This is a genomic window from Castellaniella caeni NBRC 101664, from assembly GCF_001592225.1.
GTDB classification, from domain to species: Bacteria; Pseudomonadota; Gammaproteobacteria; order Burkholderiales; family Burkholderiaceae_B; genus Castellaniella; species Castellaniella caeni.
Genome location: NZ_BCWN01000006.1, coordinates 1 through 111499, shown reverse-complemented (window position 1 = coordinate 111499; position 111499 = coordinate 1). Strand labels below are relative to the sequence as shown.

99 protein-coding genes, 2 tRNA genes, 2 pseudogenes and 2 riboswitches (1 of these 105 cut by a window edge) are annotated in these 111499 nt (G+C 66.0%); of the genes and pseudogenes, 49 read left to right on the top strand and 54 right to left on the bottom strand.

Annotation, left to right across the window (positions count from 1 at the left end; translation table 11 throughout):
- From CCA01S_RS05920 to uvrA, 4 genes are all read right to left on the bottom strand, one after another.
- On the bottom strand, positions 1 to 285 hold the beginning of the coding sequence (locus CCA01S_RS05920; RefSeq protein ID WP_198149914.1) for a C40 family peptidase. 381 nt of this gene lie to the left of the window's left edge; only the first 285 of its 666 coding nucleotides appear in the window; it begins with the start codon at positions 283 to 285; the stop codon falls past the left edge of the window.
- Between the two features lie 143 nt (positions 286 to 428).
- The gene (locus tag CCA01S_RS05915) at positions 429 to 1244 is read right to left on the bottom strand and encodes an aminotransferase class IV (protein ID WP_066455447.1); all 816 of its coding nucleotides are present in this window, start codon (positions 1242 to 1244) and stop codon (positions 429 to 431) included.
- A gap of 65 nt (positions 1245 to 1309) precedes the next feature.
- Positions 1310 to 2800 carry an aminodeoxychorismate synthase component I gene (gene pabB, locus CCA01S_RS05910; RefSeq protein ID WP_084386532.1) on the bottom strand — a complete coding sequence of 497 codons (1491 nt, stop codon included), beginning with the start codon at positions 2798 to 2800 and terminating at the stop codon, positions 1310 to 1312.
- A 64-nt stretch (positions 2801 to 2864) separates the two neighbouring features.
- A complete protein-coding gene (gene uvrA, locus CCA01S_RS05905; RefSeq protein WP_066455443.1) occupies positions 2865 to 8570 on the bottom strand; it encodes an excinuclease ABC subunit UvrA in 5706 nt (1901 codons plus the stop codon).
- Positions 8571 to 8839: 269 nt separating this feature from the next.
- Here uvrA and CCA01S_RS16200 point away from each other — a divergent pair, with 269 nt between their 5' ends.
- The gene (locus CCA01S_RS16200; protein ID WP_003803595.1) at positions 8840 to 8968 is read left to right on the top strand and encodes a hypothetical protein; all 129 of its coding nucleotides are present in this window, start codon (positions 8840 to 8842) and stop codon (positions 8966 to 8968) included.
- A gap of 125 nt (positions 8969 to 9093) precedes the next feature.
- Entirely contained in the window at positions 9094 to 10080 is a 987-nt protein-coding gene (locus CCA01S_RS05900) for a glycosyltransferase family 2 protein (protein WP_066455441.1), read from the top strand.
- Positions 10081 to 10179: 99 nt separating this feature from the next.
- On the opposite strand, the gene CCA01S_RS05895 is transcribed toward CCA01S_RS05900, so the two are convergent.
- Positions 10180 to 10668: a hypothetical protein gene (locus CCA01S_RS05895; RefSeq protein ID WP_066455438.1), complete on the bottom strand. Its 489-nt coding sequence runs from the start codon at positions 10666 to 10668 to the stop codon at positions 10180 to 10182.
- A gap of 135 nt (positions 10669 to 10803) precedes the next feature.
- On the opposite strand from CCA01S_RS05895, the gene ettA reads away from it, so the two are divergent.
- The 4 genes from ettA to CCA01S_RS05875 all read left to right on the top strand — a co-directional run bounded on the left by ettA (position 10804) and on the right by CCA01S_RS05875 (position 15681).
- A complete protein-coding gene (gene ettA / locus CCA01S_RS05890) occupies positions 10804 to 12477 on the top strand; it encodes an energy-dependent translational throttle protein EttA (protein ID WP_066455432.1) in 1674 nt (557 codons plus the stop codon).
- Positions 12478 to 12606: 129 nt separating this feature from the next.
- Positions 12607 to 13164: an isochorismatase family protein gene (locus CCA01S_RS05885; protein WP_066455430.1), complete on the top strand. Its 558-nt coding sequence runs from the start codon at positions 12607 to 12609 to the stop codon at positions 13162 to 13164.
- A gap of 178 nt (positions 13165 to 13342) precedes the next feature.
- Positions 13343 to 13570, top strand: a complete 228-nt coding sequence (locus tag CCA01S_RS05880; RefSeq protein ID WP_066455429.1) for a YMGG-like glycine zipper-containing protein — start codon at positions 13343 to 13345, stop codon at positions 13568 to 13570.
- A gap of 305 nt (positions 13571 to 13875) precedes the next feature.
- Positions 13876 to 15681, top strand: a complete 1806-nt coding sequence (locus tag CCA01S_RS05875; protein ID WP_066455426.1) for an acyl-CoA dehydrogenase C-terminal domain-containing protein — start codon at positions 13876 to 13878, stop codon at positions 15679 to 15681.
- Positions 15682 to 15721: 40 nt separating this feature from the next.
- On the opposite strand, the gene CCA01S_RS05870 is transcribed toward CCA01S_RS05875, so the two are convergent.
- Positions 15722 to 17251: a spermine/spermidine synthase domain-containing protein gene (locus tag CCA01S_RS05870; protein WP_066455423.1), complete on the bottom strand. Its 1530-nt coding sequence runs from the start codon at positions 17249 to 17251 to the stop codon at positions 15722 to 15724.
- On the bottom strand, positions 17248 to 17904 hold the full coding sequence (locus tag CCA01S_RS05865) for a spermidine synthase family protein (protein ID WP_066455420.1): 657 nt from the start codon (positions 17902 to 17904) through the stop codon (positions 17248 to 17250). Before CCA01S_RS05865 ends, CCA01S_RS05870 begins: the two co-directional genes overlap by 4 nt.
- Positions 17905 to 18169: 265 nt before the next feature.
- Between CCA01S_RS05865 and CCA01S_RS05860 the strand changes: the two genes are divergently transcribed.
- Positions 18170 to 19054: an AEC family transporter gene (locus tag CCA01S_RS05860; protein ID WP_066455413.1), complete on the top strand. Its 885-nt coding sequence runs from the start codon at positions 18170 to 18172 to the stop codon at positions 19052 to 19054.
- Positions 19055 to 19108: 54 nt separating this feature from the next.
- Here the strand turns inward: CCA01S_RS05860 and minE are convergent, their stop codons facing one another.
- From minE to CCA01S_RS05840, 4 genes are all read right to left on the bottom strand, one after another.
- Positions 19109 to 19369, bottom strand: a complete 261-nt coding sequence (gene minE / locus CCA01S_RS05855) for a cell division topological specificity factor MinE (RefSeq protein ID WP_066455411.1) — start codon at positions 19367 to 19369, stop codon at positions 19109 to 19111.
- Between the two features lie 2 nt (positions 19370 to 19371).
- On the bottom strand, positions 19372 to 20187 hold the full coding sequence (minD, locus tag CCA01S_RS05850) for a septum site-determining protein MinD (protein ID WP_066455409.1): 816 nt from the start codon (positions 20185 to 20187) through the stop codon (positions 19372 to 19374).
- A 110-nt stretch (positions 20188 to 20297) separates the two neighbouring features.
- Positions 20298 to 21080 carry a septum site-determining protein MinC gene (gene minC / locus CCA01S_RS05845; RefSeq protein WP_066455406.1) on the bottom strand — a complete coding sequence of 261 codons (783 nt, stop codon included), beginning with the start codon at positions 21078 to 21080 and terminating at the stop codon, positions 20298 to 20300.
- A gap of 8 nt (positions 21081 to 21088) precedes the next feature.
- Positions 21089 to 22840 carry a glutamine--tRNA ligase/YqeY domain fusion protein gene (locus CCA01S_RS05840; protein ID WP_066455405.1) on the bottom strand — a complete coding sequence of 584 codons (1752 nt, stop codon included), beginning with the start codon at positions 22838 to 22840 and terminating at the stop codon, positions 21089 to 21091.
- A 32-nt stretch (positions 22841 to 22872) separates the two neighbouring features.
- Here CCA01S_RS05840 and CCA01S_RS05835 point away from each other — a divergent pair, with 32 nt between their 5' ends.
- Genes CCA01S_RS05835 through CCA01S_RS05825 form a run of 3 tightly spaced genes read left to right on the top strand, consistent with a single transcriptional unit; the run spans position 22873 to position 27162 of the window.
- Positions 22873 to 24318, top strand: a complete 1446-nt coding sequence (locus CCA01S_RS05835; protein ID WP_066455403.1) for a cytochrome ubiquinol oxidase subunit I — start codon at positions 22873 to 22875, stop codon at positions 24316 to 24318.
- Positions 24315 to 25364 carry a cytochrome d ubiquinol oxidase subunit II gene (locus CCA01S_RS05830; RefSeq protein ID WP_066455400.1) on the top strand — a complete coding sequence of 350 codons (1050 nt, stop codon included), beginning with the start codon at positions 24315 to 24317 and terminating at the stop codon, positions 25362 to 25364. Before CCA01S_RS05835 ends, CCA01S_RS05830 begins: the two co-directional genes overlap by 4 nt.
- Positions 25365 to 25413: 49 nt before the next feature.
- On the top strand, positions 25414 to 27162 hold the full coding sequence (locus CCA01S_RS05825; protein WP_084386530.1) for a ClcB-like voltage-gated chloride channel protein: 1749 nt from the start codon (positions 25414 to 25416) through the stop codon (positions 27160 to 27162).
- A 35-nt stretch (positions 27163 to 27197) separates the two neighbouring features.
- Here the strand turns inward: CCA01S_RS05825 and CCA01S_RS05820 are convergent, their stop codons facing one another.
- Entirely contained in the window at positions 27198 to 27431 is a 234-nt protein-coding gene (locus CCA01S_RS05820; RefSeq protein WP_066455398.1) for a hypothetical protein, read from the bottom strand.
- 264 nt (positions 27432 to 27695) lie between these two features.
- On the opposite strand from CCA01S_RS05820, the gene ruvB reads away from it, so the two are divergent.
- Positions 27696 to 28757 (top strand): Holliday junction branch migration DNA helicase RuvB, encoded by a 1062-nt coding sequence (ruvB, locus tag CCA01S_RS05815; RefSeq protein ID WP_066455396.1) that lies wholly within the window; start codon positions 27696 to 27698, stop codon positions 28755 to 28757.
- A gap of 4 nt (positions 28758 to 28761) precedes the next feature.
- Here the strand turns inward: ruvB and recQ are convergent, their stop codons facing one another.
- The 7 genes from recQ to CCA01S_RS05780 all read right to left on the bottom strand — a co-directional run bounded on the left by recQ (position 28762) and on the right by CCA01S_RS05780 (position 36016).
- Positions 28762 to 30687: a DNA helicase RecQ gene (recQ, locus tag CCA01S_RS05810; protein ID WP_439951498.1), complete on the bottom strand. Its 1926-nt coding sequence runs from the start codon at positions 30685 to 30687 to the stop codon at positions 28762 to 28764.
- 4 nt (positions 30688 to 30691) lie between these two features.
- Positions 30692 to 31276, bottom strand: a complete 585-nt coding sequence (gene ruvA / locus CCA01S_RS05805; RefSeq protein ID WP_066455395.1) for a Holliday junction branch migration protein RuvA — start codon at positions 31274 to 31276, stop codon at positions 30692 to 30694.
- Between the two features lie 105 nt (positions 31277 to 31381).
- A complete protein-coding gene (ruvC, locus tag CCA01S_RS05800; RefSeq protein WP_066455392.1) occupies positions 31382 to 31930 on the bottom strand; it encodes a crossover junction endodeoxyribonuclease RuvC in 549 nt (182 codons plus the stop codon).
- Entirely contained in the window at positions 31930 to 33522 is a 1593-nt protein-coding gene (purH, locus tag CCA01S_RS05795) for a bifunctional phosphoribosylaminoimidazolecarboxamide formyltransferase/IMP cyclohydrolase (protein WP_066455391.1), read from the bottom strand. Before purH ends, ruvC begins: the two co-directional genes overlap by 1 nt.
- Positions 33523 to 33549: 27 nt before the next feature.
- The gene (locus CCA01S_RS05790) at positions 33550 to 33789 is read right to left on the bottom strand and encodes a helix-turn-helix domain-containing protein (protein ID WP_066455390.1); all 240 of its coding nucleotides are present in this window, start codon (positions 33787 to 33789) and stop codon (positions 33550 to 33552) included.
- Positions 33790 to 33827: 38 nt separating this feature from the next.
- Positions 33828 to 34784: a tRNA dihydrouridine synthase DusB gene (gene dusB, locus CCA01S_RS05785; protein ID WP_232304983.1), complete on the bottom strand. Its 957-nt coding sequence runs from the start codon at positions 34782 to 34784 to the stop codon at positions 33828 to 33830.
- Positions 34785 to 34861: 77 nt separating this feature from the next.
- Entirely contained in the window at positions 34862 to 36016 is a 1155-nt protein-coding gene (locus tag CCA01S_RS05780; protein ID WP_066455389.1) for an FAD-dependent monooxygenase, read from the bottom strand.
- 88 nt (positions 36017 to 36104) lie between these two features.
- On the opposite strand from CCA01S_RS05780, the gene CCA01S_RS05775 reads away from it, so the two are divergent.
- Both CCA01S_RS05775 and CCA01S_RS05770 read left to right on the top strand, forming a co-directional pair.
- Positions 36105 to 36959 carry a cytochrome c oxidase assembly protein gene (locus CCA01S_RS05775; protein WP_066455373.1) on the top strand — a complete coding sequence of 285 codons (855 nt, stop codon included), beginning with the start codon at positions 36105 to 36107 and terminating at the stop codon, positions 36957 to 36959.
- Between the two features lie 47 nt (positions 36960 to 37006).
- The gene (locus CCA01S_RS05770; protein ID WP_232304979.1) at positions 37007 to 38557 is read left to right on the top strand and encodes a M48 family metalloprotease; all 1551 of its coding nucleotides are present in this window, start codon (positions 37007 to 37009) and stop codon (positions 38555 to 38557) included.
- Positions 38558 to 38665: 108 nt separating this feature from the next.
- On the opposite strand, the gene CCA01S_RS05765 is transcribed toward CCA01S_RS05770, so the two are convergent.
- Genes CCA01S_RS05765 through CCA01S_RS05755 form a run of 3 tightly spaced genes read right to left on the bottom strand, consistent with a single transcriptional unit; the run spans position 38666 to position 40916 of the window.
- Positions 38666 to 39784 (bottom strand): YheT family hydrolase, encoded by a 1119-nt coding sequence (locus tag CCA01S_RS05765; protein ID WP_066455370.1) that lies wholly within the window; start codon positions 39782 to 39784, stop codon positions 38666 to 38668.
- The gene (locus tag CCA01S_RS05760) at positions 39753 to 39986 is read right to left on the bottom strand and encodes a zinc-finger domain-containing protein (protein ID WP_066455367.1); all 234 of its coding nucleotides are present in this window, start codon (positions 39984 to 39986) and stop codon (positions 39753 to 39755) included. Before CCA01S_RS05760 ends, CCA01S_RS05765 begins: the two co-directional genes overlap by 32 nt.
- Positions 39987 to 39995: 9 nt before the next feature.
- Positions 39996 to 40916: a branched-chain amino acid transaminase gene (locus tag CCA01S_RS05755; RefSeq protein WP_066455356.1), complete on the bottom strand. Its 921-nt coding sequence runs from the start codon at positions 40914 to 40916 to the stop codon at positions 39996 to 39998.
- 123 nt (positions 40917 to 41039) lie between these two features.
- Between CCA01S_RS05755 and CCA01S_RS05750 the strand changes: the two genes are divergently transcribed.
- Entirely contained in the window at positions 41040 to 42416 is a 1377-nt protein-coding gene (locus tag CCA01S_RS05750) for a DEAD/DEAH box helicase (RefSeq protein WP_180984191.1), read from the top strand.
- Between the two features lie 89 nt (positions 42417 to 42505).
- Here the strand turns inward: CCA01S_RS05750 and CCA01S_RS05745 are convergent, their stop codons facing one another.
- Entirely contained in the window at positions 42506 to 42886 is a 381-nt protein-coding gene (locus CCA01S_RS05745) for a thioredoxin family protein (RefSeq protein WP_066455352.1), read from the bottom strand.
- A gap of 69 nt (positions 42887 to 42955) precedes the next feature.
- Between CCA01S_RS05745 and CCA01S_RS05740 the strand changes: the two genes are divergently transcribed.
- The 6 genes from CCA01S_RS05740 to CCA01S_RS05715 all read left to right on the top strand — a co-directional run bounded on the left by CCA01S_RS05740 (position 42956) and on the right by CCA01S_RS05715 (position 51148).
- Positions 42956 to 43747 (top strand): EI24 domain-containing protein, encoded by a 792-nt coding sequence (locus tag CCA01S_RS05740; RefSeq protein ID WP_066455349.1) that lies wholly within the window; start codon positions 42956 to 42958, stop codon positions 43745 to 43747.
- A gap of 70 nt (positions 43748 to 43817) precedes the next feature.
- Complete coding sequence (locus CCA01S_RS05735; protein WP_066455551.1) at positions 43818 to 44609, top strand: competence/damage-inducible protein A; 792 nt, start codon at positions 43818 to 43820, stop codon at positions 44607 to 44609.
- Between the two features lie 180 nt (positions 44610 to 44789).
- A complete protein-coding gene (locus CCA01S_RS05730; RefSeq protein ID WP_066455548.1) occupies positions 44790 to 45617 on the top strand; it encodes an IclR family transcriptional regulator in 828 nt (275 codons plus the stop codon).
- A gap of 273 nt (positions 45618 to 45890) precedes the next feature.
- Positions 45891 to 46463 (top strand): phasin family protein, encoded by a 573-nt coding sequence (locus CCA01S_RS05725; RefSeq protein ID WP_066455343.1) that lies wholly within the window; start codon positions 45891 to 45893, stop codon positions 46461 to 46463.
- Positions 46464 to 46661: 198 nt separating this feature from the next.
- Positions 46662 to 47966, top strand: a complete 1305-nt coding sequence (locus tag CCA01S_RS05720; protein WP_232304978.1) for an efflux RND transporter periplasmic adaptor subunit — start codon at positions 46662 to 46664, stop codon at positions 47964 to 47966.
- Positions 47967 to 47983: 17 nt separating this feature from the next.
- Entirely contained in the window at positions 47984 to 51148 is a 3165-nt protein-coding gene (locus CCA01S_RS05715) for an efflux RND transporter permease subunit (RefSeq protein ID WP_066455341.1), read from the top strand.
- A 94-nt stretch (positions 51149 to 51242) separates the two neighbouring features.
- On the opposite strand, the gene CCA01S_RS05710 is transcribed toward CCA01S_RS05715, so the two are convergent.
- The gene (locus CCA01S_RS05710; protein ID WP_066455339.1) at positions 51243 to 52154 is read right to left on the bottom strand and encodes a LysR family transcriptional regulator; all 912 of its coding nucleotides are present in this window, start codon (positions 52152 to 52154) and stop codon (positions 51243 to 51245) included.
- Positions 52155 to 52255: 101 nt separating this feature from the next.
- Between CCA01S_RS05710 and CCA01S_RS05705 the strand changes: the two genes are divergently transcribed.
- Positions 52256 to 52732 carry a CidA/LrgA family protein gene (locus tag CCA01S_RS05705; RefSeq protein ID WP_084386528.1) on the top strand — a complete coding sequence of 159 codons (477 nt, stop codon included), beginning with the start codon at positions 52256 to 52258 and terminating at the stop codon, positions 52730 to 52732.
- Positions 52729 to 53454 carry an LrgB family protein gene (locus tag CCA01S_RS05700; RefSeq protein WP_066455337.1) on the top strand — a complete coding sequence of 242 codons (726 nt, stop codon included), beginning with the start codon at positions 52729 to 52731 and terminating at the stop codon, positions 53452 to 53454. Before CCA01S_RS05705 ends, CCA01S_RS05700 begins: the two co-directional genes overlap by 4 nt.
- A 93-nt stretch (positions 53455 to 53547) precedes the next feature.
- Here CCA01S_RS05700 and CCA01S_RS05695 read toward each other — a convergent pair whose 3' ends face one another.
- From CCA01S_RS05695 to CCA01S_RS05670, 6 genes are all read right to left on the bottom strand, one after another.
- Positions 53548 to 54393 (bottom strand): carbohydrate ABC transporter permease, encoded by an 846-nt coding sequence (locus CCA01S_RS05695; protein WP_066455335.1) that lies wholly within the window; start codon positions 54391 to 54393, stop codon positions 53548 to 53550.
- Between the two features lie 4 nt (positions 54394 to 54397).
- On the bottom strand, positions 54398 to 55318 hold the full coding sequence (locus CCA01S_RS05690; protein WP_066455332.1) for a carbohydrate ABC transporter permease: 921 nt from the start codon (positions 55316 to 55318) through the stop codon (positions 54398 to 54400).
- A gap of 4 nt (positions 55319 to 55322) precedes the next feature.
- The gene (locus tag CCA01S_RS05685) at positions 55323 to 56342 is read right to left on the bottom strand and encodes an ABC transporter ATP-binding protein (RefSeq protein WP_066455326.1); all 1020 of its coding nucleotides are present in this window, start codon (positions 56340 to 56342) and stop codon (positions 55323 to 55325) included.
- 31 nt (positions 56343 to 56373) lie between these two features.
- The gene (locus CCA01S_RS05680; protein ID WP_066455323.1) at positions 56374 to 57852 is read right to left on the bottom strand and encodes an ABC transporter substrate-binding protein; all 1479 of its coding nucleotides are present in this window, start codon (positions 57850 to 57852) and stop codon (positions 56374 to 56376) included.
- A 304-nt stretch (positions 57853 to 58156) separates the two neighbouring features.
- Entirely contained in the window at positions 58157 to 59203 is a 1047-nt protein-coding gene (locus tag CCA01S_RS05675) for a quinone-dependent dihydroorotate dehydrogenase (RefSeq protein WP_066455321.1), read from the bottom strand.
- Positions 59204 to 59317: 114 nt separating this feature from the next.
- Entirely contained in the window at positions 59318 to 60049 is a 732-nt protein-coding gene (locus tag CCA01S_RS05670) for an arginyltransferase (protein WP_066455318.1), read from the bottom strand.
- A gap of 190 nt (positions 60050 to 60239) precedes the next feature.
- Between CCA01S_RS05670 and CCA01S_RS05665 the strand changes: the two genes are divergently transcribed.
- Positions 60240 to 61196 carry a 2-hydroxyacid dehydrogenase gene (locus tag CCA01S_RS05665; RefSeq protein ID WP_066455316.1) on the top strand — a complete coding sequence of 319 codons (957 nt, stop codon included), beginning with the start codon at positions 60240 to 60242 and terminating at the stop codon, positions 61194 to 61196.
- On the opposite strand, the gene CCA01S_RS05660 is transcribed toward CCA01S_RS05665, so the two are convergent.
- The 7 genes and pseudogenes from CCA01S_RS05660 to CCA01S_RS05630 all read right to left on the bottom strand — a co-directional run bounded on the left by CCA01S_RS05660 (position 61186) and on the right by CCA01S_RS05630 (position 67707).
- On the bottom strand, positions 61186 to 62103 hold the full coding sequence (locus CCA01S_RS05660; RefSeq protein ID WP_084386526.1) for a leucyl/phenylalanyl-tRNA--protein transferase: 918 nt from the start codon (positions 62101 to 62103) through the stop codon (positions 61186 to 61188). The genes CCA01S_RS05665 and CCA01S_RS05660 overlap by 11 nt on opposite strands.
- A gap of 12 nt (positions 62104 to 62115) precedes the next feature.
- Positions 62116 to 62703, bottom strand: a complete 588-nt coding sequence (locus CCA01S_RS05655) for an NUDIX hydrolase (RefSeq protein WP_066455304.1) — start codon at positions 62701 to 62703, stop codon at positions 62116 to 62118.
- 52 nt (positions 62704 to 62755) lie between these two features.
- Positions 62756 to 63544 (bottom strand): DUF2946 family protein, encoded by a 789-nt coding sequence (locus CCA01S_RS05650; protein ID WP_084386524.1) that lies wholly within the window; start codon positions 63542 to 63544, stop codon positions 62756 to 62758.
- A gap of 8 nt (positions 63545 to 63552) precedes the next feature.
- Complete coding sequence (locus tag CCA01S_RS05645; RefSeq protein WP_066455301.1) at positions 63553 to 65031, bottom strand: M20 family metallopeptidase; 1479 nt, start codon at positions 65029 to 65031, stop codon at positions 63553 to 63555.
- Positions 65032 to 65199: 168 nt separating this feature from the next.
- Positions 65200 to 66045, bottom strand: a pseudogene (locus tag CCA01S_RS05640) (aldo/keto reductase).
- Positions 66046 to 66235: 190 nt separating this feature from the next.
- Positions 66236 to 66309: transfer RNA gene (locus CCA01S_RS05635), tRNA-Cys, on the bottom strand.
- Between the two features lie 72 nt (positions 66310 to 66381).
- Positions 66382 to 67707, bottom strand: a complete 1326-nt coding sequence (locus tag CCA01S_RS05630; protein WP_066455298.1) for a ferredoxin reductase family protein — start codon at positions 67705 to 67707, stop codon at positions 66382 to 66384.
- A gap of 279 nt (positions 67708 to 67986) precedes the next feature.
- Here CCA01S_RS05630 and CCA01S_RS05625 point away from each other — a divergent pair, with 279 nt between their 5' ends.
- The gene (locus CCA01S_RS05625) at positions 67987 to 69120 is read left to right on the top strand and encodes a metallophosphoesterase (RefSeq protein WP_066455295.1); all 1134 of its coding nucleotides are present in this window, start codon (positions 67987 to 67989) and stop codon (positions 69118 to 69120) included.
- Positions 69121 to 69195: 75 nt separating this feature from the next.
- Here CCA01S_RS05625 and queC read toward each other — a convergent pair whose 3' ends face one another.
- Both queC and CCA01S_RS05615 read right to left on the bottom strand, forming a co-directional pair.
- Positions 69196 to 69948 carry a 7-cyano-7-deazaguanine synthase QueC gene (gene queC, locus CCA01S_RS05620; protein ID WP_066455294.1) on the bottom strand — a complete coding sequence of 251 codons (753 nt, stop codon included), beginning with the start codon at positions 69946 to 69948 and terminating at the stop codon, positions 69196 to 69198.
- Positions 69945 to 70613, bottom strand: a complete 669-nt coding sequence (locus CCA01S_RS05615; protein WP_066455290.1) for a 7-cyano-7-deazaguanine/7-aminomethyl-7-deazaguanine transporter — start codon at positions 70611 to 70613, stop codon at positions 69945 to 69947. Before CCA01S_RS05615 ends, queC begins: the two co-directional genes overlap by 4 nt.
- 131 nt (positions 70614 to 70744) lie before the next feature.
- On the opposite strand from CCA01S_RS05615, the gene CCA01S_RS05610 reads away from it, so the two are divergent.
- On the top strand, positions 70745 to 71389 hold the full coding sequence (locus CCA01S_RS05610; protein ID WP_103035633.1) for a DNA-3-methyladenine glycosylase family protein: 645 nt from the start codon (positions 70745 to 70747) through the stop codon (positions 71387 to 71389).
- Positions 71390 to 71496: 107 nt separating this feature from the next.
- Here the strand turns inward: CCA01S_RS05610 and CCA01S_RS05605 are convergent, their stop codons facing one another.
- The gene (locus CCA01S_RS05605) at positions 71497 to 72069 is read right to left on the bottom strand and encodes an NADPH-dependent FMN reductase (RefSeq protein ID WP_066455286.1); all 573 of its coding nucleotides are present in this window, start codon (positions 72067 to 72069) and stop codon (positions 71497 to 71499) included.
- A 96-nt stretch (positions 72070 to 72165) separates the two neighbouring features.
- Between CCA01S_RS05605 and CCA01S_RS05600 the strand changes: the two genes are divergently transcribed.
- The 5 genes from CCA01S_RS05600 (at position 72166) to CCA01S_RS16370 (ending at position 75493) form a co-directional block, all read left to right on the top strand.
- A complete protein-coding gene (locus CCA01S_RS05600) occupies positions 72166 to 72564 on the top strand; it encodes a winged helix-turn-helix transcriptional regulator (RefSeq protein ID WP_066455283.1) in 399 nt (132 codons plus the stop codon).
- A gap of 182 nt (positions 72565 to 72746) precedes the next feature.
- Positions 72747 to 72822 (top strand) — tRNA-Gly (locus tag CCA01S_RS05595).
- A gap of 690 nt (positions 72823 to 73512) precedes the next feature.
- Positions 73513 to 74124 (top strand): DUF6088 family protein, encoded by a 612-nt coding sequence (locus CCA01S_RS05590; protein ID WP_066455281.1) that lies wholly within the window; start codon positions 73513 to 73515, stop codon positions 74122 to 74124.
- A complete protein-coding gene (locus tag CCA01S_RS05585; RefSeq protein ID WP_066455278.1) occupies positions 74117 to 75133 on the top strand; it encodes a nucleotidyl transferase AbiEii/AbiGii toxin family protein in 1017 nt (338 codons plus the stop codon). Before CCA01S_RS05590 ends, CCA01S_RS05585 begins: the two co-directional genes overlap by 8 nt.
- A gap of 123 nt (positions 75134 to 75256) precedes the next feature.
- Positions 75257 to 75493: an AbrB/MazE/SpoVT family DNA-binding domain-containing protein gene (locus CCA01S_RS16370; RefSeq protein ID WP_439951497.1), complete on the top strand. Its 237-nt coding sequence runs from the start codon at positions 75257 to 75259 to the stop codon at positions 75491 to 75493.
- On the opposite strand, the gene CCA01S_RS05575 is transcribed toward CCA01S_RS16370, so the two are convergent.
- The 7 genes and pseudogenes from CCA01S_RS05575 to CCA01S_RS05550 form a co-directional block, all read right to left on the bottom strand.
- Positions 75490 to 75993 carry a GNAT family N-acetyltransferase gene (locus CCA01S_RS05575; protein ID WP_066455274.1) on the bottom strand — a complete coding sequence of 168 codons (504 nt, stop codon included), beginning with the start codon at positions 75991 to 75993 and terminating at the stop codon, positions 75490 to 75492. The two genes, CCA01S_RS16370 and CCA01S_RS05575, sit on opposite strands and share 4 nt — an antisense overlap.
- Positions 75990 to 76277, bottom strand: a complete 288-nt coding sequence (locus CCA01S_RS05570; RefSeq protein WP_066455266.1) for a type II toxin-antitoxin system TacA family antitoxin — start codon at positions 76275 to 76277, stop codon at positions 75990 to 75992. The genes CCA01S_RS05575 and CCA01S_RS05570 overlap by 4 nt, the downstream gene beginning before the upstream one ends.
- A gap of 331 nt (positions 76278 to 76608) precedes the next feature.
- Positions 76609 to 76710 (bottom strand): annotated as a pseudogene (locus CCA01S_RS15210) ((R)-mandelonitrile lyase); the annotation flags it as partial.
- A gap of 261 nt (positions 76711 to 76971) precedes the next feature.
- Positions 76972 to 77187 carry a cold-shock protein gene (locus CCA01S_RS05565; protein ID WP_103035636.1) on the bottom strand — a complete coding sequence of 72 codons (216 nt, stop codon included), beginning with the start codon at positions 77185 to 77187 and terminating at the stop codon, positions 76972 to 76974.
- Positions 77188 to 77258: 71 nt separating this feature from the next.
- On the bottom strand, positions 77259 to 77699 hold the full coding sequence (locus tag CCA01S_RS16285) for a hypothetical protein (protein WP_308411256.1): 441 nt from the start codon (positions 77697 to 77699) through the stop codon (positions 77259 to 77261).
- Between the two features lie 167 nt (positions 77700 to 77866).
- Positions 77867 to 78679, bottom strand: coding sequence for a family 1 encapsulin nanocompartment shell protein (locus CCA01S_RS05555; RefSeq protein ID WP_066455259.1), 813 nt, complete (start codon positions 78677 to 78679; stop codon positions 77867 to 77869).
- Complete coding sequence (locus CCA01S_RS05550) at positions 78672 to 79706, bottom strand: Dyp-type peroxidase (RefSeq protein WP_084386522.1); 1035 nt, start codon at positions 79704 to 79706, stop codon at positions 78672 to 78674. The genes CCA01S_RS05555 and CCA01S_RS05550 overlap by 8 nt, the downstream gene beginning before the upstream one ends.
- 178 nt (positions 79707 to 79884) lie before the next feature.
- Positions 79885 to 79953: riboswitch (Fluoride riboswitch) on the top strand.
- Positions 79954 to 80022: 69 nt separating this feature from the next.
- Between CCA01S_RS05550 and eno the strand changes: the two genes are divergently transcribed.
- The 8 genes from eno (at position 80023) to ppa (ending at position 89636) form a co-directional block, all read left to right on the top strand.
- On the top strand, positions 80023 to 81318 hold the full coding sequence (gene eno, locus CCA01S_RS05545) for a phosphopyruvate hydratase (RefSeq protein ID WP_066455252.1): 1296 nt from the start codon (positions 80023 to 80025) through the stop codon (positions 81316 to 81318).
- An 89-nt stretch (positions 81319 to 81407) separates the two neighbouring features.
- Positions 81408 to 81479: riboswitch (Fluoride riboswitch) on the top strand.
- A 35-nt stretch (positions 81480 to 81514) separates the two neighbouring features.
- Complete coding sequence (locus tag CCA01S_RS05540) at positions 81515 to 82477, top strand: respiratory chain complex I subunit 1 family protein (protein ID WP_066455246.1); 963 nt, start codon at positions 81515 to 81517, stop codon at positions 82475 to 82477.
- Entirely contained in the window at positions 82477 to 83145 is a 669-nt protein-coding gene (locus CCA01S_RS05535) for a hypothetical protein (protein ID WP_066455244.1), read from the top strand. Before CCA01S_RS05540 ends, CCA01S_RS05535 begins: the two co-directional genes overlap by 1 nt.
- Positions 83145 to 84593 carry a proton-conducting transporter transmembrane domain-containing protein gene (locus CCA01S_RS05530; RefSeq protein ID WP_066455241.1) on the top strand — a complete coding sequence of 483 codons (1449 nt, stop codon included), beginning with the start codon at positions 83145 to 83147 and terminating at the stop codon, positions 84591 to 84593. The genes CCA01S_RS05535 and CCA01S_RS05530 overlap by 1 nt, the downstream gene beginning before the upstream one ends.
- Positions 84590 to 86167: a hydrogenase large subunit gene (locus tag CCA01S_RS05525; protein ID WP_084386520.1), complete on the top strand. Its 1578-nt coding sequence runs from the start codon at positions 84590 to 84592 to the stop codon at positions 86165 to 86167. The genes CCA01S_RS05530 and CCA01S_RS05525 overlap by 4 nt, the downstream gene beginning before the upstream one ends.
- The gene (locus CCA01S_RS05520; protein WP_066455235.1) at positions 86167 to 86865 is read left to right on the top strand and encodes an NADH-quinone oxidoreductase subunit B family protein; all 699 of its coding nucleotides are present in this window, start codon (positions 86167 to 86169) and stop codon (positions 86863 to 86865) included. The genes CCA01S_RS05525 and CCA01S_RS05520 overlap by 1 nt, the downstream gene beginning before the upstream one ends.
- On the top strand, positions 86862 to 88979 hold the full coding sequence (locus CCA01S_RS05515; RefSeq protein ID WP_066455233.1) for a proton-conducting transporter transmembrane domain-containing protein: 2118 nt from the start codon (positions 86862 to 86864) through the stop codon (positions 88977 to 88979). The genes CCA01S_RS05520 and CCA01S_RS05515 overlap by 4 nt, the downstream gene beginning before the upstream one ends.
- 117 nt (positions 88980 to 89096) lie before the next feature.
- Positions 89097 to 89636 carry an inorganic diphosphatase gene (ppa, locus tag CCA01S_RS05510; RefSeq protein WP_066455232.1) on the top strand — a complete coding sequence of 180 codons (540 nt, stop codon included), beginning with the start codon at positions 89097 to 89099 and terminating at the stop codon, positions 89634 to 89636.
- 27 nt (positions 89637 to 89663) lie between these two features.
- Here ppa and CCA01S_RS05505 read toward each other — a convergent pair whose 3' ends face one another.
- Positions 89664 to 90281, bottom strand: coding sequence for a hypothetical protein (locus CCA01S_RS05505; RefSeq protein WP_066455225.1), 618 nt, complete (start codon positions 90279 to 90281; stop codon positions 89664 to 89666).
- 156 nt (positions 90282 to 90437) lie between these two features.
- Here CCA01S_RS05505 and murB point away from each other — a divergent pair, with 156 nt between their 5' ends.
- Complete coding sequence (gene murB / locus CCA01S_RS05500; protein WP_066455540.1) at positions 90438 to 91574, top strand: UDP-N-acetylmuramate dehydrogenase; 1137 nt, start codon at positions 90438 to 90440, stop codon at positions 91572 to 91574.
- Between the two features lie 19 nt (positions 91575 to 91593).
- Here murB and dapB read toward each other — a convergent pair whose 3' ends face one another.
- Both dapB and CCA01S_RS05490 read right to left on the bottom strand, forming a co-directional pair.
- Complete coding sequence (dapB, locus tag CCA01S_RS05495) at positions 91594 to 92385, bottom strand: 4-hydroxy-tetrahydrodipicolinate reductase (RefSeq protein WP_066455538.1); 792 nt, start codon at positions 92383 to 92385, stop codon at positions 91594 to 91596.
- A 2-nt stretch (positions 92386 to 92387) separates the two neighbouring features.
- Entirely contained in the window at positions 92388 to 92933 is a 546-nt protein-coding gene (locus tag CCA01S_RS05490; protein ID WP_066455536.1) for an outer membrane protein assembly factor BamE, read from the bottom strand.
- A gap of 155 nt (positions 92934 to 93088) precedes the next feature.
- On the opposite strand from CCA01S_RS05490, the gene fur reads away from it, so the two are divergent.
- Positions 93089 to 93514 (top strand): ferric iron uptake transcriptional regulator, encoded by a 426-nt coding sequence (gene fur, locus CCA01S_RS05485; RefSeq protein WP_066455222.1) that lies wholly within the window; start codon positions 93089 to 93091, stop codon positions 93512 to 93514.
- 90 nt (positions 93515 to 93604) lie between these two features.
- Here the strand turns inward: fur and recN are convergent, their stop codons facing one another.
- Positions 93605 to 95254 carry a DNA repair protein RecN gene (gene recN, locus CCA01S_RS05480; protein ID WP_066455219.1) on the bottom strand — a complete coding sequence of 550 codons (1650 nt, stop codon included), beginning with the start codon at positions 95252 to 95254 and terminating at the stop codon, positions 93605 to 93607.
- 5 nt (positions 95255 to 95259) lie between these two features.
- The gene (locus CCA01S_RS05475) at positions 95260 to 96171 is read right to left on the bottom strand and encodes an NAD kinase (RefSeq protein ID WP_066455217.1); all 912 of its coding nucleotides are present in this window, start codon (positions 96169 to 96171) and stop codon (positions 95260 to 95262) included.
- Positions 96172 to 96290: 119 nt separating this feature from the next.
- On the opposite strand from CCA01S_RS05475, the gene hrcA reads away from it, so the two are divergent.
- From hrcA to dnaJ, 5 genes are all read left to right on the top strand, one after another.
- Positions 96291 to 97304: a heat-inducible transcriptional repressor HrcA gene (hrcA, locus tag CCA01S_RS05470; RefSeq protein WP_066455216.1), complete on the top strand. Its 1014-nt coding sequence runs from the start codon at positions 96291 to 96293 to the stop codon at positions 97302 to 97304.
- 153 nt (positions 97305 to 97457) lie between these two features.
- Positions 97458 to 98504 carry a ferrochelatase gene (gene hemH / locus CCA01S_RS05465; RefSeq protein WP_066455213.1) on the top strand — a complete coding sequence of 349 codons (1047 nt, stop codon included), beginning with the start codon at positions 97458 to 97460 and terminating at the stop codon, positions 98502 to 98504.
- 160 nt (positions 98505 to 98664) lie between these two features.
- A complete protein-coding gene (gene grpE, locus CCA01S_RS05460; RefSeq protein WP_066455535.1) occupies positions 98665 to 99246 on the top strand; it encodes a nucleotide exchange factor GrpE in 582 nt (193 codons plus the stop codon).
- A gap of 143 nt (positions 99247 to 99389) precedes the next feature.
- Entirely contained in the window at positions 99390 to 101312 is a 1923-nt protein-coding gene (gene dnaK, locus CCA01S_RS05455; protein WP_066455204.1) for a molecular chaperone DnaK, read from the top strand.
- A 140-nt stretch (positions 101313 to 101452) separates the two neighbouring features.
- Positions 101453 to 102580, top strand: coding sequence for a molecular chaperone DnaJ (dnaJ, locus tag CCA01S_RS05450; RefSeq protein ID WP_066455201.1), 1128 nt, complete (start codon positions 101453 to 101455; stop codon positions 102578 to 102580).
- Here dnaJ and CCA01S_RS05445 read toward each other — a convergent pair.
- Together CCA01S_RS05445 and CCA01S_RS05440 are read right to left on the bottom strand one after the other, a co-directional pair.
- Positions 102577 to 105414: a M16 family metallopeptidase gene (locus CCA01S_RS05445; protein ID WP_066455198.1), complete on the bottom strand. Its 2838-nt coding sequence runs from the start codon at positions 105412 to 105414 to the stop codon at positions 102577 to 102579. The two genes, dnaJ and CCA01S_RS05445, sit on opposite strands and share 4 nt — an antisense overlap.
- Before the next feature lie 89 nt (positions 105415 to 105503).
- Complete coding sequence (locus tag CCA01S_RS05440) at positions 105504 to 106526, bottom strand: LacI family DNA-binding transcriptional regulator (RefSeq protein WP_066455195.1); 1023 nt, start codon at positions 106524 to 106526, stop codon at positions 105504 to 105506.
- A 235-nt stretch (positions 106527 to 106761) separates the two neighbouring features.
- Between CCA01S_RS05440 and CCA01S_RS05435 the strand changes: the two genes are divergently transcribed.
- The 4 genes from CCA01S_RS05435 to CCA01S_RS05420 all read left to right on the top strand — a co-directional run bounded on the left by CCA01S_RS05435 (position 106762) and on the right by CCA01S_RS05420 (position 111404).
- On the top strand, positions 106762 to 107964 hold the full coding sequence (locus tag CCA01S_RS05435; protein ID WP_066455189.1) for an ABC transporter substrate-binding protein: 1203 nt from the start codon (positions 106762 to 106764) through the stop codon (positions 107962 to 107964).
- 84 nt (positions 107965 to 108048) lie between these two features.
- Complete coding sequence (locus CCA01S_RS05430) at positions 108049 to 108915, top strand: branched-chain amino acid ABC transporter permease (RefSeq protein WP_066455187.1); 867 nt, start codon at positions 108049 to 108051, stop codon at positions 108913 to 108915.
- Positions 108916 to 108928: 13 nt separating this feature from the next.
- Entirely contained in the window at positions 108929 to 110707 is a 1779-nt protein-coding gene (locus tag CCA01S_RS05425; protein ID WP_066455184.1) for a branched-chain amino acid ABC transporter ATP-binding protein/permease, read from the top strand.
- A complete protein-coding gene (locus CCA01S_RS05420; protein WP_066455182.1) occupies positions 110700 to 111404 on the top strand; it encodes an ABC transporter ATP-binding protein in 705 nt (234 codons plus the stop codon). The genes CCA01S_RS05425 and CCA01S_RS05420 overlap by 8 nt, the downstream gene beginning before the upstream one ends.
- The last annotated feature ends 95 nt before the right edge of the window (positions 111405 to 111499 follow it).

Below are 111499 nucleotides of genomic sequence, written 5' to 3'. Positions count from 1 at the left end.
CATGGTCTTGGGGGCGGTAGAGCTGGGCCCGGCGCTGGATTGGGGGTAATCGATGGCCAGGCTGTCTTTGCTGTCGAGCCACGCTCCCAAGGGGTCGGATTGGGTTTTCAGCAGGTAGTTGTCGCGCAGCAGGCGGTTGCTGGATGAGGCGTCCGCGGTCTGCTGCGGCTGGGTGGCGCATCCTGCCAATGCAATCGCGCTGGCGCACAACACCCATTTCAAGAGGCGGCCCATGGAAAACAGGGCGGGCAGGTGGGATGCGGAAGCGGAATGTGGTGGTGGCATGGATGGTGGAGTTCGTTGGTAGGCACTACCCCAGAGCCAGATGCGTGGCCCGAAGTGAACACCGGGGGGTTAAAAAAGATGCCCACCATGCGGGCAACTGGCTGATTCTATCGGAAGAGGGGCCTCGGGTAAAGGCTGTTTTTTCACCCAGCCTGTGTTTCCCGCCAGGGCTTCAGGTGGGCATCCAGCCAGCCGCGCAGGGCGTTGGAGATGCGCAGGGCGGGGGCCGCGCGCAGGTCGGCGCTGCTCAGGCGTGCCTCCTGGACGAGGCCGTGTTCCAGCAGCCATTGGCGCTGCACGCCCGGCAGCAGGCCGCAGGCCAGCGGTGGCGTCAGCCAGCGGGCCTGCTCGTCCTGCGCGTAGAGGTTGCTGCGGCTGCCTTCGCAGACGTTGCCGCGCGCGTCGCAGAAGATCAGGTCGAAGTACTGCGGATGGGTCTGCAGCCAGCCTTGCGCGCCAACAAACCAGGGGCGGTGCGTGGTCTTGTGCGACAGATAGCGGTGGCCCATGCGCTCGGGAGCTTCGACGCCCGCGTCCCGGGCCAGCGCGATGCTCACTGGGCTGGCCGTGGGCGGCAGTGGCTGGACGTCGAGCGTCACCTGCCCGTCCGGGGCCAGCAGCAGGCGTGCGCGCCAGGCGGCGTCGGCCTGGGCGGCATTGGCCTGGGCGATATCGCCGGGGTGCTCCGCCGCAGCCTCGTGGGTGGCGATATTGGTGGCGGCCGTGCCGTGGAGGACGATGTCCCCCGGAGTGCCCGCGGGCGGCACCGTGCCGACTGCCGCCCGGCGGGACGGCCCGAGCGCTTCCGCGATGCGCGCGTCGAGCGCGTCCATGTCCAGCTGGTAGCCCAGCGCCCGCGCCGACGCCAGCAGGCGCGCCCGGTGCCAGGGCCACAGCGCGATCCGCCCGCTTTGCAAGCGCATGGTTTCGATCAAGGATGGCAGGTCGTTGGGCGTCACGGCGGGTATCAGGTGTCGGGTGTCGGGTCGGATGTCAGGTATCGGGTCGGGTATCAAACATCAGGTCAGGTATCAGATATCGGGTCGGATATCGGATGTTGGGGATCCTCGAACGTCCAGCCTTGCAGAATGCGGGCTTTCCACAGGCATTCCTGCCATTCTTCGTCGGCCTGCGAGTCGTGGACAATGCCGCCGCCCACGCCGAACTGTGCCTGTCCGTCCCGCAGCTCGATGGTGCGGATGGCGACGTTGAGGGAGAAGTCGCCGTCCGGCGCCAGCCAGCCGACGCTGCCGCAGTAAATGCCGCGCGCCCGCTGCTCCAGTGCCTCGATGGCCCGCATTGCGGCGATCTTGGGTGCCCCGGTGATCGAGCCGCAGGGAAAGAGCGCTTCGAGCACGCGCTGCAACGGCACGCCGGGCGCCTCGGCCTGCACCGACGAGGTCAGCGTCCAGACGGAGGGGTAGGCTTCCAGCGTGAAGAGCGCCGGGACGCGGACGCTGCCCGGCGTGGCGATGCGGCCCAGGTCGTTGCGCAGCAGATCGACGATCATCAGGTTTTCCGCCCGGTTCTTTTCGCTGTGCAGCAAGGCCTGAGCCACTTGCCGGTCGCGTTCGGGGTCGCGGTGGCGTGGCGCCGTGCCCTTCATGGGCCGGGTATGAAGGCGGCTTGCCTCGCGGGCGACGAACAGTTCGGGGGAAAGCGAGAGTATCCAGCGGCCTGCGTCATGGATGCAGGCCGCGTGCGCCACCGGATGCCGCGCGAGCAGCCGCTCGTAGGCCTGGACGGGATCCAGCGAGTCAGGCCAGTCCAGCCGCAGGGGCAGGGTGTAGTTGATCTGGTAGTAGTCGCCGCGCGCGATGCCCGCGCGGATCGCGCCGATCGCCTGCGCGTGGCGCGCCTGGGTGATGCCCGGACGCATGCTGCGGGCCGCATCCGTGGGATGGGCGGCGTCCCCGGTTTGCGCGTCGGCGGCGGGGGCGGGCGCAGTCGCCGGGGCTTGACCGGAGCCGACCGCACAGCGGGGCCGGGTGCCGCGCTCGTCCGCCTGGGCGAAGACCAGAGCGGTGAGCGGCGGAGCGTCCGGGGGCGGATTCGGGGGCGAACCGGGGGATGCGTGCGAAGGTAAATGCGAGCCCGAGCCCGAGCCCGAGCCCGAGCCCGAGCCCGAATCTGAACCTGGGTTCGGGGGGGCTGAACGGCCGGATTGTGCCGTTGGCGGGTCGAGCAGCCAGGCGCCCAGCTCGTAGTTCAGCAGCAGCGCCACCCAGTGGCCCGCCTGGCGCGCCGCTTCGATGGCCTGCCAGGCGGCGGGCAGTTCGTCGCGCTGGCGGGCGGTGATGCGTCGCACGGGTTGTTGCAGTTCCAGCGACCAGCCGACCAGGCGGTTCTCGAAGCGGCAGACCGGGCGCTCGCGCCAGACGGCGGATGTCCCATACTCTGTGGACGTGGACGTGGACGTGGACGTGGACGTGGACGTGGACGAAGTCGAAGGCCGCCCGCCCCCTGCCGACGAGTCGTTCAGGTGGTGTGCGGCAGTGGGAGTTGGGTCAAACATGCAATATGGGCGTCGGGCGGGTGGCGGGTATATTGATCGTCAGGTTCAGGTTTGGCTTCGAGCTTCAGGCGGGCGAGTGTACGCGTTGCAGGAATTCGGCCAGGATGCGCCCGGTGTGGGTGCTGCTGGCGCAAAGATCTTCGGGGCTGCCTTGCGCCACCACCTGACCGCCCTGGTCGCCGCCTTCCGGGCCCAGATCGACGATCCAGTCGGCCTCGGCGATGACATCCAGATTGTGCTCGATGACCACCACCGTGTGCCCCGCCTCGACCAGGCGGTGCAGCACGCGGATGAGCTTCTCGACGTCGGCGGTGGAAAGCCCCACCGTGGGCTCGTCCAGCACGTACAGCGTATGCGGTATGCGGGACGCCCGCCCCGTGCGCAGCACGCCTTCGTCCAGGTGTGCCTTGGTGAGCTCGGTCACCAGCTTGATGCGTTGCGCCTCGCCGCCCGACAAGGTGGGTGAGGGCTGCCCCAGCGTGAGATAGCCCAGGCCCACGTCTTGCATCAGCTGCAGGGCACGTGCGATCTTGCGGTGCGCCGCGAAGTGGCCCACGGCGTCGTCGACTTCCATGCGCAGCACGTCGCCCGCGCTGTGGTCGTTCCATTGCACGCCCAGGGTTTCTTGATTGAAGCGCGCGCCGTGGCAGGCGTCGCAGGGCACCTTGACGTCGGGCAGGAAGCTCATTTCGATGGTGCGCATGCCCTGGCCTTCGCACTCGGGGCAGCGGCCATCGCCTGTGTTGAAGGAAAAGCGCGAGGCTGTCCAGCCGCGCAGGCGCGATTCGCGCGTGCTGGCGTAGAGCTTGCGGATGTCGTCCCAGAAACCCACGTAGGTGGCCGGGCACGAGCGCGGCGTCTTGCCGATGGGGGTCTGATCGACTTCAAGCACGCGGTCGATGGCTTCCCAGCCGCGAATGTCGCGGCAGCCCTGCCAGGGCGTGGACAGCTTGCTGCCCACGCGGCGGCTGAGGTTGTCGAGCAGCACCTCGCGTGCCAGGGTGGATTTGCCCGAGCCGGAGACCCCGGTGATGACGGACAGCCGCCCGAGCGGAATGCGGGCGTGCGCGTGTCGGAGGTTGTGCAGCGAGGCGTCGATGATCTCGACCGATGGCGTGTCGGCGGCCACGGCCCGGCGCCCGTTCATGGGGTGCACCAGAGGTTCGCGCAGATAGCGTCCGGTGAGCGAGGCCGGGTTGTGCATGATGTCGTCCACCGAGCCCTGCGCGACGATCATGCCGCCGCGCGTGCCGGCCCCCGGGCCGACGTCGATGACATGTTCGGCGCGGCGGATGGTGTCCTCGTCGTGCTCGACCACCACCAGGGTGTTGCCATTGCCTTCCAGGCGGCTGAGGGCGCCCAGCAAGATGCGGTTGTCGCGCGGGTGCAGGCCGATGGTGGGCTCGTCGAGCACGTAGCACACGCCTTGCAGATTGGAGCCCAGCTGCGCGGCCAGGCGGATGCGCTGGGCCTCGCCGCCCGAGAGCGTGGGGGCCGCGCGGTCGAGCGCCAGGTAACCCAGCCCGACCTCCAGCATGAAGTTCAGGCGCCCGCGGATTTCGGCCAGGATGTCGCGTGCGATTTCGGCTTCGCGCCCGCGGGTGTCGAGGCGGGTGAAGAAGTGCTGGGCTTCGCTGACCGGCAGGGCGGCCAGCTCGGCGATGGATTTGTCGTGCCACAGAAAGGCCAGCGCCACGCGATTGAGCCGCTGTCCGTGGCATTGCGGGCAAGTCTGCAGCCCCTCGCCCGCGTCGAGCCAGGAGGCCTCTTCGCCGGTCTGGTCTTCGGTGAAGCCGGCCAGGGACAGACCGGTGCCGAAGCAGGCCGGGCACCAGCCGTGGCGCGAGTTGTACGAGAACAGGCGCGGGTCGGGTTCGGGAAAGCTCGTACCGCAGCTGGGGCAGGCGCGCTTGATGGAGAAGGTGAGCAGCTGCGGATCGGGCGCCAGGCCCGCCGCGCGGCGGGCCTCGATGGTGGCCGGGCCCGTGGCGGTGAGGCCGGACAGCACGCGAAAGCTGCCGTGGCCCAGTGCCAGTGCGGCGCGCACGGCCTCGCGCAGCCCGGCCTCGTCGCGCACATCCACGATGAGGTCGCGCACGGGCAGCTCGATGGTGTGCTCGTGATAGCGGTCGAGGCGCGGCCAGGGACTGACCGGGATGAATTCGCCGTCCACCCGCAAATGGCTGTAACCGTGCGCGGCGGCCCACTTGGCGAGGTCGGTGTAGTAGCCCTTGCGCGCCACCACCAGCGGAGCCAGCAGGCCGATGTGCTCGCCCTCGTGGTCGCGCAGCAGCTGCGCTACGATCTGCTCGGGCGTCTGCGGGGCGACGGGCACGTGGCAGTCCGGGCACGTCTGCGTGCCCAGGCGCACGTACAGCAGGCGCAGGAAGTGGTGGATTTCCGTCATGGTGGCCACGGTGGACTTGCGCCCGCCACGGCTGGTGCGCTGCTCGATGGCGACGGTGGGCGGGATGCCGTAGATGGCATCGACGTCGGGCTTGCCCGCGGGCTGCACGATGGCACGCGCGTAGGCGTTGAGCGATTCCAGGTAGCGGCGCTGGCCTTCGTTGAAGAGAATGTCGAAGGCCAGGGTGGATTTGCCCGAACCCGACACCCCGGTGACGACCGTGAAGGCGTTGCGCGGGATGTGGACGTCGATGCCGCGCAGATTGTGCTCGCGCGCGTTGACGATGTGGATGTCCGCGCTGGCCGCCATGGGCAGCCGTGGGGCCGGTTCGCGCAGGGTCAGGGCCGGGTTTTCCAGCTGGCGCGCATAGTCGCCCAGGGCCTGCCCGGTGTATGACGTGGCCGCCCGCATGATGGTCTCGGGCGTGCCCTGCGCCAGGATCTGGCCACCCTGGTCGCCGCCGTCGGGGCCCAGGTCGATGATCCAGTCGGCGGCGCGGATGACGTCGAGGTTGTGTTCGATGATGAGCAGCGAATGACCCGCGGCCAGCAGCTTGCGAAAGGCGCGCATCAGCCGGGCGATGTCGTCGAAGTGCAGGCCAGTGGTGGGTTCGTCGAAGAGCAGCAGGCTGCCCTTGAGCATGCCCTGGGGCGCGCGCGACTTGGCGGCGGCCGCCAGGTGGCCCGCCAGTTTCAGGCGCTGGGCCTCGCCGCCCGAAAGCGTGGGCACGGGTTGGCCCAGGCGCACGTATTCGAGCCCGACGTCGGCCAGGGGCGCCAGGCCCCATTGCACGTCGCGCAGGCCCTTGAAGAAGTCGAGCGCCTCGCTCACCGTCATGTCCAGCACTTCATCGATGGAAGCCGTGCGCCCCATGTGTTCGATGCGCACTTCGAGAATCTGCGGGCGGAAGCGTCGGCCATTGCAGTCGGGACAGCGCAGGTAGACGTCCGACAGGAACTGCATCTCGACGTGTTCGAAGCCCGTGCCGCCGCAGCCGGGGCAGCGCCCGTCGCCGGTGTTGAAGCTGAAAGTGCCTGCCGTGTAGCCGCGTTCTTGCGCCAGCGGGGCGGCGGCAAACAGCTTGCGGATGGCGTCGAAGGCGCCCACGTAGCTGGCCGGATTGGAGCGCGCCGTCTTGCCGATGGGCGTCTGATCGACCATCACCACGTCGGCGATCAGCTCGGCGCCCAGCAGGGCGTCGTATGCGCCGGGGGCTTCGGTGGGGCGGCCCAGGCGCTTTAGCAAGGCGGGGTAGAGCACGTCCTGCACGAGCGTGGATTTGCCTGAGCCCGACACCCCGGTGAGGCACACCAGGCGTCCCAGCGGCAGGGAAAAATCGATGTTTTTCAAGTTGTTGGCGCGCACGCCCTGCAGCAGCAGACGCGGCGTCTTGTCGGCCACCGGCAGGGGGCGGGGGGCTTCGATGCGCTGGCGCCCGCCGAAGTAGCGCCCGGTGAGCGTGTCGGCCACCGCAAGTTCGGCGGGTGTGCCGTCGAACACGATGTGTCCGCCGCGTTCGCCTGGGCCCGGGCCGATGTCGAGAATGCGGTCGGCGGCCACCATCACCTGCGGGTCGTGTTCGACGACGACCAGGGTGTTGCCGTGGTCGCGCAGGCGCTGCATCACCTGGACGATGCGGTGGATGTCGCGCGGGTGCAGGCCGATGGAGGGTTCGTCCAGCACGAACAGGGTGTTGACCAGCGAGGTGCCCAGCGCGGTCGTGAGGTTGATGCGCTGCACCTCGCCGCCCGACAAGGTGCGGCTTTGACGGTCGAGCGACAGGTAGCCCAGCCCCACGTCGCAGAGAAAGCGCAGCCGCGTGCGGACTTCGTCCAGCAGGTCGTCGAGGGCTTCGTCCAGCGCCTGGCCGAGTTCGATGTGCTCGAACCAGTCGCGCACGCGCGCGATGGGCAGGCGCATGAGGTCGTGGATGCCCAGGCCGGGCAGTTGGGCCAGCTGGGTGGGGGTCCAGTGCGCCGCGGCGGGCTTGAAGCGCGGGTAGCCGGGGATGGCGTCACTGTCGCGCCCCAGACGCCACAGGGTGGCTTCGGGCTTGAGGCGCGCGCCCAGGCAGACGGGGCAGGGCGTGTAGCTGCGGTATTTGGACAGCAGCACCCGCACGTGCATGCGGTAGGCCTTGGTTTCCAGCCAGTCGAAGAAGCGCTGGATGCCGTACCACTGATGCTTCCAGGCCGATGGCCCGCCTTTCCAGTCGGGCGCGCCGCCGATGACCCAGGATTTTTCGGCGGCGGTCAGCTGGCGCCAGGGGGTGTCGAGACGGATGCCGATCTTGGCGGCGTAGTGTTCCATCTCTTGCTGGCATTCTTTATAGCTTTCGGTCTGCCAGGGCTTGACGGCGCCCTGGCGCAGGCTGCGGCTTTCGTCGGGCACGACCAGGCCGTAGTCGATGCCCATGACGCGGCCAAAGCCCTTGCAGGCTTCGCAGGCCCCCAGGGGGGAGTTGAAGGAGAAGGTGCTGGGCAGGGCCGTGCCGTATTCGATGTCGCACGCGGCGCAGTGCAGGCCCGAGCTGAAGCGCCAGGCTTCTTCGTGGTCGTCGAACAGGGCGTAGACGGTGAGGCGGCCATTGCCCTGGCGCAGGGCGATTTCCAGCGCCTCGTCGATGCGCGCGTCTTCGGCGTTGCCCAGGCGGAAACGATCCTGGACGACGTGCAGGCGGCGCTGTGCCGCTGCCGCCTTGGCTTTCTTGCCGGATTTTCCCGGCTTGCCGGTTGCGATCCCATCCCCGGCCGCGCCCGCCGCCGCACCATCGGCGATTACGGTCGCGCCCTCCGCGGCGGGTGTGGCGCCGCCCGGCGTGTGCACGCGCGTATAGCCCTGTTGTTCGAGAAAGCTGCGCACCTCGTCTTCGGTGAAATTGCCCGGCACCGTGACCGGAAAGGTGACCACCAGGCGCGGATCGGTGGCGGCACACAGGGCGTCGAGCTGCTGGCGGATGGTGGCGGGGTTGTCGCGCAGCACCGGGCGCGCGCACTGGGCGCAGTGCAGGTGGCTGGCGCGCGCGTACAGCAGCTTGAGGTGGTCGTTGAGCTCGGTCATCGTGCCCACGGTGCTGCGCGAGTTGCGCACCGGGTTGATCTGGTCAATGGCGATGGCGGGCAAAATGCCCTCGATGCGATCGACCTGCGGCTTGTCCATGCGGTCGAGAAACTGGCGCGCGTAGGGCGAGAAGGTTTCGACATAGCGCCGCTGGCCTTCGGCGTACAGGGTGTCGAATGCCAGGGACGATTTGCCCGAGCCGGAGACCCCGGTGACGACCAGCAATTCGCCAGTCTGGATGGTCACGTCCAGGTTCTTCAGGTTGTTCTGGCGGGCGCCGAAAATGCGGATGGGAGCGTTCATGCCGTCATGATAATCTGCCCCCGCGGCGGGCGGTGGTTTGGGCCCGGTGGCGCTGGGGATATCGTGGGCGGCTTGGTCGGCGGCTTTGTTACCGGCCGCCGTTACTTGGCAAGGAAGTGTATGCCGCGGCCTGTCCGCGCTGACGGCCACCGGGTGCCCGCCGGGGGACGGGCCGGGCGATTTGACTTGTCCGTTTAAAGCTGTCAGGCAATCTTTGCTAAAATGCTGTGTTTTGCTTCAAAGCCCCCGCCTTATCCCAGGAGAATCTCATGGCAGAAATCAAACGCACGCGGCGCAACACGCTTGAGCGCCGTTGCCTTGGCAAAGCGTTCAAACGTCTTTTCGTGCGCGCCCCCAAGGGCGTCTTCAAGATGCTCGAAAAGGTCAAGCGCGTCTAAGCCACCGCTTGGCGGGTCGTATTGTTTACATACAATTCGGCCTCAGGGAAACCACGAACACGTGCGTTCGTGGTTTTTTTTTGCCGCTATCATGGGGTAACTGCAGACAGGAGGAGTTCACCGGCATGGCTTGCTGGCGCCATTTGTTCTCCGTCGTCACCCCCACCTTCAATCGGGCGCAGACGCTGGGTCGCGTCTATCGCTCGCTGCAAGAGCAGTCCTTCCAGGACTTCGAATGGGTGGTGGTCGATGATGGGTCAACCGACCATACCCGCGCTTTGGTGCGCGGCTGGCAGCAAGAAGCCAGTTTCCCCATCCGTTACGTCTGGCAACCTAATCAACATAAGAAAACAGCGTTCAACCACGGCGTGCGCGAGGCGCGCGGCGAGTGGCTGGTGGCCATCGACAGCGACGACGAACTCAGCCCCGATGCCCTCTACCAGATGGCGCTGGTCTGGGAACAAATCCCCCCCGCGCAGCGCGGCCAGTACGTCGCCATCACGGGGCTGTGCGCCCGGCCCGATGGCCGCATCGTCGGCGACATGTACCCGCAAGACGTGATGGACATCACGTCGCTCGACATGACCTTCCGGCATCACGTGCGCGGCGAGAAATTCGGCTGCCTGCGCACGGACGTCCTGCGCCAGTTTCCGTTTCCCGAAGACATCCCCGGCTTCGTGCCCGAAAGCCTGGTCTGGCGGGCGATGGCGCGCGCGGGCTACCTCACGCGCTTCGTCAATCAGGTGTTTCGCGTGTACCACGACAGCGCCGACGGTCTGTCGCACCAGGGCCGCCAGACTGACGGCGGGCGCCATGCCCTGGGCCTGTGGCTGCTGGCGCGCGACACCCTTGAATCCTGTCTGCCGTGGCTGCGCTACCAGCCTCTGTCGTTTCTGGCCGCCGCCGCGCGCTATACGCGGTTTGGCCTGCACCTGAAAGCGCGCGGTCTCATCCCGCCGCAGGGGCGGCGTCTCACCGGCACGGTGTCGCGCGCGCTGGTGGCGCTGATGTGGCCGGCGGGCGCCGCCCTATATCTGCGCGACCGCCTGCGCGGCCCGTCGGCGCCCCACAAACAGGCCGTGACGGGCGTGCCCCAAAGCCGCAAGCCCTGACCGAAGCCTTGTGGCTTGAAGCACTGTGCGGGTCGAACAGCGGTGCGGTTGGCGCAAAGCCAGGGATGCATCCAGCGCGACGGCTTGTTCAGAGGCTTTTTAGGCCTCGGTTTCGTCCGTGTCGTTCTCGTCTTCGTCTTCGTCTTCGTCTTCGTCCAGTTCTCCGGCGTCGTCCTCGTCGTCGGGCTGTTCCGTTTCAGAGAGCTGGAACGGCAGCAGTTCCGACAGCTCGTCCGTCCAGCCTACTTCTTCACCGTCGGCATCCACCTTGATATAGCGGCAGCTGTCCAGGTCGGACAGCTGGATGGCCCAGAGAAACTCGCAATCGATCGGCTGGCCGTCGCTCAGGTCGAGGCCGCCGCAGTTGCCCAGAAAGCGTGCGCCGGGCCCGCCCACCTGCACGTGCGGTTTGTCCTCGGCTTCGTCGCCCGGGTTCAGGGGCAGGGCAAAGAGCGCCCATTCAAAGCCTTCGTCGGGCTCGGCCACGACCTCGGCGATGACGGGCTTGCCCATGTAGGCGCACAGGGCGTCGGCCGTGCGGCCCAGCAGCTGGGCTTCGGCGGCGGTAAAAGAAAGTGGCAGTGTCATGGCGGCACCTGAGGGATCTATTGGCTGATACCGGTAGTGTAATTCCGCCGGTGGCAACGCGATCCATTCCGTCACGGCCTACAATCGACCCTTTGTGCGGCCGAATTCCTCGGCCGCAGCTTTGACGGTGACGCCATGGCACAGTACGTATATTCCATGAACCGGGTGGGCAAGATCGTGCCGCCCAAGCGCCAGATTCTGCGCGATATTTCCCTGTCGTTTTTCCCCGGCGCCAAGATCGGCGTGCTGGGCCTCAATGGCTCGGGCAAGTCCACCCTGCTGAAAATCATGGCCGGGGTTGATAAAGACATCGAAGGCGAAGCCATCCCCATGGCGGGCCTGAACATCGGCTACCTGCCGCAAGAACCGCAGCTTGATCCCGACCATACCGTTCGACAGTCGGTCGAGGCCGGTCTGGGCCAGGTGTTCGAGGCGCGCAAGCGGCTGGAAGAGGTGTACGCGGCTTACGCCGACGAAGACGCCGATTTCGATGCCCTGGCCAGCGAGCAGGCCGAACTCGAGGCAGTGATTGCGGCGGCGGCCACCAGCGGCAGCGACGACATCGAAACACAAATGGAAATCGCCGCCGACGCCCTGCGCCTGCCGCCCTGGGACGCCGTCGTCGGCCAGCTGTCGGGGGGTGAAAAGCGCCGCGTGGCCTTGTGCCGTCTGCTGCTGTCCAAGCCCGACATGCTGCTGCTGGACGAACCCACCAACCACCTGGACGCCGAATCGGTCGAGTGGCTGGAAGTCTTCTTGCGCCAGTTTCCCGGCACCGTGGTGGCCGTGACCCACGATCGCTACTTCCTGGACAATGCCGCCGAGTGGATTCTGGAACTCGACCGCGGCCACGGCATCCCCTGGAAGGGCAATTACAGCTCCTGGCTCGAACAGAAAGAAGACCGTCTCAAGCACGAAGAAGCGGCCGAATCCGCCCGCCAGCGCACCATCAAGAAAGAGCTGGAATGGGTGCGGCAAAACCCCAAGGGGCGTCAGGCCAAGGCCAAGGCGCGCCTGGCGCGCTTTGAAGAGCTGTCGTCGCACGAATACCAGAAGCGCAACGAGACCCAGGAAATCTTCATTCCCGTGGCCGAGCGCCTGGGCAACGAAGTCATCGAGTTTCGCAACGTCTCCAAGTCGTTTGGCGAGCGCCTGCTCATCGACGATCTCAGCTTCAAGGTGCCCGCGGGTGCCATCGTTGGCATCATCGGCCCCAACGGCGCGGGTAAATCCACGCTGTTTCGCATGATCGCCGGGCAGCAGGCGCCCGACGCGGGCGAGGTGGTGCTCGGGCAGACGGTCAAGCTGGCCTTCGTCGATCAGTCGCGCGACTCCCTGCCGGACGACAAGACCGTGTTCGACACCATCGCCGATGGCGCCGACTTGCTCACCGTGGGCCGCTTCGAGATGCCCTCGCGCGCCTACCTGGGCCGCTTCAACTTCAAGGGGGCTGACCAGGGCAAGCAGGTAGGCAAGCTCTCGGGGGGCGAGCGCGGGCGCCTGCACCTGGCCAAGACCCTGATCGCGGGCGGCAACGTACTGCTGCTCGACGAACCCTCCAACGACCTGGACGTGGAAACCCTGCGGGCGCTGGAAGACGCGCTGCTCGAATTCGCGGGCTGCGTCATGGTCATCAGCCACGATCGCTGGTTCCTGGATCGGATTGCCACACACATCCTGGCCTTTGAAGGGGATTCCAAGGTGGTCTTCTTCGATGGCAACTACCAGGAATACGAGGCCGACAAGCGCCAGCGCCTGGGCGAAGAGGCCGCCCGGCCGCACCGGATCCGCTACAAGGCGCTCAAGTAGGCTCACGGGGCGTGGCAAGCGCCGGCCCCTGGAATGGATGGGCTCCGGGCGGGCCGCGCCTGCCCCATGGGCACATAATGAGGCGTGCGCCCGCCCCGTCCTGTGCGGCGGGCGCCCAGGAGATCGAATATGAGATACACCAATCTGGACGAGGCCCTGCTGAGCGCCTCCAAGAGCCTGCTGCTCATCGTGGACATGCAGGAAAAGCTCTTGCCCGCGATTCACGACACCGAGGCCTTGCGCGGACGCGTGACGCGCCTGGCGCAGGCCGCGCGCCTGCTGTCGGTGCCGGTCTGGGCTACCGAGCACTGGCCGCAGAAGATCGGCCCCACGCATCCCGACCTGGCCGCGCAGGTCGATCGCATCGTTGCCAAGACCCATTTCAACGCCTGTCGCGAGCCCGAATTCCTGGCCGCATGGCCTGCTGAACGCCCCCGGGTGTTGCTGACAGGCACCGAAGCGCACATCTGCGTGTTACAAACTGGCCTGGGCCTGGCACAGGTCGGCTACGAGCCGGTGCTGGTCACCGACGGGGTCGGCTCGCGCCGCCCGGACGACTGGGACGCCGCTCGCCAACGCTGGCAACGCTACGGCCTGGAGACCATCACGGCTGAAATGGCGATCTACGAGTGGCTGGAAACCCCCGCCCACCTGGCCTTCCGCGAGGTGCTCAAGCTGGTTCGGTAGGCGGCGTGCCCATCTTGAAGATTCTGCGTGTCGAAACAACTGTAGCCTTGGCTCACAGCATCGGATGCGGGGCTCGTCTATAACAGAGCCAGGACGTCAGACCTTGACGAGCCGTCCGCCTGGCTGGGGCTTCGCGGTCTGTCGTCATTGCGCTTCACTGAATCAGAAGGAGAATCTCATGACATTTCAAACGCTCGCAAAAGCAGGGGTCGTGCTGGCTCTGGCGGGTGCCATGGCAGGCTGCTCGTCCTGGGACAACATGAGCCATCGCCAGAAATCCGCCGTCACGGGCGCCGGCATCGGCGGCGTGGCGGGTGCCGTGGTCACGGGCGGCGGTATCCTGGGTACGGTCGGCGGCGCCGCCATTGGCGGCGTCATCGGCGATCAGGTGGGCAAGAACCGCTAGGCCGTCCCGAGAGACACCGCTGCTTTTTTGCAATTTCACAGTCCAGTCGCGCGAGCGCCAGACCGCATCCCATCGCAGGTTCTGACCCGGCCGCAGTCCGCACCCCGATGGACGGATATGGATCCGGCCCGTCGGGGTGTTTTTTTGCCGCTGGGCCGCTCCAAGGCAAAAAAGCCCCGCCTGTGGAATAGCGCGTCGCCTTGACTTCTTCGGGCACTTTCTCTTAAATTCAAACATTCGTTTGAATTTTTCAGAATGCGTGCCTGCAGACCTGCAGCGCCCCGAAGTTCCTCAGGAGACTCACGATGCCCGACTACAAAGCCCCTCTGCGCGAAATCCGTTTCGTGCGCGACGAGGTTCTCGACTACCCCGCCCATTATCAATCCCTGCCGGGCTGTGAAGACGCCACGCCCGACATGGTCAATGCCATTCTTGAAGAAGGCGCCAAGTTCTGCCAGGAGGTGCTGGCGCCGCTCAATCAGGTAGGCGACCGCGAAGGCTGCACCTGGTCACCCGAAGGCGTGACCACGCCCAAGGGCTTCAAAGAGGCGTATGCCCAGTATGTCGAAGGCGGCTGGCCCGCCCTGTCGCACGACCCCGCCCATGGCGGCCAGGGCCTGCCGGAATCGCTGGGCATGGCCATCAGCGAACTGATGGGCGAGGCCAACTGGGCCTGGGGCATGTATCCGGGGCTTTCGCATGGCGCAATGAACACCCTGCAGGCGCACGGCACACCCGAACAGCAGAAGACCTATCTCGAACCGCTGGTGTCGGGCCAATGGACAGGCACCATGTGCCTGACTGAGCCGCACTGTGGCACCGACCTGGGCATGCTGCGCACCAAGGCCGAGCCGCAGGCCGATGGCAGCTACAAGGTGAGCGGCACCAAGATTTTCATTTCCGCGGGTGAGCACGACATGGCCGAGAACATCGTGCACATCGTGCTGGCCCGCCTGCCGGATGCGCCGACGGGCACCAAGGGCATTTCGCTCTTCATCGTGCCCAAGTTCCTGCCTGACGGGCAGGGCGGCCTGGGCGCGCGCAACGCCGTCAGCTGCGGCTCGATCGAGCACAAGATGGGCATCCACGGCAACGCTACCTGCGTGATGAACTTCGACGGCGCCACCGGCTACCTGATCGGCCCGGCCAACAAGGGCCTGAACTGCATGTTCACCTTCATGAACACGGCGCGCCTGGGCACGGCCATCCAGGGTCTGGCGCACGCCGAGGTGGCTTTCCAGGGAGCCAATGCCTATGCCCACGAGCGCCTGCAGATGCGCGCCCTGAGCGGCCCCAAGTTTCCTGATCAGCCCGCCGACCCGATCATCGTGCACCCCGACGTGCGCCGCATGCTGCTCACCATCAAGTCGTTTGCCGAGGGCAACCGGGCGCTGCTGTACTACGCCGCCCAACAGGTGGACATTGCGCATTACAGCCAGGATGCTGAGCAGCGCGAGCTGGCCGAGAAGCTGCTGAGCTTTCTCACTCCCATCGCCAAGGCCTTCATGACTGAAACCGGCTTCGAGGCGGCCAACCATGGCGTGCAGGTATTTGGCGGCCATGGCTACATCTCCGAGCACGGCATGGAGCAAAACGTGCGCGACAGCCGCATCTCCATGCTGTATGAAGGCACGACTGGCGTGCAGGCGCTTGACCTGCTGGGTCGCAAGGTGCTGATGACGCAGGGCGAAACCCTGCGCGCCTTCACCAAGGTGGTGCACAAGTTCTGCAAGGCGCAAAGCGGCAACCGGGCGATCTCGGAATTCGTCAAGCCGCTGGCCGAGCTGAACAAAGAGTGGGGCAGCATCACCATGAAGATCGGCATGTCGGCCATGACCAACCGCGAAGCGGTGGGTGCGGCATCTGTCGATTATCTGATGTATTCCGGCTATGTCACCCTGGCGTATTTCTGGGCCGACATGGCGCGCGTGGCCGCCGAGAAGCTCAAGACGGGCGAGGGCGACAAGGCCTTCTACCAGGCCAAGCTGCACACGGCGCGCTTCTACTTCACGCGTATTCTGCCGCGCACCCGCGCGCACGTCGAAACCATGAAGGCCGGGCCCGACGTACTGCTCGACCTGCCCGCCGAAGACTTCGCGCTGGGCTACTGATACGCCAAGCTGAAATCCCGCACCCCGGCGCACGCCGGGGTTATTCTTCTGTGCCGCGCCCGAAGCGAAATTCTGTGATCATGTTCTGATCAGTGACGGTCATGAGCGGGCGTGGCGACTCGGCCACCACCTGTTCAATGCGGGTGAACTGCGTGCCAGCCAGGCTGGCCAGTGCCTGTTCATATACCGGTGTGTCAGGCAGCAGCGGCTGGCCGTCGAGCTGAAACTGCCTGATGCGATCCCGCAGGTGGGGTAATTGGGCCGCCAGATCGTGATCCGCCGTGTAGACAAAGCTTCTGAAACGGTAGGTGAAAGGGAAAACCTGGGTGGCTGTGTAGAACGCGTCGCGGGAATCCGTGGCGTTGAAGGCGAAGACCCCGCCGGGGGCGAGGGCCTGGCGGATCATCTGCATCATCTCGCGGGAGAGCAGGTTGGTGGCGTTGGCGCGCCAGTGAAACGTGGTGTTCATGACGATCAGGTCGAACTGGCCGTGATCGCGGCGTAGCCAGCGACGTCCGTCGTCGATGTGGAGCCTGAGCCTGGGGTCGTCCAGCAGCGGCGCCAGGTGTGGGTAGGATCGGATCATTTGCAGGTAGCCGGGGTTGATCTCGACCACGTCAATCGATTGCACACCGGGGATGCTGGTGATCAATCGGGTCCATGCCCCAGAGGACAGACCGATGACGAGTACCCGCCTGGGGTTTGGGTGCAGGCCATACAGCAGATAGGCGCGGTCGATGAGATTGTCGTTGATCGCCAGATCCGTGTTGGTCCGCCCGTCGTAGACGTTGCCGCCAAAGACGATGTCATCGTGCGGGCCTTGTACCGAGTGAATGATGCCGTGGCGGTTTCCGATCAGCATCCGGATGGGGGCGCCATCCGGGGCCATGGCCAGGCGCCGCGTCAGGTTGTCACCTGTGGGATGCACCCAGGGCAGCAGGGCCAGCGCGCACAGGCCATACACCCAGGCGGCGTGGTTCAGGCCGCGCCGTTCGCTGCGCAAGGCAACGGACAGGGCCGGGATCGAGACGGCCAGGCACAGCAGCCCCAGCAACTGCAGGCTGGTGCCGGAGGGAAAGGCGTCGAGCAGGATCAGGCCGGTCACCAGGGGGCCCAGCGTCGAGCCCAGGATATTGCTGAAATAGGTTCGGGAAACGGATTGGCCCAGGCTTTGGGAGAGGCTCGAGCCCAGATGATGGACGATGGGAAACAGCGTGCCTTTCAGGGCCGCCCCAGCCGTGATCATCACCAGCATCAGGAAGATGGAGCCGGGCTGGACGCGCGCCCAGGCAATCAGGTTCGGCAGGAGCAACAGCAGGGTGCCGGCCAGCAACAGCAGCCATGCGGCGGTCAATGGCGTGGCCCGCTGCTTTTCCGACAGGCGTTTGCCGACAATCGCGCCCAGGGCGATGCCGACCAGAAACGCCGTGAGCACGACGGCGAAGGCGCGTGGCGTGCTTTCATAGGCGAAACTGATGAGGCGAACCCAGATGATTTCTTCCGACAGGCTGATGAAGCCCGTCCAGAAGGACAAGAACCATGCAAGATGGACGATGGTTTTGGGTTTCATGATCCGGCCCTCCGCAAGCCGAACCAGATCAGGGTTGCCACAGATCCATTGAGGGCAGCCGCCAGGTGGATCGCCTGATCCAGCGTCATGACGTGAAATAGCCAGAAGACGGTGAGAGCGCTGCCCAGCATGGCCCCCAGCGTATTGACCGCATACAGGTGCCCAGTGGCGGCGCCGATGTTTTTCCAGAAGGAAGCCAGAAAGGCAATCAGGATGGGCAGGGTGGCTCCCATGAGAGTGGTGGGTATCAGCATGAGTGCGAAATTGGCCATTGCGGTGGCCGGGAAGGATGCGTCGTTCATCCATATCCCCAGCGTGCGGATCAGCAGCGGACTGGCCAGGCCAAAGAGGCCGATGCCAAACTCGCAGCAGGCGAAAATATGCAGTGATCGGCTTGGATAGCGATCACCCAGCCAGCCGCCCGCCAGCGCCCCCAAGCCCAGGCCCAGCATGAAGGTGGAGACGATGATGCAGACCGAGATCAGATCGACCCCGAAAGCAGTGAACAGCAGGCGCTGCCAGGCGATCTGGTAGATGAGGCCGGCGGCCCCCGAGCCCAGGAAGGCCGTGCCAAGCAGGGTGACCTGCCGTGTGGAAATTTGGCTGCGGGACGTGGTGCCGCGGTTTGGCGGGGATGCTGCTTGATCGGTCATGGCGGGTTCCTGGATCGGGCTGGTCATGACAGAATGTAATCAGCTTCCCGAGCTTCTGGCTATCGGGTTCGTCGTCTGTCAAAAGGCCGAGTGATCATGGCTCGCCAGTGCCCTGTCAATCGGCTGTTTGGCCCAGGAGAGGGAGCTGGTGGCGGCCAATCCTCGGCGCAGTGTCTGGGCGCTGTACACTCGACTCTTTGCCATCCAGATCCTGTCTCGCGCCGGTGGTCGGTGCCGTACGGCGACAATACGCAGTTTTCACTTCATGCTTTTCACCCTGCTGAACATCGTCCTGCCGGTCTTCGTCGTTGCGGGTTTGGGGTTCGTCTTCGGGCGCCGCCAGCGGCGCGCGCCGGACATGGACTTCATCAACCATGCCAATGTCATGGTGTTCTGTCCGGCGCTGGTGTTTTCCGCCTTGCTGGACAATCCCGTCAATCTGGTGCGTGGCTGGCCGCTGGTGGCGGCGGGCGTGCTCATCATCCTGGTGCCGGGGCTGCTGCTGGCCCTGGTGCGCCGCCCGGGCCTGACGCGGCCCGCGTTTCTCGTGCCCGGCATGTTTCGCAACACCGGCAACATCGGCATTCCGCTCATGATGCTGGCCTATGGAAATGACCAGCTGGGCGACATCGTCGTGCTGTTCGTGCTGTCCAACCTGCTGCATTTTTCGCTGGGCCTGTTCTTGCTTTCGCAGGGCAGCAGCCGCTGGATGTGGCTGCGCAATCCCAATATCTGGGCGGCCTTGCTGGGGGTGGCCCTGGCCCCGCACCGTGACTGGCTGCCGCCGTTCGTGACGACTTCGGTGGACTTGACCGGCCAGATCGCCATCCCCCTGATGCTGTTTGGCCTGGGTGTGCGCCTGTCGCAAGACCGCATCGAGCACGTGGGGTTGGCCTTGCGCACCAACGGCCTGTACCTGCTGGCCGGGCTGGTCACGCTGCCTCTGGTGCTGTGGCTGCTGCCGCTCACGCCCGCGTGGTCGCGCCTGGTGGCCTTGTCCGTGATGCTGCCGCCCGCCGTGCTCAATTACCTGCTGTGCGAGCAGTACCGGGTGGAACCCCGCACGGTGGCCAGCGTGGTGCTGCTGGGCAACCTGCTGTCGGTCGCCACCATCCCGCTGGTGGTGTGGGCCACGCTGACGTGGATTTGAGCGGGGTGCGCTGCTGGCCTGCGCAGGCCAGCCCGGCGCGTTTCAAGTGGCTTTTCAGCGCCCTTCGGCCTGTGGCATTTCGATCTTGACTTCCAGGACTTCGAGGGATTCTTGCCGGTCGAGGTTGACCTTGATGTCGTCCGGATTGATCTGCACGTATTTGGAGATCACCTCGATGAGCTCGCGCTGCAGGTTCTGCAGGAAGTCGGGGCTGTGGCCGCTGCTGCGCTCGTTGATGAGGATGAGCTGCAGGCGGTCTTTGGCGATGTTGGCGGAGTTTTTCTTCTGGCCACGCAGGAAATCAAAGAACGACATGATCACTTGCCTCCGAACAGGCGCTTGAAGAGGCCCGGCTTTTCATAATCGACGAAGCGCAGCGGCTTTTCTTCGCCCAGGTAGCGTGCCACCACGTCCTGGTAGGCCTGGGCGACGTCCGATTCGTGCTTGTGGATGGCGGGCACCCCTTCGTTGGAGGCCTGCAGCACGATTTCCGATTCGGGGATGACGCCGATCAGGCGGATGCGCAGGATGTCTTCGATGTCGGTGAGCGACAGCATTTCGCCGTCGGCCACCCGTTTGGCGTTGTAGCGGGTGAGCAGCAAGTGTTCTTTGACCGGTTCTTCGCCTTTTTCGGCGCGCCGCGACTTGGCCGACAGAATGCCCAGGATGCGGTCGGAGTCGCGCACCGACGAGACTTCGGGGTTGGTGACCACCAGGGCGTCGTCGGCAAAGTACGAGGCCATGAGCGCGCCGGTTTCGATGCCCGCGGGAGAATCGCAGACGATGTATTCGAAATCCATGGCGATCAGGTCGTCGAGCACTTTTTCGACGCCTTCTTTGGTGAGCGCTTCTTTGTCGCGCGTTTGCGAGGCCGGCAAAATATAGAGGGTATCGACCTGCTTGTCGCGGATCAGCGCCTGGTTCAGCGTGGCCTCGCCCTGGATGACGTTGACGAAATCGTAGACCACCCGGCGTTCGCAGCCCATGATGAGGTCGAGGTTGCGCAGGCCGACGTCGAAGTCGATGACCGCCGTCTTGTGGCCGCGCATGGCCAGCCCGGCCGAGAAACTTGCACTGGTGGTGGTCTTGCCTACCCCACCTTTGCCCGAGGTGACTACAACAATGCGCGCCATGGTGTCGAAATTCCCCTGTTTTCAAAAATTCTTGACATCGTAAAGCAAAAAGGTGCCTGAACATCAGGCAAATGACCTTTCAACGTTTCCGCGTGTGACTGAATGTCGGCCTATAAGGCCCGGATGCGCAGCGTGCCGCCTTCCAGCAGTACTTGCGCCGCGTGGTTGTGCAGGGTGTCGGGCAGGTGTGTTTCAACCACCCGGTAGACCCCGGCGATGGCCAGCAGCTCGGGATCGAGCTGCGTGGTGAGGATCATGGCGTCGGTGCGCCCTTGGGCGCCCGCCATGGCTTTGCCGCGCAAGGGGCCGTAGACGTGGATGTTGCCATCGGCAATGACTTCGGCCCCCTGGCTGACCATGCCCATGACGATGAGGTCGCCGCCTTTGGCGTAGATGCGCTGGCCCGAGCGCAGCGGGTGGCGGATGACCAGCGTCTGCCCGGCAGTCTTGGCGTCGTCGTGTGTCGGCGTGGCGTCGGCGGCTTGCCGGGGCGAGGGGGCCTCGGGGTGCCGTGCGGCGGGCGCGGTGGTTGCGGGCTGGGCCGCTGCCGCCGGGGCGCTGGTCGCGTCGCCATGCGCGGGTCGGCCCGACCCGGCATCCAGCGGGGCCAGGTCGGCTGCCTGAAGGGAGGCCTGCAGCGCGGGCCCGGCCTGCACGCCGATGGGATACAGGTGGTGCTTGCGCAGGGCCGCCGTCAGGGCGCGCCAGTCGGGTGCCGCGTCGAGCCCCGAGGCGTCGAGGATGACGGGCTCGTTTTCATAGAAGGCGCCCGCCTCGTGCATGCGCTGATCGAGCGCCTGCAGCAGGGCGGACGTGTCGTCGGTGTGCAGCACGGCCCGCAGGGTGTAGAGCGTGGCGCTTTTGAAGTCCAGCGGGGTGGATAAGGTAGACATGGCGTGCGTCAGGCCCAGGTATCGCGCAAGGTGACCGCCCGATTGATGACCGGGTGGTCGGCGCTGGAGTCTTCGCGATCGGCCACGAAGTAGCCCAGACGTTCGAACTGCCAGGTGGTGCCGGGCACCGCCTGTGTGCCGGGCTCGAGCCAGGCCTGCACGACGTGGCAGGAATCGGGGTTGAGCGCCTGCAAAAAATCCTGGTCGCCGCGGTCGGGGTGCGCTTCGCGGAACAGGCGGTCGTAGAGCCGCACTTCGGCGGCCACGGCATGCGCCACGCTGACCCAGGTGATGGCGCCCTTGACCTTGACGCTGTCGGCCCCCGGCGTGCCGCTGCGGGTGTCGGGCAGGTATTCGCAATGTACTTCGGTGACTGCGCCGGCTTCGTTCTTGACGCAGCCCGTGCAGCGCACCACATAACCGTATTTGAGGCGCACCAGGTTGCCGGGGAAAAGGCGGAAGTATTTCTTGGGCGGTTCTTCGCGGAAGTCGTCGCGTTCGATCCAGAGTTCGCGTGTGAGCGGGAACTGGCGCTGACCGGCCTCGGGGGCGTGCGGGTTGAGCGGGGCGGAGCAGGGCTCGACCTGGCCTTCGGGGAAGTTGGTGATGACCAGCTTGATGGGGTCGAGCACGGCCACGGCACGCGCCGCGCTGGGGTCGAGATCATCGCGCAGGGCTTGTTCGAGCACGCTGTAGTCGATGCGGGAGTCGGCCTTGGAGACCCCCAGGCGCTCGCAGAACAGGCGGATGGCGCCCGGCGTGTAGCCGCGCCGCCGCAGCCCGGCCAGCGTGGGCAGGCGCGGGTCGTCCCAGCCATTGACGTGGCCTTCGGTGACCAACTGGCGCAGCTTGCGCTTGCTGGTGACGACGTAGCTGAGGTTCAGGCGGGCGAATTCGTACTGATGGGGCAGGGGCTCGGCCAGTTGTCCGAGTTCGGCCAGACGTTGCAGAATCCAGTCGTAGAACGGGCGCTGGTCTTCGAATTCGAGCGTGCAGATGCTGTGGGTGATGCCTTCGAGCGCGTCTTCGACCGGGTGCGCCCAGGTGTACATGGGGTAGATGCACCAGGCATCGCCCGTGCGGTGGTGCGTGGCGTGGCGGATGCGGTAGAGCACCGGGTCGCGCAGATTGATGTTGGGCGAGGCCATGTCGATGCGCGCGCGCAGGGCCATGCGGCCGTTGGGGTGTTTGCCTGCCCGCATTTCGCGCAGCAGCGCCAGGGATTCAGCCACCGGGCGGTCGCGCCAGGGCGAATGGGTGCCTGGCTCGGTGAGCGTGCCACGGGTGGCGCGCATCTCGTCGGCGGATTGTTCGTCTACATAGGCATGGCCCGCCTGCACCAGGGCTTCGGCAAACTGATACAGGGTTTCAAAGTAGTCGCTGGCGAAGTACTGGTGTTCGGTGCCGTCGTGCGTCCAGTCGAAACCCAGCCAGCGCACCATGTCGATGATGGCCTGTACGTATTCGTCTTCTTCTTTTTCGGGATTGGTGTCGTCGAAGCGCAGGTGGCAGATGCCCTGGTAGTCGTTGGCCAGACCGAAGTTGAGGCAGATGCTCTTGGCGTGGCCGATGTGCAGGTAGCCGTTGGGCTCGGGCGGAAAGCGCGTGCGGATGCGGGCGGGGTCGATAGGCCCGGCGCGCCGGGCGGCGGCCGTGCCGGGCGGCGTGGCCCAGTGGCGGTCTTGGTAACGGCCTGATTTCAGGTCGTTGTCGATGATGGTGCGCAGGAAATTGGAAACTGGCGCGGAGTCGGTGGTCATACAATCCGGTGCATAATAAACTAGCGCACATTATGACTCAAACCGCATGGGTTCTGTCGCTCACCCAGTTCTACCTGGGCCTGGGCTTCATGTTGTTCTTTCTGGCGCTGGAGCTGGGTTTGTCCTGGGTGCTGCTGGTGCTGCGCATCCGCGCGCGCCACGAGGCGGCCCCCCTGCTTGCGTACCGCTTCTGGGTGCGCATCTACGCGCTCACCCTCATCATCGGTTTTGCCGCCAGTCTGCCCCTGCTGTTTCAGCTGGGCACGCTGTGGCCCGATTTCATGGATCGGGCGGGCGAAGTGGCCGGGCCGCTGCTGGGCATGGCGGTGCTCACGGCCTTCATCTTCAAGTCGTGCTTTCTGGGGGCCATGCTCTATGGTCAGCGCTCGCTGTCCGAGAATGCCCATACGGTGGTTGTGGGGCTGGTCGCCATCGGGACATCGCTGACTGCCTGGTGGGTCATCGTGCTGCTGGCCTGGCTACAGCATCCGGTGGGCGCGGTGCTCACCGAAGATCACTATCAGGTCGTCGATTGGCTCAAGTTGCTCGGGGGCGCCGCGCCGCCGCTCTTTGGTGTGCTGCTCAGCGGCGGGCTGCTGCTGGCCGCCACGCTGATGCTGTCGCTCACCGCCCAGCGCACGCGCACCCGGCCCAGCGACGCGGGCGACCGCACGGTGCTCATCGGCGGCACCTGGCTGCTGCTGGGGGCGGTGGTGCTGCAAGTGGTGCTGGCCGCCTGGCTGGGGCGCATGTTGCTGCCCGTGCAGCCGGCCCGCACGGCAGCGGTGCTGCCGCAGTGGACGACCGGCCCGGTCGAGCGGGTGTCCGTGTTCGCCTGGCTGGACGTGGCCGGGGGGCGCACGGTCTGGGCGCTCGAAGGGCCCGATCTGCTGTCCAACTGGCTGACGCAGCCGCAAGAGGCCGTGGTGGCGTCCGGGGCGCATCGAGATGCATCCCCGCAGGCGGGCGCGGCAAAGGCGGGTCCGGGCGCGCAGGTGGCGCCTGCCGATGCCGCGCCCGCCGCAGCAGGTGCTTCCGAGGTGCAGGGTCTCAACGATCTCATCGGCATGCGCCCGCCCGTCTGGTTCACGTATGCCAGTTCGCGTCTCGCGGTGCTGCTGACGGCGGTCGTGGGGCTGATGGGGCTCTGGGCCCTGTGGCGCGGCTACCGCCTGGGGTTCGAGGCCGACAGCTTCCGGGCCCGTACGCGCACGGGGTTTCAGGCCCTCGTCTGGGTGGCCCTGCTGTTGCAGGCGGTGGGCTGGATGCACGTGCTCGTCGGCAGCCTGCCATATGCTGTCTACGGCACGGTCACTTTGCGCGAGATCGGGTCGGTGCAGGATGAATTCGGCCTGTGGCTCGTCACCGGGCTGCAGGTCGTGATCTACGGCGCCCTGGGCCTGGGGTTCAGGCAGTTGCTGGGGCACACCATGCGCTACGGGGTCGTGCCCGTGGCGCGTCATCGGGGGCGGGCATGATCGATTCTCTGGCTGCCCTGTTGGGCCTGGGGGCGCAAGACCCCGCGTTCTGGATGCCGCTGGCGCTCATGCTCATCTTCTTTGCCCTGGTGGTGGCGGGGGTGCTGCTCGATGGCTTCGACATCGGCGTGGGCTGCGTTTCGCTGGTGGCGCCAGCCCCGCTGCGCCCGCGCATGTTGTCGCTGCTCAGCCCCTGGCGGGATGCCAACGAATTCTGGATTTTCCTCGGGGTGGGGCTTTATGCCGCCGCCTTTCCCTACGCCTGGTCGCAGACGCTGGGTCGCCTGTATCTGCCCTTGTCGCTGTTGGGCTTGGGCACCTTGCTGCGCTCGGTGTGCTTCGAATGGCGCCTGCGCGCGCCCGCGCATCAACAGGGACGCTGGCTTTTTGGCTTCGGGGCCGGGGCGGTGCTGGTGGCGTTTGCGCAGGGCTACCTGCTGGCCCGTGTGGCCGTGGCCTATGAAGAGGGGTCGGGCTACGTGGGTTTCGCCGTGCTCATGGGCATTTGTGCCGTGGCCATCTACAGCCTGCTGGGGGCCGCCTGGCTGATGATGCGCGAGGCGGGCGAGCTGCGCGTGCGGGCGGTGGGCTGGGCGCGGCGTACCCTGCGCTGGAGCGCGGTGGGGGCGGTGGGCGTGTCCGTCGTGCTTGATTTTTCCAATGCCGGGGTGTTTCTCAAGTGGGGCGACGGGCAGCACTGGTGGGCCGTGGGGCTGGTCTGGGGCTCGCTGCTCTTGTGCTTCGTGCTCACCGAAATGACCCTGCAGCGCATGATTGCGCACAGCTACCGTGCCTCGGCGCTGCCTTACGCGCTGGTGCTGGTCATTTTCGGCGTGCTGCTGGGCGGCCTGGCCTACAGCTTTTTCCCCTATCTGGTGCTTGACGAGGTCACCTTGTGGGATGCGGCGGCACCCGTGGCCACCCTGCGGCTGACGCTTTCGGCGACGGTGGTGGCGTTTCCGGTGGCGCTCATTTTCAATCTGTGGGTGTACTGGCGCATGCTGGGGCGCTCGCGTCCGCCCAGCCCGCCGCGCTTTCGCGGCTAGTCGTTGACCCCACCACATAAGCGGACAGGAGACTGGTTCGGGCATCATCATGCAGGCAAATCCACGGATTCAGATGGATGGCGTCATCGCCATGTTGTGCTGGGCGGCGCTCTGCGGCCTGGGCGGCGCGCTGGTCACCATCGCTTTTCATGCGGGCATCCACGGCATGCAGCAGCTGTTTGCCGGGCGCTCGGGGCTCATCACCGAGGTCATGGGCGGCCTGTCGTGGCCGCTGCGTCTGCTGGTGCCCGCCGTGGGCGGCCTGTGCGCCGGCCTGCTGCTGGTGACGTCCAAAAAGGTGTCACACGACAAGCACTCGGGCTACATGGAGGCCGTGGCCATCGGCGATGGCCACATGTCGGTGGGGCAGGGCCTGCTGCGTTCCTTGTCGTCGCTGTTCACCGTCGCCAGCGGCGGTTCTATTGGCCGCGAAGGGGCCATGGTGCATCTGGCGGCGCTCTGGTCGTCGGTGCTTGGACGGTTTTTGCGGGTGGACACCGCGCGCCTGCGCCTGCTGGCCGCCTGCGGGGCGGCGGCGGGGGTGTCTGCCGCCTATGGCGCGCCGTTGGCCGGGGCGGTCTTCGTGGGCGAGATCATCCTGGGTTCGATGTCATTTCAGAATTTCGGGCCCTTGCTGATGGCGGCGGCTACCTCGGGCCTGGTGATGCACCTCACCGGCAATTATGCGGCGCGTTATCCCCTGCCGGATTTGTCCGGCGCACCCGCCGATCTGCTGCTGCCTTGCCTGGTGCTGGGCGTGCTGGCGGGGCTTGGGGCGGCGCAGTTTCTGCGCACCATTCATGGGGTCAAGACCTTGTTTGCGCGCACCGGCCTGGGTCTGCCGCTGCGCCTGGCGCTGGGCGGCCTGCTGCTGGGGGCGCTGCTGACGCAATTGCCTGAAATGGCGGGTAATGGCAACCGGGTGGTGCTGTCGCTGCTGCACGACGACTGGGCCTGGCAGACCGTGCTGCTGATGCTGCTGTGCAAGGTGCTGGCCACGGCCCTGACGGCGGGCTCGGGCGCCATCGGCGGGGTTTTCACACCCACGCTGTTCGTGGGCGGCGCGCTGGGCGTGCTGTTTGGCCAAGTGCTGGGGTTCGTCTGGCCCGCGCTGGCGGGGCATGGCCCGGTGTTTGCCCTGGTCGGCATGGGCGCGTTTCTGGCTGCCGCCACCAGCGCGCCGTTCATGGCCATTTTGATGGTCTTCGAGATGACACTCAGTTACCAGATGGTCTTGCCGCTGGTGCCTGCCTGCGTGGTGGCGTATTTCGTCTCGCGCGGTCTGGCGCAGAAGGTGATGTACGAGGTCACCCTGCACCATGAGGACAACCAGGCCTTGCGCCAGCGCCTGCGTCACGCGCGTCTGGACAGCCTGCTCAAGCCCGCCGAGACCGTCGTGCACACGGACGCATCTGTGCGCGAGGCCCAGGAGATGTTTCTCGATTATCCGGTGAAGTATCTGTATGTGGTGGATGCCGAGGGCAATTGGCAAGGTGTGATCGCCCAGCAAGATCTCACCCGCATGATGCTGGGCGAAATCGACGTACGCTCCAAGACCTGCGGCGAGGTGCTGCGTCTGGATTTCGTCAAGCCGCTGTATCCCGATTTGAGCCTGGACGAAGCGCAGACCCTGTTCAGCGCCTTCCAGGGCGAACGCCTGCCCGTGGTCAGCCGCGACCGGCCCGCGCGCCTGCTGGGCGTGGTGTACAAATCCGACTTGCTGGCGCGCTATTCGCAATTGAAACGGGCGGTGGACAGCGAAGACGCGTTCGTGCTGTCGCCCCGGCGGCGGAAGTAGTCCCTGTTGAGCGTGCTGGTGAGGGAAATGCCGCGTCAGAACAGGCGGGTGGGATCCCAGGCCTGGGCGTTGGCCAGCAACTCGCGCAGATCGTCGTCGTTGTAGTTTGCCAGCAGGGTCTCGGCCTCGGCCATGTTTTCGGCGCCCAGCAGCTGCTGGCGGATGTCCTGCCCGCGGGGTTGGCTGAAGATCAGCAGGATGTTGCCGTATGAGGCGTCCAGCAGGGCGGCGTCCCAGGGCTGGCCGTCGGGGTCGGTGAAACTGCGCATGGTTTTGAGTCGGGGTGGTTCATGGCAGTATAAGCAGCCGACGGTGGCTGCAGCGGTCTTGCCGCTGTCGGGAATAGGGGCAAAGAGCGCGACGGGGGCCGGGGTGCCGATAAGCTGCTGTTGTCTCGGCTCGGTGCGTTATGGGCGATCCACTGGTCGTGCCGGGAGACAGGGGCTGGCGGCCCTGGTGCCCCCTTGGGATATACTGTGCTTTTGCACAGCACGCCCTTGCTGCGCAGCCTTCCGGCACTTCCCTGATTACCCATGGCCATTCAACCCGATTCCCTGTCGTCCGGAGCCTTTGAGCCTCGCCTGGTGACGCCCGACGTGGCCTCGCATGCCGAAGATTCCATCGAACGCGCCTTGCGCCCCAAGTCGCTGGGTGATTACGTGGGCCAGCAGCGGGTCTGCGAGCAGCTCGACATCTTCATTTCCGCTGCCCGCCAGCGAGGCGAGGCGCTCGATCACGTGCTGCTCTTCGGGCCGCCCGGCCTGGGCAAGACCACGTTGGCGCACATCGTGGCCCATGAAATGGGCGTGCAGCTGCGGCAGACCTCGGGCCCCGTGCTCGAACGCCCGGGCGATCTCGCCGCCATGCTCACCAACCTCGAACGCAACGACGTGCTGTTCATCGACGAAATCCATCGTCTGTCGCCCGTGGTCGAAGAAATCCTCTACCCGGCGCTCGAAGATTTCCAGATCGATATTCTCATCGGCGAAGGCCCGGCCGCGCGCAGCGTCAAGATCGACCTGCAGCCGTTCACGCTGGTGGGCGCCACGACGCGCGCGGGCATGCTCACCAACCCCTTGCGTGATCGCTTCGGCATCGTCTCGCGGCTCGAGTTCTATTGCGCCGAAGACCTCACCCACATCGTGCAGCGCAGCGCGGGCCTGTTGGGCGCGGACGCCACCCTCGAAGGCGCCGCCGAAATCGCCCGGCGCTCACGCGGCACGCCGCGCATCGCCAACCGCCTGTTGCGGCGGGTGCGCGACTACGCCGAAGTGCGGGCCGCAGGGCGTATCGATACCGCCACGGCGCAGGCGGCCCTGGCCATGCTCGAAGTCGATCCCCAGGGGCTCGACCTCATGGATCGCAAGCTGCTCGAAGCCATCGTGCACAAGTTCGACGGCGGGCCGGTCGGGGTGGACAGCCTGGCTGCCGCCATCGGCGAAGAGCGTGACACCATCGAAGACGTGATCGAACCCTATCTCATCCAGCACGGCTACCTGCAGCGCACGCCCCGCGGGCGCACCGCCACGCGCCGCTGCTGGCAACACCTGGGGCTCAAGGCGCCGTCCGGCGGCGACGAGCCGCAGCTGTTTTAGGCGCTTAATCCCCCACTTCGCCAATGCATTCGATCACGGCGGGCCCGTAGGTTTCCAGCTTGCGGGCGCCGACGCCGCTGACGCCGGCCAAGGCTTCGACCGAAGGCGGATTCTGCAGGGCGATTTCGCGCAGGGTGGCGTCGTGGAAGATGACATAGGCGGGTACGCTGTGTTCGCGCGCGATGCGCCCGCGCCAGGCGCGCAGGTGCTCGAAGCGGGCCAGGGCCTCGGGGGGCAGGGCGTCCAGCTGGGCTGCGGTGGTGGTGCGCTGGCGACCGGATTTGGCGCGTTTGACGGCCACCGGGCGCAGCATCAGGGTGCGCTCGCCCTTCAGCACGGCGCGGCTGGCCTCGGTCAGCGCCAGCGTGCCGTAGCCCTCCAGATCGACCGTCAGCAGGCCCAGCGCCAGGGCCTGGCGCAGGATGCCACGCCAGGCGTCCACCGACAGGTTTTCGCCCACGCCGAAGACGCTCAGGCTTTGGTGGTCGTGTTGCTTGACACGCTCGGTGAGCTGGCCGCGCAGGATGTCGATGAGGTGCCCGCCGCCGAAGCGCTGGCCGCGCTCGCGCCACAGGCGGTAGACCGCCGAGAGCAGCTTTTGCACTGCCACCGTGCCGTCCCAGGCGGCGGGCGGTTCGAGGCAGGTGTCGCAATTGCCGCAGGGCTCGATGGTCTGGCCAAAGTAGGCCAGCAGGTCGCGGCGGCGGCAGGTGACGGTTTCGCACAGCGCCAGCATGGCGTCCAGCTGGCGCATCTGGCGGCGCTGGTGCAGGCTGTCGCCCGCCGAGTCGTCGATCATGCGGCGCTGCTGCACCACGTCTTGCAGGCCGTAGGCCAGCCAGGCGTCGGCGGGCAGGCCGTCGCGCCCGGCGCGCCCGGTCTCCTGGTAGTAGCCTTCGATCGACTTGGGCAGGTCGATGTGCGCCACGAAGCGCACGTCGGGCTTGTTCACCCCCATGCCAAAGGCGATGGTGGCCACCATGACGATGCCGTCCTCGCGCAGAAAACGCGCCTGGTTGGCGGCGCGGGTGGCCTGATCCAGGCCCGCGTGATAGGGCAGGGCGGTGATGCCGTGGCCCGAGAGGAATTCGGCGGTCTGCTCCACGCGCGAGCGCGACAGGGCGTAGACGATGCCGCATTCGCCCGCGTGTTCCGCGCGGATGAAGTCCAGCAGCTGGCGGCGCACTTCGTGCTTTTCGATGATGCGATAGCACAGGTTGGGCCGGTCGAAGCTGGCGATGAACTGCGGGGCGTCCTGCAGCGACAGGCAGGCAAGGATGTCGCTGCGCGTGGCCGCCGTGGCCGTGGCGGTCAGCGCCACGCGCGGGATGGCGGGCCAGCGTTCGGCCAGCAGGCTGAGGCTTTGATATTCGGGGCGGAAATCGTGACCCCATTGCGAGACGCAGTGCGCCTCGTCGATGGCAAAGAGCGCAATGCGCCCGCCGTCCAGCAGCTCGAGGCAGCGCGGCGTGAGCAGCCGTTCGGGGGCCACATACAGCAGGTCGAGCTCGCCGCGCAGAAAGGCGCGTTCCACTTCGCGCGCCTGCCCCGGCGTTTGCGACGAATTCAGAAAGGCGGCGCGCACGCCCAGCTCTTGCAAGGCGTCCACCTGATCCTGCATCAGGGCGATGAGCGGCGAGATGACGATGCCCGTGCCAGGACGCACCAGGGCGGGGATCTGATAGCACAGCGACTTGCCGCCGCCCGTGGGCATGAGCACCAGGGCGTTGCCACCCGCGACGATGTGCTCGATGATGGCCTGCTGCTCGCCGCGAAACGCGTCGTAGCCAAAGACCTCGTGCAGGGCGTCGAGGGCCGATTCATAGCGCGCAGGCGTGGCGCGGGGGCCTTCTGGGGCAGACGCGGGGTGCAGTTCGTGCCCCTGTGCATCCCAGAGCGGCATCCGTTCGTCTTCAGTCATGGTGTGCATGGCCTCAGGCCCGCGACAGCGCCTTGAGCGCCTGGCGGATGCTGTCGGACACGTTCAGGCCCTCGGGCAGCGTGGCCATGGCCCGTCGCGCCTCGGCGGCCGAATAGCCCAGGGCCTGCAGGGCGTTGAGCACGTCGCTGTCGCTGTGCACGACGGTCGAGCCGTCGGCGCGCAGGGTGCCCGCAAAGGGTGTGAGCTTGTCGCGCAGTTCGAGCAGCAGGCGCTCGGCGGTTTTCTTGCCGATGCCCGGCACCTTGATCAGGCGCCCGGATTCCTGCCGGTCGATGGCGTCGGCCAGGTCTTCGACGCTCAGGCCCGAGAGCACGGCCAGGGCCGTGCGCGCGCCGATCCCGCTGACCTTGATGAGCGCCCGGAAAGCGCTGCGCTCGGCGGCCGAGGAAAAGCCGTAGAGCACGTGGGCATCTTCGCGGATGGCCAGGTGCGTGTGCAGCGTAACGGTCTGCCCCACGGGGGGCAGCTTGTAGAGCGTGCTCATGGGCACGTCCACTTCATAGCCCAGGCCGCCCGTCTGGATGCAGACCGTGGGTGGCGTGAGTTCGATGAGGGTGCCGGTGATGCGGCCGATCATGCGGGGCTCCGACAAAAAAATGAGAAGGTTATGGATGAAAACAAGGGCATGCCGACGGGCGGGTGAGCAGCGCGCCTGGCCCGATGACGGGCCTGGCGGCAGGGCTCAGGATATCAGACGCCCGGTGCGCAGGCGCCGACTGCGCAACGAAAGTGTCTCGGGAGCCAGGGCCTGCAGCCGCCCGGCCAGCGGCGCGCAGTGCGCGTGGCAGATGGCGCAGGCCAGGGCGTCGGCGGCATCCGGCGCGGGCACGCCGTCGAGCGCCAGCAGGTGGCGCACCATGGCCTGGATCTGTTCTTTGCTGGCGCGCCCGGTGCCGACCACAGCCTTTTTGATCTGCAGCGCGGTGTATTCCTGCACCGCCAGGCCGCTGTCGGCCAGGGCGCACAGGGCGGCCCCGCGCGCCTGGCCCAGCAGCAGGGTCGAGGCCGGGTTGGTATTGAGAAACACCTTTTCCAGCGCGGCCTGGTCGGGACGCGTGTCGCGCGCCACTTCGCGCAGATTGTCGAGGATGACCTTCAGGCGGGCGTGCAGCGCCTGGGCGGGCGGCACCACGATGGTGCCGCTGGCCACATAGCGCAGGCGCGGGCCGTCGACGTCGATGACGCCAAAGCCCGTGCGCCGCAGGCCCGGATCGACCCCGAGGATGCGCATCAGTGACGGAAGTGCCGCGTGCCGGTGAAGACCATGGCGATGCCGCGTTCGTTGGCGGCGGCGATCACTTCGTCGTCGCGGATGCTGCCGCCCGGCTGGATGACGCAGGTGGCACCGGCTTCGGCCACGACGTCCAGGCCGTCGCGAAACGGGAAGAAAGCGTCGGACGCGACCGCCGAGCCCTGCAGCGAGAGACCGGCCTTCTCGGCCTTGATGGAGGCGATGCGGGCGGAGTCGATGCGGCTCATCTGGCCCGCGCCCACGCCCAGCGTCATCCCCTGACCGCAGAACACGATGGCATTGGATTTCACGTATTGCGCGACGTTCCAGGCAAAGAGCAGGTCTTGCATCTGCGCGGCGGTAGGCGCCAGGGTGGTGACGACCTTGACGTCGGATTCGCTGGCCGGATGACCGTCGGGGTCTTGCACCAGCCAGCCGCCGCCCACGCGCTTGACGTCGAAGGCGTTGCGCGCCGTGCCCAGGGGCAGAGTCAGCACGCGCACGTTCTTCTTGGCGGCCAGCACGGCAAGCGCTGCGTCGGAGTAGGCCGGGGCGATGAGCACTTCGAGAAACTGCGTGCCGACGGCCTGGGCCGTGGCTTCGTCCACCGGGGTGTTGAAGGCGATGATGCCGCCAAAGGCCGAGGTGGGGTCGGTTTTGAAGGCCTGCTGGTAGGCGTGCAGGGCGCTGTCGCCCAGAGCCACGCCGCAGGGGTTGGCGTGTTTGACGATGACGCAGGCCGTGGTGGGGAAGCTGCGCACGCATTCCCAGGCGGCATCGGCGTCGGCGATGTTGTTGTATGAGAGCTCTTTGCCCTGCAGCTGCTGATAGCCCGCCAGCAGGCCCGGGCCCACTTGCAGGTCGTGATAGAAGGCGGCGCCCTGGTGCGGGTTTTCGCCGTAGCGCAGGGCCTGCTGGCGCTGCATCTGCACGGTGAGCACGCGCGGCCAGGTGTCGCGCTCGGGCACGGCGGCCGGGGCGGGCTCGCGTGCCGACAGGCTGCTGAGGTAGGCGGCAATGGCGCCGTCGTAGGCGGCGGTGTGGGCATAGACCTTGGCGGCCAGTTCGAGACGCAGGCCGTACGAGGGCTGGTGCGTCGGGCCGTCCATGTCGGCCAGCACGCGGGGGTAGTCGGCGGGGTCGATGACGACCGTGACGCCGCCCGCCGCCGAACCGTGGTTCTTGGCGGCGGAGCGCAGCATGGCCGGCCCGCCGATGTCGATGTTCTCGATGGCGTCGGCGAGGATGCAGTCGGGGTTGGCGATGGTCTGCAGGAAGGGATACAGATTGACCACCAGCAGATCGATGGGGGGGATGTTCTGCTCTTTCAGGGTGCGCATGTGCTCGGGGTCGTCGCGCCGCGCGAGCAGCCCGCCGTGGATGCGCGGGTGCAGGGTCTTGACCCGCCCGTCGAGGATTTCCGGCGAGCCGGTGTGCGTGGCGACTTCGGTCACTTGCAGGCCGGCGTCGCGCAGCAGCTTGGCGGTGCCGCCGGTGGACAGCAGAGCCACGCCGCGCTGGGCGAGGGCCTGGGCAAATTCGACGACGCCCGATTTGTCGGACACGGAGATCAATGCAGTCTGAATGGTCATGGCAGTAAGGGTGGGAAGAAAGAGGTCTCAGGCGCTCAGCTGGTGGGCCTGCAGCTTTTTGCGCAGCGTGCCCCGCGTGATGCCGAGCATGTCGGCGGCGCGTGTCTGGTTGCCTTCTGTGCGCTCGAGCGCCACCTGCAGCACCGTGCGCTCGACGCAGGTGTTCACCATGGCGAGCATGTCGCTGGGCGCGGATTCTCCCAGGTCTTCAAAGTAGCGGTCGAGCTGGTCACGTACGGCTTGTTCCAGAGGCGTGGTGGTATGCATGAGTCAGGAGTGAAGAAAGATCGGTCAGTGAAATACTTTCAGTGCAGGGCCGGTGCGACGGGCGCATCGGCGGGTTGTTCATCGAGCCAGCGCTGCAGAACCTGTGATTGTGCCGCGGTGCTGTCGAGCGCCATGATGCGGGGCAGCAGTGTATCGGCGCCCGGGAGGTCGGCCAGATACCAGCCGATGTGCTTGCGCGCCGTGCGCACCCCCGTGTGCTCGCCGTAGAAGCGGTAGTGGTCTTCGAGGTGACTGAGCAGGTGCTCGCGCAGTTCGCCGTACGTGGGCGGCGGCAGATGCGTGCCGTGCGCCAGGTAGTGGGCGATTTCGCGGAAAATCCAGGGGCGCCCCTGGGCCGCGCGACCGACCATGACCGCATCGGCTCCAGTGTAGTCCAGAACGGCGCGCGCCTTCTCGGGGCTGTCGATGTCGCCGTTGGCGATCAGCGGAATGCGGATGGCTTCGCGCACCGCGCGGATGGTGTCGTATTCGGCCTTGCCCTGGTAGAGGTCGCAGCGGGTGCGCCCGTGCAGGGTGAGGGCGGCGATGCCGCAGTCTTCGGCCAGGCGCGCGATGCGCACGGCGTTGCGGCTGTCGCGATCCCAGCCCGTGCGCGTCTTGAGCGTGACCGGGATGCCCTCGGGCGCACAGGCGGCCACCACGCGTTGCAGGATGCGGGCCACCAGGGCCTCGTCGCGCAGCAGGGCCGAGCCCGAGGCCACGTTGCATACCTTTTTCGCCGGGCAGCCCATATTGATGTCGATGATGCGCGCGCCCTTGCGCACGTTGAACAGGGCCGCCTCGGCCAGCATGTCGGGGTCGGCCCCCGCGATCTGCACGGCGATGGGGTCGGGTTCGCCTTCGTGGTCGGTGCGCCGGGCGGTTTTCACGCTGTCCCACAGGCGCGGGTTGCTGGCCGCCATTTCGGAGACCGCGTAGGCCGCGCCCAGCGCCTTGCACAGGCGCCGGTAGGGGCGGTCGGTGACGCCCGCCATGGGGGCGGCGCACACCGGATGGGGCAGCGTCCAGCGGCCGATGCGCAGCGGTGCGGCCACCGGGTGGTTGGCGGGGCTCACAGTCTTTGTCCCTGCAGCAGATGCCGGGCCAGGGGCTTGCGCAGGACGGGCAGCACGTCGAGCGCCGCCAGGCCCAGGCCGCCCGCGTGACGCATCAGCGGATTGTCGGTGGCGAAGACGCGCGGCAAGGTGTCGGTGATGGCCAGCGTGAGGCCGCGATCCAGGCGCCGCTGGCGGGCGTATTGCGCCAGCAACGGCTGCACGGTGTCGGCGGCGGGCGCCGCCAGCCAGGGCTGCAGCGCGTGGGCCAGCTGGGCCGCGTCGCGCAGCCCCAGGTTGAGGCCTTGGCCCGCGACGGGGTGCAGCGTCTGGGCGGCGTTGCCCACGGCCACGACCCCCTGTCCCTGGATGCTGGGGCCCGCGTGCATGGACAAGGGGAAGGTGTGGGCCGCGCCCAGGCGCCGCAGGCACCCCAGGCGTTGGCCGAAAGCGGCCTGCAACGCCTGGTTGAAGGCCTCGTCAGGCAACTGGGCCGTGGCCTGGGCCTGGTCTGGCGGCACGCACCAGACCAGGCTGTAGAGCTTGCTGCCCGCCGGATGCGGCAACAGGGCCAGCGGCCCGCTGCGGGTGAAGCGCTCGAAGGCGCGCCCGGCAATGGGCGCATCGGCCTGGATGGTGGCCAGTACGGCCTGCTGCCCGTATTCGCGGTGTACCCCCTGGGGGCGCGCGCCGTCGGAGATCAGCGCGACGTGCGCACTGAGGGTGCCCTCGGCCAGTTGCATGGTGACCGGGCTGCCCGCCAGGGGCCGCGCCGGGCGCTCGGTGATGCGCCGCACGCCGCTGCGCGAGACGGCGGCGTGCAGGGCGTCGAGCAGCGCGTCGTAGGCCACGACGCAGCCCAGGCGCGGCACGCCGAGCTCGGCCTGGTCGATGAGGGTGCGGCCCAGGTGGCCCGCCTGCGAGACATGCACGGTAAGGATGTCGGCGGCGTGCGCGGGCCAGGCGCCCAGGTGCCGCAGCAGCTGGCGGCTGCCGTGGTTCAGTGCCAGGGCGCGCGGATCGATGGCCTGCCCGTCCGCCCGGGGGGCGGGATCCGGCCCCATGAGCGCGATGCGTTCGGGTTGCGCACAACTGCGGGCCAGGCCCAGCGCCAGCGCGCAGCCCACCGGGCCCGAGCCCAGAATCACGAGGTCGAAGGTTGGCGCAGACATGGCAGGCAATCACCACTCACTAGGGAAAATGCTCATTTTAGAATGCTTTACACTAAGCGGATCACGTGACTTCGATCCATCGCCCGTCATGGACCTGCTTGCCTGGCTGCAGCCCTGGGAATTCTCCCCGCTTCTGGTGCTGGCCTTCGTGGCCTCGGCCTGGCTGTTCGCGCGCGGCCGCGCCGTGCATCGGGTGGGCCGCATCCGCCAGATTCTGTTCTGGGTGGGCTTTGCGCTGCTGTACCTGTCGCTGCATACGCGCATCGACTACTACGCCGAGCGCATGTTCTTCATCCATCGCCTGCAGCATCTGGTGCTGCACCACCTGGGGCCGCTGCTCATCATGGGGGCGTATCCGGGGCAGGTGTTGCGCGCGGGCCTGCCGTCGGCCTGGCGCGTGCGCCTGGCGCGGGCGCGCCGACGCCCCGCCATGCGGCGCCTCGAAACCCTGGCCACGCACCGCATTTTCATCCCTTTTCTGTTCGTCTTGCTGGTACTCATCTGGCTCGAGCCCACCGTGCAGTTCTATTCGATGCTCGACTGGCGCATTTACCGCTTCATGAACTGGTCGGTGGTCATCAGTGGCCTGCTGTACTGGAACCTGATCCTCGATCGCCGCCCGCATCCGCCCGCGGCGTTGACGCCCGGTGGGCGCATTCTGTCGCCCGTCTTCACCATGGCGCCGCAGATGGTGGCGGGCGCCGTCATTGCATTTTCTTCAACCGATCTGTACCCGGTGTTCGACCTCTGCGGCCGGGCGCTGCCCGGCATCGGCGCGCTCGACGATCAGGTGATGGGCGGGCTCATCATGTGGGTGCCCGCCGGGCTGATCGAAACCTTCGGGCTGCTGTATGCTTTGGGCACCCTGATGCGGCTGTCTTCCCGGGGCCGGCTGCCGCCACCCCGGCGGCGCGTGGCGCGGCCCACGGCGCGGGCCGTCTGAGCCGGACGACGGCGTATCCAAACAACCTCATGCCAGTGCGGGTGTCTATGTCCTTTGTGAGTAATGAGTCGGGGGGCGGGGCCTGTGTGTCGCGCCCGGTGGCGGGCACGCGCCCGAGGGCTTTGCGCAGGTTGGGGCAAGGCCTGTGCCTGGCCGGGGCGCTGGCTTGTGCCTTCCCGACGCTGCCCGCGTTTGCCCAGCCCATAGGTCTGCCCTCGATGGGCGCGGCGTCGTCCGCCGAGCTTTCTCCCGCGGTGGAACACACGCTGGGCGAAGCCATCATGGAACAAGGCCGCCACGACCCCACCTACATTGCCGATCTGGACGTCAACCAGTATCTCACCAGCCTGGGCCGCAAGCTGGCGGCCCATGCGCCGCAGCCGCTCAGTCAGCCCATTACGGTCTTTGGCGTGCGCGATCCATCCATCAACGCCTTCGCGCTGCCGGGCGGTTTCATCGGCGTCAACAGCGGGCTGGTGGTGGCGGCGCAAAGCGAATCCGAACTCGCGGGCGTGCTGGCGCACGAAATCGGCCACGTCATGCAGCGCCACATCGCCCGCGGCATCACCCAGCAGGCGCAGGGCACGGGCCTGATGGTGGCCACCATGATCGGGGCCTTGCTGGCCGCGCTGGCGGGACAGGGCAATCTGGCCATGGGGGTGGCGGCGTTCGGCCAGGCGGCCACCATCGACCGGCAGTTGGGCTTTTCCCGCAGCGCCGAGCAAGAGGCCGACCGGGCCGGTTTCCAGATGATGCGCCAGGCGGGGTTCGATCCGCGCGGCATGGTGGACATGTTCCGTCGGCTCATGAACGCCTCGCGCCTGAACGAGGGCACGGGCGGCGGCTATGCCTCCACCCATCCGCTGTCCATCCAGCGGCTCTCCGACCTCGAAAACCGTCTGGCCGAACTGCCCGCCATCGCACCGCGGCTCGATCCCGATTTCTGGTTCGTGCGCGCGCGGCTGGCGCTCATCCAGGCGCGCAGCAACGAAGATCGCCAGCGCCTGCAACAGACGCTCAAGGCCGATGCGCGCACACAGCAGGCCGCGCGCCAGGCGGCGGCCCTGTACGGCCTGTCCTGGCTGTCCTGGAAAGCGGGCGACAGCGCCGCGGCGGGGCGCCTGCTGGATGAGGCGCGCGCGGTGCGCGCCGCGCCCGAGCTGGACATCCTTGCCATCCAGCTGGCGCGTCAGCAAAGCGCCACGGCGGCGGTGGACGTGTCCGCGCAAGCCTGGTCGCGCTGGCCGCACAGCCAGGGCGTGGCCTACGAGCGTGCCCAGGCCTTGCAGGCCGCGAGCCAGGATCAGGCCGCCGTCACTTTTCTCAAGGCGGTGGTCGGGCAGTGGCCCGACATTCCCGAGTTTCAGCAGCTGCTGGCCAACAGCCTGGAGCGCCTGGGGCACAAGGTCGAGGCGCATGAGGTGATGGCCACGTATTTCGAGCAGACCGGCGCCCTGCCCACGGCGGTCGAACACCTGGAACAGGCGCGCAGCCTGTCGCACGATTTTTACGCGCAGTCGCGCCTGGACACGCGGATTCGCAGCGTGCGCGAGCGCCTCGAAGCCCAGCGGGCCTTGCTGGCACCGTTCAAGAAATAGCCTGAAGCCTTGCGGGGCGGTGCACGCCGGCCGGGAATCTCCGGCACGGCACCGCGAGCGTGCGGCTGCCCATGTGGTACGGAACCGGGCGGTGCGTGCTTGTTGCTTTTATTGCCCGCTTTGGAAGAAGCGCAGCAGGCGCGCGGGCAACCAGTGCAGATTGCCGGGGAACATGCCGGTGACGAAGCTGGCGTGGCCTCCCTGGCCCGGCTGGTGCAGCAGCACGTCGGGCGACACGTCGCGGCTGCCCGGCAGCGAGGCCTCGGGCACGAACGGATCGTTGCGCGCATTGAGCGCAAGCGTGGGCACGCGGATGCCCGGCAGCAGCGGGAAGCTGGCGGCGCGCGTCCAGTAGTCCAGCGCGTTCAGGTAGCCGTGCATGGGCGCGGTGTACAGGTCGTCGAGGTCGCGCAGGCTGCGCATGCGCTGCGTGCGCAGGACGTCGACCGAGCCCGGAAACTGCTGCGCCTTGTCGAAAATCTTGCGCCGGATGCTGTGCAGGAAGTAGCGGGAATACAGCTGGCGGCCGCTGAAGGTGTCGGACAGGCGCTGGCCGCAGGCGGGGAGATCCATCGGCACGGAGACCGCGGCGGCGGCCCGCAGGCCCGGCACGTCGTGGCCGGATTCGCCCAGCAGCTTGAGCAGGGCGTTGCCGCCCAGCGAGACGCCGACGGCGTGCCAGCGCGCCTGCGGCAGGCGCTGGCGCACGTGGCCCAGCATGAAGGCGATTTCGGCGGAATCACCGCTGTAGTAGGCGCGCGCCATGCGGTTGGGCACGCCCGAGCAGGTGCGAAAGTGCGCCGCCACGACCACCCAGCCTTGCTGGCGAAAGGCGTGGGCCATGGCCTGCATGTAGGGGCTCAGGCTGCTGCCTTCGAGCCCGTGAAAGAGGATGACGGCGGAGCATTCGGCGGGCAGGGCGGCCCAGTCGCCGTCATTGGCCCAGCGGCTGGCGGCGGTGCCCACCAGGCTGGATTCGTGTGCGGTGGCTTGGCCGTCCGCCGTGCGGTGGGGATCGAGCCCCGGCCCGCACCAGTCGAGGTCGATGAAGTCGCCGTCGGGCGTATCGACCCGTTCGCGGGCGAAGTGGATGGACGGATGCTGCGCGCAGAATGCACCGTAGAGCGTCTGCGCGTGCCCGCCTGGAAGCCAGGCGGGTACGGGGCAGGCGCTGGTGTCGAGACGAGCGGCGGGCTTAGAGACGGATGCCGGCCTGCTCGTGTCCATGGGGGTGGTCGCCTTCGCGCAAGATGTACTCGGTGCCGCAGTACTGGCACTTGGCGACTTTGTTCTTCAGAACCTCGATGTAGGTGCGAGGGTGCATGCGCCACAGGGGGGCATCGGGGCCCGGGCAGTAGACGGGCAGGTCTTCTGCGCTGACCTCGATGGGCGCGGGTTTCTGACGGGGTGTTTCGGTCGTGCTGCTCATGGGGTTTCCTTAGACCTTCGAGAGCCAGTGATGGTATTTGGGCGTCTTGCCCGAGACAGCATCAAAGAAGGCTTTTTGCAGTTGAGCGGTGATGGGGCCGCGTTCGCCGGCGCCGATCTGGCGCCCGTCGATTTCGCGGATGGGGGTGACTTCGGCCGCCGTGCCGGTGAAGAAGGCTTCGTCGGCGATATAGAGATCGTCGCGGGTGAGGCGGCGCGACACCACCTGCAGGCCCAGGTCGTCGGCGATCTGGTGGATGGAGGCGCGCGTGATGCCGGTGAGCGCGCAGGCGATGTCGGGCTCGTAGAGCACGCCATCGCGCACGATGAAGAGGTTTTCGCCCGAGCCTTCCGCCACGAAGCCGTTGGTGTCGAGCAGGATGGCCTCGTCGTAGCCGTGGTCTTGCGCCTCGGCGTTGGCGAGGATGGAATTGGCGTAGGTACTGGCGATCTTGGCGCGCGGCATCGTCACGTTGACGTGCTGGCGTGCGTACGAGGAAATCTTGACGCGGATGCCCTGCTTGAGGGCTTCTTCGCCCAGATAGGCGCCCCAGGCCCAGGCGGCGATGGCCACGTGCACCGAGGCGCCCTTGGGCGAGACGCCCATTTTTTCGGAGCCGTAGAACACGATGGGGCGGATGTAGCAGGATTCGAGTTCGTTGCGGCGCACGACCTCGATCTGGGCTTCGGAGATGGCCTCGCGGGTGTAGGGAATCTTGATCTGGTAGATGTGCGCCGAATTGAACAGGCGCCGGGTATGGTCTTCGAGGCGGAAGATGGCCGTGCCGTGGTCGGTCTTGTAGGCGCGCACGCCCTCGAAGACGGACAGGCCGTAGTGCAGTGAGTGCGTGAGAACGTGGGTGGTGGCGTCGCGCCAGGGCACGAGTTTGCCGTCATACCAGATCACCCCATCGCGGTCAGCCATGGACATTGCCGTCTCCCAGAATATTGGTCTCTCATTGTACCAATTGCCCGCCTTCGGGCGTTGCACGTTAAAATACACGGATCATGAATGCACGCGGCCCATTCTGGCGCCCGTGCTCTACTACGACGAATGACCGAATCCACCCCCCAAGACTCCACAGCTGAACAGCCCGTGCCGTTTAGCCAGTTTGGCCTGCACCCGGGCATCATGCAGGCTATCGAGGCCACCGGCTACGTGTCGGCAACCCCCATTCAGGCCAAGGCGATTCCCATCGCGCTCACCGGGCGCGACGTCATGGGCGCGGCGCAAACGGGCACCGGCAAGACCGCCGCGTTTTCCCTGCCCATCCTGCATCGCCTGATGCCGTTTGCCAGCAACAGTGCCTCGCCCGCCCGCCACCCCGTGCGCGCGCTCATTCTCACGCCCACCCGCGAGCTGGCTGATCAAATCCACGAGAACGTGCAGCGTTACAGCCAGTTCGTGCCGCTGCGCGCCGCCGTGGTCTTCGGTGGCGTGGACATCCGCCCGCAAAAAGAGGCGCTGCGCCAGGGCTGCGAAATCCTCATCGCCACGCCGGGGCGCCTGCTCGACCACGTCGAACAGCGCAACGTCAACCTGGGCCAGGTCGGCATCCTGGTGCTCGACGAAGCCGACCGCATGCTCGACATGGGGTTTCTGCCCGATCTCGACCGCATCATGCGCCTGCTGCCGCCGGGGCGCCAGGGCCTGCTGTTCTCGGCCACCTTCAGCCCCGAAATCCGCAAACTCGGGCGCAGTTTCCTGCGCAATCCAGTCGAGGTCGAAGTCGCCCGGCCCAATGCCACGGCCGATACCGTCAGCCAGATCGCCTATCCCCTCGAAGGCGATGCCAAGCGCCATGCCGTGGTGCATCTGGTCAAATCCCGCCAGCTCAGCCAGGTCATCGTGTTTTCCAACACCAAGCTGGGCTGCAGCCGCCTCGCGCGCCAGCTTGAACAAGACGGCGTGCGCGCCGAATCCATCCACGGCAACAAGTCGCAGATCGAACGCATGAAGGCGCTCGAAGCCTTCAAGGAAGGCACGCTCGAAGTGCTGGTGGCCACTGACGTGGCGGCCCGTGGCCTGGATGTCGCGGGCATTCCGTGCGTCATCAACTACGACCTGCCGCGCAACCCCGAAGACTACGTGCACCGCATCGGCCGCACGGGCCGCGCGGGCGCCCAGGGCGAGGCCATTGCCTTCTTCTCGCCCGACGAAGAGCGCTACCTGCTCGACATCGAAAAACTCATCAAGACGAAGATTCCGCGCGGCGAGCTCGACGTGCCGCGTCCGCCGCGCCGCCGTCTGGCCGAACATCGCACCGGCCGTTCGCGTTGGCAGGCCCCCGAGGCCCCGCTCGACGACTTCTTCACCAAGCCCTACGAACCCTCGCCATCGACGGCGCCGGTGGCGACGCCCGAGACCCGGCTCGTGTCCGCTCGCCGCCCCGTCGGGGTGCTGCTGGGCGGCGGCCGCAAACCAGCCTGAATCCGGCAGCGGGGCGCATCATCCTGGGCGCGCCGTGCCTTATCGGGCTTGCGTCTGATTTGAGCGCTGTGTCCGGTTCGGCTGGGCTTTTATTCGGCCTGGGCCAGCGTGTCGATACGACCTGGCCCCGTGTCTGTCGCGGGCAGGCGCGTCGCCCCTTCGAGCAGACGCAGCAGGTGCTCGATATAGGGCAATTGAACCCCCCAGAAGCGGGTGCCTTCGCGGTCTTGCACCAGCACGGTGGGAAAATTCTCGACTTCTTCATCGCCCAGCCAGTCGGGCGCGTCCTCGACGTCCACCCAGATGAACGTCCAGTCGGGCATGCGCGCCGCCAGATCGCGCAAGGCGGGCTGGTAGGCGTCGCAGGTGCGGCACCAGGCCGCGCAGTAGCAGACGACGCGCCGACCCTGGTCTTGCGCCAGGCGGGCGCGCAGGGCGGCGAGGTCGGTGTGGGGGTTGTAGAGTTCCATGGGCAAGGCGCATCCGGGGACATCGAAGGGCTATAGTATAAAAACTGTCTTTTACGGTCGCCGTTTCGCATGAGCCATCAAGATCTCGCGCTTCGATCCTCCCATGCCCCCAACGGCCTGGCCCTGGTGGCCCAGGCCTTCCGGCGCGCCGCGGCCAGCCAGCTGCACCCGCGCATGATCGCCGCCCTGTTCCTGCCTTTCATCATCGCCTTTCTGGGGGCGGTGGTGCTGTTGTGGTTTTTCTGGACGCCGCTGACCGGCTGGCTCGATTCCGAGGCGTCTTCCTGGGGCATGTTCAACACCCTGGACGGCTGGCTGGTGGCCGTCGGGCTGTTCTCGCTCAAGCTGTGGCTGGTGCCCCTGATGGCCGCCGGCCTGCTGCTGCCCATGGCGGGCATCGTCGGGCTGGGCATCGCGGCCATCTTTGTCATGCCCATCGTGCTGCACCACCTCGAAAAGCGCAATTACGCGGGGCTCAGCCGCCAGGGGCAGAACGCCACGGCGCTGGGCACCTGGAACGCCATCTGGGTGGGGGTGCTGTTCTGCCTGGGCTGGTTTTTCACCATGCCGTTGTGGCTGATTCCACCCATGGCGCTCGTCTTGCCGGTGTTCTGGTGGGCGTTCGCCCTCAATCGCATGTTGCGGGTCGATGCCATGATCGAACATGCCAGCCCCGCCGAGCGCCGCCTGCTGTGGCGCCGCCATAACCGGCAGCTCTGGCTGCTGGCCGCCTGCCTGGCGGTGATCAACCTCATTCCCCTGTTCTGGCTGGTGATGCCGGTCTTTTCGGCACTGGTGTATGCGCACTTCTGCCTGGATGCCATTGGCCGCCTGCGCGCCGAAACCGTGATCGATCTGTAAGGACTGCATGATGACTTCCGCCCAATCCACCGCAACCTCCGCTTCGACGCCCGCTGCCGCGCCCGGCTCGATGCCGCGCGTGCGCCTCATTGCCATCGGCGACGAACTGCTCTCGGGGCGGCGCCAGGACAAGCACTTCAGCAAGCTGATCGAGCTGCTGCAGGCGCGCGGCATGCGGCTGCAGGCCGCCGAGTTCATTTCGGACGACGAGGACGACATCGTAGCCTGCTTGCGGCGCAGTTTCGCCACCCCGGACATCGTCTTTTGCTGCGGCGGCATCGGCGCGACGCCCGACGACCGCACCCGCCAGGCCGCGGCGCGCGCGCTGGGAGTAGGCCTGGCGCTGCACCCCGAGGCTGAGCGCCTCATTGGCGAGCGCTGCGCCGAGATGGCGGCCAAGGGGCAGGGCAGTGCCGACATGTCCACTCCCGAAAACCAGCAGCGCCTGCAGATGGGCGTGTTTCCGGTGGGCGCCGAGATCATTCCCAATGTGTACAACCGCATTCCAGGGTTCTACATCCATAACCACAGCTTCATGCCCGGCTTTCCGGTGATGGCCCATCCCATGATGGCCTGGACGCTCGATACGCGCTACGCCCAGTGGCACCACCGCGAGGCCCGCGTCGAGCACTCGTTCCTGGTCTTCGGGCTGCCCGAGTCGCGCATCACGCCCGCACTCGAGACGCTTGAACAGCGCTGGGCGGGCATCCACGCCTTCAGCCTGCCCAACGTGGGCGATTCAGGCGGGCATCCGCATATCGAACTGGGGGTCAAGGGGGCGCCCGAAGCCGCGGCACAGGCACTTGAATGGCTGCGCGAGCAGGTGCTGTCCCTGGGCGGGCGCCTCAGTCCGCCCGCCTGACGCCGCCTGGACTCGCTGTGGCGGGGCCTGGGCCGTCCCGCCGTGGCGGACGCGGCGGTGCCCTGGTGTTCAAGAAATTTTGCAAAAAACAGGGCGGATCACCGCCGAACTGCTTGCCATCAGGAATAGATTTTCATAATATGGAATTGTGGCAATGCAGCAATGCAGCAATTCAAACTGATGGCGCGTACTTCAAGTTCTCTCTCCTCGCAACACTCGGCTTTGGCCGGCGCAGCTCTGGTGGGTGACCAAAACACGGTCACCATTCAGGTGCTCGACCGCGCCATGCGCATTCTCGACGTGTTGGCCGGGCAGCGCGACCCCGTCGCGCTCAAAGACCTGGCCGCCGCCACGGGTCTGCACGCCTCCACCACGCACCGCATTCTGGCCGACCTGGCCGTCGGGCGCTACGTCGAGCGGGTCGATAGCGGCCTGTATCGGCTGGGCATGCGCCTGCTCGAACTGGGCTCGCTGGTGAAGGGGCGCCTGGACGTGCGCGCCGCCTCGATGGGCCCCATGCGCGAGCTGCACCGCCAGACGGGGCAGACGGTCAACCTGTCGCTCGCCCAGGGCGACGAGATCGTCTACATCGAGCGTGCCTGGAGCGAACGCTCGGGCATGCAGGTCGTGCGCGCCATCGGGGGCCGCGCGCCACTGCATCTCACCTCCACGGGCAAGCTCTTTCTGGCCACCTGGGATGCGCGCGCAGTGCGCAGCTACGCCATGCGCACCGGCCTGTCGGGCAATACGCGCAACAGCATCACGCAGCTTGACCAGCTCGAACGCGAACTCGCACTGGTGCGGCGGCATGGCTATTCGCGCGACAACGAAGAACTCGAACTGGGCGTGCGCTGCATTGCCGCGGGCGTCTACGACGACGGCGGCACGCTGCTGGCCGGGCTGTCGCTGTCCGCGCCCGCCGAACGCATGCGCGACGACTGGATTCCCCTGCTGATGTCCGCCACCAGCAGCATTTCCGAAGCCCTGGGCTACGAGGCGCCGCATTAGGCGCCGCACTAGGCGCGACGATCGCCCGGCGGGCGGCTCGTGTTCCGCGCTGGCGCTGGCGTTGGTGCCGATGCCTGCGCGGCGTGTTGCGCCCGCCGCATGATTCGGGCTGTTCAAGCCGCTGTCACCGTTTGAATTGTTGCGTTGCAACAAAAATGCTTGACCTGGGGTTTCTTTCCTCTATAATTTGATTTGTGCGCTGCAGCATCGTGCGAGCAGCAAAGAAGGTAAAGGCGTGATGCCTCAGAGCCTTCTACCCATTCAGGAGTCATCATGAGCGCAAACACCCAATCCCTGCTGGCCTCGCAAAAGGCCGTCATCGACAACATTCTTGCCGTGCAAGGCACGTTCTTCAGCGGCTTTGAAAAGCTGGTCGACCTGAACCTGAAGGCCACCAAGGCTGTCTTCGAAGATGCCGCGCAAAAGTCGCAAGAAGCCGTCGAACTGAAAGACGCGCAAGAGCTGCTGGCCTTCACCTCGGCGCTGGTGCGTCCCGAGCAAGCCGTCGCCTATGGCAAGGACGTCTACGAAATCCTGTCCAACGTGCATGGCGAACTCAGCAAGCTGGCTGAAGCCCAACTGTCGCAAGGCCAGGATCGCGTGTCCGAAGTGGTCGAACAATTCGCCCGCAATGCCCCCACGGGTTCCGAAGGCGCGGTCGCCCTGCTGAAGTCGTCGCTGGCCACGGCCACCAACGCCTACGAATCCGCCGCCAAGGCCGCCCGCCAGGCTGCCAGCGCCGCCGAGTCCAACTTCGCCGCGGCCACCAACGCCACGTTGAAGGCTGCCGCCGACGTGTCCAAGGCCGCCAAGGCTGCCCCGCGCGCCGCGCGCGCCAGCAACTAAGCTGCTGAGTCGTGCCGGGCATCTGCCCGGCATCGCCGACAGGCCAAAGCAAAGGGCCGCTCCATTTGGGGCGGCCCTTTGCTTTGAGTGTGCCGTTTGGCGGTGGGCGATGGGCCAGGCCGTATGTACATAATTCCTCCATTTTCTGCGCCATGCTTTTTCGTATACTCGCACAGGATGCCGCGCCCGTTGCGGTGAATGAATTTGACCCTTCTCACCATGTCTTCTGTGCGTCGCTCCCTGTTGTTTGTTGGTCTGCCGGTTCTGTTGGTGCTGGGCGCGCTCGTCTGGTGGGTCAGCCGCACGACGGCAGCCCCGGTGCCCGCGTCCGCTGGCGCCGACGCGCCGGTGCGGGTACACACGGCGCTGGTGCAAGCTCGCAACGTCCCGATGCGGCTGCAGGGGCTGGGGGCGGTACAGGCCTGGGAAACCGTCACGGTGCGCTCGCGCATCGACGGCCAGCTTGAAAAGGTGGGTTTCAAAGAAGGCGACACCGTGCGCCGGGGGCAGCTGATCGCCCAGCTCGACGACCGCGCCCAGCAAGCCCAGCTGGCCCAGGCGCTGGCGCAAAAAGCTCACGATCAGGCGCTGCTGGACAACGCCCGCCGTGATCTCAAACGCTATACCGAACTGGCCCGTCAGTCCGCCATCGACCGCCAGACGCTCGATACGCAGCGGGCGCAGGTGGCGACGCTGCAGGCCACGTTGCAGGCCGACGACGCCCAGGTGCAGGCGGCCCGGGTGCAGCTCGACTACACCCGCATCCTGTCTCCCCTCACGGGGCGCACGGGGGCCCGGCTGGTCGATCCCGGCAACCTGGTCAAGGCCAGCGATACGCAGGGGCTCGTGGTCATCAACCAGCTCGACCCCGTGGCGGTCAGCTTCACCGTGCCCGACACCGCGTATGCCCAGGTGCGGGCGGCCCTGCGGCGCACCGCCGGGCAAGGCCCTGACGTCACGGGGGCGCAGCCGCCCGTCGTGGCCGCCCGCCCGGATGCCACGGCACCGCAGCCGCCCGCCACAGCCGCAAGCCCGGACGTCACAGTGCGGGGCCCGATCCGGGTCGAGGTGTTCGAGCAGGGCAAGAACCGTCTGCTGGGCCAGGGCGAGCTGGTGCTGGTGGACAACCAGATCGATGCCAGCAGCGCCACCTTGCGCCTGAAGGCGCGGCTCGACAACGCCGGGCATGTGCTGTGGCCCGGCCAGACGGTCGATGTGCGCCTCATCCTGGGCGATCATGAAAACGCGCTGGTCGTGCCTGATTCCGCCGTGCAGCGCAGTGCCAGCGGCCTGTTCGTCTATGTCGTGGGGGCCGATGACAGCGTGCGCGCACAGCCGGTGCGCGTGCTGGTGTCGCAAGATGGCCACAGCCTCGTCGCCCAGGGCCTGACGCAAGGCGAGCGGGTGGTGACCGACGGCCAGTACAAGCTCAAACCGGGTGCCCGGGTGGCTGAAATCGAAGACGCCGCACCTGCCGCCGCCCCGCGCCCGGCGGCTTCCTGAGCCCGAGCGCCAAGCCCATGGACATTTCCAAGCCTTTCATTCAGCGCCCGATCGGCACTTCGCTGCTGGCCCTCGCCGTGTTCTTGCTGGGGCTGGCGGTATTTCCGCTGTTGCCGGTGGCGCCTTTGCCGCAGGTGGATTTTCCCACCATCCAGGTGACGGCCAAGCTGCCCGGCGGCAGCCCCGAGACCATGGCCACCAGCGTGGCCCAGCCGCTCGAACGGCAGTTTTCCACCATCCCGGGGCTGGCGCAGATGAGCTCGCAAAACGCCCTGGGGCAGTCGAGCATCACCTTGCAGTTCGATCTCGATCGCAACATCGACGGGGCGGCGCTGGACGTGCAGACCGCCATTGCGGCGGCGGCGCGCCAGCTGCCGTCGAACATGCCCAGCCCGCCCACCTTTCGCAAGATCAATCCGGCCGACTTTTCCATCCTGATCCTGTCGGTGCAGTCGGACGTGCTGCCCATCACGGTGGTCAACGACTACACTGACAACATCCTGGCCCAGCAGCTGTCGCGTGTCGATGGGGTGGGGCAGGTCAATATCTTCGGCCAGCAGAAGCCCGCCATCCGGGTGCAGGTCGATCCGCGCAAGATCGCCTCGCTGGGGCTCGACCTCGAAGCCATCCGGGGGGTCATCGCCACCACCACGGTGAGCCAGCCCAAGGGCACCATTGACGGCGCCAGGCAAAGCTTCACCATCTACACGAACGACCAGATCGTCGATCCCAACCCCTGGAACGACACCATCGTGGCCTGGCGCAACGGGGCGCCGGTGCGCATCCGCGACATCGGCCAGGCGGTGGACGGGCCCGAAGACGCCAAGCAGGCGGCCTGGGCCTTTGCCGGCAAGGCCGCGGCCCAGGGCGATGCGGCCCTCAATGGCCGTTCGCTCGTGGTGGGCATCACCAAGCAGCCGGGGGCCAACGTCATCGATACCGTGGCGCGCATCCGCGCCGAGCTGCCCACGCTCATGGCGTCCATGCCGGCCAGCATCCACGTCAGCACGCTGGTCGATCGCACGCAGAACATCCAGGCTTCGGTGCACGAGGTCGAGTTCACCCTCATCCTCTCGATCGTGCTGGTGGTGCTGGTCATCTTCATGTTCCTGCGCAACGTGGCGGGCACGTTGATCGCCAGCGCAGCGGTGCCGCTGGCGCTGTTCGGCACGTTTGCCCTCATGTATCTGGCGGGCTACAGCCTGGACAACCTCTCGCTCATGGCGTTGACGATTTCCGTGGGCTTCATCGTCGATGACGCCGTGGTCATGCTGGAAAACATCTGGCGCCACGTCGAAGAAGGCATGCGACCCATGGAAGCCGCCCTGCGCGGGGCGCGCGAAATCGGCTTCACCATCGTTTCCATTTCGGTCTCGCTCATGGCGGTGTTCATCCCGCTGCTGCTCATGGGGGGCATCGTCGGGCGCCTGTTTCGCGAGTTTGCCGTCACCGTCATCATGACGATTGCCGTTTCGGTGGTGGTCACGCTCACGCTGACGCCCATGCTGTGTTCGCGCTTTCTGCGCGACCTGCAGCACGCGCGCCACGGGCGCATCTACCAGGCCTTCGAGCGTGGCTTCGACGCGCTGCTGGATGCCTACCGCCGGGCGCTGGACGTCGTCCTGCGGCATTCCTTCATCACCCTGTGTGTGTTCCTGGCCACGGTGGCGGCTTCGGTGGCGCTGCTGGTCGTCATTCCCAAGGGCTTTTTCCCGCAGCAGGATACCGGCACCATTTTCGGCCTGGCCGAGTCGGCGCAGGACAGCTCGTTCGAGGCCATGAACGAGCGCATGATGGCGCTGGCCGACGTGCTGCGCCAAGACCCCGACATTGCCGGTTTCGGCATGACCAGCAATGCGCCCACCTTCAATACCGGGCGCTATTTCATCAGCCTCAAGCCCCGCAGCCAGGGCCGCACGGCCAGCGCCGACCAGGTGATCCGCCGCTTGAACCCCGAGCTGGCCAAGGTGCCGGGGGTGCGCCTGTTCATGCAGGCCAGCCAGGACATCAATGTGGGTGGGCGCCTGGCGCGCACGCAATACCAGTACACGCTCACCAGCGCCGACCTCGACGAGCTGAATACCTGGGCGCCGCGCCTGCTGCAGCGTTTTCACACGCTGGCGCCGCTCGCCGACCTGGCCACCGACCAGCAGAGCAACGCCAACACCGCCGTCGTGACCATCGACCGCGCCCGGGCGGCCATGTTTGGCATCAGCCCCGCGCTCATCGACAGCACCATCTACGATGCCTTGGGGCAGCGCCAGGTGGCGCAGTACTTTACCCAGATCAACAGCTACAACGTGGTGCTCGAAATCACGCCGCAGTGGCAGCGCGACCCGGACGTCTTCTCGCATCTGTACGTCAATTCGCCACTCACGGGTGAGCAGGTGCCTCTGTCCAGCCTGGTGAAGGTAGACACCAGCAAGACGGGCTTCCTGTCGATCAATCACCAGGGGCAGTTTCCTGCCGTGACGATCTCCTTCAACCTGGCGCAGGGTTACTCACTGGGGCAGGCCGTCGATGCCATCCGCCAGGCCCAGGCCGAGATGGCCGTGCCCATTTCGATCCAGGGCTCGTTTCAGGGGACGGCACAGGCCTTCGAACAGTCGCTCGCCACGCAGCCCTATCTGATCACCGCCGCGCTCGTGGCCGTGTACATCGTGCTGGGGTTGTTGTACGAAAGCTATATCCACCCGCTGACGATTCTGTCCACCTTGCCCGCGGCGGGGGTGGGAGCCTTGCTCATCCTGATGGCCAGCGGCTTTGATTTCAGCGTGATTGCGCTCATTGGCATCTTGTTGTTGATCGGCATCGTCAAGAAAAACGGCATTTTGCTCATCGACTTTGCCATCGTGGCCGAGCGCGAGCAGGGCCTGTCGCCGCGCGAGGCCATCTACCAGGCCTGCCTGCTGCGCTTCCGGCCCATCCTGATGACCACGCTGTGCGCGCTGTTTGCCGGCCTGCCGCTGATGCTGGGCACCGGGGCGGGGTCAGAGCTGCGCCAGCCGCTGGGCTATTCGATGGTGGGCGGGCTCATCCTGTCGCAGGCGCTGACCCTCTTTACGACCCCGGTGGTGTATCTGTATCTCGACCGTGTACACCATCATTACGTGCGCGGGCGGGCGCTGAAGCAGGCGCGGCGCCTGCGTGCCCGACGCCTGGCGGCGCGGGCGGCATCCTGAGCGGCAGCCCCGAGGCGTGACCTGTCGGCAAGGCCATCGGCGTCTGAGCGGTCGTGCACGCCCCATGGGGTTTTCAGGCATCCATCTGATCTTTTCAGCGTGACGTAGCCTCGCCCGTGGGAGGCGTGGCCGGGGTGTGGCTGGCCAGCAGGGCCAGCCAAGCCTGGGCCGCTTGCGACAGATAAGCCTCTTTGTGCCAGACCATGGCCATGTCCCAGCGGATGTCGGGTTCGTCCAGCAAAACGGCAGTCAGCCCTGTCTGCCGGGGCTTGTCGATGATGAGCCGCGGCAAAAAGGCCAGGCCCAGGCCGCTGGCCACCAGGGCGATCAAAAATTCCACCTGGCTGCTCTGGGCGGCAATCGTGGGCTCGAAACCGCGCTGGGTGCAGGCCTGGCGCAGCATGCGGTGCATGACGAAGCCGCTTTCCTGCAAGACCAGCGGTTCGTCTCGCAGGTCGTTCAGGCGCAGGGTTGCGCGCCCGGCCAGTGGATGGCTGGCGGGCATGAGCACCATCAGCGGCTCGCGGCGCACCACCTGAAAATCGAAATCGTCGGCGACGGGCAGCAACGACGCGGCCAGTTCCAGTTGGCCCGCCCGCAGCAGGGTTTCGAGCTGCAGGCTGCCGTGTTCGCTCAGCTGGATGTCGATGCCGGGGTGCTGCTGGCGGTAACGGGTGAACAAGGGGGCGAAGAGCAGGCTCGAACCCACCAGCGGCAGGCCGATTTTCAGCGTGCCGCGCGCCAGACCGGCGAGATCTTGCAGCTCGGCCTTGAGTTCGTCGCGCAGGGCCAGCATGCGGCTGGCGTGGCGCAAGACGATGTCGCCGGCGGCGCTGGGCGTGATGCGGTGACCGTGCCGGTCGAGCAGGGGAAGACCCAGCTCGTCTTCCAGCTGGCGGATGGCCTTGCTGATCGTGGGCTGGGTGACGAACAGCGCCTTGGCTGCCGGGGAGAACCCGCCTTGCCGGACGACTTCGACGAAAGCCCTGAGCGTTCTCAAATCCATTCTTGATTGGAATATTGTTGATTCAAATAATTCATTTGAAGAATATTATCGCCAATCTTACACTGATGTCGTTCACATTCAGTACTCGAGCGGTAAGCAGGATGAAGTTGCGGGCGTTGCCCGTCTGGTCGCGCCGGGGCTTGCGCCACCGGACGTTGATGCAGGTGGGTCTCATTTTTGGATTCTGGGGCGCGGGCCAGGGGCTTGCGCACCTCAGCGGGCTACCCATCCCGGGGGCCTTGATCGGCCTGGTGCTCCTGTTGCTGGCCTTGTCCAGCGGGCGCCTCAGCCATCTCAGTGCGCGCCGTGGCGCGCAGTGCTTCCTGGCCGACATGCTGCTGTTTTTCGTGCCCGCCGTGCTGGCCGTCACCGACCACCCCGAGTTTCTCGGCTGGCTGGGTCTCAAGCTGCTGGTGGTTGTGCTGGGCGGCACCCTGGTCGTGATGGTGGCGACGGCTCTGACCGTGGAATGGTGCTACCGGTGGCTGACGGCGCGCGGCGCGCAGCAGCGCCCGGACGTGCCGCGCCAGCCGTTGCGGCGGGTGGCGAGCCAGGCACCGGTCGAGGGGCGGTCATGATCCACCTGCCGAATTCGGCCTGGCTGGGTTGGTTGCTTGGGCAGCCCGTGCTGGGCATGGTGTTCTGGTCGGCCGTCACGGTGCTGGCGTACCTGTTCGCCAAGAAGCTCTATGGCCGCTACCGGCAATGGTGGCTGATGCCGCTGGCGCTGGCCCCGGCGCTGCTCATCATCGTGGTGCTGCTCACGGGGCTGAGCTACCAGCAGTACATCCGCGACACGGGCTGGCTGGTGGCCCTGCTGGGGCCCGCCACGGTGGCTTTTGCCGTGCCCATCTACGAGCAGCGCGCCCTGATCCGCACGCATTGGCCAGTGCTGCTGGTGGGCATGCTGGTCGGCAGCCTGACGGCGCTGGCCACGGCCTGGGGTCTGGCCAATCTGATGGGGCTGGACGACAGCCTGCGCCTGAGCCTGATGCCGCGTTCAATCAGCACCCCGTTTGCCATGCAGATGTCCGGCGACATCGGCGGTGTGCCCGATCTGACCGCGGTCTTCGTGGTGGTGACCGGGGTGTTTGGCGCCCTGGTGGGCCACGTGCTGCTGGCGTGGTTGCCCACGCGCTCGGTGCTGGCCCGGGGCTCGCTGCTGGGCGTGGGCGCCCACGCCGCCGGCACGGCGGCGGCCTATGAGCTGGGCCGCGAAGAAGGGTCGATCGCCGGCCTGGTGATGGTCTTGATGGGCCTGCTCAATGTGGTCGGCACCGTGGTGGTGATGGCCCTGTGAGGTGGCGACGGCGCGTGCAGCCTGGCTGTCGCCAAGACGCGCGATCTGCTGCGATGGCAACGCGACATTTGCCTGGTGGGCAATCACCCCGTTCTAGTTGCGCGCCACCGATGTCAGCCCGGCCACCAACTGGTCGATGAAGAAGGTGTACAGCACTGCGATGGGGATGCTGGCGATCAGTGCCCCAGCCAGCAGAGGCCCCCAGTGGTAGACGTCGCCGCGGATGAGTTCGGTGGGCACGGCGATGCTGATGGTCTTGTCGGCGGTGTGGGTGACGAAGGCCAGGGCGTAGATGAATTCGCTGGTGGACAGCGTGAAGGCGAAGACCACCACCGTCATGAGCCCGGGCAGGGCCAGCGGCAGCACTACGTGGATGAAGGCGCTGAAGCGGTTGTGACCATCGATCATGGCCTGTTCTTCGATGTCGCGCGGAATGCCCTTGAAAAAGCCCATCAACAGCCAGGTGCAGAACGGCACGGTGAATGTGGGGTAGGCCACGATCAGCGCCCAAAGCGAATTTTGCAGACCGAGAAAGGCGATTACCTTGGAAAACGGGATGAACAGCAGGGTGGGCGGCACCAGATAGCTTAAAAAGATGCCGATGCCCAGGGTTTCGCCCCAGCCGCCGGCAATGCGCGCCAGCCCGTAGGCGGCGGGCACGGCCAGCACCAGGGTGATGAGCACCACGGCCAGCCCCACCCAGACGGTATTGAGCAGCCACTGCACGAATTCGGTCTGCAGGAACAGCAGCTTCACGTTGGCCAGGGTGGGGGCTTCGGTGAACCAGAACGGGTTGTTGGCGGGCGAGAAGATGTCGCCCTGCGTCTTGAACGTGGTGATGAGCATCACGTAGAAAGGCAGCGCCGAGAACACCACGAACAGCAGGGTGGCGACGTACAGGCCCGAGGTGCGGGCGGGTGAGCGGGTGGCGGGCTGCATGGGCTCAGATCTCCCGGCGGCGGATGATGGACAGGATCACGATCGAGACGGCGGCCAGCACCGGCAGCAGGAACAGCGCCGTGGCCGCCCCCTGGCCCAGCGAGCCGCCCTGTACGCCGGTGAAAAACGCCAGTGTGGGCAGCACCTGGGTGGCGTTGGCCGGCCCGCCCCGAGTGAGGATGAAGACCGTGACGATGTCGGTGAAGACGAACACGAACGTGAACAGGATGGTGACCCCGAACACCGGAATGAGCATCGGCAGGATGATGTGGAAGAGCCGTCGGAAGTAGCCCGCGCCGTCGATTTCGGATTGTTCGAGGATGTCGCGCGGCACGCCGTTGAGGCCCGCCAGAATGATGACGGTGGCCAGTGGCAGCAGCCGCCAGACGTTGACCAGGATGATGGAAAACAGCGCCAGGCCGCTGCGCCCCAGCCAGAAGGTGTTGTCGAAATCGCCGAACAGCGCCCCTGGATGCCCCAGCAAACCGACGTTGCGCAGCACCCAGTCGAGCGGGCTGAAGGTGGAATCGAACATCCACAGCCAGGCGATCGAGCTGAGCGACGCGGGCGCCGTCCAGGGCAGCAGGATGAGAAAGCGGATGAGCCACTTGCCGCGCGTGGGGCGCACCAGCAGTTCGGCCTGAATGGTGCCCAGGATGAGCACGCCGATGAGCGTGCTGATGGTGATGACGAAGGTGTTGCCGACGGCACGCAGGAAGTCGGGGTTGTCGAGCAGGGCGCGGAAGTTTTGCAGGCCGATGTAGCGCATCACCGGGCTGCCGGTGGTGACGTCGTTGAGGCTGTAGACGATGGCCAGCACGATGGGGATGCCCAGCAGGAGCACGATGTACAGCACGGCGGGCAGCACCATGCCCATGGCAAGCAGGGTGTCGCGCTGGTTGAGCGTGAGCGATGAACGGGCCATGGCGTCAGCCCTTTGCGCGCAGGCCGGTGCGCGGGTCGAAGCGGCGCATCAGGGCGTCGGGCACGCAGAAGGTGCAGCTTTGCCCGGCGACCAGGCCCTGGGCCATGCGTTCGGGCAGCTTGATGATGAGGTCGGTGCGGTTGGGCGTGAAGACCCCGTAGATGAGGGCGTCGGCCCCCAGGTTTTCGACCTGCTGGATGTCGACGGGCAGGATGTGGTGCTGGGGCAGTTCGGATTGCTCGGTCACGCGGGCGTCTTCGGGGTGAAAGCCCAGCAGCCAGTCGCCTGCCGGGATGAGATTCATGGGGGGCGAACCCATGAACTGGGCCACGAAGGTGTTGGCCGGTTCGTGGTAGATTTCGTGCGGCGTGCCGATCTGCTGGATTTTGCCGTGGTTCATGACGGCGATGCGCTGCCCCAGGCCCATGGCCTCGACCTGGTCGTGCGTGACATACAGCGTGGTGATGCCGGTTTGCTGGTGCAGGCGCTTGAATTCGCGCCGCGCCGAGTGGCGCAGCTTGGCATCCAGGTTGGACAGCGGTTCGTCCATGAGAAACAGGGTGGGGGTGCGCACCATGGCGCGCGCCAGGGCCACCCGCTGGCGCTCGCCCCCCGAGAGCGCGCGGGGCTTGCGTTCGAGCAGATGGCCGATGCCGAAAAGCTCGGCCGACCACTGCACCTTTTTCTGGATATCGTCCGCGGACATCTTGATGGCTTCGAGCGGAAACGAGATGTTGTGCGCCACGGTCTTGTGCGGGTACAGCGCGTAGCTTTGGAAGACCATGGCGATGTTGCGCTTGCGCGGAGGTTCTTCGTTGGCGACTTCGCCGTTGATGCGGATGATGCCGCTGGTGGGGTGTTCGAGCCCGGCGATGGTTCGCATCAGGGTGGATTTGCCCGAGCCCGAGGCACCCAGCAGCACCAGGAATTCGCCATCCGGGACATCCAGATTGACGTCGTCAACCGCCTTGACGCGGCCATGGTTGTAGGTGGTGCACAGGTGCTCGATGCTCAGGCTGGCCATGAAGTCTCCTTGAGATTGTGAAGAGCCGGAATCAGGCTTTCTTGCCGCCGATCAGGCCGCGGCCCCGCCACTGGGCGTAGATGGCCGCGCACTGCTTGGCGGCTTCGTCCACCGCCTGTTCGGGGCTGAGGTCGCCGCGCGCCGCCTTGGCCATCATATTGGGCAGGATGAAGGTGTTGAAGACTTCGCCCACCGCCGGGTTGGAGTAGCCCGGATGCCCCAGGTTGGTCGTCCAGTCGGGGGCGGGCACCAGGGGCGCGAGCTTGCCGTCGGCCTCGCCGGGCAGCTTGAAGGGGTCGTGCGCGAACCAGGCGTCGTTGAGCTCTTTGAGTGTTTTGGCGTCTTTGACGGCGGTGTAGCCGCGGTCGCCCGTGGGCACGGGCGTGCCGAAGAAGCTGGGCGAGTTGTACAGCTTGCTTTGGTACATGGCCTGGTCGTAGTTGGCGGCCAGGTGCAGGATGAACTGCTTGGCGAGGTCTTCGCGCGCCTTGGCGAACTTGGGGATGATGTAGTTGTAGAGCACGTGGACGTTGGCCCAGCGGTCGCCCTTGGGGCCGGCCAGCGGGCCGGTGAAGAACACGTCTTTGGCGATGTCGGGCTTGGCTTCTTGCGCCGAGCGGTAGGCCGAGATGGAGTTGACGATGTACGAGGCCTTGCCGGCGATGAGTTCCTGGTTGTTGGAGGCCGCGTTCCAGGAGAAGATGGCGGGCGTCATGGTGCGGTGATAGAGGTCGGCCATGTACTTGACGGCCTCGATGGCGCGCGCGCGGTTTTCGCCCTGGCCCAGGATGACGTTGTCCTCGGCGTCTTGCACCGACGCCCCCCACGACCACAGCACCGAGCGCGCCACCATGTTGGAATCGAGCTCTTGCGACATGCCGATGCCCACCTGCACGCCCTGTTCTTTGCGGATTTTCTCGCCGACGTCGAGCAGCTGCATCCAGGTGTCCGGCCCGTTGGGCATGCCGGCCTTGTCCCAGAGCGATTTGCGGTAGTCGCCGCAATCGACCGTCCAGCCGTGGCAGAAGGCGTACCAGGTCTTGACCACCGGGTTGTAGGACACCCGCTTGGTGATGGGGAAGATGGCGCCGAACTGCTTGGCCGCTTCCTGGTTGATGTCGGCCATGTCCATGACGTTGGGCGTGAACTGGGCGGCTTCGGGGCCCAGCTCGATGATGTCGTGGCCCGAGTTGGCCGAGAGTTCGGAGGTGGTGGCGGTGACCAGGTCGCCGATGTTGATGTGGTCAACGGTGACCTTGACGCCGTTGGCCTCGCCCCAGGCCTTGGCAAAGGCGTCGAACCAGGTGTCGTAGGTGGGGACGAAGTGGCTCCATTGCAAAATCTTGAGGGTCTTGTCGGCGGCGAGCGCACGCAGCGGGTAGAGCGGTGCGCCGATGGCGGCCAGCCCGGCCAGGCCGCCCGCCTGCAGAATGCGGCGCCGAGAGGGAGAGTTGAGCGCATCGGAGCGATGGCGCATGGTGGGTTGCGGGGTGGAGCGTGTGTACGACATGACCTGCCTCCTCAAGGAAAGGGCAGGTCGTCAGACCGGATTGACTGGCGGCTCCACCCCGAACAGAAGAACGTGCAGTTGCGTAGCGGTCGCGTGCTGAATGGCGCGTCACGCAAGGTGAATACGTGATCGAGTGTAACGCGCCTTTGTCGGCCCGAGGCCCTGTTTACAGGTAAACCCTGATCGTTGCTTGAGGTGTCAAGTGGTTGGCGAGGGCGGCTGCGCGGGTGTGGCCGCGGCTCGATGGTTCAGTCGGGTCGATAGGCAGCGAGGGGCGGCTGCGCGGGACGGACAGGGCGCGGCTTCAGACGCGTTCGATGGCGTCCACGCAGGCCTTGATGAGCGCCGGCCCTTCGTAGATGAGGCCGGTGTACAGCTGCACGGCATCGGCCCCGGCCTGGATTTTCTCGGCGGCCTGGCGGCCGGATTCGATGCCGCCCACGCCGATGATGGCGGTGTCGTGTCCCAGGTGGGCGCGCAGGCGGCGGATGACGGCCAGCGACATGGCGTGCACCGGCGGGCCGGAAAGCCCGCCCGCCTCGTCGTCGTAGGGCAGGCCGCGCACGGCCTCGCGCGACAGCGTGGTGTTGGTGGCGATGATGCCGTCGATCCCATGGCGCGGGATGAGCTCGGCCACGGCATCGACTTCGTCGGTGGAGAGGTCGGGGGCGATCTTGACCACCAGCGGCGTGCGTCGGCCATGTTGTTCGGCCAGCGCCAGGCGGCGCGCTTGCAGCGCGGCCAGCAGTGCGTCGAGCGCATCGTGGCTTTGCAGGCTGCGCAGGTTCTTGGTGTTGGGCGAGGAAATATTGACGGTGATGTAATCGGCGTGCGGGTAGACGCCGTCGAGGCAGCGCAGGTAGTCGTCCACCGCGTGCTCGATGGGCGTGGCGGCGTTCTTGCCGATGTTCAGGCCCAGGATGCCGCCCTGGCGGCGCCACTGGCTTTTTTGCACGTTGGTGATGAAGGTGTCGAGGCCGTCGTTGTTGAAGCCCATGCGGTTGATGAGGCAGCGCGCCCGCGGCAGGCGGAACATGCGCGGCTTGGGGTTGCCCGGTTGCGCGCGCGGGGTGACGGTGCCCACCTCGATGAAGCCGAAGCCCAGGGCGGCCAGGGCGTCGATGTGGGCGCCGTTTTTGTCCAGCCCGGCGGCCAGGCCCACCGGGTTGCGCAGCGGCAGGCCCATGAGGGTGCGCGGCAAGGTAGGCTGGTGCGTGGCGGTCAGCAGCCGGGTGACGGTGCAATCGTGGTTGTGCTGCAGGGCGCGCAGCGTCCATTCGTGTGCCTGTTCGGGGTCCATGGAAAACAGGGCTTTCCGGGCCAGGGGATAGGTACGAAACAGGAGGGACATGGCTGTCGTGGATAGGCTAGGGTTGACCGGGCTGCCGCGGGCGCGCAGCCGCGGGCGCGCAGCCGTGCACAGAAGCGGGTGGTTTGGTTTGAGGCCCGTTTGGGCCAGGTGGCATCAGACGTCCGGGGGTTCTGCCCACACCCCGTCGCGCAGAATCTGGTGGGGCCGAAACCGTGACTTATAGGCCATTTTACGGCTTTCTTTGATCCAGTACCCCAGGTACAGCCAGGGCAGGCCCAGCTGTCGGCAGTAGTCGAGCTGCCACAGGATGCCGTAGGTGCCCAGGCTGCCGTGCCAGTCGGGGTCGTAGAACGTGTAGACCGCCGAGATGCCGTGGTCGATGCGATCCATGATGGCCACCATGCGCAGCACGCCGTCGGTGCCGCGGAATTCGGCCATTTCGGTGCGCACCCGGCTGGTGAGCAGAAACTGGGTGTACTGCGCCTGGTCGTCCTGATCCATGCCGGCCCCAGGGTGGCGCTGGCGCTGGTAGCGCAGGTAGAGCTCGTAGTGGCGGGCGTCCCAGTGCAGGGGCGCGCGCTGCACCGTGAGGCTGTCTTGCATGTGGCGCCACAGCTTGCGCTGCGTGCGGTCGCGCTGGAAGCGTTGCACATCGACGCGCAGCGGTATGCAGGCCTGGCAGCCGTCGCAGGCGGGGCGGTAGGTGAACAGCCCGCTGCGGCGAAACCCTTGTTCGATCAGGCGTGAATAGGCGGCGTCGTCCACCAGGTGGGCGGGCGCGGCGACCTCGGAGCGAGCCATGCGGCCCGGCAGATAGCTGCAGGGATAGGCCGCCGTGGTGTAGAACTGCAGGCGGCGGAAGATGGATTCGCTGGGTTTGCTCATGGCCGTGGCCGGAAGGTGGCGGTGGGGTCGTCGATGCTGTGGGCGGGTGATCTCGAAACGTCTGATGCGTTGCCTGTTTTCATTGTGGCACCGACCTTGACGGAAGGCCAGCCTGACGACGACGGCACGGTTGCCGATGCGGGGGTCTGCGCGTACCCTACCGGGCATGAATCTCGCAAGGAACCATGCCATGGAAGTCGAGCATCCCCAAGTCGTGCAGCTGGCCTCGCTGGGCAGGCGTTTCGATGCCCAGCTGGCGGCGCGCTGGCGTGTGTTGCCCCTTTATCAAGAGGATGACCCTCAGGCCCGCCTGCGCGCCTTGGCACCGGATGCGCCGCTCATCGTCACCTCGGTCAGAATCGGGCTGCGACCCGAGGTGCTGGCCGCATTGTCGGCGGTGCGGGCCATCTGCAGCTGGGGGGTGGGGTGCGACATGCTGCCACTCGATGCCGCGCGCGCACGCGGCATTGCTGTCAGCAACACGCCAGACGTGCAAAACGAATGCGTGGCGGACATGGCCTTTGGGCTGCTGCTGGCCAGCGCCCGGCGCATTCCGGCGTGCGATCGTTACGTACGAGATGGCCGCTGGAACACCCTGGGGCATTTCCCGCTGACCACCCGGGTATGGGGCAAGCGCCTGGGCGTACTCGGGTTGGGCCGCATCGGTAAGGCCATTGCCCGGCGCGCCCAGGGGTTTGGCATGCCGGTGCGCTACCACAACCGGCATGCCCGGGCCGATCTGCCCGCCTATGGCTTCGAGCCTTCCCTGACGGCGCTTGCCGCCTGGTCGGATTTTCTCGTCGTGGCGTGTCCCGGCGGGGCCGAGACCCGGCATCTGGTCGATGCTGCCGTTTTACGCGCTCTGGGCCCCGGCGGGACGTTGGTGAATATCGCGCGCGGGACAGTCGTGGATGAAGCCGCCCTGGTGCAGGCGCTGCAGGCGGGCGAGCTGGGCGGGGCCGGGCTGGATGTCTTCGAACACGAGCCTGCGGTGCCTGCCGTGCTGCAAGCGCTCGATCAGGTCGTGCTGGCTCCGCATACCGCCAGCGGAACACATGAAACCCGCGCCAGCATGTCGCAATTGGTGCTCGATAATCTGCTTGCCTGGGAAGAGACGGGCCGCTTGCTGACGCCTGTCAGCCTTTGAGGATGGCGCCGCTGGCTGAGGCTGCCGTCGTGGGCAGCAGTTGCCCGGCGGCCGTCAGGTGGCCGCGCCCCCAGCCTGGCTGCGGGGCGTTGCGCCCGGCCGCCAGCAAGGCCATGAACGCGGGCCTGGAAATCGGCGCGGCGCCCAGGCTGGCCAGGTGCGGGGTTTCCTGCTGGCAGTCGATCCACGGCACCTGCTGGGCCTGCAGGTAGCGCACCAGATAGGCCAGGGCCACTTTGCTGGCGTCCGTGGCCAGGCTGAACATCGACTCGCCGAAAAAGCAGCGCCCCAGGCTGACGCCGTACAGCCCGCCCGCCAGGCGCCCGTCGATCCAGGTTTCCACGCTGTGTACGTAGCCCATGCGGTGCCACGCGGCATAGACGGCGATGATGTCGGGGGTGATCCAGGTGGCATCGCGCGCCGTGGCGGATCGAGCGCCGGGCCAGTCGGCGCCGCTGCGCGCCTGGCCCACGCTCAGGCGCGGCGTGCCGCGATGGGCGCAGTGTGCGATCACGTCATCGAAGGCGAGATTGAGCGTCACCTGTGGTTGGCGGCCTACGTGCCTGTCGCCAGGCGGCTGTGCCGTGTCGGACGGCTGGGAGGCCCTTGCCATCCCCGCCTTTGTCGCCAGGCCTGCGCCGGTGGTCGTGACCGGATGGTCGAACTGCCGCATGCGCTTGGCCAGCGAGCGACTGATGCGCAGCTGGTCGCAGTGCAGCACCATGCGCGGGTTCGGGCTCCACCAGAGCACGGGGTCGCCTGGGCTGTACCAGGGAAACATCCCCTTGCCGTAGGCTTCCAGCAGGCGCGCCGGAGACAGATCGAGCCCGGCGGCAACCAGGCCATCGGGCAATGCCCGGCTGACGTCGGGCAGCGGGGTGTCGGGTTCGAGCCAGACGATGGGCATGGCGGTGCCGGGTCAGCCGGGAAAGCGCAGGTCGATGGCGTAGTGGTGCGTGGGAAAGCGGCCTTGCGGGCGGTCTTGCAGGTAGTGTTGCAAGGTGGTGCTGACCGTGCGGAAGGCCAGCTCGTCCCAGGGGATGTCGGCAAAGTCGAAGAAGGCCGCCTCGATGGTCTCGGGGCCGGGAGCCAGTTCTGGCCCGAGCACGTCGGCCAGGTAATACAGATGCACCTGGTTGACCGACGGGACGTCGATGATGGTGAGCAGCGACTGAATCTGCACGCGCGCGCCGGATTCTTCCTGGTTTTCGCGGGCGGCGCCTTGTTCGGTGGTTTCGCCCAGTTCCATGAACCCGGCCGGCAGCGTCCACTTGCCGTAGCGCGGCTCGATGGCGCGCCGACACAAGAGCACCTGCTCGCCCCAGATGGGCACGATGCCCACCACGTTGCGCGGATTCTGGTAGTGCACGGCTCCGCAGTGCGTGCAGAGGTCGCGCATGCGGGTGTCGTCGGGGGGAATCTCGCGGGTGAGGGTGTGGCCGCATTGCGAGCAGAATTTCTGCGTGCGGGGGGCAGGGTGGTAGAAGGCGGGATCAGACGGGTTCATGCCCTGATTTTAGCGTGCGGGCGTGGCTCTGGCATGCTGGGTCGAGGGCTTGTCAGACAGATTTTTCGGGCGTGCGGACAGGCGTGCCGGGTGTGGCGGAGGGGCGGCGGACGAAGCCCAGGACGGCTTCGATCCGGCCGGGTTCGATCAAGGCCAGCGGCACCGCCGCGTCGGAGCTGGAGGCGGCGGGCGCGTCCGGCAGCATGACGGCGAGGCTGCGCACAGCCGGGCGGGCGTGTGGCGAGACGCCGTACGCGGTGAGGCCGGATTTTGTGGTGCCATGGGTTGCGACGCCGGATTCCGCTGTGTCGGGCTTGGCGGCGCCGTGTGGTGCCGTGTCTGGCCCGAGGCTGCCGTCTTCCAGATGGCGGATCAGCGGTGTGCCGTCTTCGCAGACCAGCGCATCGATGACCTGGGCCAGGTCGCGATCCGAGATCAATCCCGCGCCCTGAGCAGCCTGGGTGTAGAGGTTGCCGTCGGTATCCAGCCACCAGTAGGTGACTGGGCCGTAGGGTTCGCCCGTGTGGGTGCGCAGTTGCAGCTGCCCGTGGGGTGAGATGTGGGTGGTGAGCACCCAGGGGGCCCCGTCCAGGCGCACGTAGACCCGCTGCGGGCCGTTCTGGAAGAACCAGCCGCCGTGCGCGTCGGCCAGGTAGTTGCGCTGGATGAAGGCGATGATCTGCGCGTTGCTGATGGCCTCGCCGGGTTCGTCGGTGGCGCCGCCCCAGGCCTGCCCGTGCGGATGCAGCAGCCAGTGCCCGCGGCGCGACAGCGACAGCCAGCCGTAGGCCGCCGGCACGTTGGGCCAGCGGGCCAGGGCGGCGAGCACCTGTGCGTCCATGGCTGTGCTCAGCCTTCGGACAGGCCGGTGGGCATGGCGGCCATGGCCTGGGCCACGGCCGCCGTCAGGCGCTTGGCGTAGGCGATGTGCAGGAATTCGTTGGGGCCGTGCGCATTGGATTGCGGCCCCAGCACCCCACAGACCATGAACTGTGATTGCGGAAAGCCTTCGAGCAGCAGGTTCATGAGGGGGATCGTGCCGCCCTGGCCGATGTAGCCGCAGGGTGCCTGATAGTACTGCTGCGAGGCTGCCTCGAGCGCGTTGGCCAGCCACGGGGCGGTGGCCGGGGCGTTCCAGCCCTTGGCCACCCCCGGGTCGGGCTGGAACAGCACGCGAGCCTGGTAGGGGGCGTTGTCTTCGAGCAGGGTTTTCAACTCGTGGGCCGCCTGGGCGGCGTCCACCAGCGGCGGCAGGCGCAGCGACAGCTTGAAGGCCGTGCGCGGGCGCAGCACGTTGCCCGCGCTGGCCAGCGGCGGCAGACCCTCGGCGCCGGTGACCGACAGCGCCGGGCGCCAGGTGCGGTTGAGCAGCGCCTGCTGCGGGTCGCGCGTCATGGGCAGCACGAAGCCGCCATCGGCGCCGCAGGCCCAGGGAAAGCGTTTCCAGACTTCGTCGCCCAGGATGGCCGCGGTGGCGCGTACCTGGTCTTCGCGTTCGCCAGGGATGTCGCAATAGAAACTTTGCGGCAGCACGCGCCCGGTGGCGCTGTCTTCGAGGCGGTCGAGCAGCTGGCGCAGAATGCGGAAGCTGGATGGTACGACGCCGCTGGAATCGCCCGAGTGCACGCCTTCGTCGAGCACCTGCACTTCGAGCGTGCCCGTGACCAGGCCACGCAGAGAGTTCGTCATCCACAGCTGGTCGTAGTTGCCGGCCCCCGAGTCGAGGCAGACCACCAAGGCGATGCGCCCCAGGCGATCACGCAGGGTGTCGATATAGGGCAGCAGGTCGTAGCTGCCCGATTCTTCGCAGGTTTCGATGAGGCCGATACAGCGCGGACGCGGAATGCCCTGCCGGTCGAGCGCCTGGATGGCGGTGAGCGAGGCATAGGTGGCGTAGCCGTCGTCGGCGCCGCCACGGCCATAGAGCTTGCCGTCCTGGATGACGGGCGTCCAGGGCCCCAGGCCGTTGCGCCAGCCGGAGAATTCGGGTTGCTTGTCGAGGTGGCCGTACATCAGTACGGCTTCACCGTTGTCCTTGCGGGTGGCGGGCGCTTCGAAGAAGAGCACGGGTGTGCGGCCCGGCAGACGCAGGATTTCAACCTTGAGCCCGGCAACGGGCTGGTGTTCGAGCCACTGCGCGGCGTTGCGCACCACCTGTTCGATGTGGCCGTTTTTTTCCCAATCCGGGTCGAAGGCCGGGCTCTTGGCCGGGATGGCGATGTAGTGCTGCAGGGCGGGGACGATTTCGTCGTCCCATTGTGCATCGACGAAGGCCTGCAGCGTGGCCGGATTCAGGCCGACAGGCGCGGCAGCGGCGGGCGTGTCCATGGCGGTTTCCTCGTATTCTTTGGGGGGTAGCCTGTCATTTTACGCCGCGACTTGTCGTACACGCTGTCTGCGGATGGTGACGTCGGCTGCGCCAGATGCGCGGCGGGGGCCTGCCGCAGCGCAATCAGCGGCTGGCGTCGGATGGTCGCGCTGGATGTTTGCGAGCGCTCAGATCATCGGCAGGTAAGCCGGGCGGCGCCCCCGGGGAAAGGCCGCGTCCAGCTGGGCGATGTCGGCGGCGCTGAGCGCCACCTTGTCCGCCCCCGCGTTCTCCCGGGTGTGGCGTGCGCTGGCGGCCTTGGGGATGGTGAAGACCCCGTCCTCGCGTGTGAGGAAGGCCAATGCCACCTAGCGGGACGTGGCCTCGTGCGCCTGGGCGATGGCCGCGAGCGCGCGCCCGCCGCGCGAATCGGGCTCGGGGAATTCGCCGTGCCCAAAGGGGCTGTAGGCCACCACGGCCACCTGGTGTTGCTGGCACCAGGGGATGACGGCGTGTTCGATGGCGCGTTCTTGCAGGTGATACAGCACCTGATTGCAGGCCAGTTTGCCGGGGCCCAGGATGCCGAGGGCCTCTTCGAGATCGTCCACGTCGAAGTTGCTGACGCCAAAGGCGCGGATCTTGCCCGCCGCCTGCAAGTCTTCGAGCGCCCGGAAGGTTTCTTCCAGCGGCACCGAACCGCGCCAGTGCAGCAGATAGGCGTCCAGGTGGTCTGTACCCAATGCTTTGAGTGAACGTTCGCAGGCGGCCACCGTGCCGCGACGCGACGCGTTGGAGGGCAGCACCTTGGAGACGAGGAAGACCTGCTCGCGGCGCCCGCGGATGGCCTCGCCCACGATCGCTTCCGCAGCCCCCGAGCCGTACATCTCGGCGGTGTCGATGTGATTCATCCCGGCATCCAGACCGGCCTGCAGGGCGGCAACGGCCTGCGCGCGGTCGGCTTCGTCGATGTACCAGCTGCCTTGGCCGATGATCGTGACTGGCTGGCCGCTCGGGCCGAATGGGCGGGTGTGCATGAGGGTTCCTCTTGTTCGTGCGCACGGGATGTTCGTGCGGCCTGACCGCACGCTGTCGTGTGTCGTTGTGGGTGAGGATACTCCGCCAGACAGGCGCGGCTGGCTTTGCAGCGTGATAGTGGAAATTTGGCTGGCGGGCTTGCGAAATGAAAAAGGGCTGACGCGTGATGCGCAAGCCCTGGATTCAGTCTGGAGGCGCAAGCCGGAATCGAACCGACGTTGACGGATTTGCAGTCCGCTACATAACCACTCTGTCATTGCGCCTGAGTTGGCCGCTTGTTGCGGCCAAGTCCAGCATTATACGGTATTTTTACTCAACACATGTTCAATGCATGTTCAACGCATCTCGAACGCCTCGCGATGCACGGTGGCGTCCTTCAGGCCCAGGCGTGCCAGCCCGTCTTCCAGGTGGCGTGCCAGGCCTGCCGGGCCGCAGAACCAGACATCCAGCGGTTCGTCCGACTGCCCCTGGCTGGCTTGCCGCAGTGCCTGGGCGTCGAGACGCTGGCCGTGACTGGCGTCGTAGACGTGCAAAGCGACGTGCGACAAGGTGGCGCATAGCATCCGCAGCCGGGCGACGAACGGGTCGCGGGCGGCGTCGCGTACGCAGTAGTGCAGCTGGACGTTTGGCGCCGCATCCGGCTGGTGCTGCAAGGATTCGAGCCAGGCCAGAAAGGGGGTGATGCCGATGCCGCCCGCCACCCAGACCTGAGCGGCGGCGCCGTGCCGATGGTCGAAGCGCCCGTAGGGGCCTTCCACCGTGACGGGCTGACCTGCTTTCAGGCTGTGGGCAAGCGTTCGGGTGTAGTCGCCCAGGGCCTTGATCTGGAAGCTCAGGCGGGTGCCCCGGTGGGCGCTGGCGATGGTGTAGGGGTGGGCGCCTTCGCGCGGGTCGAAGGTGACGAAGGCAAACTGCCCCGCCCGGTGTCCCGGCCAGCCGGCTTCCAGCGTACAGTTCACCTCGGTGATGCCGCCCTCCAGTGGGCGTACCGATTCGATCGTGCCCGCGTAGCGGCGCTTGCGGCCAATGCGGTGGCGCAGGGCCGGGATGGCCGACAGGCTGCCCGCCAGCATGAGGAGGCCCAGCATCAGGCCCAGCGGCTGCAGCCACCAGGCCGCTGGCGTGAGCGCCACCGCGTGGAACACCAGGATCAGGTACAGCAGCGGCATGACGCGGTGCAGAAGGCGCCAGGATCGGTAGGGGAAGGCTTTCCACAACGTGATCACCAGCGAGACGATGAGGGCGTAGATGGCCCATTCACCCACGTCCTTGGCCAGACCGTGGCTGGTTTGCAGGATGTCCAGCACGGCGACCTTGGGCGGCTTGTTGACGGCGGCGCCCACTAGGCTGCGCAGCATGCCGCCGCCGATTTCCATCAACCAGTGGACGATGCCGATGCTGATGGCGAGGATGCCCGCCCATTTGTGCAGCCGGTAGACGCGATCCATGCCGCCCAGGGCGGATTCCAGCCAGGCCGGGCGGGTGGCCAATACCATGATCAGGGACATCAGGCCCATGGCCCAGACGCCAGTCAGGTAGATGCCCTGCTTGCGCACGACCCAGATGGCGTCGCCAGGCATCGGGTTCAGCACCCAGGCGTCCCAGGCCCAGCCCAGGGTGAGTACTCCCAGAAAAATGAACAGAATGTGGCGTGTCTTCATTGCGTTTTCCCACGTGCCGGTTAAAGAGAATCCGGCGATGTGGGCAGTATGGCCAGGCCCGTCTGAACCTTTTGTGAAGCGCGTATTCATTGCGCATTCATCTTGTGATCCGCCAAATAGGGTGCTGGGTGCAAGCGGTGATGGCCCTGTAACCAGCATGAGTATCGGCAACGCAGTAGACCGTCTGAATGCGCGGGTGACCGCGACACTGGGACTGCGACGGATCCTCACGTTAAGATTGATCGTTGGCAAATCCAGACTTTGAATGCAGGCCTTGCGATGGGAAAACTTTTACCTTTGGTAATGGGGGTTTTGTGGCTGTACGCGGTGTGGCGTTTCGTCTGGCCGCTGTCGGCGCCCTGGGCAACGCGGCTGGTGCTGGCCCTGGTGCTGTTGCTGGCCGCCCAGTATCACCAGATCACGGGGCGCTATTTCGGCACGCTCGCGTCGCCCGAATTGCCGCAGCCCGTGCTCATTGCGTTGGCCTGGGTCTTTGGCGTGTTCTTTCTGCTGGCGTTGCTGCTGTTGTTGCGCGACGTGCTGGGGGTGCTGCTGTGGCTGCCCTGGCGTGGCGCCGGGCGCTTTGTTCTGCAGGCGCCCGCAGTGCGGCTGGCCGTGGGCGCCCTGGCGCTGGTGCTGTCCACCGTGGGGGTCTGGCAGGCGGTTCGCGTGCCTTACGTCAAGACCATTGCCGTCACGATTCCCGGCCTGCCGTCGGCCTTTGACGGCTATCGGCTGGTGCAGCTCACCGACCTGCACGCCAGCCGTCTGCTGCCCGAAGCGTGGCAGGCCGCCGTGGTAGCGCGCACCAACCGGCTCGATCCCGACCTGATCGTCATCACTGGCGATCTGGCCGACGGCACGCCGCAGGCGCGCGCCGCCGACGTCGCCCCGCTGGCTCGACTGCGCGCGCGCGACGGGGTAATCGCCATTCCTGGCAATCACGAGTACTACGCGGATTACGTGCACTGGATGTCGGCCTATCGGGCGCTGGGCCTGGCGATGCTGGAAAACGCCCACGTGCTCATCTCGCATGAGGGGCGGACGCTGGCCGTAGCGGGGCTGACCGACCGTCAGGCGGGCGCCTTTGGCCTGCTCAAGCCCGATCTCGGTGCCGCACTGAAAGGTATCCCCGAAGGCGTGCCGGTCATATTGCTCGAACACCGTCCGGGCGACGCCGTGCGCAATGCCCAGGCTGGGGTCGCCCTGCAGCTCTCCGGCCATACCCACGGGGGGCAGATTCTAGGCTTGCACTGGATCACGCAGTGGGCCAATGGCGGCTTTGTCTCGGGGCTGTATCGGGTGGGGGGCATGACACTGTATGTCAGCAACGGCACCGGGCTGTGGAACGGCCTGGCGCTGCGCCTGGGGCGGCCATCGGAAATCACCCAGATTGTCCTGAGGGCCCCCTGAGGGCCGAGGCGGGCGTCAGGCCGCGTTGTCGTGTGGTGCCGTTGTGCGCCCCCTGCCGACGGCCGCGCCCTGGTGTCAGCCGCGCGGCTGGAGTGCACGGGGGCTGCTGGCGTGTCGACGCCCCACCCATTGCCGGTAGCCCTGCGCCCGCAGCTGGCAGGCGGGGCACGTGCCGCAGCCGTAGCCCCAGGCGTGCAGCGCGTCGCGCTGGTTGAGGTAGCAGGTGTGTGTTTCGGTGCGGATCAGTTCGACCAGGGCGGTGCCGCCCAGCTGATGGGCCAATTGCCAGGTGTCGGCCTTGTCCAGCCACATCAGCGGGGTTTCGAGCGTCAGCGGCCGGTCGATCCCCAGGCTGAGCGCCACTTGCAAGGCTTTGATCGTGTTGTCGCGGCAATCGGGGTAGCCGGAGTAATCCGTCTGCGACATGCCGCCCACCAGCACCGTCAGCCCGCGCCGGTAGGCGAGTGCCGCCGCCAGGGTGAAAAACAGCAGATTGCGCCCCGGCACGAACGTGTTGGGCAAGCCGTCGGCCTGGGTGGTGATGGCGATGTCGTCGGTCATGGCCGTGGCGCCCAGCTGCTTGAGCACGTCAACGCTTAACAGGTGATCGTCGCCCAGGCGCGTGGCCCAGTCGGGCTGCAGCGTGACGATGCGGTTGCGCAGCGTGGCCCGGCAGCCCAGTTCGACCTGGTGGCGCTGACCGTAATCGAAGCCCATGGTCTCGACGCGCTCGAAGTGGGTGAGCGCCCAGGCCAGACAGGTGGTGGAATCTTGCCCGCCGGAAAACAGAACCAGGGCGTGACGGGCGGACTGAACGGAGGTATTCATGCGGTGGGTAGGGAAGCGAGTCGCTGGGGCTTCATGAAACGGATGATGGCGTTGAGCATGATGCCATACAAGGGGACGAACAGCAGCAGGCTGACGGTCAGCTTGATGGCGTAGTCCACCAGGGCGATCTCACCCCAGTGCGCCGCCATGAACGGATTGCTGCTGCGCCAGAAGGCAATCCAGAAAAAGGCAAGGGTGTCCAGGGCCTGCCCCAGCACGGCCGAGGCGGCGGGCGCCACCCACCAGGCCACCGTACTGCGCCGGATACGGTCGAAGACCTGCACGTCCAGCAACTGTCCCAGTACGTAGGCCATGAAGCTGGCCAGCGCGATCCGGAAGACGAAGGTGTCGAACTTGCCCAGCGCCCCGATGCCGCCGAACAGGCCGTCGTGAAACAGCACCGAAACCAGGTAGGAGGCAACGAGCGCCGGCACCATGGCGCGCGCGATCACCCGGCGTGCCTGCCGCTTGCCGATCAGGCGGACGGTGAGGTCGGTGGCCAGGAAGATGAAAGGAAAGCTGAACGCGCCCCAGGTGCTGTGAAAGCCCAGCAGGGTGATGGGCAGCTGCACCAGATAATTGCTGGCGATGATGATGAGGATGTGAAACGCCACCAGCAAGGCCAGGTAGCGGGAGGTGCGCGCAGGCGCCACGAGAGCAGTCATGAAGAACCTTTTTGGTGGATGGGGTGAGGGAACCCATGGACGTGTTGCAGGCGGGATTATAGCCTGGCCGCCTGTCCTGAGACCATAATGCTCATACTTGTCGGAGGTCTCAGCCCATGGCGTTTCAGCGCATGCCCAATATCCATCACCAGGAAGTCATCGACCAGCAGCTGGCGCAGCTGCTGGAACAGGATCGTCGTCTGGCGCCCGTCAGCCAGGCGGCAGGCCCTTTGCACCCGCGCATGCACCCGCCGGGGTTCGAGGGGCTGGCGCGCGTCATCTGCGGCCAGCAACTCTCGGTCGCCAGTGCCGGGGCGATCTGGCAGCGGTTTTCGACGCGTGGCGACGCGGCGCGCGATCCGGGCAGCTATCTGGCTCTGTGCGATGCCGGGCTTGACGGCGTGGGCCTGTCGCGCAGCAAGGTGCAGACCCTGCGCACGGTGGCGCGGGCCCTGGTGGATGGCCAGCTCGATCTGGCTGCGATTGCCGGCCAGCCGGTCGCCGACGCCCTGGCCGCGCTGACGCGGTATAAGGGCATCGGCCCGTGGACGGCTGAAATCTACCTGATGTTTTGCGCGGGCCACCCCGACGTCTTCCCCGTGGGCGACCTGGCCCTGCGCAAATCCGTCGAAATGGCGCTGGGCCTGGACGAGGCCGCGCAGCCGTCGGCGCTGGCCCGCATCGCCAGCGCCTGGGCGCCGTACCGCTCGGTGGCGGCGCTGCTGTTCTGGCGCTATTACGGTGCGGTGCGCAATAAAGAAGTCATGCCGGTGTGAGAACCGGCATGCGTGGGTGGTGTCGTGGTCGTGGCGGGGTCGCAGGGCCTTGTCAGGTGGCTGGTGCCTCAGGTGCCTGGCGGCCTGTCGGCCCGTTGACCACGCGCTCAGGCGGCGATGGCCTTTTCGTCGCGCGCCGTCATCAGGCTGACGAACTGGTCGAAGCGGTTGACCCAGTTGTCCAGGAAGGCGCGCGTCTGCTCGTCGGTGACCTGGAACTGCGCGTCGATCAGCCCCGGCTTGGTCTGGAAGTAGACCTCGGGCTGGCCCATCAGGTGCATGTCCAGCGTGGGCAGGATCGCGCGCAGGTGCGATTGCGCCGCGGCGGTGCCGATGGCGCCCGGCGAGGTGCCGACGGTGGCGACCGGCTTGCCCACCCAGGCGCTGTCGCCATAGGGGCGTCCGCCCCAGGCCAGCGCGTTGAGCAAGAGGCCCGCAGGGGCGCGGAAGTATTCGGGGGTGATGAGCAGGATGCCGTCCGCCTGGCGGATTTGCGCTTTGAAGGCCGTGACCGCGGCGGGCGGGTTTGCCCAGCAATCATCGTTGTAGTGGGGCAGGGCGCCCAGATCGGCGTAGACAAAACGGAAACGATCGGCGCCCAGCACTTCGAGTGCCTTGGCCAGACGCTTGTTGATGGAATCCTGGCGCAGGCTGCCGACCAGTGCGAGTATGGTGTTCATGTGAAACCCAAGTGTTAATTAGAAACCGAAGCTTGTATTCTAAAGAGAATATTGCGGTGCGCAAGAACGCACTTTTTCCTGACCGGAGTTACCTGGATGAAACCAAGCCCTCAGCAAGCGGAGGCGCAAGGCGCGCGAATTCACGGAGTCGATTGCCGCCCCGTGCGCGAGCTGATCGCCAAGATCGGCGCAAAGTGGTCGATGATGATCATCACGCGCCTGAGCCACGGCCCCATGCGCTTCAATGCGCTCAGGCGGGACATCGGCGGCATCAGCCAGAAGGTGCTGACCCAAAGCCTGCGCGAACTGGAAAGAGATGGGTTCGTCACCCGCACCGTCACCCCCGTCATCCCACCGCGCGTGGACTACGCGCTGACCGACCTGGGCCGCGATTTGCTGGTGCCGGTGAACGCCCTGGGCGCGTGGGCAGTCGCCAACCAGGCGCGAGTGGCGGCTGCCCGCGCGGCCTACGAGCAGAAAGTACCGGTCGTTTGACAGGCGCAAAATTCATGTTGTATAGTTCGGCCTTCGCTTGATTCCGTATCGGCGGCAGCGCACAAAAAGGCGGGTCGCACACCAGTTTGAATCGACACTGATTTGACAGGTTGAAAAATACGAAATACAATGCTGAGCTTAGCTGGTTTGCTAAGCAAGGCAAACAAGCGGTGCAGTACCATGCGGGAATAGCTCAGTTGGTAGAGCGCAACCTTGCCAAGGTTGAGGTCGCGAGTTCGAGACTCGTTTCCCGCTCCAAATATTTATCCATGGACATCCACAGAGGTACATGGAATGCAGAAAAAAGGAGCTTCGGCTCCTTTTTTTGTTTCTGGATCATCCACTGAACTCCAAAGCGTCTATCTGCAGCCAGCCTTTTTAAGGCACGTTTTGAAGCCACCGTCCGCCCCGCATTGGGGCGGTATTTACAGAGGCCGCGCTGGCCACCGGGCCAAGAACCGAGCCCACGCCGAAGGGGCAGATGCTTGGGCGGTCTATCGAGCCCTCTCCACCTCAACGGCTCGGCTGTCGGGTCATTCGCCTTTGGCGATCGTGGCGGCGGGGGCGATCCTCGATGTTGGGAGCATGGTCTGCGGGTCGTTTCATCGTGCATAGAGATGAAGGTCACGGCCAGCACACCGACGTCGACGTCTTGGCTATCCGGTTCGGCGTTACTTATCCCATTCGGATGACGGAACGCTGGCGCATCCTTCGGCCAGCCGCACAACTTTCCACTGCCGGAGTTTGCCCGGCTGGCGAACAAGTTGCGCTAGCAGATCTACAAGGATCTCGTTTTAGGTCTGAGCGCACGCTCACATCGAGGCTGTGATCGCGCGACCCTGCTGGAGAACTCGGCAAGAACCATGTGTCCGTATTGCCCCTGAACGAGGTGGGTGACAGATGTTAGATTTTTAACTAGAATACCTAACAACCAAGGTCAATTCAGCTATGAGCACGTCCCAAGCTATCCGTGAACGCATCGCCTCGCAACCCGCAGGCGAGCCCTTTACCCCCGCATTGTTCGCGGGGCTGGGTTCGCGCGCGGCCATCGATCAGGCCTTGATGCGGCTGGCGAAGGCGGGCCGCGTCGAGCGCATCGGTCATGGTCTGTATATCGTGCCCAAGCCCGGGCGGTTCGGCATTAATGCGATGCCCGCGCCTGAACTGGTGGCGCGAACCGTGGCCGAGACGGAAGGGGCGACGATCGAGGTTCATGGGGCGGAGGCCGCACGGCGCCTGGGGCTGACGACACAGATGCCGGCACAGGCGGTATTTCAGACCACGGGCTCCTCCCGTCAGATCCGGCTGGGCAAACTCGTCGTCCGACTGCGGCACGTGGCGCCGCGCAAACTGGCGCTGGCCGGTCGGCCTGCGGGGCAGGCGCTGTCGGCCCTCTGGTACTTGGGGCGCAGCCAGGTCACACCGGACACGTTCAAGCAGATCGCGAAGAAACTGCCAGCGGGCGAGTTCGCGGCGCTGAGCGGAGCCAAGGCGTCGATGCCAGCCTGGATGGTGGAAGCCCTGACCCGCTACGAGCGAAGCGAACCGGCCGATGCCTGAATCCACGGCACACTACTTCGATTTGTCCCTGGCCGAGCAGGCCGAGTTGTTGCATGGCCTGGCACCGGTGCTGGGCCGCCGTGCTGAAATTCTGGAAAAAGACATCTGGCTGTGCCAGGTGCTGGGTGTCTTGTTCGCGCTGCCGATTCGCAAGCCGATGGCGTTCAAGGGTGGCACTTCGCTGTCCAAGGTCTATCAGGCCATCGAACGTTTCTCCGAGGACATCGACGTCACCATCGACTACCGGAGTCTGGTGGCCGATGTGCCTGACCTTGCAAGCCTTTCCAACACCCAGCGCAAGAAGCTGTCCGATGCGCTCAAGGTGGCTTTGGTGAAGCACGTCACCGAGGAACTGGTGCCGACTCTGCGACAAGCGCTGGCGCAAGCGCTCCCAGCGCATGAAGTCACCATCGAGGTCAGCGATGACGCGGAGAAGCTCTGGCTGTACTACCCCAGCGCGGTGGAGAACACGGATGCCTATCTGCGGCCGAGCGTCCTGCTCGAATTTGGCGGGCGCAACGCCACGCTGCCGCAGGACACCATGACGATCGTGCCGGATGTGGCTGCCCACGTGCCGGTGCTGACGTTCCCGACTGCCCAGGTGGCGGTGCTGTCGCCGATGCGAACGTTCTGGGAGAAAGCCACGCTGATCCATGTCGAGTGCCATCGTCCTGACCTGCGCGTTGGCGCCGAGCGGCTGTTCCGGCATTGGTACGACTTGGCGCGTCTGGCCGATCACGAGGTCGGGCGCAAGGCGCTGGCCGATACCGCGCTGCTGCACGATGTACTGCACATCAAGGAGACCTTCTACCGCAGCGGGTTCAGCTATTACGAGCAATGCCAGGCCGACGGCCTGCGACTGATTCCCGATGCCGCGCTGCTCCGTGCGCTGCAACAGGACTACCAGGCCATGCTGGACGCCCAGATGTTCTACGGCGAGGCAATGACTTTCGATCACATTGTCGAGCGCCTGACCGCATTGGAGAGGGAGATCAATCGCCAAGGATGAGCTGCGGCTCGCAGCAGATAGATAGGGGCCATTGTTGGATGCTGGAGAACCCCAGTGGGGCCTCATATTGATTAGGTAAGGAATTATCCTTACAACACAGGCATTGCGATCAGGAGAGCCGCCATGCCTGCCATTCACGAAGTTGCCACCCTGACCTCCAAAGGTCAGATCACACTGCCCAAGTCCATCTGGCAAGCGCTTGACGCCGATACCGGCAGCAAGCTCGCGTTCGAGCTTCGAGGTGATGAAGTCGTCACCACCCGCGCCGATGCCGAACTTTCGATGAAGACGTGGAAAACCGCGCTTGCCCGATTGATTTCAGGCGGGGTTTTGTGGCGTGGGCCTGCGGGAAGTGCTTAAAAGGATTTCAGCGGCAGGAACAACCGACGGTGACCGCCTGGGCCCAGCGGCGAGAAGCCGAACTGCTCATAGAAACGCTGCGCCTGTTCGTCAAGCGCATCGACGATCATGGCATAGATGGCGATCTGGTCGCTGACCGCCAATGTGCGCTCAATGGCGTTGACCAGCAGCATTCTGCCCACGCCGTGACCTCGGGCCTGCCGATCGACGGCAAGCCTGCCCAGCAATGCGGCCGGGATCGGATGTCGGGGTAGCTTGCGGGCGAGCTTGTCAGGCAACTGGCCCAGTTCGATCGAAAGCGTGGACAGCGTGTAATAGCCCGCGATAGCCCGAGGATTCGCCGGTGTCGTCGCGACAAATACGCGGCTGATGCGGCGCTTCACATCCTGGCCGGCCTGCTTGTGCAGGTAATCGTCCAGCGCGGGCACGCCGCAGTGAAAACCAGATCGGTCGTGGCTGCCGTCCAGCGCCAGGATGGACAGAGACGAATAGCTTGTCATCCCCGAGTCACGCGCTGCTCATGCTCCTTGAAGGCGGTGGCGAGCTTCTTGTTGAATCGCACAGGCTTGACCAAGGCATTGAAGAACGCCTCGGAATCCTGAGTGTTCAAGTGCATGACTTGATGCGCATCGATGGTTTTTTCCGCATGTGCCAGGGCGCTGGTCAGGATGAAGCTGCTGACCGTTTTCCCCTCGAAGCGCGCGGCGCGCTCCAACACCTGCTTGGCGCTTTCCTTTAGCCGCAGATTGATTCGTTCCTGTTTGGTATCGGTGGCCGCGCTCATGGCGAATACCTCTACACATTGAAAATGAATAGATAGTTATTGTACGTCAAACCGGTGCCTTTATCACACCCTGTCATCACAGACAGGGGCTGCGCCTTGCGATGGCCGCTAGAAGCGGCGGGAGCACACTTGGCGTCCAAGGGCCAGGGCCAGTGGGGTCGCTTGCGCGAATGTCGGCGAAAGGCCTGCAACTGGATTGGAATGGAAGGACGTTTCGGTTCCATGGCATGCTCCGGCCGTTATTGCGGCAGGTTCAAGGCGGGCGACTCGCTGCCGCGCGCCTGCGCCGGGCGTGCCGCGACCAGCACCGCCAAGTCGGGTGCGGCGGGTCTTAGCGGGCGTTGTATTGCTCATCGGTCACTTTCTCCATCCACTCGACGCTCTTGCCGTCCAGCGCCTCCTGGATGGCGATGTGCGTCATGGCCGTGGCCGCGTCGCCGCGTTGCTCCAATCCTGTTTGCTTCCCGATGACCGCAGGGTTTGCTCGTCGTTGACGGCTGGGCGGAGCCAGCCCGGTGAAGAAGCGGCACCCGTTGTACGGGCTCCGTGGCGGGGGAAGGCTTTTGTGCCTGTTGGCCCGATATTGCCGGCGCCGCTGGGCACACCGGTAAAAAGCCGGGCCTCCTGTTTCAGGAGGCCCGGCCGCATGTGATGTCTGGTGGATCACCCGCCGTGGGCGGCGATCCGCTGGACATCAGAGAATCTGGATCTTGGTGGCTTGCGGGCCTTTCTGTCCGGGAGCGGACACGAAAGAGACGCGTTGGTTCTCTTCAAGGGTTTTGTGCCCGGAGCCCTGGATTTCCGAGTAGTGCGCAAAAAGATCCTTGCCGCCGGATTCGGGCATGATGAAGCCGAATCCTTTTTCGTTGTTGAACCATTTCACGATGCCGATTTCTGTAGTCAATGTCATTCCTAAAGGTAAAAGGGAAACTTTCCCCAGTCCCACTATGGGGACTTACTGCATGCGACACAATCACACTTTCAATTTGTCGCAAATAAAGAGCCGGACGGATTTGATATTCCTGTCGGCGTAGTGACGCCGACAGCGCGCGTCCGGATATAGCTGAAAGCCTCAGCCTTGGCAAAATCGACCGCCGCCTGGGCGGATTCGAAAAGCGGCGTGAACCGCATCAGACGATCCTGAGTCATGCTGGCATGGCCGCTGCGGATTGAAACGGAGGCGATGTATTGCCCAGCCTGATCGCGGCGGATCAGCGGAGACACCAGGTACTTGCCGACCTGTATGGATGGATACATGAAAAACCTTTCGATGCCGACGATGGAGGCCGGGCATCCGATGAAAAACGATAGGGGCGCGAAGCGCGTGCGGTCGAACTCTACCCGCGGCTGGCCCGCAGGGGTGTTCGCTGCGGGCGAGAGCTTGCCGAAACACAGAACCCGGGAATCGGGAACGCCTGGCAAGGGAAGAAGGACAGAATCGTGTGCCGCGCGTTTTTCATGGAATCATTCTGCACGTCGCGGCAAACTTTGTGAAGCATATCACGTCCAGCGCGAATTGTCTCTTCGGAAGTGGGCAGCAGCCGCAAAAGCGTGCCTGGTTCGTTCAAGAACCGGCACGCCCGGAGGCTTTACTTCTTGGGCACTGCGGCAGTCAGGGCCACGGCAGCCTCGGGAGACAGCAGCCGGAAGGTGAAACTTTCTTGCAGGTACAGGTGCACCATGCTGTCCGTGTGGGACTGATAGCCGATCGAGATGTCCTGCCCCAGGTGCAGCGCGAAGTCTCCGCCTCGCGTGCTGAGCAGCACGCCGCCTTCGATGCCCGGCGCCCAGATGACATCGCCGTCCAGCAGCGGGCGGATGTGCTTGAGCAGGGGATACCCGTCGTCGCTGGCGCCGCTGACGGCGGCAAATGCCTTTTCGCCCAGTGCCAGGATATAGGGGCCGTTGACGCCAGCCGAGCGCAGCTGGCTGAGCGCCTGGGCCACGGCGGCAGGGTAATGTTTGATGTCTTTTGGCAGCATCACCGCCGCGCTCTCGGCGTTGGGTCGAATGCCGCGGATGCCGGCGGCGGGGTAGCCGTCGAACACGGCCCTGTCTTCGGCATAGGCGATCTTGCGTGCGGCATCTTTGAGCGCTTGCAGGTCGGGGTCGTCGGAACCGCGCTCGACTTCGTCGAGCGTCTGGCGCGACAGCTGGAATGGCACGCGCAGCTCGACCAGCGCCTGCACCTGGTGCTGCGCGGCGTGTACGCCCTCGTCGGTGGAACTGATCGTCTTCAGATGGCCGGTGCCGACCGCGGCAAGGGCCGCCCCTTGCGGATCGGTGACGTCCACGATACGGCGCGCGGCAAGATAGCGCTTGAGCGTGCGCGAGGCTTCTTCTTCGATTTGCCGCCAGGCGGCGTCCGATATCGGTGCAAGTTCACGGTGCAGGTTATTCATGCGAGGGCTCTCCTTTGAGTGAACCGATGCCCAGCGAGCCATCGGGTGCGCTGTCGCTTGGCGAAGTTTCAGCCGACGCCTGTGCCTGTGGCGCGCCAGGTTGCGTCACGGCGTCCAGGAAATCAGCCGAGGGGACGAAAAACAGCGACCCCGTGGTGGCGCGGCTGAAGTCCAGCAGGCGGTCGTAGTTGCCTGGTGGGCGGCCCACGAACATGTTTTCCAGCATCTGCTCGATGCGGCTCGGGGACTTGGCGTAGCCGATGAAATAGGTGCCGAACTCGCCCTTGCCCACATCGCCGAACGGCATGTTGCTGCGCACGATGTCCAGTTCTTCGCCGTCTTCTTCGATGACGGTCAGCGCGTTGTGGGCCCAGCTGGGTTTCACGTCGTCGGCCAGTTCGATGTTGGTCTGCTTGGTACGGCCGATGATGCGTTCCTGCATTTCTACTGGCAGCGCGTTCCAGCCAGCCAGATCGTGCAGGTACTTCTGCACGATCACGTAGCTGCCGCCGGAGAATTCGTCGTCCTCGGCGCCGATGACCGTGGCGGCGAGCGCGGCAGGGCCGTCGGGGTTTTCCGTGCCGTCCACGAAGCCGACCAGGTCGCGGGCATCGAAGTACCGGAAGCCGTGCGTCTCGTCCACGACGGTGACGGCATCCCCCAGCCGTGAGATGACCTGTGTGGCGAGCTCGAAACACAGATCCATGCGTGTGGCGCGGATATGCAGCAGGAGGTCGCCGGGCGTGGACACGGCGTGATGCACACCCTGGATTTCCTGGAACGGGTGCAAGTCTTTGGGGCGGGGCGAGCCGAACAGGCGATCCCAGGCCTCGGAACCAAAGCCCAGGATGCAAGACAAGCGGCCATCGAGGTCGCGGAACCCGACCGAGCGCACCAGGCCGGGGAGATCCGGGCACAGCGCGCGCACCGCGTCCAGGGCTTCTGGTTCGGGGCGGATGGTCAGGACGAGGAACATCGCCGCTGGCGTGAGCGGCGTATCAACGGGCTGGTGCGTCGCAGAGGACACATTGCTCTCCTTGCAGATTCGATGAACCAAGAGCGACAGTTTACCCCGTGGATGGGGAGCGTCGTCGAAGGGGGCTTGCCCTGGCGGCACCGGGCTCTTTGCCGGTGCCGCGTGTCGGTATCGTGGCGGATTTTGAGCGTGGAAAGCCTGGCTGCCCCTCGGAAATGCGGTACATTGATCCATAAATGGAGATGGCATTCTCCTCCTGACCGCCGACACAAGGTCGGCTGATGATGCCTACGAGTTCCCGGATCGGGCGCCGTAGGCTGTGCGTAGCGCGATCCGGACATGAAGACCTTTCATTGCGAGGTGATCCATGCACAACCGTTCCTGCGCCATCGCGGCGCTGGCCGCCGATGAAATTCTCGATTCGCGCGGCAATCCCGCATTGCAGGTGACTGTCACGCTCGAAGACGGCACCGAGGCTGTGGCGGGCGTGCCGTCGGGGGCTTCCACAGGCGCTTTTGAAGCCTGCGAGCTGCGCGACGGCGACAGCCTGCGGTTTTCCGGCAAAGGCGTACAGCGAGCAGCTGCGCACGTGACCGGCCCCATCCTCGATGCCCTGCGTGGCACCCGCGCCGACGCCCAGCGCCAGGTGGATCAGCAGTTGATCCAGCTCGACGCGAGCGAATCCAAGTCCCGCTTGGGTGCCAATGCGCTTCTCGGGGTTTCCCTGGCTTGCGCGCGGGCAGCCGCGGCATTTCACGGGCTGCCGCTATATCGTTATCTGGGCGGGGTCGATGCTCACGTGCTGCCCGTTCCCATGTTCAATGTGCTCAATGGCGGCAAGCACGCCGCTCATGGACCCGATTTCCAGGAATTCAAGCTGATTCCGGTGGGGGCACCCACCTTTGCGCAGGCGCTGCGCTACGGCGCCGAAATCTATCACGCCTTGCACGATCTGCTCGTATCCAAGGGCTTGTCGGCCAACGTCGGCGATGAGGGCGGTTTCGTGCCCGAGCTGCCCGACAATGAAGCGGCCATGAGCCTCCTCATGCAGGCGATCGAGCGGGCGGGTTACCGGGCGGGCGAGGATGTCTGCCTGGGGCTGGATCCCGCAGCCACGTCGTTTTTCGCGGGCGGGCGCTACTGTCTGAAGCGCGATGGCCGCACGCTGGATTCAGCGGAAATGACGGCCTATTGGGCTGATTGGGCGCGCCGCTATCCGCTGTTGTCGCTCGAAGACCCGTTGGCCGACGACGACTGGTCGGGTTTCGCCCAGCTGACGGCGCAGCTGGGTTCCAGCTTGCAGATCGTTGGCGACGATCTGTTCGTCACCAACCCGCGCTTTTTGTCCCGCGGGCTGGCCGAGCATTGCTGCAACAGCATCCTGATCAAACCGAATCAGATAGGCACGCTCACGGAAACACTGGGGACGGCCCGTCTGGCGCTGCGCGCTGGGTACACCTGCATGGTGTCGCATCGTTCTGGCGAGACGCTGGACACCAGCATCGCCGACCTGGCTGTCGCGCTGAATTGCGGGCAGATCAAATCAGGCGCTCCGGCCCGTGGAGAGCGCGTCGCCAAATACAACCGGCTGTTGGAGATTGAACGGCAGCTGGGGGCGGCGGGCGTCTACGCCGGAAAATCCGCCTTCCCGCGACTTCAATGAACGTATCCGCCAGTGCGGCGGCAGCGGAGTTCATCCAGCCCTGTTACGCGGGGCAACACACTTGACTTCAACACGGTACGTAGTATGCTCGCAGCTAAGGCGATGGAGTTCGCCGCGGCGCTGGCCGAAACCGCTGAAAAGCTGATGACTCCTGACGATGCGAACAACAAGAAGCTAAAAACCGTCAGGAAATGCCATGCAGCCGTTTGCCCGGTTTGTCATCATCAATCTGATCCAAATCGCCTTTCTGCTGGCGTTCGCGCCATTGCTCGATGGCGTTTTGGCGCGCCTGGAAGAAATCATCCAGGGCAAGCACGGGCCCAGTATTTTCCAGCCGTACTACGATTTGCGAAAGCTCTTTGGCAAGGACGAAATCGTCTCGCGCGAGAGTACCTGGGTATTCCGGTTTGCGCCGATCATCCATTTCGCGATGCCGATCTTCGTCGTGATGCTGATTCCGGCACTCACCGACTATCCTCTGTTTCTCGCCTTTGCCGGTGACATGATCGCCGTCGGGTTCCTGTTCTCGGCCAGCGGCTTTTTCGTGGCGCTTGCCGCCATGGACACGGGTAACGTCTACGGCGCGGTCGGCGCAAGTCGCACGCGCATGGTGGGCTTTCTGGCCGAGCCCGTCTACATGGTGGCATTCTTCGCGCTGTCCTTCGTGGCCAACTCCACCATTCCCTACACCGTGAACGCCAGTTGGGCGCTGTCCTGGGCCAGCATGCTGCAACCCGCGCATCTGCTGGTGTTCGTCGCCTTCCTGCTGCTGGTGCTGGCGGACGAAAAACGGCTGCCGGTCGATAACCCCGCCGGCAAGGCCGAGACGGCGATGATCGGGCATTCCAGCAGCCTGGAATATTCCGGCACCGGAGCAGCCCTCATGAAGTGGGGCAGCGCCATGAAGTTCATGGTGGTGCTGATCGTGTTCCTGAACGTCATCATCACGCCCTGGGGACTGGCGACCACGCCGCATTGGGCCGACGTGCTTCTGGCGATTCCCAAGGTGTTGGGCAAGATGCTCGTGTTCCTCGTCGTGCTGGCGGTGATCGAGACCACGCTCGCCAAGCTGCGGCTGTTTCGGATCAGTGAATTTCTGGCCTCGGCTTTCGTCATCTGCGTCTTCGCCATGGGCGTGCGCCTGGTGGGAGTGGGCTGATGGAGACGGCACTCGCTCTGAACGGCTTCATCGCGGCGCTGTTCGTCGTCTTCAGCCTGGGGGTCATCGTCCAGCGTCAGATGCTGAGCACGTTGTACCTGTTCATGCTGCATGCCGTGGCGCTGACCGCCTCGGCCATCGTCCTGGGTTTCGCCCTGGGCAGCGTACACCTGTTCTGGGTGGCGGCCATCACCTTCGTCACCAAGGTGATTGCCGTTCCCCTGGTGCTGCGCTATTCCGCCGGCGGCGAAATCTATGAGCGCCGCGAAGTGGATCAGGTGCTCACCATTCCGACCTCGGTGCTCATCGCCGCCGTGCTTGCCCTGATCGCCTGGATCGTCGCGCAGCCGCTGGCGCAGGCGATCCCGGATCGGCCCTTTGCCGCCATGAATCTGCCCACAGGGCTCATTGCCGTGTTCTTTGGCGCTTTCACCATCGCCGTGCGCCGCGAAGCGGTGGCGCAGTTGATGGGCATCCTGGTCATGGAGAGCGGGGCATTCTTCGCCTCGATCGCCATCGTCAACGAACTGTCCATCATTGCCGAAGTCGCCGCCGCCGTGGACGTGCCGATTGCCGCGCTGGTGATCGGCCTGCTGATCCGCAGCATCCACCATGTGACCGGCATGACCCGCGTGGGTCTGCTTGCCGAACTCAAGGAGTGGCGGTGATGCTCGCCTGGATCCTGCTCATCCCCGTCATTGCGGCGCTGGTGGCGCTGGCAAGTCAGCGTGCCGCGCCCTGGATCACGCTGGCGACAGCCATTGTCGTGTTTGCGCTGTCCGCAGCCGCCGCCGCGCAAACAGGGCAGGGCGCCGCGCTGCAATCCTTTGGCGGCGGCCTGTCGCTCGACGCCTTCTCGGCCGTGTATCTCGTACTGGTGGCTTTCGTCGGTGTGACCGCCGCCCTGTATTCCATCGGCTACCTGCCCGCGCATTATCCGGAACGGGAAGGCGTGGCGCCGCGCTATCGGGCATATTGGCCGCTCTACAACCTTTTCATGGCGTCCATGTTGGCGGTGCCGCTGATCGCCAATCTGGCGGTCGTCTGGATCGCCATCGAACTCACCACGGTCTTTTCGGCCTTTCTGGTGGCCTACGAAGATCGCCCCACGGCGCTCGAAGCCGCGTGGAAATACGTGGCACTCACCAGCATGGGGGCGATGATTGCGCTCTTTGGTGTGCTGGTGCTGTATTACGCCGTGCACGATGCGGGTCAGCCGGTCACCTGGCCCGGGCTCATTGCCGCAGCCCCGCGCATCAAGCCCGCGCTGCTGTCCGTGAGCTTTGCGCTCTGGCTGGTGGGGTTTGGCACCAAGGCCGGACTGGTGCCCATGCACACCTGGTTGCCCGATGCGCACAGTCAGGCGCCCGCCTCCATCTGTGGCCTGCTCTCGGGGGTGGAAGTCAGCGGTGCACTCTACATGCTGCTGCGTATTCATCCCGCGCTCATGCGCAATCCCGCAGGCCTGCATTCGCAGATCTGGTACTTGGCCGCCGGTCTGCTGAGCGTCGCGGCGGCCGCCTTTCTACTGCTGCAGGTGCACGACTTCAAGCGCCTGTTCGCTTACTCGACCATCGAACACATGGGGGTGATCCTGGTGGCCTGCGGCCTGGGTGCCAATGCGCAAGAGCTGGGCACCGTGTATCAGTTCTTTGCCCATGCCTTCACCAAGTCGTTCTGCTTTTATGTAGCGGGGCTTGCGACCATCGTTTGTGGCACGCAGGAGATTGCCGCCGTGCGAGGTCTGATGCACCGTGCTCCGCTGCTTGGTTGGGGCCTGCTGCTGGGCGGCCTGGCCATCGCCGGTGCGCCGCCCTTTGCGTTGTTCGTGTCTGAATTCCAGATTATTGCCACGGGTTTTGCCGCTGGCGAATATGCGGCCACCGCGCTATTGACGGCGCTGCTGGTGCTGGCTTTCGTGGCAATTTTGTACCAGATCGGTCGCATCGTCTTTGGCGGATCGGTTGCAGCCAAGGCGCACGCGGCATTGCCCGCGACCAGCCTGGCGGCCGTGGTTCTCGCCTTCGTGCCGATGTTCATCTTCGGTTTTTATGTGCCCCCGCCGCTGCTGGCGCTGTTGCGGCAGGCGGCGGCGCTGCTGGGAGGTGCGGGATGAGTGTGCATCGGCAATGGCTGGCCAGACTGTGTGCACAGCTGCCCAAAGCAGGCGTCCAGGACGTGGGCCCCTGGGTTGAACTGCGCCCGCCGCTGGCGGCCTTGCGGACGGTCGCGGCGGCTTTGGTCACGACCTTCGGTTGCGAGTTTGCCACGCTGGTGACGGAAGCCTGTGATGCCGACGATGCGTACGTGTTGCGCTACTTCTTCTACCAGCCGCAAGAGAGCGTTTTGGTTGCGATCCGCCTGGCGGCGACAGGCGAGACCCCGTTGCCCGCGATCGGTTCGCAGGTGCACGCCGCCGCGTGGCATGAGCGGGAGACCGAGGACTTGTTTGGCATCCCGTTTGCGGGCCACCCTTTTCTGGGCGACTACGTTTTGCATGATGCGCTCTGGCCCGAGCACCTGGCGCCCATGCGCCACGGCTTCGATGCGCGCCAGCGCGTGGCGGGATCGGGCGTCGGTGCGGCATGGCAGCCGCGGCGCATTTTGCAGCAGGAGGGCGCCATCACTTTTCCGGTAGGCCCGATCTGGGCGGATGACAACGAAGCCGGGCTGTGGCTGCTGGAGACGCCTGGCGAACAGATCCTCGGTGGTCTGACCCGCCTGTTCTACAAGTACCGCGCCGTGGAGAAAATTGCCGAAGGCCTGGCGCCAGGGCGCGCGCTGCTGCTGGCCGAGCGCTTCAGCGGCAGCGCGGCGTTCGCGCATGCATATGCTTTTTGCCGTGCGCTGGAGGCCGTGGCGCGCTGTCAGGTGCCGCCGCGCGCTCACGTGCTGCGCGCGGTGTTCGCCGAGCTGGAGCGCATTCGCTACCACGCGGCCACGATCGCGGAGCTCGCAGGCTCCACCTCCCTGGCGGTGGGCAAGTCCATGTCGCAGGAACTCGAAGAACGGCTTTTGCGCCTGTCCGCGCAGGTGTGCGGACACCGCTACCTGTTCGGGCTCTGCGTCCCGGGCGGGCTGGCGCTGTCTCCGGGTGCCGATGCGTTGGCCGTCCTGCGGGCGGGCATCGCCGACGCAGCGGACGAGTTCGCTCGCCTGGAGCGCCTGTTTGTGCGCACGTCCAGCTACCTGGATCGTATCGAGGAGATGGGTGTCCTGCGTCCGGACGTGGCCGACCTGTACGGGGTGGTTGGCCCGGTCGCGCGTGCTTCGGGACGCACGGTGGATCTGCGCCGGGCCCTGCCGTACGGCGTGTATGCGACACGCGTGCCTGAAATTGCGTGCGAGACGGAGGGCGATGGTTACGCCCGCTTGCGCGTGTATTTTGCCGAAGTCCGCGCCAGCGTGGCGTTGATTCAGACCTTGCTTGCGCAGCTGCCCCAGGGGGCCGTGAGCACCAAGTGCCGACCAGCCGCTGGGGCGGCGATGGGCTGGGTCGAGGCCCCGGCGGGCGGCACCTTCCATTGGTTGCGCGTGGACGAAGACGGCTTGATCCGCCGTTGGCGCATTGCGCCGCCCGGGTTCCGTAATTGGCATGCGTTTCATCGCGCACTGGAGGGGGCCGCCTTTCAAGATTTTCATATCATCATGGCAAGCTTTGGCTTGTCGGTCGCGGAGAGTGATCGCTGATGGCCAATTGGACTTTGATCAGCCTCGCGCGCGGCATGCGCACGCTGCGCTGGCCGCGCGAAGATGATCTGCCGCCCGGAGCAATACCGGCGCGTCTTCACGGCCTGGCTGCCGAGCCGCTGGCGGACGGAGGCGGTGCGCCCTGGGTGCTGCGCACGGCAGACTCGCGCGGCCCGCTACCGTCCCGGTTTCGTCATTCGGTGCACGTGCGCTTCGTGGATGCGGGCGCCGACAGCGCCCTCATCAGCGAGGTACGGCTGATCGATGCACCCCCCTACAACCTGCACCGCTTCGGCATTTTCATCACGGCAAGCCCGCGCGATGCCGACGTGCTGCTGGTGGGCGGCCCCGTCACCGAGGCCATGCGCGGGCCGCTGCTGAAAGCCTACGAGGCCATGCCGGAGCCCAAGCGGGTCGTGGCGATCGGCGATGAGGCGATCGACGGCGGGGTCTTTGGCCAGAGTTTCACCAGTGCGGGCGGCGTGGGAGCCGTCATCCCCGTGGACTTCGTCGTGCTGGGCTGCCCGCCGCCGCCCGCCGCCATCATCCAGGGCTTGCGGGCTGCCGCGGGGCAATGTGCGGTGCTGGAAATCGCAACACGCCGGGCCCCCGCGCCCGTCGCGGCGGCCAGCGGGGCCATGGCCCCTGAAGGCCCGGTGCGGTCTGCCCGTCCCGACAAAGATGGAGACAAACCATGAACGTGCTCGCCTGGGCCTACCTTGCCTTGCTCTTCACGCTGCTGGCGCTGGCCGTGTCCAGCCGCAAAGGCCAGCGGGCCGGCTTTCTTGCCGGCCTTTGGGTGGCGTGCGGCTTGGTGGCCATCGCCGCCGGGCGGGTACTGGTCACCGGCACGGTTGCGTCGGCGGGGGCCGCCCACCTGGCCATCCTGCCGGGCTTCAGCTTTACGCTTGACCCATTGCGGGCCTTCTTTCTGATCGTTGCGGCAAGCGTGTCTGCTTTGTCGGCGGCCCTGGTTGCGCGGGATTCACAGCGCTTCGCGCAGGCGCGCGCCCGCCTGATGCTCGCCTTCACCACGCTGCTGTTCGCAGGGATGATCACGGTGCTCATCGCAGCGGGTCTCACGAGCCTCATTTTCGCTTGGGAGATCATGTCGCTGGCGCTGGTGGCCCTGGTCTTTCTGGGGGGGGATTCCGCGCCTGTCGTGCGCGCCGGGTTTCTCACCCTGGCCTTATCCGAGGCCGGCGCTTTGGCGGCACTGACCGGCCTGTTGCTGCTTGGACACGCGGCAGGCTCGTGGTCGCTTGCCGATATCGCGCGGGCCGCGGCGCATATGCCGCCCGCCGTTGCCTGGGCCGGATTTCTGCTCACTTTTTTCGGCTTTGGCGTGAAGACCGGTATTCTGCCCGTCAACATCTGGATGGGAGACGGCTACATTGCCGCTCCGCGCGGCGTGCTGCCCATCTTTTCGGGCGCGACGCTGAACCTTGGCGTGTTCACGCTCTGGGTGATCGATGGTCCGATTGCCATGCATCAGCCGACCATCGCGCTCGTGATGCTCGTCACCGGGGCGCTGACGGCGATCCTGGGCATCATCTATGCGCTGGCCAGCCATAGCCTGATCCGGCTGCTGACACAAAGCTCGATCGAGAATCTGGGTATCATCGTTGCCGCCTCGGGAGCGGGATTCGCCTTTTGCGCCTTGGGGCATCCCGTGTTGGGCAGCCTGTCGCTGGTCGCGGGCCTCTACCACATGCTCAATCACTCCGCCTGCAAGACGCTGTTGTTCCTGGGGGCGGCAGCCATCGGCGAAGCCGCGAACACGGACGATCTCGATCGCCTGGGGGGCCTGATGCGCCGGGTGCCGCTCTTCGGGACGCTGTTTCTGTTCGGTGCGTTTGCCATCGCCGCGCTGCCGCCCTTCAACAGTTTCGTGAGCGAGTGGCTGATTTTGCAGTCCTTGCTGCGCGTGGTCGAACTGAGCCCGGTTCCCGTGCGTATCGTCTTTGCGCTGTCCGGGGCGCTGCTGGCGCTGACGGCGGGTCTGGCGGTGACTTGCTTTGTCATGTTGTCGGCCTCGGCGCTGCTGGGGCTGCCGCGCTCCAACGCGGCGGCGCATGTGCGGCGCATGCCTGGCAGCGCCACATTTCCGATGGGTGTGTTGCTGGCCATCTGCCTGGCGCTGGGCGTACTGGCAACGGGTGTGATTCCGTTGCTGGGCCGACTGACCGGTTTTCTGACCGGAACCGATCCCACGGCCTCTCTGGTGCCTGCGTTCCTGGGGCAGGTGCAGGGCCTGGGCGCGGGGCTCGTGGACGATCTTGCCGCGATTGGGGCACGGCTTGGGCGCGGGCTGGTGCCGCTGCGTGGCCTCGTCATTCTGCATTCTGGTGGTGCCGCAACCCCGGTGATCTATGCCATGTCAACGGCGTTCATATTCGTCGTGCTGGCTCTCCTGTTGTTTCTGACGTGGCTGCTGGCACGCAAGCTGCGCGACCATCACCGCATCACGCGGCGCACTGTGTGGGATGCGGGCCTGGTGCGGCTGCAGCCCGAGATGACTTACACGGCCACGGCCTTCGCGGCGCCCGTGCGTGTGATTTTCGACAAGATCCTGCGTCCGGTCGTCGCTGAGCATGTCGAGCGCCAGGGCGCCTTCATCACGGCGCGGCATCGGGAAGATGACTTGGTGCACATCGTGGATCGCCTGACACTGCGTCCGCTGACAAGGGCGGGCACCTGGGTCGCCACGCAGCTTGCGCGCATGCACCATGGGCCGGTCACGCTGTATGCGGGCTACATCCTGGTGGTGCTGACGGCAGTGTTGCTGGCGGCTGCCGCCAGCCTGGATTGACCATGCAACGCCGCCTTTCGCGCGTCACGGATTCGGGTTCTTCGACCCTGGTTTTTCGGGCCTCCAGGCCCTCCAATCCCCCCTGTGTTTCAATTTCAATATCAGGAGTTTTCACCCATGAGCTATCAGGACATCCCCGCCGGCGATGACGTCCCCGATCACATCAACGTCTACATCGAGATACCGGCCCATGGACTGCCCATCAAGTACGAGCTGAATAAAACCAGCGGCACGATTTTCGTGGATCGGTTCCTGAGCACGTCCATGGCCTACCCGGCCAACTACGGCTTCATTCCAAATACCCTGAGCGAGGATGGCGACCCGTTGGATGCCCTGGTGATCAGCCCCTATCCCGTGGCGCCCGGCGTCACCATTCCCAGCCGTACGATTGGTGTGATGCAGATGAGCGACGAGCACGGGCCCGACGCAAAGATCATTGCCGTGCCTGACGACACGGTCAGCCCGCTGTATCGCAGCGTGGGGTCTTGCGACGACTTGCCACGGGCCTTGCTGGACGAAATCAGCCATTTCTTCGCCAACTACAAGACGTTGGAGCCTGGCAAGTGGGTGAAGGTCGAGCGCTGGGGAACCCTGGAAGAAGCCAGGGCGGAAATCCTCAAATCCATCAATGCCCACACGAAGGCTCATGCGGGCTGATGGACGGGCCTGACAAGACTTGTCGGACTATCCGCCCGCGCCGCTGCGCAGCCAGCGCAAGTACGCCTGGCGGGTCTCGTCCGATACGGAGTCCAGCACTTTCTGGCGCGTGACCTGGTGGCGTACCGAGAGCCGGACGTCGGCCACACTGCGCGATTTGCAGTACCAGTGGCAGCTGTGCTGCATCAGGTACAGCTCGGCCGAGAGGTGATAGGCGCGCTCTTTCGGGCCCCAGCGGTCTGCGTTGTCCACGACGCGGCGCAGGCCCTGGGCATGGATGTCCAGCAGCGCGCGGAAGTCGCGTGTCGAGGTCGGCAGAAAGCGTTCCAGGTAAGGCACGCAAAAGGGCAGGATGCCCATGCGCGTGGCCTGTTCGTCTTCTGTGCGCATGGCCTCGGCCAGCGTCCGCAGCTGCGCCGCCACGGTGCGCTCGGTCTGGCTGAAGCCGTCCAGTATCTGCAGCTGGCGGCTGGTATCTTTTTCGTGGATGGCGCGGGTGTAGCCCTGCGTCAGGGTTTCCATGTGGCGCTCGATCTGCAGGCGGGCCAGATGGCGCCCCAGCAGGGCGATGTGGCCGCGCTGGTACTGCAGGCACAGCAGCCGCCATGCCACCACGATGGCGAGCAGGGTCAGTACGATGTCCATCGCGTTCGCAGCGTCCCGATCTTGAACAGAAAGCTGGCATTGTAGAGGAGCCGACGCGGGCGCGGCGCCTTGCCCCTGCGGCCCATGGGCGCTTGACCTGCGCCTGGCATGTCGGCGCGGTGTGCGCCCTGGTTCATGCTGGCCGAGGCGCGCAGTATGCTTACGCCTTTGTGGATCACGCCCCCTTTCGACGCTATGACGCCTCTCGCCTTTGCCCGGCAGCCGCTGCAGGGCTGCAACACGCTGGGTCTGCCTGCCTGGGCCCAGGTCGCCGTGCTGGCGGATGAGGCGCACCTCCCCGAGGTGTGCCGCTGGTATCGGGCACAGCCGGAAGACGGCGCGCCGCTGTTCGTGCTGGGGGGCGGCAGCAACGTCGTGGTGCAGCCGCAGCCGCGGCATCGGGTTTTGCGCGTGGCCTTGCGCGGCATCCGCCTGTGGCGCGAGACGGCGACGCACTGGTTCGTCGAGGCCGCGGCGGGCGAGCCCTGGCATGGTTTCGTGACGCATTGCCTGGCGCAGGGCTGGCCAGGGCTGGAAAACCTGGCGCTCATTCCGGGCACGGTGGGCGCGGCCCCGGTACAGAACATCGGCGCCTATGGGCTGGAAGTGGGCGAGCGGCTGCATTCGGTGCTGGCCTGGGATTTGCTGGCCGGACGCGAGCAAGCGCTGTCGGCTGCCGACTGCGCGTTTGCCTATCGGGACAGCGTGTTCAAGCGGGCCGGGGCAGGGCGCTGGCTGATCGTGCGCGTGCGCTTTGTCCTGCCCAAGGCCTGGCAGCCTCGACTGGATTATCCAGATGTCCGCGACCATCCCGCGCTGCGGGTGGCGCCGGGTCAAGGGATGGCGCCAGATGTACTGCGGCAGGCCGCGCAGGAGCTGGCGCGGTCGCAGGCGAGTCTCGCCAAGGCCCGTCAGATCTATGAGGCGGTTTGCGACATCCGGCGCCGCAAGTTGCCCGATCCAGCCGTGCTGGGCAATGCCGGCAGTTTCTTCAAGAACCCCGTGGTGCCCGCCGCGCAGGCGCAGCAGCTACGGCAGCGGTTTCCTGAATTGCGCACCTATCCGCAGCCGGATGGCCGGGTGAAGCTGGCGGCGGGCTGGCTGATCGAACAGGCGGGCTGGAAGGGGCGCCGCCTGGGGCCGGTGGGCATGCACGAGCGGCAGGCGCTGGTGCTGGTCAATCATGGCGGTGCGCAAGCCAGCGACGTGCTGGCCCTGGCGCAGGCCGTGCGCGGCGCCGTGCGCGAGCGCTTTGGCGTCGCACTCGAGCAAGAGCCCGTCATTCTGGATTAGGTTCGTTTCGCCTGCCCGTTTAGCTGGCCAGCACGTCCTGCATGTCGAACAGGCCGAACTCGCGGCGTGCCAGGTAGCGGGCGGCGCGCAGGCTGCCTTGCGCGTAGGTGGCGCGGCTGCTGGAGCGGTGGGTGATTTCGATGCGCTCGCCGGTGCCGCAGAAGTACACCGTGTGGTCGCCCACGATGTCGCCCCCGCGCAGCACTGAAAAGCCGATGTGGCCGGTTTCGCGCGCCCCGGTATGGCCGTGGCGCGCCCAGTCGGCCACGTCGTCGAGCTGCACGCCCCAGGCGTGCGCCACGGCTTCACCCATGGCCAGCGCCGTGCCCGAGGGGGCGTCCACCTTGTTGCGGTGGTGTGCTTCGAAGACTTCGACGTCGTAGCCGCTGTTGAGCAGGCGCGCGGCCATGTCCAGCAGCTTGATGGTGGCGTTGACGCCCACGCTCATGTTGGGCGCGAAGACGATGGCCGTTTTCTGGGCCGCCGCGCGGATGGCCTGCTTGCCCTGGGCGTCGAAGCCCGTGGTGCCGATGACGCATTTGACGCCGTGGGCGGCGCAGACTTCGAGATGGGCCAGCGTGCCTTCGGGGCGGGTGAAGTCGATGAGGCAGTCGGTGTCGGCCAGCACCTGCAGCTGGTCGGTGATGAGTACGCCCGTGCGGGTGCCCAGAAACGCGCCCGCGTCTTCACCCAGGGCGCTGCTGCCCACGCGGTCGAGCGCGGCCGCCAGCGTGAGGTCTTCGGTGTCGAGGACGGCCTGGATCAGCATGCGCCCCATGCGGCCCGAGGCTCCGGCAATGGCAATGCGCATGATCACTGGCCCTTCTTGGTGTTGCCGACGCCCGTTTCGATGGTGGCCTGGGGCGTATCGGTGGAGATGCTGGCATTGGGCGCCGCCGCGTCGTTGGTGCCGGGGGAAGCGGCCTGCTGGGCGGCATCGTCGGCGCGTGCCTTGTCGGCGGACTGAACCGCTTCTTTACCGGAATCGTTCTTCTGGAAGGGTTGGCGATCGGGTTGTTCGTCACCCGACCAGCGCGTCAGGCGGTCGTTCTCGAACCAGACGGTGAATTTGCGCAGTTCGTCCTTGCCGTAGCCCGGCTGGTTGTAATAGGGGTAGTCCCAGCGCTCGGCGTGGAAGATGTCTTCGAGCGTCGGCGTGCCCAGAATGAAGCGCACCTGGTCGCGCGTCATGCCGACTTCGAGCTGGGCCACCTGTTCGGAGGTGATCCAGTTGCCCTGCTGGACGGTGGCTCGATAGGGAAAGCCCCAATTGTTCGAGCCGCAGCCTGCCAGGCCGATAGTCAGCAGACTTGCCGCCAGACAGATGCCCGCGGTGCGGGAAAATTGACTCGCTCGGATACGCACACATGCCCCCGTGATCGATGACCGGCCCCGGATTGTGGCCGTCAAAACCGCTATCATAAAGGGAATTCGGATTTGCGCATGTGCAGGGCGGGGGCCAATGCCTGTCAAGCTCGCTTGCATTCCTCCGCCCGACCCAGGATACTTGAACCATGAATGATCAAATCGAGCTCAAAAACATGGGGCTGAAGGCGACGTTTCCGCGCCTGAAGATTCTTGATGTGTTTCGCAAGGCCGAAACCCGCCACCACAGTGCCGAAGACGTCTATCGTGCTCTCATCGCCGAAGACGTCGATATCGGTCTGGCCACGGTCTACCGGGTACTGACCCAGTTCGAGCAGGCCGGCATCTTGCTGCGCAGCCAGTTCGACGGCGGCAAGTCGGTCTTCGAACTCAACGACGGCGATCACCACGATCACCTCATCTGCACCAACTGCGGCCGGGTGGTCGAATTCTCCGACCCCGAAATCGAAAAGCGCCAGCACCGCATCGCCAAGGAAAACGGCTTCACCCTCGAAAGCCATCACATGATGCTCTACGGCGTGTGCCCCAAGTGCCACGAGGCCAAGAAGGCCTGACGCCGCCCGCCCGTCACCCTTTTGTCCGGGACAAGGCCCGCACGCGGGCCTTCTTCTTTACAGGGACGGGGGCGCGGGAAACCCGCGGCTTCAGCGGCTCGACAGGCGCAGCATCTCGCGTGCGTGGTCGCGCGTGGCGTCGGTGATTTTCAGGCCGCCCAGCATGCGGGCGATTTCCTGTACGCGCGCGTCCGCGTCCAGCGCCTGGATGGAGGACAGCGTTTTATGGGCGCGGGTTTTCTTGCTGACCTGAAAATGATGCCCGGCGCAGGAAGCCACCTGGGGCAGGTGCGTGACGCACAGCACCTGGTGGCGCTGACCCAGCTGGGCCAGCAGGTGGCCCACCACTTCGGCCACGCCGCCGCCGATGCCGCTGTCCACTTCGTCGAAGATGAGCGTCGGCACGCGCGCCGCCTGGCTGGCGATGACCGACAGGGCCAGTGAAATGCGCGCGAGTTCGCCGCCCGAGGCCACCTTGCTGAGCGGACGCGCGGGCACGCCGGCGTGCCCGGCCACCAGGAATTCGACGGTCTCCAGCCCGTGCGCGCCCGGCTTGCAGGCCGCCAGCTGAACCTGGAATGTGCCGCCTTCCATGGACAGGGTCTGCATGGCCGCCGTCACCTGCTCGGACAGACGCCGGGCCGTGGTCTGGCGCCGGGCGCTGAGCGCCTGCGCGGCGGCCTGGTAGCGCGCCTCGGCCTGGGCGCAGGCCTGGGCCAGGGCGTCGATGTCGTGCTGCGCCGCGCTGTGCCGCAGTTGCGCCGCCAGCTGCCGGTGCAGCTCGGCCAGCGTTTCGGGTTCGACCTGGAAGCGGCGCGCGGCGGCGAACATCTCGCTCATGCGGGCGTCGGCCTGGGCCAGGGCGTCGGGGTCGAGTTCGAGGCGGTCGGCGTAGGCGTTGAGCCCTGAGACGGTTTCAGCGCACAGGATGCGGGCCGATTCGAGCGCCTGGCAGTGTTCTTCGAGGCGCGGGTCGTGGCGCACCAGTGCCTGCAAGGCCTGTAAGGCCGCCTGCAGCGCCTGGCTTGCCGAGCCGGATTCGCCGTCCAGGGCCTCGGCGGCCTGGCTGGCGCCGGCCAGCAGCGCCTGGGCGTGCGCCAGGCGCGACTGCCGCGCGCACAGCGTGGGCCATTCGTCGGGATCTGGCGCCAGTGCGTCGAGGAAGGCGACGTCGTCCTGCAGTTTTTCGAGCGCCGCCGCCTGGCCCGCTGCGTCGCGACGGGCGGATTCCAGCGTGGCGAGCGCCGCGCGCCAGGCATCCCAGGCGGCTTGCAGGGCGAGCGCGTCCTGGCCGTGGCCCCCCTGGGTGTCGAGGATGTCGCGCTGGCTGGCGCTGGCCAGCAGGCTTTGGTGCGCGTGCTGGCCGTGGATGTCGATCAGCAGGGCGCCCAGGTCGCGCAGCTGGGTGAGCGTGGCGGGCAGGCCGTTGATGTAGGCCTTGCCGCGGCCCTGGGCGTCGATGACGCGGCGCAAGATGAGTTCGGTGCCCTCGATGGCCTGTTCGGCCAGCCAGCGGGCGGCGGCGGGGGGCGTGTCAAAGACCGCGCTGATGTCGGCGCGGGCGGCGCCCTCGCGCACCAGGCTGGCATCGCCGCGCCCCCCCAGCGTCAGGGAGAGCGCGTCGATCAGGATCGACTTGCCGGCTCCGGTTTCGCCGGAAAAGACGGTGAAGCCCGGCTCGAAGGCGATTTCCGCCTGATCGACGATGACGAAATCGAGAATGTGCAGGGTGCGCAGCATGGGCCTTATCGGGAGTTGTCGTCGGGGTCGTCCCAGGGGTGCAGCATGCGGTTCCAGTTGAGCTTGCTGCGCAGGGTGGAGAAGTAGCTGTAGCCTTGCGAATGCAGGAAGCGCACCCGGTGCGGGCTGCGGCGCACGTCGATGCGGTCGCCTTCCTGGCAGTTGGAAAGCGTCTGCATGTCGAAGTGCACACTGGCCCCGGATTCGACCCGCCCCAGCGCCCGGATGGTGATGTTGAGGATGGAGTCTTCGGGCAGGGTAATGGGGCGGTTGGACAGCGTCTGCGGTGCCACGGGCACCAGCACCAGGGCATTGACCTGCGGATGCAGGATAGGCCCGCCCGCCGAGAGCGCGTAGGCGGTGGAGCCGGTGGGGGTGGCGATGATGAGGCCGTCGGCGCGCTGGCTGTGCATGAAGTTGCCGTTGCATTCGACGCGCAGTTCGATCATGCCGCCGCGCCCGGCGCGGTTGATGATGACGTCGTTGAGCGCCAGGCCCGAGACCATCTGCTGGTCGCCGCGCATGACGCGGCCTTCGAGCAGGATGCGTTCGTCTTGCACGTAGGCGCCGTTGAGGATGCCGGTGATGGCTTCGTCGGCGCTGCCCAGCGGGATGTCGGTGATGAAGCCCAGGCGTCCGTGGTTGATGCCGATCAGCGGCACGTCGAAGGTGGCCAGCTGGCGGGCGGCGGCCAGCATGGTGCCGTCGCCCCCCATGATGATGGCAAGATCGGCGCGCGCGCCGATCTCGGCGAATGATGCCGGGGTGAAGTGCGTGACGCCGGTGTTTTGCGCGGTTTCTGCTTCGATCAGCACCGTGCAGCCGGTGTCTTGCAGGACGGCCCCCAGCCTTCGCAGGGGCGCATCCAGCCCGCTATCCTGGTAGCGGCCGACCAGAGCCACGGTGTTGAAGTGCATGGAAGCCTGTCCCTCGTGCGATTAATGGAATAATAAGGAGTATCCGATTATAGGGGGATGAAGGCGTGCCTGCGGTTGGTGGCGTGTCGCGCTTGTCCCGGGTGATGGGTGGACAGGACATGGATGATCGAGCAAAGGCTTTGCTCAAGGCGTTGGTAGAACGATACATCGCGGATGGGCAGCCCGTCGGTTCGCGCACCCTGTCCAAGGTGTTCGACCTTTCTCCCGCCACGATTCGCAACGTGATGGCCGATCTCGAAGACCTCGGGCTCATTCACAGCCCGCACACGTCTGCCGGGCGCGTGCCCACGCCGCGTGGCTACCGCCTGTTCGTCGATACCCTGCTTACCGTGCGGCCCTACGAGCTCAGCCCCGGGCTGCGGATCGCCGACTGCCTGCCCGCCGCCGAGCCGGGCCGCGCCGTCACGGCGGCGGCCTCGCTGCTGTCCAACCTGTCACAGTTCGCCGGGGTGGTGCTCACACCCAAGCGCACGCAGGTGTTTCGCCACATCGAGTTCATCCGCCTGTCCGACAAGCGCGTCCTGCTCATCATCGTCACGCCCAACGGCGACGTGCAGAACCGCATCCTGTTCGTGCCGCGCGAATACACCGAGGTCGAACTCCTCGAAGCCTCCAATTTCTTCAACCGGCATTTCTCCGGCAAGTCGTTTCACGAGGTTCGCCTGTCGTTGGCCGCCGAACTCGCGTCCCTGCGCTCCGACATCACGCGCCTCATGCAGCAGGCGGTGGATGCCGGCATCGGCACGCCCGATACCGCCGACGAGGCCGTCGTCATTTCGGGCGAGGGCAAGCTGCTCGAAGTCTCCGAAATGACCGCCGACATGGATCGCCTGCGGCGCCTTTTCGCCTTGTTCGAACAAAAGACCGACCTTCTGCACCTGCTGGACGTATCCAGCCATGCGCAGGGGGTGCAAATCTACATCGGCGGCGATTCGCGCCTGGTGCCGCTGGAAGACGTCTCGGTCATCACGGCGCCCTACAGTGTCGATGGCCAGGTCATCGGCACGCTGGGCGTCATCGGCCCCAGCCGCATGGCCTACGAGCGCGTCATCCCCATCGTGGACATCACCGCGCGCATGCTGTCCAACGCGCTGGGCCAGGCGGCCTCGTAGCGTGTGCCGCCAGGGGCGCGCACATGAGACGACCGGCCGGGGGCAATTCTTGGCGTCATGCGGGGATGCCCCAGGTGGGCAGGGCACCCTGCGGTTTACCCTTATCATTGAGCCTTTGCATCTGCCTCGATCCGCCCGAGAATTCCTCTGCCTATGACGCGCTTCATCTCTGACCCCCAAGGCCCGGACGCCTTGAACCCCGCTGTAGCGGGCCCTGGCCGCGGGCCGGTGGGCGTGCTGCTGGTCAATCTGGGCACGCCCGATGCGCCTACGCCCGCCGCGGTGCGCCGCTATCTGAAAGAGTTCCTGTCCGATCCGCGCGTGGTCGAGCTGCCCCGCTGGTTGTGGCAGGTCATCCTGCGCGCCTTCGTGCTCACGCGCCGCCCGGGCGCGATTGCGCCCAAGTACGCGCAGGTCTGGCTCGACCGGGGCTCGCCCCTGCTCGTGTACGGCCAGGATCTGGCCGCCGGGGTGGACGACGCGCTGCGGTCGCAGGGCCTGGACGTGCGCGTCGAACTGGCCATGCGCTACGGGCAACCCGCCATCGGGCCGCAGCTGGAAAAATTGCGCGCCGCTGGCTGTGGACGCATTCTGGTGGCACCACTTTACCCACAGTATGCGGCGGGTACGACCGCCACGGTGGTGGATGCCGTGACGGCGCACCTGGCCCGGCTGCGGCATCAGCCCACGCTGCGCTTTCTCGACCGCTTCAACGAAGAGGCGGTGTACATCGATGCGCTGTACGACAGTCTGCAGGCGCACTGGCAGGCGCATGGCCAGGCCGAGCGCCTGGTGCTCAGTTTTCACGGCCTGCCGCAGTCCTGTGTACGGCAGGGCGACCCCTATTTTCGCGATTGCCAGCGAACGGCGGCAGCCCTGCGCGCCCGCCTGGGCGCTGATGGCGCGCGCCTGCACGTCTGCTTCCAGAGCCGCTTTGGCGCGGCCCCCTGGCTGCAGCCGTATACTCAGCCCACGCTTGAAGCCTGGGCGCGCGCGGGCGTGGCGTCCGTGGATGTGCTTTGCCCGGGGTTTCTGGCCGACTGCCTCGAGACCCTCGAAGAAATCAATCTGGCCTGCCGCCACGCGTTTCTGGCGGCGGGTGGGCGCGAGTTTCACTACGTGCCCTGTCTGAACGCCCAGCCCGGCTGGGTGCGCGGGTTCTCGGACTTGCTCGCGCGCAACCTGGTCGGCTGGATCTGATCGGTGCCCGGCCGCATGCAGCCGCTTGCGCCTTGTCGTTGAGTGCGCGCTCGGCCTGGCAGGCGGCTACGACGCGCGCGGGCTCTTGGGCCCTTGAAATCCCTGTTTTTCCCCTCATATGCAGCACCATTCGCATTCATCAGTTTTTGGAGAATTCACCATGTCGGCACCCCAGGAAGAGTTGGACCCGAAGGCCGCGCACGCTGCGGCGGCGTCGGGTTCGGCAGACGCTCCGAAGGCCCCCGAAACCTCGGCGGACGCCCCGCTCGAGCTGCCCGGCGAAGACCTCGCCACCCTGCTGGCTGAAGCCCAGGCCAAGATTTCGGACTACCACGACCAGCTGCTGCGCGCCCATGCCGAAGTCGAAAACGTGCGCCGCCGCGCCCAGGACGACGTGACCAAGGCGCGCAAGTTCGGCACCGAGTCGTTTGCCGAGAGCCTGATTCCGGTGCGCGACAGCCTCGAAGCCGCCCTGGCACAGGAAAACCAGACGGCCGACGACTGGCAAAAGGGCGTCGAGGCCACGCTGCGCCAGCTGAATACGGCCTTCGAGCGCAATCAGATGCGCGAGATCGCACCGCAGCCGGGTGAAGTCTTCGACCCGCACCGCCACCAGGCCATCTCCAACGTGCCGTCCGAACACCCCCAGGGCGCCGTCGCGCAGACCCTGCAAAAGGGCTACCTCATCGCCGACCGCGTGCTGCGGCCCGCCCTGGTGATGGTGTCCTCCGGGCAGTCGTGATCTGCGGGCCGCGCGCGCCGTCGCGCCGCGCCGCCCCGGAAAAAACGGCGGGCCGGCCTTGAAATCGTCCGGGCCAGCCCCACATCAGAGACATCGGCGGACGCACTCCGCCCCCCATTCAAATATCGACAGGATCACAACACATGAGCAAGATCATCGGGATTGACCTCGGGACGACCAACAGCTGCGTGGCAGTGCTGGATGGCTCCAAGGTTCAGATCATTGAAAACTCCGAAGGCGCGCGCACCACGCCGTCCATCGTGGCCTATATGCAAGACGGCGAAGTGCTGGTGGGCGCGCCCGCCAAGCGCCAGGCGGTCACCAACCCCAAGAACACCATTTTCGCCGTCAAGCGCCTCATTGGCCGCAAGTTCGACGAAAAGGCCGTGCAGAAGGACATCCACCTGATGCCCTATCAGATTCTCAAGGCCGACAATGGCGATGCCTGGGTCGAGGCGCAAGACAAGAAGCTCGCGCCGCCCCAAGTGTCGGCCGACATCCTGCGCAAGATGAAAAAGACCGCCGAAGACTACCTGGGTGAAGAAGTCACTGAGGCCGTCATCACGGTGCCGGCTTACTTCAACGACAGCCAGCGCCAGGCCACCAAAGACGCTGGCAAGATCGCCGGCCTGGAAGTCAAGCGCATCATCAACGAACCCACGGCGGCGGCCCTGGCCTTCGGCCTGGACAAGGCCGAGCGCGGCGACCGCAAGATCGTGGTGTACGACCTGGGTGGCGGCACGTTCGACGTCTCGGTGATCGAAATCGCCGACGTCGATGGCGACAAGCAGTTCGAGGTGCTGTCCACCAACGGCGACACCTTCCTGGGCGGCGAAGACTTCGACCTGCGCATCATCAACTACATCATCGACGAGTTCAAGAAAGACTCCGGCACCGACCTCTCCAAGGACGTGCTGGCCATGCAACGCCTGAAAGAAGCCGCTGAAAAGGCCAAGATCGAACTGTCCTCGACGCAGCAGACCGAAATCAACCTGCCGTACATCACGGCGGATGCCTCGGGCCCCAAGCACCTGAACCTGAAGATCACGCGCTCCAAGCTCGAAGCCCTGGTCGAAGACCTGATCGAGCGCACCATCGAGCCTTGCCGCATCGCCATCAAGGACGCCGGCATCAAGGTGTCCGAAATCGATGACGTGATTCTGGTGGGCGGCATGACGCGCATGCCCAAGGTGCAGGACAAGGTCAAGGAATTCTTTGGCCGCGACCCGCGCAAGGACGTCAACCCGGACGAAGCCGTGGCTGCCGGTGCCGCCATCCAGGGCTCGGTGCTCTCGGGCGATCGCAAGGACGTGCTGCTGCTCGACGTCACCCCGCTGTCCCTGGGCATCGAAACCCTGGGCGGCGTGATGACCAAGATGATCAAGAAGAACACCACGATCCCCACCCGCTTCTCGCAGGTGTTCTCCACGGCGGACGACAACCAGCCTGCCGTGACCATCAAGGTGTTCCAGGGCGAACGCGAAGTGGCCGCCGGCAACAAGGCGCTGGGCGAGTTCAACCTCGAAGGCATCCCGCCCGCACCGCGCGGCCTGCCGCAAATCGAAGTCACCTTCGACATCGACGCCAACGGCATCCTGCACGTGTCGGCCAAAGACAAGGGCACGGGCAAGGAAAACAAGATCACCATCAAGGCCAGCTCGGGCCTGAGCGAAGAAGAGATCGAGCGCATGGTGAAAGACGCCGAGGCCAATGCCGAGGAAGATCACCGCGTGGCCGAACTCGCCCAGGCGCGCAACCAGGCCGATGGCCTGGTGCACGCCACGCGCAAGTCGCTCACCGAATACGGCGACAAGCTCGAAGCGTCCGAGAAGGAAGCCATCGAAGCCGCGATCAAAGCGCTTGAAGAAGCCGCCAAGGGCGACGACAAGGCCGAGATCGACGCCAAGTCCGAGGCGCTGGCCACGGCCTCGCAAAAGCTGGGCGAGAAGATGTACGCCGACATGCAGGCCAAGGCGGCGGCTGAAGGCGCCACGGCTGCGGATGGCGCGAAACCGGCTGATGACAACGTCGTGGATGCCGACTTCAAGGAAGTCAAGCCCGACTGATTGCTGACGCCCGCCGGGCTGCCGCGTGCCGCGGCGGGCTGGATGGGCGCCCACTCACGCACCAGCCCGGTTCCGGCCTTTTGGTCGGCCCGGGCTTGTGTCCTTCCATCAGCAGCGATTCAAGCAAGTAATCAAGACCAATGGCAAAACGAGATTTTTACGAAGTCCTTGGGGTGGCCAAGAACGCGTCGGATGACGACATCCGCAAGGCCTACCGCAAGCTGGCCATGAAGTACCACCCGGATCGCAACCCGGGCAGCAAAGAGGCCGAGGACAAGTTCAAAGAGGTCAAAGAGGCCTACGAGATGCTGTCCGACGCTGAAAAGCGCGGGGCCTACGATCGCTTCGGCCATGCCGGGGTCGATCCCAATGCCGCCGGTGCGGGCATGGGTGGGGCGGGCGGCTTTGCCGATGCCTTTGGCGACATCTTCGGCGAGATCTTCGGCGGGGCCGCCGGGCGCCGTGGCGGTGGTGGGCCGCAGGTCTATCGTGGCGCCGACCTCAAGTACAACCTGGAGATCAGCCTCGAACAGGCCGCCAACGGCTTCGACACTGAAATCCGCATCCCCAGCTGGGAAACCTGCGATACCTGCCACGGTTCGGGCGCCAAGCCGGGCACCAAGCCGCACACCTGCCACACCTGCGGCGGCAGCGGTGCCGTGCGCATGCAGCAGGGCTTTTTCAGCGTGCAGCAGACCTGCCCGACGTGCCACGGCAGCGGCAAGGAAATCTCCAACCCCTGCGCCGAGTGCGACGGAGTGGGGCGCATCCGCAAGAACAAGACCCTGCAGGTGAAAATCCCGGCCGGGATCGACGACGGCATGCGCATCCGTTCGTCGGGCAACGGTGAACCAGGTGTCAATGGCGGGCCCGCGGGCGACCTGTTCGTGGAAATCCGCATCAAGCCGCACGGTATTTTCCAGCGCGACGGCGAAGACCTGCACTGCGAGCTCACCATTCCGTTTACCAAGGCGGCGCTGGGCGGCACGCTCGAAGTGCCGACCCTGGCCGGGCGCGGCGAGATCACCATCCCCGAAGGCACGCAGACTGGCAAGACCTTCCGCTTGCGCGGCAAGGGCATCAAGGGCATCCGCTCCAGCTATCCCGGTGACCTGTACTGCCACATCGCCGTCGAGACGCCGGTGCGCCTGAACGACGAACAAAAGGCCCTGTTGCGTCAGTTCGAGGCGTCCCTCACCACGGGCGGAGATCGCCATTCGCCCAAAAGCGAATCGTGGACGGACAAGGTGAAGAACTTCTTCTCCTAGTGCGAGTCGGCGGCAATGGCGATGCTGAACGCGTCGGGCTTGAGCACGGCGCGCATCGCGTCATTGACCTGGGCGGCTTGCAAACCCTGGAGCGCGTCAAGGATGTGCTGCTGCCAGGCGAAACTGCGGCCCGTGTCCAGGTAATCGAGCCAGCGATCGGCCAGCCAGGTGTCGCTTGAGCGGCCCAGCTGCAGATAGTTGGCCAGCGAGCGCACGCCTTCATCCACCTCTTTTTGCGTGAAGCCGTCTTTCAGCGTGGCGGCCAGCGTGTCGCGCATGGCCCGTTGCAGTGTTTGGGCGTTTCGCGCGGCCGTGGTGGCAAAAAGCGACCAGGCGCCCGAGGGTTCGAAGGCCGAGGCCCGCAGATTGCTGCCCACGCCGTACGACAGGCCCTGCTTGACGCGGATGCTTTGCCACAGGCGCGAGTCTTCCGAGCCGCCCAGCAGGTAGTTGGCCAGCATCAGGGCGGGCCAGCGCGGGTCGCTGTCCTGGATTTTCAAGGGCAGGGTGGCCAGGTAGTTGGCATTGGCCTTGCCCGGCGCCGGGATGTGGAAGGTTTTCGGCGTCACGGCGTACCAGGGATCGGGGATGCGCGTGTAGGCGGGCGCCCGCTGCCAGCCCGCCAGCCCCGCTTGCAGGCTGTGGCGCAGGGCCTGGGGATCGAAGTCGCCCACGAGCGCCACGCTGATGTCGCCCGCGCCGTAGAAGCGGTCGTGAAACTGCCGCAGCTGCGCGCGGGTGAGCGTCCTGGTCTGTGCCAGTAGTTCGGACGTGGTCGGGGTGTAGCGAATGTCGTCGGGCTGCCAGGGCTGGCCGTAACGCTGCAGGGTATTGCGCACCAGATAGGCGGGGCTGACGGCCTCGTCTTCTATGCTGCCGCTCAGGCTGTGCTGGATTTCGGCCAGTTCGGACGCCGGGAAGTTGGGATGGCGCAGCGCCTGGAAAGCCAGTTGCAGCAGTTCGGACAGGTGGGTGCGCGTGCTGCGCAGGCCGATCGTCAGTGTGTTGCCGTCAGCCGTGAAGGAAAGGTCGGAATCCAGTGCGTTCAGGCGGTCTTCGATCTGCTGGCGCGTGAGGCTGTCGGTGCCGCGCAGCAGCATGGCTGCCGTGACCGAGGGCACCAGCCCCAGGCCTCGCATGGCCTGGGCCGTGCCAAAGTGCAGGCGAATGAAGCCGTGCACCTGCTCGCCGGGCGTGGCCTTGGGCAGCAGGGCCAGCGCCACGGTGCCATTGTCCAGGGTGAGCGTGCCGCGCTGCGTGGCCGCGTCGATGGCCTGGGGACTGGTATCGAATGCCGCGACGGCGGGACGCGTGGTGCCTGTCTTCAGCTGTTTGAGCCAGGGCTGCAGATCGGCGCGGGGCGGCGCGGGTGCGTCGTGCGGCTGGGGCGTGGGCAGGTACAGGCCGCTGGTGCGGTTGCTGGGCAGCAGCCACGCCGCCAGCGCCTGTTGGATGCCGGCCAGCGTCAGGGCCTTGACGCGCAGCGGCTCGATGAAGAACAGCTGCCAGTTGCCGCGCGCAACGGCGTTGGACAAGGCATCGGCCAGGCTGGCGGGCTGGTTGTAGACCTGTTTCCATTGGTTCAGCCAGGCCGTGCGGTTGCGCTCCAGCGCGGCGGCGTCCAGTTGCTGGATGCCGCTGGACTCGAGCGTCTGTTCGAGCGTCCGCAGGGTGGCTTCCGGCTTGGCGCCGGGCTGCAGCTGGGCGCCGAAAACGGCGTAGCCGGGCTGCCGCAACCCGCGGGCAAAGCCGAAGACGCTGCTGGCCTGGCCCGTCTTGACCAGAGCCTGGTAGAGCGGCCCGGCAGGGGTGTCGGCCAGCATGTCGGTGCCCATGGACAGTGCCGTGTAGGCATCGCTGTCAGCCGCCGGGTAGTGGTACTGCACGATGGCGATGGGGCTGCCACCGATGCGGCGCAGGGTGATGGCGCGTGCGCCCTGCTGCACGGGCTCGACCGTGTATTCCGGCGGCAGGGTGCGCGCGGGTTTGGCCAGGGGGCCGAAGTCGTCGGCGATCCACCGCAGCACCTGCCCGGCGTCGAAGCGGCCCGTGACGATGAGCGTGGCGTTGTCGGGCTGGTAGTAGCGGTGGTAGAACGCCCGCAGCTGGGCGACGTCCACGTGCTCGACATCGGAGCGCGCGCCGATCACGCTGCGGCCATAGGGATGCCAGACGTAGCTGGCGGCGTCGGTCTGCTGCAGCAGCATGCTGAAGGGGCTGTTTTCGCCGCGCTCCATCTCATTGAGTACGACTGGCATTTCGGCGTCCAGGTCGGCGCGGCCGATGCGCGCGTTGAGCATGGCGTCGGCCTGCCAGGACAGATACCAGCGCAGGGTGTCCGGGTCGCTGGCGAAGGTGGCGTAGAAGTTGGTCAGATCGACCGTGGTCGAACCATTGGCGGCCAGGCCGCGGCGCGAGAATTCGGCCAACGCGTCCGGGTGCTTGGGGCTGCCGCGAAACAGCAGGTGTTCGAGCAGGTGCGCCATGCCGGTTTCGCCCGGCCCTTCGTTGCGCGAACCCACGCGGTAGCTCATGTTGACGGTGGTCTGCGCGCGCGAGTCGTCGGGCGCCAGCAGCACCTGCAGGCCGTTGGCCAGGCGGTATTCGGTGACGCCCTCGATGAGCACCACGCGCTGGATGCCCTTGGGCAGGATCGCGGCGCCGGTGGATGTGCCCGAAGGCGTATCGGCGTCGGGCGCCGTGCCGCGTGTTGCGCTGGTGTCCGTGGCGGCGCTGGCGGGCGTGGCGGTGCCGGCCAGGCTGGCGGCAACCAGGGCGCCGGCCAGCAGCGCGCCCGACGCCAGGCGAACGAGGGTGGAAAGAGAGCGTGTCATGGGGGGGCACTCGGTGGTGTATTGCGCATAACGTTACCGCAATTGGCGCGGCCACGCGGGTGCCGGGGCGTGTCTTTGGCCGACTGTGTTCAGCGCCCGGCGGGCGGCGCCCCCAGGCTGGCGCCCGGAATCAACGTGGGCCGCAGCGGCTGCTGGGGCGGCACGGGCAGGTCGGCCAGCAGATCGACGATGATGTGGGCGGCCCGGGTGCCGATGTCGCTGTCGGGGATGCGGATGGTGGTGAGCTCGGGCTGCATCATGGCGGCCTCTTCGAGGCCGTCGAAACCGATGAGCGAAATGTCGTCGGGTACTCGGATGCCCAGGCGGCGGCATTCGTGCAGGGCACCCATGGCTTGCAGGTCAGTGCCAAACAGCACGACTGTGGGACGCGGCGACATCTGCCAGATGTGCCGGATGGCCTGGCGTCCGCCCTCGTAGGAAAACGCGTGCTCGATGATCCATTCGGCGGGAATCGTGAGCCCGGCTTCGTGCACCGCGGCCAGGATGCCGGCGCGCCGGTAGCGGGCGCGCTCGTTGCCGACGATCGTGCCGCCGCAGATGCCCAGGCGGGTGTGGCCCTTGCCCAGGGCCAGCCTGGCCAGCTGGTAGGCCGCATCGAAATTGGAAATGCCGACGCAATACGGGTGCTGGCTGCCGTCCACCGACCAGGTGAGCACATAGGGCAGCTTGTACTGGCGCAGCAGGCTGAAGACCGCGTCTTCGTGGTCGGTGCCCACCATGATGATGCCGTCCACGCCTTTTTCGAGGGTGGCGCGGATGAGGGAGACCTCGGTCTCGGTATGGTATTCGTGGCTGACGATGAGCAGCTGGTAGCCCTGGGCCCAGAGCGTCTGCTGAATGGAATGCGTCGAGTGGGCGAAGATGGGGTTGTTCAGCGTGGGGTAGACGGCGGCGATGGTCTGGCTGCGACGCGAGGCCAGGGCGCGCGCCGCGCCGTCGCGGATGTAGCCCAACTGGGCCACCGCATTGTGTACGGCTTCGAGCGTTTTGGGCTTGACGCGATCGGGCACGGAAAGGGCGCGCGAGGCGCTGCCCAGCGATACGCCGGCCAAGCGGGCGACATCGGCCAAGGTGGGTCTGCTGTACGTCATGGCGTGCTTGAAGACTTCGGGTGTTTACTCATTGACAGTGTCTGAGCGGCCCATGGTAACCTATGCCGGCACAGATTTGAAACGCTTCATTTTTCTCTATTCTCATACAGCAGCATTGTAACTGCTGTTTTTAAAACATTAGAGTTGAAGCGCTTCAAAAATGCGGTATTGAAAACGGACGCGAATCCCGGAAGAGGGTTCCACCCGAAAACCCGAGGAATCAAGGAGTGTAGGCATGAAATTCAAAAAAGCGGTTCTGGCTATCGCATTGGGCACCCTGGCGCTGGGGGCTGCCGCGGCATCCGCGGCCACGGTGAAGGTGGGCGCCCTGTTTCCGTTCAGCGGCGGGCTGGCGCTGTTGGGACAAGAAAGCTTTCGTGGGGTCGAGCTTGCCGTCAACGAGGTGAACGCGGCGGGCGGCATCAACGGCGACAAGATCGAACTCGTCAAGGCCGATGCCGTGGATCCCAACCAGGCGGTGTCGGGCGCCAAGCGCCTGGTGTCCGACGGCGTGGTGGCGGTGTTCGGCAGCTATGCCTCGGGCCTGTCGTATGCCGCGTCGCCAGTCACCGAGCTGGCGGGCATCCCGTATTTTGAACTGGGGGCCACCGCGCACAAGGTCACCACGCGCGGCTATCAGTATCTGTTTCGCAGCAACCCGAACACCGCCAAGTACGGCGTGGCCGTGGTGGATGCCCTGCATGGCCTGATTGCGCCGGGCATGGGGCTGGACGCCAAGGACATCCGCATCGGCATCATCCATGAAGACGGCCCCTATGGCACCGACGTGGCGGCCACCGAGAAAAAGCGCGCCGCCGAGCTGGGCTACAAGGTGGTCGAGACGCTGTCTTACTCGGCCAAATCGGTTGACCTGTCGTCGCTCATCTTGCGTCTGAAGGGGGCCAAGGCCAATGTGGTGCTGCAGACGTCATACCAGAATGACACGATCCTGTATTTCCGCCAGGCCAAAGACGCCAACTTCCACCCAAAGGTGGTGATCGGCGCGGGGGGCGGCTATTCGCTGATGGACACCGCCAAGGCCGTGGGGGCGGACATCAATGGCGTTTTCGACCTGGATTTCCCCCAGGCGTCGATCAACCCCAAGGGCGCGCCGGGGCTGGAAAAATTTCTGGCCGAGTACAAGGCGGCCTACAAGGGCGCGCCCCAGTCGGGCCACAGCCTGGCCAACTACGTGGGGGCCAAGGCGTTTCTGGACATCCTGGCCCAGGCCAAGTCGTTTGACAAGGACAAGATCCGCGCCGCTGTGCTGGCCTACAAGAAGCCCGCGGGCGAAAGCGCTAATGGCTGGGGCTTTGACTTTGCCCAAGATGGCCAGAACGAGGCCTCGGACTTCTACGTGATGCAGTGGCAAAACGGCGAACTGGTGACCATCGAGCCCAAGAACCTGGCCCAGGGCACGCCCGAGTTCAAGAAGTAGGCAAGACGCCGTCGCTGCCATGCCTGGCGCCCGGGCTGACTTTCCTCCCCGGCACGGAACCTTCATTCTTTCGCGAGATTGACCATGGATATTTTTTTCCAGTTGATCATCAATGGTCTCCTGCTGGGGGGGGCCTACATGATCATCAGCCTGGGCCTGACGCTCATCTTCGGTGTCGTGCGTGTCGTCAACTTCGCCCACGGCGAATTTCTGATGATCGGCATGTACTTCGTCTATCTGATGGCGGCGCACCTGGGTGTCCACCCTTACATCGGCCTGGTGCCCGCGGCCATCGTGTTGTTTGCCCTGGGGGCCTTCGTGCAGAAAGTGGTGATCGAGCCGCTGCTGGACGCGGGCGAAGAAATCCAGATTTTCGCCACGGTGGGTGTGTCCACCATTCTGCTCAACCTGGCGCTGGTGATCTTTGGCGCCGACGTCTTCCGGGCGCATACCTCGGTGGGCACAGGTTCGTTCGAGGTGGGCCCGTTTTCCCTGGTGACGGGGCAGGTGGTCACGTTTGTGATCGCCATCGCCCTGGCCGTGGGCCTGCACCTGTTCATGCACCGCACCTATCTGGGGCGCGCGCTGCGGGCCGTGGCCCAGCAGCGCTACGCCGCCATGCTCATGGGGGTCAACGTCAAGTTTGTCTACGTGATCGCCTTCGGCCTGGGCTCGGCCTTCGTGGGGGTGGCCGCCGGCCTGCTGGCGCCGCAGTATCCGGTGTTTCCCACGGTGGGCACGTATTTCGTGCTGACGGCTTTCGTGATCGTGGTGCTGGGCGGCATGGGGGACCTCTACGGCGCGGTCGTGGGCTCGCTCATCATCGGCGTGGTGGACACCCTGGCGGGCTTCTACATTGCGCCCGATCTCAAGGAAGTCGTCTATTTCGGTATTTTTTTGCTGATTCTGATCCTGCGCCCCAGCGGGCTGTTCGGGTTGGGCACTGAATAAGCAGGAGCGCCTCATGTTCCCCGATTTTCGCAATCCAAAAGCGTACGTCAGTCTAGCGGTTCTGGTGCTCGCGTTTCTCGTGCCTCTGGCGCTGGACACGGCCTTCTGGACCAATCTCTTCGTCCTCATCTTCGTCTTTGCCGCGCTGTCGATCGCCTGGAACATCGTCGGCGGCTTTGCCGGGCAGCTCTCGCTGGGCCATGCCGTGTTCTACGGTATCGGCGGCTATACCGCCACGCTGCTCACGCAGGCCTACGGCATCAGCCCCTGGATCGGCATGCTGGCCGGGGCGGTGATCTCCGGCGTGGTGGCCGTCATCATCAGCTATCCCACCCTGCGCCTGAAAGGCCCGTTCTTCGCGCTGGCCACCATCGCCATCCTGGAAGTGGTGCGCCTGCTGGTGATCCACGAGGAAAGCTGGACGGGCGGCTCCAGCGGCATCAGCCTGCCGCTGAACATCGGCTGGGAATGGATGATCTTCCGTAACAAGACCAATTACCTGATCATCGCCTTCGGCTTGTTCCTGTTCGTCTTCTGGGCCTCGTGGCTGATCCGCAAATCGCGCCTGGGGCACTACTTGCTGGCCATCCGCGAGCGCGAGGACGCGGCGCAGGCCGTGGGGGTGAACACGGCCAGCAAGAAAACGCAGGCCGCCGTGCTGTCGGCCATGCTCACCAGCATCGTCGGCACCTTCCACATCACCTATCTCACCTTCGTCGATCCGCAATCCGCCTTTTCGCTCGAATTGTCCATTCAGATCGCCATGTTTGCGCTCATCGGCGGCATGGGCACGCTGGCCGGGCCGATTGCCGGTACGTTCCTGGTGCTGCCGATTGCCGAACTGGCGCGCGCCTGGCTGAGCGGCGTGAGCAACGGGCTGCACGGGCTGATCTATGGCGTCGTGCTGGTGGTCGTCGTGCTGACCATCCCGCAGGGGCTGGTGGGTTCGTTCGGCGCCCGCGTGGGGCGCTGGGTGTCGCGCCTGCCCTACCTGGGCCGGGCTCCTGTGGCGCCGGTGCGGGCTGGGCGGCTGGCACAGGGCTGCGCGCGTCAGGAAACGCCCGTGCTCGAGGCGCGCAATCTGTTCAAGAACTTCGGCGGCCTGCGTGCCACCAACGACGTGTCGCTGACGCTGTTTGAAAACGAGATCCTGGGCATCATCGGCCCCAACGGCGCGGGCAAGACCACGGTATTCAACCAGCTCTCGGGTTTCATCCGGCCCGACCAGGGCACGATCCGCCTGCGCGCGCGCAGCGGCCAGTGGGCCAGTTGCAACGCGCCTTATGAATACGCGCACCAGGGGCTGAGCCGCACTTTCCAGACCGCCTTGCCCTTCACCAGCCTGACGGTGCTCGAGAACATCATGCTGGGGGCCTTCATCAACACCACCGACCGCCACGAGGCCGAAGCCGTCGCGCTCGAGGTGGCCGACCTGACCGACCTCACCGAGCTGCTTGGCGTCGAAGCACGCAACCTGACGGTGGGCGGGGTCAAGCGCCTGGAAGTGGCGCGTGCCCTGGCGACGCGGCCCAAGATCCTGCTGTTGGACGAGGTGATGGCGGGCCTGAATCCCACCGACATCGACCGGGCCATCGCGATGATCCGCCGCGTGCGCGAGTCGGGGGTGTCGGTGGTCATGATCGAGCACATGATGCAGGCCGTCATGGCTTTGTCCGACCGCATCATCGTCATCAGCGAGGGGCAGGTGCTCACCAGCGGCTCGCCGCGCGAGGTGGTGGAAAACCCGCAAGTGATCGAGGCCTATCTGGGCCGGGAGCAGCAGCATGCTTAAAGTGACCAATCTCTGCGCCGGCTACGGCAAGACTCAGGTGCTGGACAAGGTCAGCTTCGACGTCCAGGCGGGCGAAGTCGTCACCCTGATCGGTGCCAACGGGGCGGGCAAGACCACCATGCTCAAGGCCATCTGCGGCATCATCCCCGTCACGCAGGGCGTGGTCGAGTTCGAGGGGGTCGATCTGGCCAATCGCAACGCGTTCGATGTGGTGGCTGCGGGGATCACGATGATCCCCGAAGGACGGCAGCTGTTTCCCGGCTTTACCGTGCGCGATAATCTGTTGATGGGCTCTTACAAGCCCGCGGCCCGGGCGCAGGCGGCGCGGCGCATGGCCGAGGTGTTGGAGATCTTTCCGCGCGTGCAAGAGCGCCTGAACCAGCTGGCGGGCTCGCTGTCGGGCGGCGAGCAGCAGATGGTGGCGATTGCCCGCGGCCTGATGGCCGGGCCCCGGCTGCTGATTTTCGACGAGCCTTCGGTAGGCCTGTCGCCGCTGCTGGTGCAGCAGATGTTCGACATCATCGAGCGCATCACGGCCAGCGGCATGACGGTGCTGCTGGTCGAGCAGAACGTCTTCCAGACGCTCAAGCTCGCCGACCGCGGCTACGTGCTGGAAAACGGCACCATCGTGCTGGAAGGCACGGGCGCCGAGCTGCTGGGCAACCCCCACATCAAAAAGGCATATCTGGGGGGATGAGCCAGGACACAGATCAGCCCCTGCGGGCTGATCTGTGCCTGGCGAATCGGATCGGCCTGCAGGCCGATCCGTGGAGAGCTGTCAGCACCAAGACG

Excerpts from the sequence above, each read along its gene's own strand:
- pabB (WP_084386532.1), bottom strand. The coding sequence starts at position 2,800 with ATGTTTGACCCAACTCCCACTGCCGCACACCACCTGAACGACTCGTCG.
- uvrA (WP_066455443.1), bottom strand. The coding sequence starts at position 8,570 with ATGAACGCTCCCATCCGCATTTTCGGCGCCCGCCAGAACAACCTGAAG.
- CCA01S_RS16200 (WP_003803595.1), top strand. The coding sequence starts at position 8,840 with ATGGCAGAAATCAAACGCACGCGGCGCAACACGCTTGAGCGCCGTTGC.
- CCA01S_RS05900 (WP_066455441.1), top strand. The coding sequence starts at position 9,094 with ATGGCTTGCTGGCGCCATTTGTTCTCCGTCGTCACCCCCACCTTCAAT.
- CCA01S_RS05895 (WP_066455438.1), bottom strand. The coding sequence starts at position 10,668 with ATGACACTGCCACTTTCTTTTACCGCCGCCGAAGCCCAGCTGCTGGGC.
- ettA (WP_066455432.1), top strand. The coding sequence starts at position 10,804 with ATGGCACAGTACGTATATTCCATGAACCGGGTGGGCAAGATCGTGCCG.
- CCA01S_RS05885 (WP_066455430.1), top strand. The coding sequence starts at position 12,607 with ATGAGATACACCAATCTGGACGAGGCCCTGCTGAGCGCCTCCAAGAGC.
- CCA01S_RS05880 (WP_066455429.1), top strand. The coding sequence starts at position 13,343 with ATGACATTTCAAACGCTCGCAAAAGCAGGGGTCGTGCTGGCTCTGGCG.
- CCA01S_RS05875 (WP_066455426.1), top strand. The coding sequence starts at position 13,876 with ATGCCCGACTACAAAGCCCCTCTGCGCGAAATCCGTTTCGTGCGCGAC.
- CCA01S_RS05870 (WP_066455423.1), bottom strand. The coding sequence starts at position 17,251 with ATGAAACCCAAAACCATCGTCCATCTTGCATGGTTCTTGTCCTTCTGG.
- CCA01S_RS05865 (WP_066455420.1), bottom strand. The coding sequence starts at position 17,904 with ATGACCGATCAAGCAGCATCCCCGCCAAACCGCGGCACCACGTCCCGC.
- CCA01S_RS05860 (WP_066455413.1), top strand. The coding sequence starts at position 18,170 with ATGCTTTTCACCCTGCTGAACATCGTCCTGCCGGTCTTCGTCGTTGCG.
- minE (WP_066455411.1), bottom strand. The coding sequence starts at position 19,369 with ATGTCGTTCTTTGATTTCCTGCGTGGCCAGAAGAAAAACTCCGCCAAC.
- minD (WP_066455409.1), bottom strand. The coding sequence starts at position 20,187 with ATGGCGCGCATTGTTGTAGTCACCTCGGGCAAAGGTGGGGTAGGCAAG.
- minC (WP_066455406.1), bottom strand. The coding sequence starts at position 21,080 with ATGTCTACCTTATCCACCCCGCTGGACTTCAAAAGCGCCACGCTCTAC.
- CCA01S_RS05840 (WP_066455405.1), bottom strand. The coding sequence starts at position 22,840 with ATGACCACCGACTCCGCGCCAGTTTCCAATTTCCTGCGCACCATCATC.
- CCA01S_RS05835 (WP_066455403.1), top strand. The coding sequence starts at position 22,873 with ATGACTCAAACCGCATGGGTTCTGTCGCTCACCCAGTTCTACCTGGGC.
- CCA01S_RS05830 (WP_066455400.1), top strand. The coding sequence starts at position 24,315 with ATGATCGATTCTCTGGCTGCCCTGTTGGGCCTGGGGGCGCAAGACCCC.
- CCA01S_RS05825 (WP_084386530.1), top strand. The coding sequence starts at position 25,414 with ATGCAGGCAAATCCACGGATTCAGATGGATGGCGTCATCGCCATGTTG.
- CCA01S_RS05820 (WP_066455398.1), bottom strand. The coding sequence starts at position 27,431 with ATGCGCAGTTTCACCGACCCCGACGGCCAGCCCTGGGACGCCGCCCTG.
- ruvB (WP_066455396.1), top strand. The coding sequence starts at position 27,696 with ATGGCCATTCAACCCGATTCCCTGTCGTCCGGAGCCTTTGAGCCTCGC.
- recQ (WP_439951498.1), bottom strand. The coding sequence starts at position 30,687 with ATGCACACCATGACTGAAGACGAACGGATGCCGCTCTGGGATGCACAG.
- ruvA (WP_066455395.1), bottom strand. The coding sequence starts at position 31,276 with ATGATCGGCCGCATCACCGGCACCCTCATCGAACTCACGCCACCCACG.
- ruvC (WP_066455392.1), bottom strand. The coding sequence starts at position 31,930 with ATGCGCATCCTCGGGGTCGATCCGGGCCTGCGGCGCACGGGCTTTGGC.
- purH (WP_066455391.1), bottom strand. The coding sequence starts at position 33,522 with ATGACCATTCAGACTGCATTGATCTCCGTGTCCGACAAATCGGGCGTC.
- CCA01S_RS05790 (WP_066455390.1), bottom strand. The coding sequence starts at position 33,789 with ATGCATACCACCACGCCTCTGGAACAAGCCGTACGTGACCAGCTCGAC.
- dusB (WP_232304983.1), bottom strand. The coding sequence starts at position 34,784 with ATGGCGGGCGTCACCGACCGCCCCTACCGGCGCCTGTGCAAGGCGCTG.
- CCA01S_RS05780 (WP_066455389.1), bottom strand. The coding sequence starts at position 36,016 with ATGTCTGCGCCAACCTTCGACCTCGTGATTCTGGGCTCGGGCCCGGTG.
- CCA01S_RS05775 (WP_066455373.1), top strand. The coding sequence starts at position 36,105 with ATGGACCTGCTTGCCTGGCTGCAGCCCTGGGAATTCTCCCCGCTTCTG.
- CCA01S_RS05770 (WP_232304979.1), top strand. The coding sequence starts at position 37,007 with ATGTCCTTTGTGAGTAATGAGTCGGGGGGCGGGGCCTGTGTGTCGCGC.
- CCA01S_RS05765 (WP_066455370.1), bottom strand. The coding sequence starts at position 39,784 with ATGGACACGAGCAGGCCGGCATCCGTCTCTAAGCCCGCCGCTCGTCTC.
- CCA01S_RS05760 (WP_066455367.1), bottom strand. The coding sequence starts at position 39,986 with ATGAGCAGCACGACCGAAACACCCCGTCAGAAACCCGCGCCCATCGAG.
- CCA01S_RS05755 (WP_066455356.1), bottom strand. The coding sequence starts at position 40,916 with ATGTCCATGGCTGACCGCGATGGGGTGATCTGGTATGACGGCAAACTC.
- CCA01S_RS05750 (WP_180984191.1), top strand. The coding sequence starts at position 41,040 with ATGACCGAATCCACCCCCCAAGACTCCACAGCTGAACAGCCCGTGCCG.
- CCA01S_RS05745 (WP_066455352.1), bottom strand. The coding sequence starts at position 42,886 with ATGGAACTCTACAACCCCCACACCGACCTCGCCGCCCTGCGCGCCCGC.
- CCA01S_RS05740 (WP_066455349.1), top strand. The coding sequence starts at position 42,956 with ATGAGCCATCAAGATCTCGCGCTTCGATCCTCCCATGCCCCCAACGGC.
- CCA01S_RS05735 (WP_066455551.1), top strand. The coding sequence starts at position 43,818 with ATGCCGCGCGTGCGCCTCATTGCCATCGGCGACGAACTGCTCTCGGGG.
- CCA01S_RS05730 (WP_066455548.1), top strand. The coding sequence starts at position 44,790 with ATGGCGCGTACTTCAAGTTCTCTCTCCTCGCAACACTCGGCTTTGGCC.
- CCA01S_RS05725 (WP_066455343.1), top strand. The coding sequence starts at position 45,891 with ATGAGCGCAAACACCCAATCCCTGCTGGCCTCGCAAAAGGCCGTCATC.
- CCA01S_RS05720 (WP_232304978.1), top strand. The coding sequence starts at position 46,662 with ATGAATTTGACCCTTCTCACCATGTCTTCTGTGCGTCGCTCCCTGTTG.
- CCA01S_RS05715 (WP_066455341.1), top strand. The coding sequence starts at position 47,984 with ATGGACATTTCCAAGCCTTTCATTCAGCGCCCGATCGGCACTTCGCTG.
- CCA01S_RS05710 (WP_066455339.1), bottom strand. The coding sequence starts at position 52,154 with ATGGATTTGAGAACGCTCAGGGCTTTCGTCGAAGTCGTCCGGCAAGGC.
- CCA01S_RS05705 (WP_084386528.1), top strand. The coding sequence starts at position 52,256 with ATGAAGTTGCGGGCGTTGCCCGTCTGGTCGCGCCGGGGCTTGCGCCAC.
- CCA01S_RS05700 (WP_066455337.1), top strand. The coding sequence starts at position 52,729 with ATGATCCACCTGCCGAATTCGGCCTGGCTGGGTTGGTTGCTTGGGCAG.
- CCA01S_RS05695 (WP_066455335.1), bottom strand. The coding sequence starts at position 54,393 with ATGCAGCCCGCCACCCGCTCACCCGCCCGCACCTCGGGCCTGTACGTC.
- CCA01S_RS05690 (WP_066455332.1), bottom strand. The coding sequence starts at position 55,318 with ATGGCCCGTTCATCGCTCACGCTCAACCAGCGCGACACCCTGCTTGCC.
- CCA01S_RS05685 (WP_066455326.1), bottom strand. The coding sequence starts at position 56,342 with ATGGCCAGCCTGAGCATCGAGCACCTGTGCACCACCTACAACCATGGC.
- CCA01S_RS05680 (WP_066455323.1), bottom strand. The coding sequence starts at position 57,852 with ATGTCGTACACACGCTCCACCCCGCAACCCACCATGCGCCATCGCTCC.
- CCA01S_RS05675 (WP_066455321.1), bottom strand. The coding sequence starts at position 59,203 with ATGTCCCTCCTGTTTCGTACCTATCCCCTGGCCCGGAAAGCCCTGTTT.
- CCA01S_RS05670 (WP_066455318.1), bottom strand. The coding sequence starts at position 60,049 with ATGAGCAAACCCAGCGAATCCATCTTCCGCCGCCTGCAGTTCTACACC.
- CCA01S_RS05665 (WP_066455316.1), top strand. The coding sequence starts at position 60,240 with ATGGAAGTCGAGCATCCCCAAGTCGTGCAGCTGGCCTCGCTGGGCAGG.
- CCA01S_RS05660 (WP_084386526.1), bottom strand. The coding sequence starts at position 62,103 with ATGCCCATCGTCTGGCTCGAACCCGACACCCCGCTGCCCGACGTCAGC.
- CCA01S_RS05655 (WP_066455304.1), bottom strand. The coding sequence starts at position 62,703 with ATGAACCCGTCTGATCCCGCCTTCTACCACCCTGCCCCCCGCACGCAG.
- CCA01S_RS05650 (WP_084386524.1), bottom strand. The coding sequence starts at position 63,544 with ATGGACGCACAGGTGCTCGCCGCCCTGGCCCGCTGGCCCAACGTGCCG.
- CCA01S_RS05645 (WP_066455301.1), bottom strand. The coding sequence starts at position 65,031 with ATGGACACGCCCGCCGCTGCCGCGCCTGTCGGCCTGAATCCGGCCACG.
- CCA01S_RS05630 (WP_066455298.1), bottom strand. The coding sequence starts at position 67,707 with ATGAAGACACGCCACATTCTGTTCATTTTTCTGGGAGTACTCACCCTG.
- CCA01S_RS05625 (WP_066455295.1), top strand. The coding sequence starts at position 67,987 with ATGGGAAAACTTTTACCTTTGGTAATGGGGGTTTTGTGGCTGTACGCG.
- queC (WP_066455294.1), bottom strand. The coding sequence starts at position 69,948 with ATGAATACCTCCGTTCAGTCCGCCCGTCACGCCCTGGTTCTGTTTTCC.
- CCA01S_RS05615 (WP_066455290.1), bottom strand. The coding sequence starts at position 70,613 with ATGACTGCTCTCGTGGCGCCTGCGCGCACCTCCCGCTACCTGGCCTTG.
- CCA01S_RS05610 (WP_103035633.1), top strand. The coding sequence starts at position 70,745 with ATGCCCAATATCCATCACCAGGAAGTCATCGACCAGCAGCTGGCGCAG.
- CCA01S_RS05605 (WP_066455286.1), bottom strand. The coding sequence starts at position 72,069 with ATGAACACCATACTCGCACTGGTCGGCAGCCTGCGCCAGGATTCCATC.
- CCA01S_RS05600 (WP_066455283.1), top strand. The coding sequence starts at position 72,166 with ATGAAACCAAGCCCTCAGCAAGCGGAGGCGCAAGGCGCGCGAATTCAC.
- CCA01S_RS05590 (WP_066455281.1), top strand. The coding sequence starts at position 73,513 with ATGAGCACGTCCCAAGCTATCCGTGAACGCATCGCCTCGCAACCCGCA.
- CCA01S_RS05585 (WP_066455278.1), top strand. The coding sequence starts at position 74,117 with ATGCCTGAATCCACGGCACACTACTTCGATTTGTCCCTGGCCGAGCAG.
- CCA01S_RS16370 (WP_439951497.1), top strand. The coding sequence starts at position 75,257 with ATGCCTGCCATTCACGAAGTTGCCACCCTGACCTCCAAAGGTCAGATC.
- CCA01S_RS05575 (WP_066455274.1), bottom strand. The coding sequence starts at position 75,993 with ATGACAAGCTATTCGTCTCTGTCCATCCTGGCGCTGGACGGCAGCCAC.
- CCA01S_RS05570 (WP_066455266.1), bottom strand. The coding sequence starts at position 76,277 with ATGAGCGCGGCCACCGATACCAAACAGGAACGAATCAATCTGCGGCTA.
- CCA01S_RS05565 (WP_103035636.1), bottom strand. The coding sequence starts at position 77,187 with ATGACATTGACTACAGAAATCGGCATCGTGAAATGGTTCAACAACGAA.
- CCA01S_RS05555 (WP_066455259.1), bottom strand. The coding sequence starts at position 78,679 with ATGAATAACCTGCACCGTGAACTTGCACCGATATCGGACGCCGCCTGG.
- eno (WP_066455252.1), top strand. The coding sequence starts at position 80,023 with ATGCACAACCGTTCCTGCGCCATCGCGGCGCTGGCCGCCGATGAAATT.
- CCA01S_RS05540 (WP_066455246.1), top strand. The coding sequence starts at position 81,515 with ATGCAGCCGTTTGCCCGGTTTGTCATCATCAATCTGATCCAAATCGCC.
- CCA01S_RS05535 (WP_066455244.1), top strand. The coding sequence starts at position 82,477 with ATGGAGACGGCACTCGCTCTGAACGGCTTCATCGCGGCGCTGTTCGTC.
- CCA01S_RS05530 (WP_066455241.1), top strand. The coding sequence starts at position 83,145 with ATGCTCGCCTGGATCCTGCTCATCCCCGTCATTGCGGCGCTGGTGGCG.
- CCA01S_RS05525 (WP_084386520.1), top strand. The coding sequence starts at position 84,590 with ATGAGTGTGCATCGGCAATGGCTGGCCAGACTGTGTGCACAGCTGCCC.
- CCA01S_RS05520 (WP_066455235.1), top strand. The coding sequence starts at position 86,167 with ATGGCCAATTGGACTTTGATCAGCCTCGCGCGCGGCATGCGCACGCTG.
- CCA01S_RS05515 (WP_066455233.1), top strand. The coding sequence starts at position 86,862 with ATGAACGTGCTCGCCTGGGCCTACCTTGCCTTGCTCTTCACGCTGCTG.
- ppa (WP_066455232.1), top strand. The coding sequence starts at position 89,097 with ATGAGCTATCAGGACATCCCCGCCGGCGATGACGTCCCCGATCACATC.
- CCA01S_RS05505 (WP_066455225.1), bottom strand. The coding sequence starts at position 90,281 with ATGGACATCGTACTGACCCTGCTCGCCATCGTGGTGGCATGGCGGCTG.
- murB (WP_066455540.1), top strand. The coding sequence starts at position 90,438 with ATGCTTACGCCTTTGTGGATCACGCCCCCTTTCGACGCTATGACGCCT.
- dapB (WP_066455538.1), bottom strand. The coding sequence starts at position 92,385 with ATGCGCATTGCCATTGCCGGAGCCTCGGGCCGCATGGGGCGCATGCTG.
- fur (WP_066455222.1), top strand. The coding sequence starts at position 93,089 with ATGAATGATCAAATCGAGCTCAAAAACATGGGGCTGAAGGCGACGTTT.
- recN (WP_066455219.1), bottom strand. The coding sequence starts at position 95,254 with ATGCTGCGCACCCTGCACATTCTCGATTTCGTCATCGTCGATCAGGCG.
- CCA01S_RS05475 (WP_066455217.1), bottom strand. The coding sequence starts at position 96,171 with ATGCACTTCAACACCGTGGCTCTGGTCGGCCGCTACCAGGATAGCGGG.
- hrcA (WP_066455216.1), top strand. The coding sequence starts at position 96,291 with ATGGATGATCGAGCAAAGGCTTTGCTCAAGGCGTTGGTAGAACGATAC.
- hemH (WP_066455213.1), top strand. The coding sequence starts at position 97,458 with ATGACGCGCTTCATCTCTGACCCCCAAGGCCCGGACGCCTTGAACCCC.
- grpE (WP_066455535.1), top strand. The coding sequence starts at position 98,665 with ATGTCGGCACCCCAGGAAGAGTTGGACCCGAAGGCCGCGCACGCTGCG.
- dnaK (WP_066455204.1), top strand. The coding sequence starts at position 99,390 with ATGAGCAAGATCATCGGGATTGACCTCGGGACGACCAACAGCTGCGTG.
- dnaJ (WP_066455201.1), top strand. The coding sequence starts at position 101,453 with ATGGCAAAACGAGATTTTTACGAAGTCCTTGGGGTGGCCAAGAACGCG.
- CCA01S_RS05445 (WP_066455198.1), bottom strand. The coding sequence starts at position 105,414 with ATGACACGCTCTCTTTCCACCCTCGTTCGCCTGGCGTCGGGCGCGCTG.
- CCA01S_RS05440 (WP_066455195.1), bottom strand. The coding sequence starts at position 106,526 with ATGACGTACAGCAGACCCACCTTGGCCGATGTCGCCCGCTTGGCCGGC.
- CCA01S_RS05435 (WP_066455189.1), top strand. The coding sequence starts at position 106,762 with ATGAAATTCAAAAAAGCGGTTCTGGCTATCGCATTGGGCACCCTGGCG.
- CCA01S_RS05430 (WP_066455187.1), top strand. The coding sequence starts at position 108,049 with ATGGATATTTTTTTCCAGTTGATCATCAATGGTCTCCTGCTGGGGGGG.
- CCA01S_RS05425 (WP_066455184.1), top strand. The coding sequence starts at position 108,929 with ATGTTCCCCGATTTTCGCAATCCAAAAGCGTACGTCAGTCTAGCGGTT.
- CCA01S_RS05420 (WP_066455182.1), top strand. The coding sequence starts at position 110,700 with ATGCTTAAAGTGACCAATCTCTGCGCCGGCTACGGCAAGACTCAGGTG.